The 106,944-nt window shown below is 41.7% G+C and carries 93 protein-coding genes, 25 pseudogenes and 1 other annotated feature (1 of these 119 only partly in view); of the genes and pseudogenes, 50 read left to right on the top strand and 68 right to left on the bottom strand.

From position 1 onward, the window contains the following. Positions 1-270: 270 nt before the first annotated feature. A pseudogene (locus PYW33_RS16425) lies at positions 271-480 on the bottom strand (recombinase family protein); the annotation flags it as partial. A gap of 51 nt (positions 481-531) precedes the next feature. Next, the gene (locus PYW33_RS16420; RefSeq protein ID WP_001067784.1) at positions 532-1,236 is read right to left on the bottom strand and encodes an IS6-like element IS1006 family transposase; all 705 of its coding nucleotides are present in this window, start codon (positions 1,234-1,236) and stop codon (positions 532-534) included. An 18-nt stretch (positions 1,237-1,254) separates the two neighbouring features. Here PYW33_RS16420 and PYW33_RS16415 point away from each other — a divergent pair. Beyond that, a pseudogene (locus tag PYW33_RS16415) lies at positions 1,255-1,443 on the top strand (IS5/IS1182 family transposase); the annotation flags it as partial. Between the two features lie 197 nt (positions 1,444-1,640). Here the strand turns inward: PYW33_RS16415 and PYW33_RS16410 are convergent. From PYW33_RS16410 to PYW33_RS16390, 5 genes and pseudogenes are all read right to left on the bottom strand, one after another. Next, positions 1,641-1,820 (bottom strand): annotated as a pseudogene (locus tag PYW33_RS16410) (hypothetical protein); the annotation flags it as partial. 203 nt (positions 1,821-2,023) lie between these two features. Then, a complete protein-coding gene (locus tag PYW33_RS16405; protein ID WP_130908664.1) occupies positions 2,024-2,923 on the bottom strand; it encodes a cation diffusion facilitator family transporter in 900 nt (299 codons plus the stop codon). Positions 2,924-3,009: 86 nt separating this feature from the next. Beyond that, on the bottom strand, positions 3,010-6,168 hold the full coding sequence (locus tag PYW33_RS16400; protein WP_004733184.1) for an efflux RND transporter permease subunit: 3,159 nt from the start codon (positions 6,166-6,168) through the stop codon (positions 3,010-3,012). Further along, positions 6,158-7,408, bottom strand: coding sequence for an efflux RND transporter periplasmic adaptor subunit (locus PYW33_RS16395; RefSeq protein ID WP_130908663.1), 1,251 nt, complete (start codon positions 7,406-7,408; stop codon positions 6,158-6,160). The genes PYW33_RS16400 and PYW33_RS16395 overlap by 11 nt, the downstream gene beginning before the upstream one ends. A 1-nt stretch (position 7,409) precedes the next feature. Further along, positions 7,410-7,952 (bottom strand): annotated as a pseudogene (locus PYW33_RS16390) (TolC family protein); the annotation flags it as partial. A 97-nt stretch (positions 7,953-8,049) separates the two neighbouring features. On the opposite strand from PYW33_RS16390, the gene PYW33_RS16385 reads away from it, so the two are divergent. After that, on the top strand, positions 8,050-9,201 hold the full coding sequence (locus PYW33_RS16385; protein ID WP_004645517.1) for an IS4-like element ISAbe18 family transposase: 1,152 nt from the start codon (positions 8,050-8,052) through the stop codon (positions 9,199-9,201). A 9-nt stretch (positions 9,202-9,210) separates the two neighbouring features. Here PYW33_RS16385 and PYW33_RS16380 read toward each other — a convergent pair. The 3 genes and pseudogenes from PYW33_RS16380 to cadR (PYW33_RS16370) form a co-directional block, all read right to left on the bottom strand. After that, a pseudogene (locus PYW33_RS16380) lies at positions 9,211-10,056 on the bottom strand (TolC family protein); the annotation flags it as partial. 48 nt (positions 10,057-10,104) lie between these two features. Further along, on the bottom strand, positions 10,105-10,515 hold the full coding sequence (locus PYW33_RS16375) for a hypothetical protein (RefSeq protein ID WP_025465702.1): 411 nt from the start codon (positions 10,513-10,515) through the stop codon (positions 10,105-10,107). Positions 10,516-10,657: 142 nt separating this feature from the next. Then, positions 10,658-11,050: a Cd(II)/Pb(II)-responsive transcriptional regulator gene (cadR, locus tag PYW33_RS16370; RefSeq protein WP_004281856.1), complete on the bottom strand. Its 393-nt coding sequence runs from the start codon at positions 11,048-11,050 to the stop codon at positions 10,658-10,660. A gap of 90 nt (positions 11,051-11,140) precedes the next feature. Here cadR (PYW33_RS16370) and PYW33_RS16365 point away from each other — a divergent pair, with 90 nt between their 5' ends. Genes PYW33_RS16365 through feoB form a run of 3 tightly spaced genes read left to right on the top strand, consistent with a single transcriptional unit; the run spans position 11,141 to position 14,512 of the window. Further along, positions 11,141-12,421, top strand: a complete 1,281-nt coding sequence (locus tag PYW33_RS16365) for a cation efflux transmembrane domain-containing protein (RefSeq protein ID WP_005407391.1) — start codon at positions 11,141-11,143, stop codon at positions 12,419-12,421. Between the two features lie 11 nt (positions 12,422-12,432). Next, positions 12,433-12,693 (top strand): FeoA family protein, encoded by a 261-nt coding sequence (locus PYW33_RS16360; protein ID WP_004665962.1) that lies wholly within the window; start codon positions 12,433-12,435, stop codon positions 12,691-12,693. After that, positions 12,683-14,512: a ferrous iron transporter B gene (feoB, locus tag PYW33_RS16355; RefSeq protein ID WP_130908662.1), complete on the top strand. Its 1,830-nt coding sequence runs from the start codon at positions 12,683-12,685 to the stop codon at positions 14,510-14,512. The genes PYW33_RS16360 and feoB overlap by 11 nt, the downstream gene beginning before the upstream one ends. A gap of 88 nt (positions 14,513-14,600) precedes the next feature. Here the strand turns inward: feoB and PYW33_RS16350 are convergent, their stop codons facing one another. Together PYW33_RS16350 and PYW33_RS16345 are read right to left on the bottom strand one after the other, a co-directional pair. Then, a complete protein-coding gene (locus PYW33_RS16350; protein ID WP_130908661.1) occupies positions 14,601-15,590 on the bottom strand; it encodes an arsenic resistance protein in 990 nt (329 codons plus the stop codon). 10 nt (positions 15,591-15,600) lie between these two features. After that, positions 15,601-16,050 (bottom strand): recombinase family protein, encoded by a 450-nt coding sequence (locus PYW33_RS16345; protein ID WP_082190876.1) that lies wholly within the window; start codon positions 16,048-16,050, stop codon positions 15,601-15,603. A gap of 37 nt (positions 16,051-16,087) precedes the next feature. Here PYW33_RS16345 and PYW33_RS16340 point away from each other — a divergent pair. Next, a pseudogene (locus PYW33_RS16340) lies at positions 16,088-16,249 on the top strand (IS6 family transposase); the annotation flags it as partial. Between the two features lie 41 nt (positions 16,250-16,290). Here the strand turns inward: PYW33_RS16340 and PYW33_RS16335 are convergent. Further along, on the bottom strand, positions 16,291-16,593 hold the full coding sequence (locus PYW33_RS16335) for a helix-turn-helix domain-containing protein (RefSeq protein ID WP_001140620.1): 303 nt from the start codon (positions 16,591-16,593) through the stop codon (positions 16,291-16,293). Continuing rightward, complete coding sequence (locus PYW33_RS16330; RefSeq protein WP_000269911.1) at positions 16,586-16,942, bottom strand: type II toxin-antitoxin system RelE/ParE family toxin; 357 nt, start codon at positions 16,940-16,942, stop codon at positions 16,586-16,588. The genes PYW33_RS16335 and PYW33_RS16330 overlap by 8 nt, the downstream gene beginning before the upstream one ends. A 778-nt stretch (positions 16,943-17,720) precedes the next feature. Here PYW33_RS16330 and PYW33_RS16325 point away from each other — a divergent pair. Next, entirely contained in the window at positions 17,721-18,050 is a 330-nt protein-coding gene (locus PYW33_RS16325) for a four-helix bundle copper-binding protein (RefSeq protein ID WP_004733205.1), read from the top strand. A gap of 129 nt (positions 18,051-18,179) precedes the next feature. Here PYW33_RS16325 and PYW33_RS16320 read toward each other — a convergent pair whose 3' ends face one another. From PYW33_RS16320 to PYW33_RS16300, 5 genes are all read right to left on the bottom strand, one after another. After that, a complete protein-coding gene (locus PYW33_RS16320; RefSeq protein ID WP_000221358.1) occupies positions 18,180-18,473 on the bottom strand; it encodes a type II toxin-antitoxin system RelE family toxin in 294 nt (97 codons plus the stop codon). Next, positions 18,463-18,708 (bottom strand): type II toxin-antitoxin system RelB/DinJ family antitoxin, encoded by a 246-nt coding sequence (locus PYW33_RS16315; protein ID WP_000246755.1) that lies wholly within the window; start codon positions 18,706-18,708, stop codon positions 18,463-18,465. Before PYW33_RS16315 ends, PYW33_RS16320 begins: the two co-directional genes overlap by 11 nt. Positions 18,709-18,887: 179 nt before the next feature. Then, positions 18,888-19,832 (bottom strand): copper resistance protein B, encoded by a 945-nt coding sequence (locus tag PYW33_RS16310; RefSeq protein WP_004668309.1) that lies wholly within the window; start codon positions 19,830-19,832, stop codon positions 18,888-18,890. Continuing rightward, positions 19,819-20,157 carry a hypothetical protein gene (locus PYW33_RS16305; protein ID WP_004897649.1) on the bottom strand — a complete coding sequence of 113 codons (339 nt, stop codon included), beginning with the start codon at positions 20,155-20,157 and terminating at the stop codon, positions 19,819-19,821. The genes PYW33_RS16310 and PYW33_RS16305 overlap by 14 nt, the downstream gene beginning before the upstream one ends. Then, positions 20,144-21,955 (bottom strand): copper resistance system multicopper oxidase, encoded by a 1,812-nt coding sequence (locus PYW33_RS16300; protein ID WP_004733211.1) that lies wholly within the window; start codon positions 21,953-21,955, stop codon positions 20,144-20,146. The genes PYW33_RS16305 and PYW33_RS16300 overlap by 14 nt, the downstream gene beginning before the upstream one ends. Positions 21,956-22,556: 601 nt before the next feature. On the opposite strand from PYW33_RS16300, the gene PYW33_RS16295 reads away from it, so the two are divergent. Continuing rightward, a complete protein-coding gene (locus PYW33_RS16295; RefSeq protein WP_023278713.1) occupies positions 22,557-23,261 on the top strand; it encodes an IS6-like element IS1008 family transposase in 705 nt (234 codons plus the stop codon). A 53-nt stretch (positions 23,262-23,314) separates the two neighbouring features. Here PYW33_RS16295 and PYW33_RS16290 read toward each other — a convergent pair. From PYW33_RS16290 to PYW33_RS16270, 5 genes and pseudogenes are all read right to left on the bottom strand, one after another. Beyond that, positions 23,315-23,512: pseudogene (locus PYW33_RS16290) on the bottom strand (hypothetical protein); the annotation flags it as partial. A gap of 112 nt (positions 23,513-23,624) precedes the next feature. Beyond that, complete coding sequence (locus tag PYW33_RS16285) at positions 23,625-24,545, bottom strand: copper resistance protein B (RefSeq protein WP_004733213.1); 921 nt, start codon at positions 24,543-24,545, stop codon at positions 23,625-23,627. Beyond that, complete coding sequence (locus PYW33_RS16280) at positions 24,532-26,202, bottom strand: multicopper oxidase domain-containing protein (RefSeq protein WP_228198469.1); 1,671 nt, start codon at positions 26,200-26,202, stop codon at positions 24,532-24,534. The genes PYW33_RS16285 and PYW33_RS16280 overlap by 14 nt, the downstream gene beginning before the upstream one ends. Before the next feature lie 62 nt (positions 26,203-26,264). After that, complete coding sequence (locus tag PYW33_RS16275) at positions 26,265-27,197, bottom strand: IS5-like element IS17 family transposase (RefSeq protein ID WP_000743272.1); 933 nt, start codon at positions 27,195-27,197, stop codon at positions 26,265-26,267. 167 nt (positions 27,198-27,364) lie between these two features. Next, positions 27,365-27,661 (bottom strand): hypothetical protein, encoded by a 297-nt coding sequence (locus tag PYW33_RS16270; protein ID WP_004281865.1) that lies wholly within the window; start codon positions 27,659-27,661, stop codon positions 27,365-27,367. A 148-nt stretch (positions 27,662-27,809) separates the two neighbouring features. On the opposite strand from PYW33_RS16270, the gene PYW33_RS16265 reads away from it, so the two are divergent. After that, a complete protein-coding gene (locus PYW33_RS16265) occupies positions 27,810-28,490 on the top strand; it encodes a heavy metal response regulator transcription factor (protein WP_004679347.1) in 681 nt (226 codons plus the stop codon). Continuing rightward, positions 28,483-29,883, top strand: a complete 1,401-nt coding sequence (locus tag PYW33_RS16260; protein ID WP_005105857.1) for a heavy metal sensor histidine kinase — start codon at positions 28,483-28,485, stop codon at positions 29,881-29,883. Before PYW33_RS16265 ends, PYW33_RS16260 begins: the two co-directional genes overlap by 8 nt. Before the next feature lie 38 nt (positions 29,884-29,921). Here PYW33_RS16260 and PYW33_RS16255 read toward each other — a convergent pair whose 3' ends face one another. The 6 genes from PYW33_RS16255 to PYW33_RS16230 form a co-directional block, all read right to left on the bottom strand. Further along, positions 29,922-31,205, bottom strand: a complete 1,284-nt coding sequence (locus PYW33_RS16255) for an MgtC/SapB family protein (protein WP_004663995.1) — start codon at positions 31,203-31,205, stop codon at positions 29,922-29,924. Beyond that, positions 31,202-33,577, bottom strand: coding sequence for a heavy metal translocating P-type ATPase (locus PYW33_RS16250; protein ID WP_023278710.1), 2,376 nt, complete (start codon positions 33,575-33,577; stop codon positions 31,202-31,204). The genes PYW33_RS16255 and PYW33_RS16250 overlap by 4 nt, the downstream gene beginning before the upstream one ends. 11 nt (positions 33,578-33,588) lie before the next feature. Next, positions 33,589-34,239, bottom strand: coding sequence for a methyltransferase family protein (locus PYW33_RS16245; RefSeq protein WP_004681447.1), 651 nt, complete (start codon positions 34,237-34,239; stop codon positions 33,589-33,591). Further along, positions 34,236-34,508 carry a DUF2933 domain-containing protein gene (locus tag PYW33_RS16240; RefSeq protein ID WP_004755892.1) on the bottom strand — a complete coding sequence of 91 codons (273 nt, stop codon included), beginning with the start codon at positions 34,506-34,508 and terminating at the stop codon, positions 34,236-34,238. Before PYW33_RS16240 ends, PYW33_RS16245 begins: the two co-directional genes overlap by 4 nt. Positions 34,509-34,536: 28 nt before the next feature. Then, the gene (locus PYW33_RS16235) at positions 34,537-34,968 is read right to left on the bottom strand and encodes a hypothetical protein (RefSeq protein WP_004681444.1); all 432 of its coding nucleotides are present in this window, start codon (positions 34,966-34,968) and stop codon (positions 34,537-34,539) included. A 604-nt stretch (positions 34,969-35,572) separates the two neighbouring features. Next, positions 35,573-35,815, bottom strand: coding sequence for a DUF2789 family protein (locus PYW33_RS16230; RefSeq protein ID WP_004281876.1), 243 nt, complete (start codon positions 35,813-35,815; stop codon positions 35,573-35,575). Positions 35,816-36,166: 351 nt separating this feature from the next. On the opposite strand from PYW33_RS16230, the gene PYW33_RS16225 reads away from it, so the two are divergent. From PYW33_RS16225 to PYW33_RS16205, 5 genes are all read left to right on the top strand, one after another. Then, the gene (locus PYW33_RS16225) at positions 36,167-36,547 is read left to right on the top strand and encodes a copper resistance CopC family protein (protein ID WP_004681441.1); all 381 of its coding nucleotides are present in this window, start codon (positions 36,167-36,169) and stop codon (positions 36,545-36,547) included. 64 nt (positions 36,548-36,611) lie between these two features. Continuing rightward, positions 36,612-37,493 carry a copper resistance D family protein gene (locus PYW33_RS16220; RefSeq protein WP_023278709.1) on the top strand — a complete coding sequence of 294 codons (882 nt, stop codon included), beginning with the start codon at positions 36,612-36,614 and terminating at the stop codon, positions 37,491-37,493. Between the two features lie 469 nt (positions 37,494-37,962). Further along, complete coding sequence (locus PYW33_RS16215) at positions 37,963-38,157, top strand: heavy-metal-associated domain-containing protein (RefSeq protein WP_004281879.1); 195 nt, start codon at positions 37,963-37,965, stop codon at positions 38,155-38,157. Between the two features lie 178 nt (positions 38,158-38,335). Continuing rightward, complete coding sequence (locus tag PYW33_RS16210) at positions 38,336-40,813, top strand: heavy metal translocating P-type ATPase (RefSeq protein WP_005093343.1); 2,478 nt, start codon at positions 38,336-38,338, stop codon at positions 40,811-40,813. A 124-nt stretch (positions 40,814-40,937) separates the two neighbouring features. Next, positions 40,938-41,063, top strand: coding sequence for a YHYH domain-containing protein (locus PYW33_RS16205; protein WP_094148905.1), 126 nt, complete (start codon positions 40,938-40,940; stop codon positions 41,061-41,063). 45 nt (positions 41,064-41,108) lie between these two features. On the opposite strand, the gene PYW33_RS16200 is transcribed toward PYW33_RS16205, so the two are convergent. Next, complete coding sequence (locus PYW33_RS16200; RefSeq protein ID WP_005248679.1) at positions 41,109-41,375, bottom strand: metal/formaldehyde-sensitive transcriptional repressor; 267 nt, start codon at positions 41,373-41,375, stop codon at positions 41,109-41,111. An 80-nt stretch (positions 41,376-41,455) separates the two neighbouring features. Here PYW33_RS16200 and dmeF point away from each other — a divergent pair. Together dmeF and PYW33_RS16980 are read left to right on the top strand one after the other, a co-directional pair. After that, positions 41,456-42,355 (top strand): annotated as a pseudogene (dmeF, locus tag PYW33_RS16195) (CDF family Co(II)/Ni(II) efflux transporter DmeF); the annotation flags it as partial. 128 nt (positions 42,356-42,483) lie between these two features. Next, positions 42,484-42,585, top strand: a pseudogene (locus PYW33_RS16980) (TetR family transcriptional regulator); the annotation flags it as partial. Positions 42,586-42,661: 76 nt separating this feature from the next. Here PYW33_RS16980 and PYW33_RS16190 read toward each other — a convergent pair. From PYW33_RS16190 to PYW33_RS16185, 3 genes and pseudogenes are all read right to left on the bottom strand, one after another. Then, positions 42,662-43,276 carry a thiol:disulfide interchange protein DsbA/DsbL gene (locus PYW33_RS16190; protein ID WP_004281236.1) on the bottom strand — a complete coding sequence of 205 codons (615 nt, stop codon included), beginning with the start codon at positions 43,274-43,276 and terminating at the stop codon, positions 42,662-42,664. A 177-nt stretch (positions 43,277-43,453) separates the two neighbouring features. Then, positions 43,454-43,575, bottom strand: a pseudogene (locus PYW33_RS16975) (cation diffusion facilitator family transporter); the annotation flags it as partial. 556 nt (positions 43,576-44,131) lie between these two features. After that, positions 44,132-44,698: a recombinase family protein gene (locus PYW33_RS16185; protein WP_004812033.1), complete on the bottom strand. Its 567-nt coding sequence runs from the start codon at positions 44,696-44,698 to the stop codon at positions 44,132-44,134. Between the two features lie 257 nt (positions 44,699-44,955). Here PYW33_RS16185 and PYW33_RS16180 point away from each other — a divergent pair. Next, positions 44,956-45,103: pseudogene (locus tag PYW33_RS16180) on the top strand (IS5/IS1182 family transposase); the annotation flags it as partial. 135 nt (positions 45,104-45,238) lie between these two features. Here PYW33_RS16180 and PYW33_RS16175 read toward each other — a convergent pair. The 4 genes from PYW33_RS16175 to PYW33_RS16160 form a co-directional block, all read right to left on the bottom strand. After that, positions 45,239-46,669 carry a vWA domain-containing protein gene (locus PYW33_RS16175; RefSeq protein WP_023278708.1) on the bottom strand — a complete coding sequence of 477 codons (1,431 nt, stop codon included), beginning with the start codon at positions 46,667-46,669 and terminating at the stop codon, positions 45,239-45,241. Between the two features lie 70 nt (positions 46,670-46,739). Further along, entirely contained in the window at positions 46,740-48,029 is a 1,290-nt protein-coding gene (locus PYW33_RS16170) for an ISL3-like element ISPpu12 family transposase (RefSeq protein ID WP_000137810.1), read from the bottom strand. Positions 48,030-48,050: 21 nt separating this feature from the next. Next, positions 48,051-48,506 carry a signal peptidase II gene (lspA, locus tag PYW33_RS16165; RefSeq protein ID WP_228130100.1) on the bottom strand — a complete coding sequence of 152 codons (456 nt, stop codon included), beginning with the start codon at positions 48,504-48,506 and terminating at the stop codon, positions 48,051-48,053. Positions 48,507-48,566: 60 nt separating this feature from the next. Further along, positions 48,567-49,463 (bottom strand): cation efflux transmembrane domain-containing protein, encoded by an 897-nt coding sequence (locus PYW33_RS16160; RefSeq protein ID WP_016807180.1) that lies wholly within the window; start codon positions 49,461-49,463, stop codon positions 48,567-48,569. 95 nt (positions 49,464-49,558) lie between these two features. Between PYW33_RS16160 and cadR (PYW33_RS16155) the strand changes: the two genes are divergently transcribed. Further along, entirely contained in the window at positions 49,559-49,966 is a 408-nt protein-coding gene (gene cadR, locus PYW33_RS16155; RefSeq protein WP_004364961.1) for a Cd(II)/Pb(II)-responsive transcriptional regulator, read from the top strand. Positions 49,967-50,047: 81 nt separating this feature from the next. On the opposite strand, the gene PYW33_RS16150 is transcribed toward cadR (PYW33_RS16155), so the two are convergent. Together PYW33_RS16150 and PYW33_RS16145 are read right to left on the bottom strand one after the other, a co-directional pair. Continuing rightward, positions 50,048-50,218: a hypothetical protein gene (locus tag PYW33_RS16150; RefSeq protein WP_023278706.1), complete on the bottom strand. Its 171-nt coding sequence runs from the start codon at positions 50,216-50,218 to the stop codon at positions 50,048-50,050. A gap of 130 nt (positions 50,219-50,348) precedes the next feature. Further along, positions 50,349-50,672 (bottom strand): annotated as a pseudogene (locus PYW33_RS16145) (integrase core domain-containing protein); the annotation flags it as partial. A 185-nt stretch (positions 50,673-50,857) separates the two neighbouring features. On the opposite strand from PYW33_RS16145, the pseudogene PYW33_RS16970 reads away from it, so the two are divergent. The 6 genes and pseudogenes from PYW33_RS16970 to PYW33_RS16115 form a co-directional block, all read left to right on the top strand. Then, a pseudogene (locus tag PYW33_RS16970) lies at positions 50,858-50,968 on the top strand (type I restriction enzyme endonuclease domain-containing protein); the annotation flags it as partial. Between the two features lie 855 nt (positions 50,969-51,823). Further along, the gene (locus PYW33_RS16135; protein WP_004642064.1) at positions 51,824-52,621 is read left to right on the top strand and encodes an HdeD family acid-resistance protein; all 798 of its coding nucleotides are present in this window, start codon (positions 51,824-51,826) and stop codon (positions 52,619-52,621) included. Then, a complete protein-coding gene (locus PYW33_RS16130; protein ID WP_004733146.1) occupies positions 52,618-53,529 on the top strand; it encodes a mechanosensitive ion channel family protein in 912 nt (303 codons plus the stop codon). The genes PYW33_RS16135 and PYW33_RS16130 overlap by 4 nt, the downstream gene beginning before the upstream one ends. A gap of 180 nt (positions 53,530-53,709) precedes the next feature. Next, complete coding sequence (locus PYW33_RS16125) at positions 53,710-54,414, top strand: hypothetical protein (protein ID WP_004637112.1); 705 nt, start codon at positions 53,710-53,712, stop codon at positions 54,412-54,414. After that, positions 54,398-54,974: pseudogene (locus PYW33_RS16120) on the top strand (NADH dehydrogenase ubiquinone Fe-S protein 4). The gene PYW33_RS16125 and the pseudogene PYW33_RS16120 overlap by 17 nt, the downstream one beginning before the upstream one ends. Positions 54,975-54,979: 5 nt before the next feature. After that, the gene (locus PYW33_RS16115; RefSeq protein ID WP_004637114.1) at positions 54,980-55,291 is read left to right on the top strand and encodes a cation:proton antiporter domain-containing protein; all 312 of its coding nucleotides are present in this window, start codon (positions 54,980-54,982) and stop codon (positions 55,289-55,291) included. 322 nt (positions 55,292-55,613) lie between these two features. Here the strand turns inward: PYW33_RS16115 and PYW33_RS16110 are convergent, their stop codons facing one another. The 8 genes and pseudogenes from PYW33_RS16110 to PYW33_RS16070 all read right to left on the bottom strand — a co-directional run bounded on the left by PYW33_RS16110 (position 55,614) and on the right by PYW33_RS16070 (position 64,527). Continuing rightward, the gene (locus tag PYW33_RS16110) at positions 55,614-56,765 is read right to left on the bottom strand and encodes a S1C family serine protease (protein WP_004637115.1); all 1,152 of its coding nucleotides are present in this window, start codon (positions 56,763-56,765) and stop codon (positions 55,614-55,616) included. A 19-nt stretch (positions 56,766-56,784) separates the two neighbouring features. Beyond that, positions 56,785-57,411 (bottom strand): annotated as a pseudogene (locus PYW33_RS16105) (M48 family metalloprotease); the annotation flags it as partial. Between the two features lie 12 nt (positions 57,412-57,423). Continuing rightward, a complete protein-coding gene (locus PYW33_RS16095) occupies positions 57,424-58,569 on the bottom strand; it encodes a hypothetical protein (protein ID WP_004637117.1) in 1,146 nt (381 codons plus the stop codon). 85 nt (positions 58,570-58,654) lie between these two features. After that, positions 58,655-59,266 carry a heat resistance membrane protein HdeD-GI gene (gene hdeD-GI, locus PYW33_RS16090; protein ID WP_004637118.1) on the bottom strand — a complete coding sequence of 204 codons (612 nt, stop codon included), beginning with the start codon at positions 59,264-59,266 and terminating at the stop codon, positions 58,655-58,657. Positions 59,267-59,362: 96 nt separating this feature from the next. Beyond that, positions 59,363-60,250: a heat resistance protein YfdX2 gene (yfdX2, locus tag PYW33_RS16085; protein ID WP_004637119.1), complete on the bottom strand. Its 888-nt coding sequence runs from the start codon at positions 60,248-60,250 to the stop codon at positions 59,363-59,365. 209 nt (positions 60,251-60,459) lie between these two features. Further along, the gene (gene clpK / locus PYW33_RS16080; RefSeq protein WP_004733155.1) at positions 60,460-63,309 is read right to left on the bottom strand and encodes a heat shock survival AAA family ATPase ClpK; all 2,850 of its coding nucleotides are present in this window, start codon (positions 63,307-63,309) and stop codon (positions 60,460-60,462) included. 306 nt (positions 63,310-63,615) lie between these two features. After that, positions 63,616-63,768, bottom strand: a pseudogene (locus PYW33_RS16075) (IS5/IS1182 family transposase); the annotation flags it as partial. A gap of 54 nt (positions 63,769-63,822) precedes the next feature. Beyond that, positions 63,823-64,527, bottom strand: a complete 705-nt coding sequence (locus tag PYW33_RS16070) for an IS6-like element IS1008 family transposase (RefSeq protein WP_023278702.1) — start codon at positions 64,525-64,527, stop codon at positions 63,823-63,825. Positions 64,528-64,591: 64 nt separating this feature from the next. Between PYW33_RS16070 and PYW33_RS16065 the strand changes: the two are divergent. Continuing rightward, positions 64,592-64,798, top strand: a pseudogene (locus PYW33_RS16065) (type II toxin-antitoxin system RelE/ParE family toxin); the annotation flags it as partial. Beyond that, positions 64,799-65,080, top strand: coding sequence for an addiction module antidote protein (locus tag PYW33_RS16060; protein ID WP_000985610.1), 282 nt, complete (start codon positions 64,799-64,801; stop codon positions 65,078-65,080). A gap of 86 nt (positions 65,081-65,166) precedes the next feature. Here the strand turns inward: PYW33_RS16060 and PYW33_RS16055 are convergent, their stop codons facing one another. After that, positions 65,167-65,709, bottom strand: a complete 543-nt coding sequence (locus PYW33_RS16055; RefSeq protein WP_016807230.1) for a cysteine hydrolase family protein — start codon at positions 65,707-65,709, stop codon at positions 65,167-65,169. A gap of 83 nt (positions 65,710-65,792) precedes the next feature. Next, positions 65,793-66,677 (bottom strand): MBL fold metallo-hydrolase, encoded by an 885-nt coding sequence (locus PYW33_RS16050; protein WP_023278701.1) that lies wholly within the window; start codon positions 66,675-66,677, stop codon positions 65,793-65,795. A 132-nt stretch (positions 66,678-66,809) separates the two neighbouring features. Here PYW33_RS16050 and PYW33_RS16045 point away from each other — a divergent pair, with 132 nt between their 5' ends. The 3 genes from PYW33_RS16045 (at position 66,810) to PYW33_RS16035 (ending at position 68,468) form a co-directional block, all read left to right on the top strand. Then, complete coding sequence (locus tag PYW33_RS16045; RefSeq protein WP_016807245.1) at positions 66,810-67,787, top strand: GlxA family transcriptional regulator; 978 nt, start codon at positions 66,810-66,812, stop codon at positions 67,785-67,787. Between the two features lie 92 nt (positions 67,788-67,879). After that, positions 67,880-68,176 (top strand): type II toxin-antitoxin system RelE/ParE family toxin, encoded by a 297-nt coding sequence (locus PYW33_RS16040; RefSeq protein WP_004647749.1) that lies wholly within the window; start codon positions 67,880-67,882, stop codon positions 68,174-68,176. Between the two features lies 1 nt (position 68,177). After that, positions 68,178-68,468, top strand: coding sequence for an addiction module antidote protein (locus tag PYW33_RS16035; protein ID WP_004647750.1), 291 nt, complete (start codon positions 68,178-68,180; stop codon positions 68,466-68,468). Positions 68,469-68,578: 110 nt separating this feature from the next. Here the strand turns inward: PYW33_RS16035 and PYW33_RS16030 are convergent, their stop codons facing one another. Next, entirely contained in the window at positions 68,579-68,893 is a 315-nt protein-coding gene (locus PYW33_RS16030) for a putative quinol monooxygenase (protein WP_004647751.1), read from the bottom strand. A 9-nt stretch (positions 68,894-68,902) separates the two neighbouring features. Then, positions 68,903-69,496, bottom strand: coding sequence for an NAD(P)H-dependent oxidoreductase (locus PYW33_RS16025; protein WP_004647752.1), 594 nt, complete (start codon positions 69,494-69,496; stop codon positions 68,903-68,905). Between the two features lie 149 nt (positions 69,497-69,645). Between PYW33_RS16025 and PYW33_RS16020 the strand changes: the two genes are divergently transcribed. From PYW33_RS16020 to PYW33_RS16000, 5 genes are all read left to right on the top strand, one after another. Next, complete coding sequence (locus tag PYW33_RS16020; protein ID WP_035334907.1) at positions 69,646-70,536, top strand: LysR family transcriptional regulator; 891 nt, start codon at positions 69,646-69,648, stop codon at positions 70,534-70,536. Between the two features lie 141 nt (positions 70,537-70,677). After that, positions 70,678-70,923 carry a type II toxin-antitoxin system RelB/DinJ family antitoxin gene (locus tag PYW33_RS16015; RefSeq protein WP_000246755.1) on the top strand — a complete coding sequence of 82 codons (246 nt, stop codon included), beginning with the start codon at positions 70,678-70,680 and terminating at the stop codon, positions 70,921-70,923. Beyond that, a complete protein-coding gene (locus tag PYW33_RS16010) occupies positions 70,913-71,206 on the top strand; it encodes a type II toxin-antitoxin system RelE family toxin (protein WP_004647759.1) in 294 nt (97 codons plus the stop codon). Before PYW33_RS16015 ends, PYW33_RS16010 begins: the two co-directional genes overlap by 11 nt. Before the next feature lie 157 nt (positions 71,207-71,363). After that, positions 71,364-71,819, top strand: a complete 456-nt coding sequence (locus tag PYW33_RS16005) for a helix-turn-helix domain-containing protein (protein WP_004647755.1) — start codon at positions 71,364-71,366, stop codon at positions 71,817-71,819. Further along, positions 71,809-72,375 (top strand): IS630 family transposase, encoded by a 567-nt coding sequence (locus PYW33_RS16000; RefSeq protein ID WP_115736965.1) that lies wholly within the window; start codon positions 71,809-71,811, stop codon positions 72,373-72,375. Before PYW33_RS16005 ends, PYW33_RS16000 begins: the two co-directional genes overlap by 11 nt. Before the next feature lie 112 nt (positions 72,376-72,487). On the opposite strand, the gene PYW33_RS15995 is transcribed toward PYW33_RS16000, so the two are convergent. Further along, a complete protein-coding gene (locus PYW33_RS15995) occupies positions 72,488-73,105 on the bottom strand; it encodes a hypothetical protein (protein WP_004647761.1) in 618 nt (205 codons plus the stop codon). 121 nt (positions 73,106-73,226) lie between these two features. Beyond that, positions 73,227-73,559: an SMI1/KNR4 family protein gene (locus PYW33_RS15990; protein ID WP_265588134.1), complete on the bottom strand. Its 333-nt coding sequence runs from the start codon at positions 73,557-73,559 to the stop codon at positions 73,227-73,229. Positions 73,560-73,650: 91 nt separating this feature from the next. On the opposite strand from PYW33_RS15990, the gene PYW33_RS15985 reads away from it, so the two are divergent. Together PYW33_RS15985 and PYW33_RS15980 are read left to right on the top strand one after the other, a co-directional pair. Next, complete coding sequence (locus tag PYW33_RS15985; RefSeq protein WP_000743272.1) at positions 73,651-74,583, top strand: IS5-like element IS17 family transposase; 933 nt, start codon at positions 73,651-73,653, stop codon at positions 74,581-74,583. A 274-nt stretch (positions 74,584-74,857) separates the two neighbouring features. Continuing rightward, a complete protein-coding gene (locus PYW33_RS15980; RefSeq protein WP_004647763.1) occupies positions 74,858-75,391 on the top strand; it encodes an SMI1/KNR4 family protein in 534 nt (177 codons plus the stop codon). A gap of 1,034 nt (positions 75,392-76,425) precedes the next feature. Here PYW33_RS15980 and PYW33_RS15970 read toward each other — a convergent pair. From PYW33_RS15970 to PYW33_RS16920, 6 genes and pseudogenes are all read right to left on the bottom strand, one after another. Then, positions 76,426-81,471 (bottom strand): tyrosine-type recombinase/integrase, encoded by a 5,046-nt coding sequence (locus PYW33_RS15970; RefSeq protein ID WP_004647764.1) that lies wholly within the window; start codon positions 81,469-81,471, stop codon positions 76,426-76,428. Beyond that, positions 81,468-82,139 carry a hypothetical protein gene (locus tag PYW33_RS15965; RefSeq protein ID WP_005105953.1) on the bottom strand — a complete coding sequence of 224 codons (672 nt, stop codon included), beginning with the start codon at positions 82,137-82,139 and terminating at the stop codon, positions 81,468-81,470. The genes PYW33_RS15970 and PYW33_RS15965 overlap by 4 nt, the downstream gene beginning before the upstream one ends. A 146-nt stretch (positions 82,140-82,285) precedes the next feature. After that, a pseudogene (locus PYW33_RS15960) lies at positions 82,286-82,597 on the bottom strand (IS66 family transposase); the annotation flags it as partial. A 74-nt stretch (positions 82,598-82,671) separates the two neighbouring features. Then, positions 82,672-82,860: an IS66 family insertion sequence element accessory protein TnpB gene (tnpB, locus tag PYW33_RS15955; RefSeq protein WP_004647767.1), complete on the bottom strand. Its 189-nt coding sequence runs from the start codon at positions 82,858-82,860 to the stop codon at positions 82,672-82,674. Continuing rightward, complete coding sequence (locus PYW33_RS15950; protein ID WP_004647769.1) at positions 82,857-83,009, bottom strand: IS66 family insertion sequence element accessory protein TnpB; 153 nt, start codon at positions 83,007-83,009, stop codon at positions 82,857-82,859. Before PYW33_RS15950 ends, tnpB begins: the two co-directional genes overlap by 4 nt. Then, positions 83,006-83,366, bottom strand: a pseudogene (locus PYW33_RS16920) (transposase). The gene PYW33_RS15950 and the pseudogene PYW33_RS16920 overlap by 4 nt, the downstream one beginning before the upstream one ends. A gap of 87 nt (positions 83,367-83,453) precedes the next feature. Between PYW33_RS16920 and PYW33_RS15940 the strand changes: the two are divergent. Next, positions 83,454-84,219, top strand: a pseudogene (locus tag PYW33_RS15940) (IS5-like element ISAba31 family transposase). A 303-nt stretch (positions 84,220-84,522) separates the two neighbouring features. On the opposite strand, the gene PYW33_RS15935 reads toward PYW33_RS15940, so the two are convergent. Continuing rightward, a complete protein-coding gene (locus PYW33_RS15935; RefSeq protein WP_004647771.1) occupies positions 84,523-85,695 on the bottom strand; it encodes a replication initiation protein in 1,173 nt (390 codons plus the stop codon). Positions 85,696-86,530: 835 nt separating this feature from the next. On the opposite strand from PYW33_RS15935, the gene PYW33_RS15930 reads away from it, so the two are divergent. Next, on the top strand, positions 86,531-87,304 hold the full coding sequence (locus tag PYW33_RS15930; protein ID WP_004647772.1) for a ParA family protein: 774 nt from the start codon (positions 86,531-86,533) through the stop codon (positions 87,302-87,304). Positions 87,305-87,317: 13 nt separating this feature from the next. Next, positions 87,318-88,229: a ParB/RepB/Spo0J family partition protein gene (locus PYW33_RS15925; RefSeq protein WP_004647773.1), complete on the top strand. Its 912-nt coding sequence runs from the start codon at positions 87,318-87,320 to the stop codon at positions 88,227-88,229. Positions 88,230-88,279: 50 nt separating this feature from the next. Here PYW33_RS15925 and PYW33_RS15920 read toward each other — a convergent pair. Then, positions 88,280-88,994, bottom strand: a pseudogene (locus PYW33_RS15920) (IS5 family transposase). Positions 88,995-89,883: 889 nt separating this feature from the next. Here PYW33_RS15920 and PYW33_RS15915 point away from each other — a divergent pair. Together PYW33_RS15915 and PYW33_RS16915 are read left to right on the top strand one after the other, a co-directional pair. Further along, positions 89,884-90,573, top strand: a complete 690-nt coding sequence (locus PYW33_RS15915; RefSeq protein ID WP_004647775.1) for a GntR family transcriptional regulator — start codon at positions 89,884-89,886, stop codon at positions 90,571-90,573. 316 nt (positions 90,574-90,889) lie between these two features. Further along, a pseudogene (locus PYW33_RS16915) lies at positions 90,890-91,387 on the top strand (IS4 family transposase); the annotation flags it as partial. A 19-nt stretch (positions 91,388-91,406) separates the two neighbouring features. On the opposite strand, the gene PYW33_RS15905 reads toward PYW33_RS16915, so the two are convergent. Further along, entirely contained in the window at positions 91,407-91,580 is a 174-nt protein-coding gene (locus PYW33_RS15905) for a hypothetical protein (protein WP_004281965.1), read from the bottom strand. A 374-nt stretch (positions 91,581-91,954) separates the two neighbouring features. Between PYW33_RS15905 and PYW33_RS15900 the strand changes: the two are divergent. From PYW33_RS15900 to PYW33_RS15890, 3 genes and pseudogenes are all read left to right on the top strand, one after another. Further along, a pseudogene (locus PYW33_RS15900) lies at positions 91,955-92,697 on the top strand (IS3 family transposase); the annotation flags it as partial. Then, positions 92,230-92,346 (top strand) — a sequence feature (AL1L pseudoknot). (Overlaps the previous pseudogene by 117 nt.) Before the next feature lie 504 nt (positions 92,698-93,201). Then, positions 93,202-94,443, top strand: a complete 1,242-nt coding sequence (ltrA, locus tag PYW33_RS15895; protein ID WP_004644827.1) for a group II intron reverse transcriptase/maturase — start codon at positions 93,202-93,204, stop codon at positions 94,441-94,443. Between the two features lie 79 nt (positions 94,444-94,522). Beyond that, positions 94,523-95,008: pseudogene (locus PYW33_RS15890) on the top strand (IS3 family transposase); the annotation flags it as partial. 768 nt (positions 95,009-95,776) lie between these two features. Here PYW33_RS15890 and PYW33_RS15885 read toward each other — a convergent pair. After that, a pseudogene (locus PYW33_RS15885) lies at positions 95,777-96,777 on the bottom strand (IS30 family transposase). Positions 96,778-97,114: 337 nt separating this feature from the next. Here PYW33_RS15885 and PYW33_RS15880 point away from each other — a divergent pair. From PYW33_RS15880 to pnuC, 4 genes are all read left to right on the top strand, one after another. Further along, on the top strand, positions 97,115-97,246 hold the full coding sequence (locus PYW33_RS15880; RefSeq protein WP_005100775.1) for a hypothetical protein: 132 nt from the start codon (positions 97,115-97,117) through the stop codon (positions 97,244-97,246). Positions 97,247-97,545: 299 nt separating this feature from the next. Next, positions 97,546-98,751: a phosphotransferase enzyme family protein gene (locus PYW33_RS15875; protein WP_004647788.1), complete on the top strand. Its 1,206-nt coding sequence runs from the start codon at positions 97,546-97,548 to the stop codon at positions 98,749-98,751. Between the two features lie 40 nt (positions 98,752-98,791). Further along, positions 98,792-100,975: a TonB-dependent siderophore receptor gene (locus PYW33_RS15870; RefSeq protein ID WP_004647789.1), complete on the top strand. Its 2,184-nt coding sequence runs from the start codon at positions 98,792-98,794 to the stop codon at positions 100,973-100,975. A 28-nt stretch (positions 100,976-101,003) separates the two neighbouring features. Continuing rightward, on the top strand, positions 101,004-101,573 hold the full coding sequence (pnuC, locus tag PYW33_RS15865) for a nicotinamide riboside transporter PnuC (protein WP_004647790.1): 570 nt from the start codon (positions 101,004-101,006) through the stop codon (positions 101,571-101,573). 177 nt (positions 101,574-101,750) lie between these two features. Here pnuC and exaC read toward each other — a convergent pair whose 3' ends face one another. Then, complete coding sequence (exaC, locus tag PYW33_RS15860; protein ID WP_004647791.1) at positions 101,751-103,262, bottom strand: acetaldehyde dehydrogenase ExaC; 1,512 nt, start codon at positions 103,260-103,262, stop codon at positions 101,751-101,753. Between the two features lie 201 nt (positions 103,263-103,463). Here exaC and PYW33_RS15855 point away from each other — a divergent pair, with 201 nt between their 5' ends. Beyond that, positions 103,464-104,645: a helix-turn-helix domain-containing protein gene (locus PYW33_RS15855; protein ID WP_004647792.1), complete on the top strand. Its 1,182-nt coding sequence runs from the start codon at positions 103,464-103,466 to the stop codon at positions 104,643-104,645. A 514-nt stretch (positions 104,646-105,159) separates the two neighbouring features. Here PYW33_RS15855 and mdh read toward each other — a convergent pair. The 3 genes from mdh to PYW33_RS15840 all read right to left on the bottom strand — a co-directional run. Further along, positions 105,160-106,332 carry an iron-dependent methanol dehydrogenase gene (mdh, locus tag PYW33_RS15850; protein WP_004647793.1) on the bottom strand — a complete coding sequence of 391 codons (1,173 nt, stop codon included), beginning with the start codon at positions 106,330-106,332 and terminating at the stop codon, positions 105,160-105,162. A 255-nt stretch (positions 106,333-106,587) separates the two neighbouring features. After that, positions 106,588-106,860: a hypothetical protein gene (locus PYW33_RS15845; RefSeq protein ID WP_004647794.1), complete on the bottom strand. Its 273-nt coding sequence runs from the start codon at positions 106,858-106,860 to the stop codon at positions 106,588-106,590. Further along, on the bottom strand, positions 106,857-106,944 hold the 3' portion of the coding sequence (locus tag PYW33_RS15840; RefSeq protein WP_004647795.1) for a PepSY-associated TM helix domain-containing protein. Its footprint extends 1,472 nt past the window's final position; the window shows 88 of its 1,560 coding nt (coding positions 1,473-1,560); the start codon falls outside the window, past its right edge; it ends in the stop codon at positions 106,857-106,859. The genes PYW33_RS15845 and PYW33_RS15840 overlap by 4 nt, the downstream gene beginning before the upstream one ends.

Below are 106,944 nucleotides of genomic sequence, written 5' to 3'. Positions count from 1 at the left end.
AAATTACAATCCTTTAAATAATTAATAGCTACCAATAAAACAGTGGCTGTTAATTATTCTGATTATAAGTTTTCCTAAAATTAACATAATACACCTTATACGAAATACTTGATATTTATCATTAAATTTCAGTATATTAGATCAAGCCGTTGTGGGGCATAGGGTACCAGAGCGGCTTTTTATTGATTATTTATGTTCCACGCTTAAAATTCGAACAATGTTTCATGATTTTTATAAGTTAAACTAAATTTAGTTGCCAATCCCAATAAGCTATTCACTAACTTGTAAATATCGGTATACCGCCTGACGACTAATCCCAAAAGCTTTTCCTAATGCCATTTTTGATGGATACTTCCCTTCCCTCCATGCTTGTCGTAAAGCTTCAGCTTGGTCAGGCTTTAGTTTATGCACCCGACCTTTGTACTTCCCCTGAGCAGAGGCGAGTTTTATTCCTTCCTTTTGCCGCTCTAAAATGATCTGGCACTGTTGCAAATAGAGATTTGAGTCGATGATGTTCCCTTTAAAAAGTACTTAGAGACCGAAAACCCTGTTGATTAGACACACTTCACCCTGAGGCTGACCATAATAAAATGACGATGCTTGTCCTTTACGTAGTGCACGCATGACTTCAATACCTTTAATTGTGGCATAAGCCGTCTTCATAGATTTGAATCCTAATGTGGCCCTGATGATCCGCTTTAGCTTGCCATGATCACATTCAATCACGTTATTTTTATACTTAATCTGCCTGTGCTCAAGGTCTGGTGGACATTTACCTTCCCGTTTTAACCGTGATAAAGCACGTCCATATGTGGGTGCTTTATCCGTGTTGATCACTTGTGGAATTTGCCACTTCTTCACATTATTTAAAATTTTTCCAAGAAAACAATATGCTGATTTGGTATTACGTCTAGAAGAAAGATAAAAATCAATGGTATCGCCACGTTGATCGACTGCACGATACAGATAAGACCATCGTCCATTCACTTTTACATAGGTTTCATCAATATGCCACGAGCTCAGATCTGTAGGATTACGCCAATACCAGCGTAAACGTTTTTCTATTTCAGGAGCATAACGTTGAACCCAACGGTAAATAGTCGTGTGATCAACATTCACACCCCGTTCGGCCAGCATTTCCTGCAGTTCACGATAGCTAATGCCATATTTACAATACCAGCGCACAGCCCAAAGAATGATTTCGCCCTGAAAATGCCGACCATGGAAAGGATTCATATGCTGCACCTTTAGCTAAAACAGTCTTCAGCTTACCATTCGTGGTTATTTGCAACAGTGCCAACCAAGATGCATTGCATCAAATTATTAGGAGATAAGCTGACGGCAAGACATTTTCAAAGTCAGGTCAATGAAGTTCATGCGCGTGTGGCAGTTCTGAATAGATTTACGGAATTAGGTAGACCTCACACCCAAGTTGTCACTTAAATTTGAATGGATTGGGGAAAACTCAGCTTTTGAATGTTTATGCAACAAAGCCGGTTTTAGTTATAAACTTATTCATTCAGGAATTATATTGCTGAATGAATAAGTCTAATTGATTTATTTATGCAACCCAACTATTCATTTGATTCATTTGATTCATTTGATTCATTTGATTCATTTGATTCATTTGATTCATTTGATTCATTTGATTCATTTGATTCATTATTTTTAACTTGTTTTTGTTTAGAATTTTCAACTTTAGAAGCTTTTAAATTCTTTTCAAGAAATAACAAGCCGCCATCTGCATAACTAAAACTTGCGATACTAAAGAATGCACTAATTAACAGTAATTTAGTACAAAATTTATTTTTGAATAGCATGTTTATTTACTCTCATTTAATACTTGTTAGATATTCTAACTTTAAAGAATTAACACCCAGAGGACTCATAAATTACATTCTTGTAATTTTAAAATGTCTCAGGATGGTGTTTAAAGTGCGTGTGATAAATAGAAGTGTAATACAGGAAAATGGTAAGGTTTATCAGCCTAGTCATCTGTCCATTATGTAGAAAGAGCAGCACTTTAATGTTTATGCTGTTCCAATGTATTACATTCCTTACTTTCTATTTGTAACGTAATTTCAGTAATATTATGATTATGTTTTAGAACTTCTAAGGCCTTTTGATAGAGTTGATCTGTATCGCTATTAGGAGCAACCAAATGAGCAGTTAAATGAATATTTTTTGAGGATATAGCCCAGACTTTCAACTGATGAATCCCTTCAACGCCCTCTAGCTTCAATAAATCATTTCTTAACGACTCAATATCAATCTCATCAGGAACTCCTTCAAGCAGAATATTAATACTTTGTTTTAATAAAATCCAAGTTCGAGGTAAGACCCAGAAGCCAATTAACACAGCGATTACGGTATCAACCCACATCCACTGGGTAAAATAAATAACTATTCCTCCGATAATCACGCCTATCGATCCTAGAGCATCACTAAGAACTTCTAAATATGCACCTTTTATATTTAGACTTCCTTCAGCACTAGCAGAAAGGATTTTCATTGAAATCAAATTTACGACCAAACCAATGACCGCGACAATCATCATTTCAACACTTTGAATTTCAGCAGGGTTCGTAAAACGTTGATAAGCTTCATATACAATATATATTGCTACCACAAAAAGCATCACCGCATTAAACAGAGCCGCTAAAATTTCAAATCGCTGATAGCCAAAAGTTCTTTTATCATCTGCGGCTTTTTTACCAATTTTGATAGCGGCAAGAGCAATAGCTAAAGCGGCTACATCAGTAAACATATGAGCTGCATCAGATAACAAAGCCAAACTTTGGGTAATAAAAGCAGCGACAACTTCTACTATTAAAAAAGTAGTCGTTAAACCCAAAGCAAACATTAACTTCTTACTATTTTCTTCAGTAACAACCGCATGGCTATGATCATGATGTTCTGACATAAAATATTTTCCTTATTCTATTTATGATGAGCAGAGATATTGGATAACAGCCAATATCTCTGCTGTAAATCGACTAATCTATTGGATTAAGAAACTTTCTTTTCATTCATCCAGCGGTACAGTACGGGCAATAAAACCAATGTAAGCAGGGTAGAGGAGATAATTCCTCCAATAACCACTGTTGCTAAAGGTCTCTGTACTTCTGCCCCAGTTCCGGTTGCCAAAGCCATCGGGACAAACCCAAGGGACGCCACACAAGCGGTCATCAGCACAGGTCTAAGACGCAAAATTGCACCCTGCCACGTTGCATAATAAAGGTCATATTGTTGTCGCAACTCTTTGATAAAGGTGAGCATGACTAAGCCATTCAGTACAGCCACCCCCGATAGTGCAATGAAGCCAACCCCTGCTGACATGGATAATGGAATGTCACGCAACCACAACGCGATTAAGCCTCCACATAAGGCAAACGGTACACCACTAAAGACCAGTAAGCTTTCTTTGATATTATGGAATACAGCCATCAATAAAATAAAGATCGTCAACAATGCGAGCGGAACCACCAATTGCATACGCGCTTTTGCAGACATCAGATTTTGAAATTGACCGCCATAATCTATCCAATAACCGCTTGGTAATTCCTGTTTGGATAACGTGCTCTGAAGCTCTGTTACGAATGAGCCTAAATCACGTCCTTCTACATTTGCAGTAATAACCACTCGACGTTTACCATTTTCACGGCTGACCTGATTAATACCCAGGATATTTTCAACGCGTGCCACATCTTGCAGTTGGACTAAACCACCATTCGGCAATTGAATAGGAAGTACCGCTAACTGTTCAGGACTACGCTGGGATTCATCTAGACGGATGACAAAATCAAAACGCTTGTCTCCCTGTAAAATTGTTCCAACATTCTGGCCACCGACACTTGTAGCTACCAGATCCTGAATTGCTCTTACCGACAAGCCATATTGTGCAGCTCTGGACTTATCCACCTCTACATTCAACAAGGGTAAGCCACTGGTCTGTTCTACATTAACGGCTGTCGCGCCTGAAATTGAGTTAATTTTTTGAGAAATTTTATTCGCTTCGCGATTTAGAATCTCCATGTCATCACCAAATAATTTGACACCCACATCACTTCGCACCCCTGAAATTAACTCGTTAAAGCGCAGTTCAATGGGTTGCGAGAACTCACTGTTATTTCCCGGCAATGTCGCTAAGAAAGTAATCATTCTTTGGCGAAGCTCATCAATCGTTTGTTTTGGATCAGGCCATTCATCATGAGGTTTTAACAGTACCACGCCATCTGAAATGTTGGGTGGCATAACATCTGTGGCCACTTCTGCTGTACCGGTACGGGCAAAGATCGCTTTAATTTCAGGAAATTCTTTCAACAGTAACTTTTCAGTATTTTCCTGCATTCTCAGTGACTGTTCTAACCCTGTACTTGGGGAACGCATTTGCTGAACAGCAAAATCACCTTCACCCAGTTGAGGTGCAAACTCGCTACCTGTTTGAGTGGCTAGCACGCCCGTAAGCACTAAAATACAGGCAGCCACAATAGTCACAAATAAACGAAGCTCATAGGCTTTATCTAAAAGCAGTTCATATTTGGTTTTAAGCCAATGCATCCAGCGACTTTCGGTTTCCTTGACTTCTCCAGTGACAAATAGGGCAACTGCGGCTGGCACAAAAGTGACAGATAAAATCATGGCCCCAATTAAAGCCAGTACAACAGTCATTGCCATAGGATGGAAAAGTTTGGCTTCTACACCCGTCAGGGTAAAGATAGGTAGATAAACCACCAAAATAATTAACTGTCCAAAAATCAGAGGACGACGCGCCTGTTTTGCAGCCAAGAAGACTTCTTTAAATCTTTCAGAACGGCTAAGTAAACCACCTTTCAGCTTCTGAGCTTCTGCTAGCCGACGGATACAGTTTTCTACAATAACCACTGCACCATCAATAATAATACCGAAGTCCAGTGCCCCTAAACTCATCAGATTTGCACTAATCTTCTGCTCTGCCATTCCCGTCAAGGTAAACAGCATTGACAGTGGAATAACGCAAGCCGTGATCAGCGCAGCACGGAAATTACCTAGAAAGAGAAATAAAATAACAATGACGAGGATTGCACCCTCAATCAAATTTTTCTGAACGGTTTTGATCGCCCGATCAACCAAATGCGTACGGTCATACACAGTCTCAATCACCACACCTTTAGGTAGCGATTGCTGGATCGATTGCACCTTTTCATCAATGGCTTGAGCAACGGTACGGCTATTTTCTCCCATCATCATCATGGCAATACCCAATACAGTTTCTTCACCATTATAGGTTGCAGCCCCTGTTCTTAAGTCATGACCAATTGAGACATTGGCGACATCTGCCACCCGAATCGGATAGCCGTTTTTATTGGCAATACTGATGTTCTGGATATCTTCAATCGTGTTTAAAGTGCCGGGAACACGAACCGTTAGCTGTTGTCCATTTTTCTCAATATAGCCAGCACCACGGTTTTCATTATTTTCTGTTAAGGCAGTTTGTAAATCAGACAAAGGAATTTGCAATTGTTGCAATCGGTTCAGATCAGGGGCAACCACATAGGTTTTATTAAAGCCACCGATACTGTTGATCTCAGCAACGCCTTTTACGCGCTGTAATTGCGGTCTTACAATCCAATCCTGAATTTCACGTAAATCCATCGCCGAATAAGGGGTTCCATCCGGCTTTTTAGCATTTGGTTCGGCTTTAATCACCCATTGATAGATTTCACCTAAACCTGTCGAAATAGGCGACATGTTAGGTTGCACATCTTCAGGCATTTCTCCCATTGCTTCTTGCAAGCGCTGGTTGATAAGCTGTCTGGCCCAGTAAATATCCGTGCCATCTTCAAAAATGATGGTCACTTGCGATAAGCCGTAGCGTGAAATCGAACGGGTTTGTTCCATTTTCGGCATGCCTGACATGGCATTCTCGATTGGATATGTAATCCGCTGTTCCATTTCTAAAGCCGTAAAACCATTGGCTGAAGTGTTAATCTGCACCTGAGTATTGGTAATATCTGGTACAGCATCAATCGGTAACTTTTGATAACTATAAATACCAATAGCAATCCAAGCCGCAATAAACAGCATGACCCAGATTGCGTTATGGATAGAAAACTGGATCAGTCGATCAAACAGTCCTTCAGGTTTTACCGATTCGTGGTCTGGAATTTGAGGAGTTTCAGTGCTCATGTGAAGCCTCTCCTTTTTCCAGCTCGGATTTCAGTAAAAAACTGCCTTGAGCGGCATATTTTTGTCCCTGACTAAGCCCACTCACCACTTCAATCCACTGGCTATCCCCAGACGATTGACCTAATTTCACAGGTTGCGGACTGAATTCAACTTTTTGTCCATGCTGAGTGGCGACAAAAACCACATCTTTTCCATCGACATTCTGAACTGCGGACTTAAGTACCCGTAATGCGGTACTTTCACTCCGTTGTTGCAACTGTACGTTCACCATCAAGTTTGGACGTAATTCGGTTGCATTCGATTCAACTTTTGCTCGCACCTGAAGACGACCTGTTTGAATATCCGCTTCAGTATTTAAAGTCTGAATAACAGCTTGATAAACCTTTTCTGTTTGCAAGGATTTAAATTCGATCTTTTGATTCGGGGCTAAGCCCATAATTTCAGAATTTGGAACAATAAATTCAAGCCAGAGTTGATCTAACCGGTCTATCGTAAAGAGTTGATCGGCTAACTGAACATTTTCCCCGAGAACCAAATCCTTTTTACTGATCACGCCAGAAATTGGGGCTTTTAAAATATAGCGCCCGTTACTGGCATTCACTGCACCAAATGCGCTTAAACGTGATTGGGCCGCTTGAACCTGAATTTGTGCCCGTTTATAACTGTTATAAGCCCGTTGATAGTCCTGTTTTGCTGAGATACCCTGTGACCACAATTGACGCTCACGCTCAAAGTCTTGTTTCGCCAGTTCCAGATTGGTTTGTTCAATTTTAAGATTGGCCTGCTGATCAACTAGATCAGGAACAAGCAATGTAGCCAAAGGCTGCCCTTTCTGAACTTTTTGGCCGAGTTCTACATAAACATTTTCTACATGACCGCTAAAACTCGGTGAGACATGCGCTTGCTGATCCGTATTCACATTGAGTTTGGCAGGATAAGAACTTAATTTAACCACCGGACCTTGATCGACCGCTGATAACTGTATGCCCTGTTCCACCAGTTGCTTGGCCGTCAGGCTCACGCCTTCTGCATGCTCTTCGGTTTCACCGCCATGTTCTTCACTTCCATGTTCCTCTGCGCCTTCTTCCTCTGCATGTTCATCTGATGTTTCAGATTTATTCTTACCCGACAAGATCAAGAAAATACTGAGGAGTACGGTTGCGCCGATGACCAAACCAATCAGTAGAGGTTGAGAGATTTTTCCGCTCTGTTTTTTTAAGCTGTTTTTAAGATCGAACATGTTAATTTCCCCCACCAATGACAGGCATGGCCTGTATGTCTTGCCATAAGTTTTGATTGATTTGTGCAATAGCATCTTTCGACATGACTTCACTTGGGCTAATGCCTAAGCTCAAACTTTCTGCTTCAATGGCCTTTTGCCAGCCATCCCGTAACAACTGGACTTTACGCAGACGGATGTCTTGTAATTGAAGCGTGGCTTGCTGAACATCGGTTAAAGCAAACTTGCCTGCCAAGAAACCTTGTAGCGTCTTACTTTGAACTTGAGTCGCCAAAGGAATTTGAGTCTCGTCAACGACTTTGAATTGCAGCTCTAAACCCTGCAACTCGGTTAAAATTGTGCCTATTTGCAGCGCATTTTGCTTTAGATAAAATTCTTTCTGACGCTCTAATAAGTTCATTTTTTCTTGCGCGATTTTTATGCCATTTTGCTGACGATCGAAAATATTAAGCGGTACACTAACTCCGACTACTAATTGATTTTGTGTGGAGTTTTCCAAGGATTGGGTGCGGTTGACACCTAGGTTTAAAGTGGGGTTAGGACGCACTGCTGTCCCATAGTTTGCTTTAAATAAAAAAACCTGAGTCCTAACAGTTAAAATATGAGTGCAAACAAACACTTTAACGACCAGGATTCAGGTTTTGTCACATCAGAATACCGTATTTCATGAGCTAATTAAACCTGTTGTGCGACAGGATTTTGAACAACTTGCTAAAGTACACCATGTTGGACAGAAATTTAGAGCGGCTTCCCGGTGGGATCAGTTTATTGCCATATTGATGTCTCAATTCTCTTGTAGACAAAGTCTGAGAGATATTCAATCCAATTTGGAGTGCCAACAGGAAAAGCTAAGTCATCTCGGAGCAAAGTCTATTCCCCGAAGCACGCTGGCACGAATCAATGAGCAGCAGCCTGCTGCCTTGTATCAACAGCTATTTCACAAGTTGCTTAAATACTATGAACACTCAAAAGTAGCTCATAAATTTCGCTTTAAGAATCCCTTGTATTCCTTGGATGCCAGTCATATTGACCTGTCGCTTTCCTTATGTGAATGGGCCAAAGTTCACGACTCAAAAGCCAGCATGAAACTCAGCATAGGATTGAATCACAGCAATGATATTCCTGAGTTTGTTGCAGTTGAAAATGGCAAAGAAAATGACATGGTACAAGGCCGCAAATTCCAGTTTCCTGCTGGCAGCATTGTAGTTTTTGATAAAGGCTATGTCGATTACCAATGGTATGCAAATCTGACTGCTCAAAACATTGGATTTGTCACACGTTTTAGGCCTAAATCTGTGTATCAGGTGATCCAGCAACATCCAGTGCTTGAATCCAAAGGTATTCTAAAAGATGAAACCATTCAGCTGAATAGCGCACATGCCCTAAAAAGAAAAGCCCCAGTGTTAAGAAGAATTGAATATAGAGATCAGCAAAGTGGCAAGCACTTTAGCTTTCTCAGCAATAACTTTCATTTAGCCGCCTCCACCATTGCGGCGATTTATAAAGATCGTTGGAAAGTTGAGCTGTTCTTTAAGGCGATTAAGCAGAATCTCAAATTAAAAGCGTTTCTAGGCCGCAGCAGGAACGCAATTCAGACACAAATCTGGATTGCGATGATCGCCTATTTATTGGTGAGTTTCGCTCAACATTTAGGGAAAACAGGTTGGACAGTTCAACGTTTACTCAGAATAATTCAAGTGAATTTGTTTGAAAGAAGAACTTTAAAAGCTTTATTTTCACCCGATAAAATACCCATAAAACAAGAGGAAGCTCAAATGAGCTTCCTCTTGTGAAAAATTGTGGGACAGCAATGGGTTAGGACGTGCCTTTGCTCTTAGTTGATCAACCGTTGCTTGAGACTCTAATACCAGTAAAGCTCGATATTTCTCAACGTAGTTTTCCGCTAAATATTCTTGAACCTGTCCATGAGTCGATTTTGGCCAGAGCTTTTGTGAAGAGAGGTTTACCTGCAATGACTTATCAGACGTACCCCATAAATTTGATAATTGTTGGGTGGCCACTTGTACCTGTAAGTCTGCCTGTCTAAAAAGGCGGATATTTTCAGCATGGCTTAAACGTGCGCGATTTACATCTACTTGGGCAATACTGCCTGCATTAAAGCGCTTTTCGATTGCTTGAAGGTTTTCTTGGCTCACCCGAAGTTGTTCATTGACAATGTTTTTTTCAAGTTCAGCAATGGCCAGTTGTGACCATACATATTTCACTGCAAGCTCAATTTGTGCTTGATAAATCTTCTGTTTCAGCGCTGTTTTATCTGTAGAGAGACTGGCTAATTTTTGGTTTGCTCTTCGCTCACCAAAAATATCCAAGGGTTGTGATATGCCAATGGTAAGCTCTTTTTCATTATTTGAACCAAATCCCGTTTGTTCAACTGACAGTTCAGGATTTTTAAACAGCTTACTTTGCTGAAGATTCGTGGCATTAATGCTGTTTTGCGTTTCCCAGAAATTTTGGGACGCTTGATACTGGTTGACCTGATCAATGGCTTGTCGCAGCGTTAAATCTTGAGGACTGGCGACTACAGAAGTACTCAAGCTGATCATTGCGGATAGCAAGACACCTGTACGGAATGCTGACCAGGATAAATTCAGGATAGAAGTATCCTGATATAATTTGTTTTTTGACATGAAATGCCCCACACATAATAAGATTAGGAGTGGTGGGCTTTTATAAGACTACCCCACCAATAGTAGGGGCAAATCAGGAGGGGGTGTTAATTGATTCAGATAAGGGGATTTATAAAAAGTTCTTCCCAAATAAGATGGTGTAAGGACTGTCTCAAAATGAGTTTTAAGCTTCAAATCATCGGGTGGGTCAATCTGAATCACGATTGTATTTGAGAAATGACTGCACTTTTCGTTAAAACAAACCTTCTGACAATAGTCATAAATTTCTTTATAGTTTTCTAAGGAATAAAGTGCTTGACTAGGACTATCACTCTTTTCGTCTAAATCGATTGGATTAGAGAGTATTGAATTGGGTATGTTTGGCATTTCATGCAGACACGCAGCCTCTGCCACACTCCAAATATTCTGGAATGTGAATAAGAGTACCAATATCTGGATTAGAAATGTTTTTCTCTTCATACACAAATCTGTATTTAAAACACCAATAAGAAGCTGTCCAGATCTATCAAAGATCTGATCACAGAATTTGAGTAACCTTAAACTTTTTGCAGCCTTAAGTAAAGATATACAGAATTTTTGAAAAAAGCATAGGTCTAGATAATCAAGCTAGATTTTTTAGAACTCCACATTGGTCAATTGTACATAAGCCATCACAAGTACCTCTTAAATCAGATAATTGTTCAATAAGCTTTTGTTGCTTGATTATATTTTCTCTGATAGCACTGACATGTAAGTCAATTAATTCATTCACATCTGAACAATTTTTCTTGGGATTATCTTTATAGGTGAGTAATTGACGAATTTCATTCAAACTCATATTTAAAGTTCGGCAATTCAAAATAAACTTAATTCGCTCAACATAGCCTATATCGTAAAGGCGGTAATTTCCTTCCGTTCTTTCGGGTTCCGGAATTAAACCTTCCTTTTCATAAAACCTAATTGTTAATACTGAACATGAGGTTTTTTTAGAGAGTTCACCAATTTTTAAATGCATTGAGTTGGTATTTCCAAAAAATCTTGACTCTATAGTAACTATAGGGATTCTAATATTCAAAGTTTATAAATTTTTTTAATGGGTATAACTATGAGTGGCTGTGGATGTAGTAAAGAAACACCATGCGAAGATAAGAAATCTCAACAAGAAAATCATCCATCAATTGCAGAAGCAAGCAATTCAAAGAATTGTGATAATACGCCTAGCTGTTGTGGTGAAGAGGAAGAAGAAAAATCTTCATCTCCTTGCTGTAACACTTCAAACAGTTGTGAAGATACCGCTCAATCCTGTTGTGGTTCTGATCCCAAAGAAAATTTAAGCACTGAAAACGTTTTAAAAGATTCGCACTACATGAGTGAATACTTAGTTCCCAAAATGGATTGTTCTGCGGAAGAACAGATGGTTCGTATGGCGCTATCTTCAATTGATGGTGTTCAAAAACTCATCTTTGATTTACCTAACCGTTCTTTAAAGGTTCTACATAATCAAAAAGATGAAAATATAACCACCAAACTTGAAGCTTTGGGTTTTGGTGCAAAGCTTGTGAAGACTGAAACTTATATAAGCAATCAACAGGCTAAGCAAACAAGTACCTACACCATTCCTAAAATGGATTGCTCTGCTGAAGAGCAAATGGTCCGTATGGCTCTTGCAGATATTGAAGCAGTTAAAGGTCTTACTTTTGATCTTCCCAATCGAAAACTGAAAGTCTTCCATAATGAAGGGATTCAGCAAATTACGGCTAAACTCGAAGGACTGGGTTTTGGGGCGAAACTTGATGAAACACAGCTTTCTACAGGCGATATACCTAATGAACCTGATCCTGTGAGACAAGCTAAAGTACTTAAACTGTTATTAGGCATTAATGCTCTACTGTTCTTTATAGAATTCATCAGCGGAATTATTGCTGCGTCTACAGGATTGATTGCTGATTCTCTAGATATGTTTGCCGATGCAGCCGTTTATGGTATTGCGCTATATGCCGTCGGAAAAGCTGCGAAATATCAAGTGAAAGCAGCCCATTTCGCAGGTTGGATTCAGTTATTACTTGCTGTCATCGTGATTATTGATGTCATTAGACGATTCATGTTTGGAAGCGAGCCAGAATCAACGCTCATGATTGTTATTGGCCTGCTCGCACTTATAGCTAACGTGACATGCTTATATCTTATTTCTGGTCATCGAGAAGATGGCGCACATATGAAAGCCAGTTGGATTTTCTCGGCGAATGACGTTGTCGTAAATATGGGCGTTATATTTGCCGGTGTACTCGTGGCGTGGACGGGATCAGCTTATCCAGACTTAATCATTGGCATCCTGGTTTCTTTATTCGTGCTTAATGGTGCTCGAAAGATTTTGGCTTTGAAGTAAGAGTATCGAAAATGAATCTATTTCAAGTTAAACAAAATCAGATCGTCAAAATTAGAGATCTCAAAAAAGGTAATCAATACAGTCATACCACTGATCCCGTATTGGAACGGCTCCAACTATTAGGTTTTAGAGAGGGTGAAACTCTACAAGTACTCGCTAAAGGTGTTTTTGGCGGAGATCCTGTTTTAGTTCAGATTGAAACTTCAAGATTCGCATTAAGAAAGAATGAAGCTGAAAGAATTTTTGTAGAGTTAGTATCCAATGAAGATTAAGAATATTGCATTAGTCGGTAATCCAAATTGCGGAAAAACCTCTTTATTTAATACACTTACTGGTACGCGACAAAAAGTTGCCAACTATGCTGGGGTTACCGTAGAAAGAAAAGAAGGTTCTTTTAACTTACCTTCTGGTGATGCAATACGAGTATTGGACTTACCCGGAACTTACAGTTTAAAACCTAGTAGTTTAGATGAAGAAGTCACCAGGGCAGTTTGTTTGGGCGAGCTAAAAGGTGAAATTCTACCCGACATTTTTATATGCGTCGTAGATGCCACAAATTTAAGCTTACATTTGAGCTTGGTTCTCGAAGTTCGTGCTTTAAATCGCCCTATGATTCTTGTATTAAATATGATGGATGAGGTCAAAAAGCGTGGTATTTCCATTGATAAGGATAAACTGTCTCAACTGTTAGGTATCCCTGTAGTTGAAGCTGTCGCAGTTAAAACAAAAGGAATTCAAGATTTAATTAATCAATTAGATCAAAAAAATCTTTTTATTACTCCTTATCATTCTGAATTAAGTCATTTTGAACAGGTCAAACAAATCACCAAACAAGTTATTTTAAATAATGACAATGGTGATAAAAGAACCGCATTTCTAGATAAAATTTTTCTACATCCTGTATTGGGTTTAGTAATCTTAACTTTAACCATGTTTGTGATGTTCCAGGCGGTATTTATATGGGCAACACCTTTTATAGAATTCATTGAAAATTTTATCGTATGGCTCAGTGATTTTATTGGACCACTAATCCAACATCCTCTATTAAAAAGCTTGGTAGTCGATGGGGTAATTGCTGGCACAGGTAGCGTGCTTGCATATATGCCTCAGATTTTGATTTTATTCTTCTTCATTTTAATGCTTGAAGAGTCAGGCTATTTACCCCGGGCAGCATTTCTTTTAGATAAATTAATGTCTAAAGCCGGGCTTAGCGGCCGTTCATTTATTCCTCTGCTATCCAGTTTTGCTTGTGCGATTCCCGGAATTATGGCAACCAGAAGTATCAGCTCTGAACGGGACCGATTAGCAACAATTATGATTGCACCCTTGATGACCTGTTCAGCAAGATTGCCCGTATATGCTTTATTGATCGCGGCATTTATTCCGAACCAATTAATCTACGGCTGGTTAAGTCTGCAAGGATTAGTCCTTTTTGGTCTTTATATGTCGGGAATAGTCTCAGCGTTATTAGTTTCACTCTTTCTGAAGTTGGTTCGAAAAGATAAAACTGAAAGTATTTTTATTTTTGAGCTTCCCACATACCGAATTCCAGATATTAGAAATATTGCATTAGGCTTATATGATAGGGCAACTATTTTCTTAAAACGAGTTGGTGGCATTATCGTTGCACTGTCTATCTTGTTATGGGTGCTAGTCACGTTCCCTCAAGCACCAGATAATGCAACCATGCCAGCCATTAACTATAGTTTAGCTGGTCAGTTAGGACATTTAATTCACCCTATATTTGCGCCTATTGGTTTTACATGGGAAATATGTATTGCACTCATTCCTGCTATGGCAGCAAGGGAAGTTGTAATTGCAGCTCTTGGGGTGATTTATGCGATGTCAGGTGATGAAGATACTGTAACTCAAAGTCTGTTAAGTCAAATTTCAGGCCCGGATGGATGGGGGTTAGCCACAGGTTTATCATTATTGGTATGGTTTATTTTTGCTCCCCATTGTCTTGCTACGTTAGCAACAATTAGACGAGAAACTGGCAGCTGGAAACAGCCCATCATTATGGCAACTTATTTGTTTGCATTAGCCTACATCTTTTCATTCATCACATATCAAGTTGCGAGTAAGTTTTAATTAGCAAATGAATAAAAGAGGGGGGGAGCTAGCTCCCCCCCCTTTATTAAATTACTCGATGTAAGCGTGGGCTTCTGAATACTTTTATCTAACTATAACAACTACTTAAATGTTTAAATCTCCAGGTTTTGAATAGTCGAGGTATCAGACGAATATAGATTGGTAAAAAGCATAGTTCAACGATAGTCTGAGTCAAGATTACAGCAGGAATTATGGGCATACTTCCCGGAATTGCAAAAGCTAATGGAAGAATAACAAATGAATTTCTATATGATGCTGAAAAGGACACAGCACTAGCAGAGCCAGATTCTAATCGAAAAATACGAGCAATTATCCAACCCACGAATGGAGCAATAATGGCAAAAGAAATATAAATTGGTAAAGCTTGAAGAGCTGCACTTTTTGCAAGCCCAATTTGAGGCATAACTGATGCTAGGACGATAAACAAAACTAGGGCTGTGGCAGGTACAGGAAATAAGTTTAGGCTTTCAGCCACTTTTTCTGCTTGTTCATTTCTATTCCCAATGAACTGAACTATAGCTGCCATTGCTAAGGGTGCAACAATGAACCATACAAACGCATGGACAAAAGGACCAATTTCAACAAGCTGAGCTACCTCTTCTCCGAGGAGTACACCAAGATAAATTGGTAATAAGATCATTTGGATAAGCAATAATACAGGTGTCATCGCAAGTAATAATCTTGCATTACCTTTCCCAACATGGGTGAAAGTAATCACATAATCAATACACGGTGCTAGTAGAACAAAAAGTACAGCTAAACGAATAAGTGGGTTTTCAGGTAAAAATTGTATTAGACCTGCCGTAATTAAAGGTAAGGCAATAAAGTTAGTAATAAGTAATGCAGAAATAAAACGTAAATTTTTTAATGCCTTGCCAATTTCTGCAATAGGTACTTGTAAAAAAGTAGCAAATAACATTAATGCCAGTGCAGGGTTAATCAAACTTTCTAAAATCGTCGCTCCACTGATGGTTAATCCAAAAATAACTCCGATAAAGATGGTACAGAAGTAGATTTTGACTTGATTATCTTCAAGAAAATTTCGAATATTTTCCATTTTAATTGAGTTACTCACTTGCTTTTAAATAGCGGTATACCGCCTGGCGACTAATTCCAAATGCCTGGCCTAATGCCATTTTTGAAGGGTACTTTCCTTCCTTCCATTCTTGTCTTAAAGCTTCAGCCTGTTCAGGTTTCAATTTATGTACACGCCCTTTGTACTTTCCTTGAGCAGAGGCCAGTTTTATTCCTTCTTTTTGACGCTCTAAAATGATCTCACGTTCGAACTGTGCAAAAGCGCCCATCAATTGCAGCATCAAATTATCCATCGGGGTAGATTGAGCAGTGAAAGTAATATTTTCTTTTACGAACTGGATGGCAATTCCTCGTTTGACCAGTTTATCTACTTCAGTGACTAAATCTTTTAAGCTTCGAGCAAAACGATCCATGGAATGTACAATCACCCTGTCCCCTTCCCGGACATAGTTCAACAGGCACTGTTGCAAATAACCACGAATGGTAAGCTGAAGACTGTTTTAGCTAAAGGTGCAGCATATGAATCCTTTCCATGGTCGGCATTTTCAGGGCGAAATCATTCTTTGGGCTGTGCGCTGGTATTGTAAATATGGCATTAGCTATCGTGAACTGCAGGAAATGCTGGCCGAACGGGGTGTGAATGTTGATCACACGACTATTTACCGTCGGGTTCAACGTTATACGAATCTAAAAATGGGAGCCTATAGCTCCCATTTTTATTGTTAAACGTTGAATCCTATATGTTTTCCTGTTGGAAGCTCTACATCAATACGGAGCTTCCCACCCATTGCCTCAACATACTTTTTCATGGTTGAAATCTTAAGATCATTGCCACGATTTTCTATTGCTGAAAGCGATGGCTGTTTTATTCCCAAAGTTTCAGCAAGCTCTTTTTGAGAAATTTCGAGTTCTTCACGAATAAGATGAAGCTGATTTTCTAGCAGTAATTCATCAGCCATTTTTTGAATACGGGCTTGGCTCTCTGGAGAGCGGCTAGCTAACAATTCTTGCAGAGTCTTAGCCATTAGATTTATCTCCTAGGGTAGTGAGATGAAGTTGGTATTGTTCATCTGCAATATCCAGCATGTCTTTATAAAAACGCTTTTTACCGCCTTTATCAGCAATACATAGAACAATAGCCTGTCGTAAGGGATCAAATGCGAAGAAAGCTCTTAAGGGTCTACCGCGATGTTGAACGCGCAGTTCTTTCATATTGGTAAATTTAGACTCATACACAGTATCTACTAAAGGGCGGCCTAAACTCGGCCCCTGCTGCTGTAGAACAACCAGGGCAGCTAGGACCTTCTCTTGAGTAGATTCATCTTGCTGTTCAAGCCACTGATTAAATAGATCTGTCGTAATGACTGTCCACATACCACAACCAAAATATAGATTATAGTCTATATTTTAGAGGCATTATGCTTGTTTTGCAAATGAGAAATGATAGGTAATAAAAAACCCCGGCATCCTGCCGGGGTTTTTCATGTTTTCTCATGTGCTTTCAATATCCTCGGATCCCTATCGAATAACTTATAATTATTGTTTTATGTTATGAAACTTCCTGTTCCCGATGAGTTCATCATAGGAAAATTCCAGTATCGCGGATAGCCGCAAAGGGCCGAGTTTCATGTGCGCCAGAGCGTACAAAATAGCCTAAATTTTATCCACAGCAATTGGGGATATTTTTGGAACCTGGATCCGCATGAAATGGGCACTGATTGCCGAATTGATCATTTATTGATCAAATTTCTTGGCAAAATGTTACAGATTCGCTTAAAAACTCACCAACTTATTACAAAAGCCATTTTTTGTGCATTTTGTGATCATGGTGAAATTTTTAAGTTGTTGATATTTATATTAATATACAAGTGTACTCCGTATAACCACCATTATGTTAAATAGAGGGAAAATCTATTTTTAAAGTGATAAAATTATTGTAGTTATTTTAAGAATAGCTGCTTTTGATACTTGATCATCTATCCTAATTAAAAACTGTTTTTTAATAATTTGGAATATAAATAAGATTTAGTTAAAATTAACATTATTCATATAAATTAACATTATGTATTACATTTACTAATAATTTAAAATAATTAGTAGAAAAAAATTATGTTTTAATTATTTCTTTGATTATATAAATTGAGAGTAAAAAATGATTAATACGAAATTTTCAGAGTGTATTTCTGCATGTACAAACTGTTCACTTATTTGTACTGAATGTGCAACTTCTTGTTTAAAAGAAAAAGATTTAGAGATGATGCGTGAATGTATTCAACGTTGTCTAGAATGTGCAGATATTTGTCAGTTATGTGTGCGTATGCAACAACATAACTCACCTTTCCTCAAAGAGATTTGTGAGCTTTGTGCTAAGATCTGTGAATATTGTGCGGAAGAGTGTGAAAAACATTCACATGATCATTGTAAAAAATGTGCTGAGGCTTGCCGTCAGTGTGCAGAAGAATGTCGAAAAATTGCCATGTAAAATACTTCAATAATGTTAATTATATGGCTCTAGACTAACATAATCATTCTGCTAGTCTTAGAGCCTTTCCTAAAATTAACATAATACACCTTATACGAAGCCAAAAATGGGAGCTTTAAGCTCCCATTTTTAGTCTTTAATTCGCTTTTTCGCTTCGTCATAAACTATGCTATCAGCTCGTTTTCCGACGGTAATGAGCAGGATAACTACCTGATCATCTTTAACTTGATAGACAAGTCGGACACCAGCTTTTAATAATTTGATTTTATAGCAACCTGCAAGATCGCCTCTAAGCATATTCTTTGGAATATGTGGCTGCTCTATGACTTTGGCTAGTTTCTTTTTAAATTGATCTCGTATAGCAACAGGGAGTTTTTCCCATTCTGCTGTAAAGTCCTTGTGACGTAAAAGCTTATAAGTCATCTAATGTGACTTCCTCAAACATCTCTTTAGGATCATTAATGCGCTTACGAACAAGAGCTAATAATTCTTCATCTTCTTCTGAAAGCAAAGCTTTTTTGACAGGCAGTTTCCCAGTCGTAGCAACATACTCAAGAATACTAGTGAAGAAATCCGTAGGTGCAATACCTTGCTCTTTAAGGATTGAATAAGATTTTTCTTTAAGGGCTTCATCGATCCTGAAGTTAACAGTAGCCATCATATTTCCCAAGTATTTAATGTACTAGGAATATTGTAATGCAAATTGCATTACAAGTCGACTTCGCATAACAGCCATTATGTTAAATGGAAGGAAGCAAAATAAGTTAACATTTTGCTTCCGGCCACATTAAGCTAGAGTTTTATTTAAATAAAGCTATTTAGTAATCATTAAATTAATTAAAATCTAAATCTAACACCAGCTCCATATAACCAACCTTTCTCAGAGTTTGATTCTATTTGCCACGACGTTTCATCATTACCTTTTGAATACTCATAGGCAATGTCGATATACGGCATGATCTTTTTACTGATTTCATAGCGAGTTTCAAACCCTGCGGTTGCACTGCTTAAACCAGTTTTTTTCGCATATTTAGAGTCATCACTAAAGATAGCATCCAACTCTAAATAAGGTTGAATAATCAACTTTTGCGTAATCAGAAAATCACGTTCCGTTTCTAGGCTAAAGCCCGCATAATTGTCTTCTCCCGCATAGAGATAAGCATCAGTTTCAAAGAAATATGGCGCCATACCATGTAAGCCAATCACCGCATCAACATTTTCTTCGGTGTCTTTGCGATGATCATTGAGTTCAACTTTTTCACTACGATAACGTGCACCAATCTGTGCATCCCAAAAGTCTGAAATCATACGGCTATATAAAAGTTTGGCATCATAATGTGCATCATGCGATTCTTCTTTATCGGCATGAATTTTAATAAAAACCTTATTTTCATCTGTGCCAATACGGGTTTCAAACTCTGACTTTAAATCACCTGTGCCATCTTCATTGACAAGCCACTTATTGTCCACTGTCGTAATCGCATAAATTTGCGCACCGTGTTCTGAGCGATGATCATAATGCGAACTCTGCTGAGCATTCGCATCTGGTACATGATGTAAATGATTAACCGTAGATGTTGCCTGATGTTGTGCCTGATTCATTTGGCTATGGTTCATTTGAGAGCGATCCATTTGCATCGGCTGATTTTGACTAGAAGATGTAGCAACTGTCATTTTTTCAGGCGCACTATGATCTTCACCATTATGTGCCAAACTCACTGCACTGACCATCAACAAAGAGCTTGCTAAAACAGTTTTAGAAAAAAGATTAATGGTGCGCATGTTGATCTCCTTTCTGTACTTTTTGATCTTGCTGTTTCTCTGTTGATTTGTGATGCATTGGCTGATGACCTGCATGTTGATGGTTCATCGGTGCTGAATGTGCAGCATGATTCATTTTCCCCATCATCTGCATGTGTTGTGCATGCTCTTGTGGAGAATGCTGTGAATGATCCATCTCAGACATCGCTTGATGATTCATTGATGGTACATTTTTTCCATCAGTCTGAGCAGTTGAATGATGCCCTTCGTGCGCCAAACTTAAGCTTGTTAAACTCAATACCGCAACAGAAAAAAACGCTTTAAATACAAAATTAGTGATGTGCATGTCCAGCTCCTTTTTGCTCAGTTACTTGGTGAGTTTGAGTCGAATTTGTACCTTGAATTGGCGTTGTAGACACTTGTTCATCGCTAACATTTGCCACGATCAACTTGTTCATCATTCCTGCACTCATGTGATACAACAAATGACAATGGATTGCCCATTCGCCCAACTCATCCGCAGTTAATAAAGCAGTCACTGTTTTACCCGGTGGTACAATCAATGTGTGTTTATTCGGCATATCTACCGACTCTTGACCATTCTCCAACTGCATAAACATGCCATGTAAATGCATGGGGTGCGCCATCATACTGTCATTAATAAATTTGATACGGATACGCTCGCCATACTTCACTTTTAATGGCTCAGCATCGCTGAATTTTTTACCGTTAATCGTCCAAATATAACGCTCCATAGTACCGCCCAAACGCACTACTAATTCACTGCTAGCTTCACGAGTATCTTTTTGCGGTTCTAAAGATTTTAAATCACTATATTGCAAGGCTTTATTGCCCGCAGGTGTAGATGCATTTGCCCAACCATAAACCACTTGATCATTTTCTTGTGGTTTTGCTGTGCCATGCTGTGAATGATCCATTTTCGAGTGATCCATGCCTTGCATATCGCCATGGTTCATTTTTGAATGATCCATTTTCGAGTGATCCATGCCTTGCATATTGCCGTGGTTCATTTTCGAATGATCCATTCCTGCATGATCACCGTCACCATGTCCCATATCTTCCATGGTCAAAAGTGAGCGTGGACGTGGTGCAGGCATATGAATGCCATGTGTCATAGGATTTAGTTCATTGTGCAGTGTACCAATCGCATAACCTGAACGGTCAATTGACTCAGCTTCAATTTGATAATGTCCACCTTTTGGCTCCACAATCACATCATAAGTTTCAGCTGTGCCAATACGAAACTCATCCACAGCAACAGGTTTTACAGGCTGACCATCAGCACTGACCACAGTCATTTTCAAGTTAGGAATACGGACATCGTAGAAAGACATCGCAGATGCATTCACAAAACGTAGGCGAATTTTTTCATTCGGTTTAAACATTCCTGTCCAATTTTGTTCAGGTGTTTTGCCATTAATGAGGAAGGTATAACCTGTAACATCCGACATGTCGGTTTTTAGCATACGCATCTGATTCCACATTTTGCGGTCAGACCATGTCGCTTTTATGCCATCACGTTTAACCTGCTTCCAAACATCACCCAAGGTTTCACGCTGATCTTGATAATATTCAGCTGAAATTTTAAGATCTTTCTGAATTTGATCACTGGTTTTTTCATGAAAATCTGACAACATCACCACATAGTCACGTTCAGCTTTTTCATGTGCTGCCAATGGTGTTTTACCTTTTGGATAAATCACAAAAGAACCATATAAGCCGTCCTGTTCCTGTCCTTTAGAATGAGCGTGATACCAATAAGTCCCGCTTTGGCGAATCTTGAATTTATAAACATACTCGCTTTGAGGCTTAATACCGTTAAAACCATTAAATCCCGGTACACCATCCATAATGCCCGGCAACAACAGTCCGTGCCAATGAATAGAAGAATCTTGGTTTTTTAAATTATTTTTCACGCGAATGATGGCTTCATCACCCTCTTCAAACTCAAGCAAAGGCGCAGGAAATTGACCATTTACGGTAATGCGCTTTACAGGCTTTCCAGTTGGGCTGACCACTGCTTCATCAATAACAAGCTGATATTCACGCACTTCGGCAAAAACCAAAGGCGACGATGCAAAACAAATACCTGCTAATAGGTACGAACTAATTTTATGAGACATAACTTAACCTTAATTTTTGAAAAATAAATAAATTTTAAAAAAATTGGTTAAGTTTTAGGAGGACGTGAAATTTCTTGCCAATACCCATTTAGATATTGGTTGGGATAATAAAAATTAGGCTGATCTATAGAATAGAAGGTATCTAGGGGATCTAGCGAGCTTTGCAAAGAATGAAGACATGAGATCTGTGTCTGGCAGGATAAGCTAGAACATTCCTGACACTTTTTGTGATCTATATTCTGATTAAGAGCTAAATGATTATGGCAATCGGTATTCGTCTGTACTTCGTGATTAATACCATGTTGAGTGACTTGCTGTGCTTGATCTAAACAATGATCTTGGCTCATTTCAGTTTGCATATTGATATGCATTATCTTTACTGATGCAACAGACACACTACTCCATCCTATGGCAAAAACCATAAGAAAACAAAACCAAAGTTTTTTGGAGAGATGAGTCAACACGAATGCTATCTAGGAATAGAATTTAATCCAAAATATCTTAACGGAATTTCAAATATTTACAACTCAATATAATTGGCACTGTTGCAAATAGGCTGACATGATAAGCTAAATATCTTATTTATTTCGAGATACAGCAGATGAATCCCTTCCACGGTCGGCACTTTCAAGGTGAAATCATTCTTTGGGCTGTTCGTTGGTATTGTAAATATGGCATCAGCTATCGTGAACTTCAAGAAATGCTCGCTGAACGAGGCATAAATGTGGATCACAGTACAATTTATCGTTGGGTTCAGCGTTATGCTCCAGAAATGGAAAAACGGTTACGCTGGTATTGGCGTAATCCTACAGATTTACATTCATGGCATATGGATGAGACTTATATCAAAGTGAAGGGGCGATGGACTTACCTGTATCGTGCAGTTGATCAACGGGGTCATACGATTGACTTTTACCTTTCCGCTAGACGGAACAGTAAATCAGCCTATAGTTTTCTAGGAAAGATCTTCAATACGGTGAAAAAATGGCAAATTCCACGGGTCATCAATACAGATGAAGCAGCGACCTATGGCCATGCTTTATCACGGTTAAAGCGAGAAGGAAAATGTCCAGTAGATATTGAGCACAGGCAGATTAAGTATAAAAATAATGTCATTGAATGTGATCATGGTAAGTTAAAGCGGATCATCAGGGCCACATTAGGATTCAAATCTATGAAGACGGCTTATGCCACAATTAAAGGTATTGAAGTCATGCGTGCACTACGTAAAGGACAAGCATCGTCATTTTATTATGGTCAGCCTCAAGGTGAAGTGTGTCTAATCAACAGGGTTTTCGGTCTCTAAGCACTTTTAAAAAGGAACTTCATCGACTCAAATCTCTATTTGCAACAGTGCCTTTTTTTGACCTTTGCTTCAACTTTCATACAGTCGGTATGCATCATATCCTGGTTTTGAGATGCTTCCATTTGCATGGATTTCATCTGTTCAGATGGCATTAAACACCGCTTATGTACAGACGAAGCAGCAGCAGCCGATCCTACTAAAAGGATAGCAAACGATAAAAACAGCGATAGGCATGTTTTTAACCACTGCATAGAGATAAGACCAAAATTTAAGCTTTTTTAGTTTTACAGATTCGAAAGGAAATGACAACAATTTCATGAATAGTAGCCGAAGCTACCATTCATGATTCCAAGTCATATTATTTTAAAAAACTAATTCGATACCTGCACCATATTTCCATCCCTTTTCAGACTCTGTTGCCTCTTGCATAGAAGTGGCTTTCTGTCCTTTTTCATATTGGTAAGCAACATCAATGAAAGGTTTAATTCGCTTAGTAATCTCATATCGGGTTTTGATACCAGTTTTAAGTTCTGATAAACCTGATTTTGCAGCATAGTTAGAATCATCGCTAAATATTACATCTGCTTCGATATAAGGTTGAGTAATAAGTTTCTGAGTTAAAAGCAAATCACGTTCTAATTCAAAACTTGCTCCCCAAAAATTATTCTCACCGCCATAAAGATATGCTTGTGTTTCAAAGAAATAAGGAGCTAATCCTAATACACCAATAACACCATCAACTCGATCACTGTTGCTGCTATTTTTATCTTCGCTATATCTTACACCAGCTTGTATATCCCAAAATGGGGCTACGTTACGGCTATAAAGTGCTGATACAGCATATTTTGGATCATTACTTTCTGACTTTTCCGAATTGGCTTCAATAAATAGACGATTTTCATCTGTTCCAATCAAAGTTTCAAGCTTTGTTCCTAGGTTGCCCTTACCGTCTTCATCAACCATCCATGCATTTTCAAGTCTTGTTACTTGATAAATTTGTCCGCCATGTTCTTTAAGATGATCATCGTGAGATCCGTCTGATGTCTTTCTTGCAGTCAAAATAATATTATCTCCCCCATTTGCATTTTCCATTGAATAATATTCTGGATACAATTCTTGGGGGCTATATCTTAAGCCGCCAGACTCCTGTAATAAGACTCTCATACCATTTGTAATATTACTTTCTTGTTCCGAAGTGCTGCTATTAGCAAAAGTTAAGTTTGATATACTTATTAATGCAATTGATAAGACTGTTTTTGAGAAGAAATTCTTAGTGATTTGCATGTGGATTTACTCCCTTCTCATTTACTTGGGACTGAGGAACAGTCTTTGTAGAATTACCATCTTCCACTTGAGCTACAATGAGTTTATTCATCATTCCTGCACTCATATGGTAAAGCAGGTGACAATGAATAGCCCACTCACCTAACTCATCAGCTGTGAGTAGAGTGGTTATCGTTTTCCCAGGTGGAACAATTACCGTATGTTTGTTTGGCATATTGCTTGGATCCTGACCATTCTCAAGCTGCATAAACATGCCATGTAAGTGCATTGGGTGAGCCATCATACTGTCATTGACAAATTTTAAGCGAATACGTTCACCATACTTCACCACTAGTGGGTCGGCTTCATTAAATTTTTTACCATTTATTGTCCAAATATAACGCTCCATGTTTCCACCAAGACGGATCTCTATTTCACGTTCAGCTGCACGAGTGTCTTTTTGAGGATCTAACGATTGCAAATCACTATATTGCAATGCTTTATTACCTTCAGGTGTTGAAGCATTTGCCCATCCAAATACGGTATTATCATTCTTGTCTGAAGCCGCCTTAACAGTAGCGCTATTCATCGGCATATCATGATCCATACCTTTCATAGAAGACATATCATGATCCATACCTTTCATAGAAGACATATCGTGATTCATGCCTTTCATAGAAGACATATCGTGATTCATGCCTTTCATAGAAGACATATCATGATTCATATCTTTCATAGAAGACATATCATGATCCATACCTTTCATAGAAGACATATCGTGATTCATGCCTTTCATAGAAGACATATCATGATCCATACCTTTCATAGAAGACATATCGTGATCCATATCTTTCATAGATGACATATCATGATTCATTCCCATATCTTCCATAGTCAATAAAGAACGAGGACGAGGCTTAGGCATCTCAATTTGTTTGACTGCTGGGCTGCTTTCTTCATGTAATGTTCCCACTGAAAAACCGGTACGATCAATAGATTCAGCTTCAATTTGGTAATGTGCTTGTTTTGGTTCCACAATGACATCATAGGTTTCAGCAGTACCAATACGGAACTCATCTACAGGAACCGGCTTTACAGGTTGACCATCAGCACTGACTACAGTCATTTTTAGGTTTGGAATGCGTACATCAAAGAATGACATAGCGGAAGCATTAATAAAACGAAGGCGAACTTTTTCACCAGCTTTGAAGTTACCGGTCCAGTTTTGCTGAGGTGTTTTGCCATTCATTAAAAATGTATAACCAGTCACATCGGACATATCTGTTTTCAGCATTCGCATCTGATTCCACATAGAACGGTCTTGCCAAGTCGCTTTTAGCCCATCACGTTTAACTTGTTTTAATACATCGAATACTGTTTCGCGGCGGTTCTGATAGTAATCTGCTTCTTTTTTAATATTTTTCATAATTTGATCACTTGTCGAATTATGAAAATCAGAAAGCAAAACAACGTAATCTTTATCGGTTTTTTCAGCAGCTGTTAGTGGAGTTTTATCTTTAGGATAAATAACAAAAGCACCATATAAACCGTCTTGTTCTTGTCCTTTACTATGTGAATGATACCAATAAGTACCATTTTGGCGGACTTTAAACTTATATTCATAAGTTTTATTAGGGGCAATGCCATTAAATTTGTTAAATCCAGGTACACCATCCATAATTCCAGGTGGCTTTGTTGCACAAAGATTTGAAATGCAAAGCGCCCCTAATTGAGCCAAATTTAAGGCGTAACTTGGGTAAGTGGTCGACCTAATTCCGTAAATCTGTTGAGGACTGCTACACGTGCATGAATTTCATTCACCTGACTAGGAAAGCTTCTTGCCATTAATTTATCGCCTAATAATTTGATGCAATGCATCTTGGTTTCCACCAAACTGCGCCGATGATAGCCTGACCATTTTTTCCATAATGTCCTGCCTAAACGTTTAACTGTTCGAAGTAATTCATTTCGCTCTAGCGAGCTACTCTTTGTATCTTTCCATGGTTTCGCATTTTTTCTAGGTGGAATCACCGCATGTGCTTGCCGATCTGCAATGACCTGACGGCATTGCTTGGTGTCATAAGCTCCATCGGTATAAACAGAGTCAATCTGCTCATCTTGTGGAATCTGATTAAGTAAATCACCAAGCACCTGTGAATCACTGACATTATTGGTTGTGAGCTGAATAGCGCGTATTTGTAGGGTTTTGGCATCTATACCAATATGTAGTTTACGCCATTGGCGACGATATTCAGCTCCATGTTTCTTGCGTTTCCATTCGCCCTCACCTAGAAACTTCATGCCTGTAGAGTCTACGAGTAGATGCAGCCCATCGCTACTTTTTTGGTAGCTGATTGCAATATCAATATGCTTTTGTCTTCTACAAAGCGTACTGTAATCTGGTGCGGTCCAATTTAATCCGCAAAGTTTAATCAGACTTTGCACAAAGCCAGTGACCATACGTAAAGATAGACGGAATAAGGATTTAATCATTAAGCAGCATTGGATAGCTGCGTCGGAGTAGGTTTGATTTCGCCCTTGTTTGCCTTTTGATGGAGCATACCATTGCGTAGCAGGATCAAACCAAATGGCAATATTTCCGCGACTCATGAGTGCTCGGTTATATGCGGGCCAATTGGTTGTGCGGTAGATTTTGTGTGTAGGCTTCTTCATTTGAAAATTATATCGCTGAAAAAGCCTTTACAGATAGGTTTGTGCAACAAAGCCTCTCACCTTTAGATTTTTTGACATTCTATCTCACCTTTAGAAAGGTCAAGGTTGAAGTAATAAAGCAAATATTTAGTATAAACTTTAATACTTCTTTCTCGCTATTTATAAAATTATTTATTGCTACTAGGCATATTCATCTTTGAATGATCCATTTTAGAATGGTCCATATTCATCATAGAATGATCCATTTTTGACATGTCAGATGAGTTAGGAGACTGATGTTGACTATGATCTTGCTGAGTCTTGTCATCTTTTTCCATTTTACAAGGTTTTGTACAAGGTTCCTGTGCTTTTACCGTTTTAGTGGCACTTGAGGTTGATACATCTTTTGCCCAAGATTGAGTACCAGCAATTAAAGTTCCAGCACACATTAAAATTGTTAGACTACGACGCACTACAGTTTTCATAAGTTTCTCTAAAAGTTAATTTCTTGCTACTACACTAAAGTGAAGCACTGAACATCTAAGTGACTTGAAAATGACATTTTTGTAATCTATCTCGATCAGATGTTTTATAACGTTATTATAGTTTTAATGAATAACTTAGGATTCTGAGATGAGAATACTATTAGTTGAAGATGAACAAAAAACTGGTGATTATCTCAAGCAAGGTTTATCCGAAGCTGGCTATATTACGGACTGGGTTACAGATGGGTTAACGGGTAAACATCAAGCTCTTTCTGAAGAGTATGACTTAATTATTTTAGACGTGATGTTACCTGGACTAAATGGTTGGAATATTATCAATGATATTCGTAGCAGCGGTAAAACAATGCCCATTCTTTTTCTTACCGCCCGAGATCAAATCGAAGATCGAGTAAAAGGATTAGAGCTAGGCGCTGATGATTATTTAGTTAAGCCTTTTGCTTTTGCAGAGCTTCTAGCTCGAATAAAAACGCTCCTTAGACGAGGGCAACAAAGAGAAGATAATAATATTATTAAGATTGCTGATTTAGAACTTGATTTGAGAAAACGTCGGGTAACACGAGCAGGTCAACGCATTGATCTGACGGCTAAAGAATTTGCGCTTATGGAGCTTTTTATGCGTAGAAGAGGTGAAATTCTACCAAGAGCACTTATTGCATCTCAAATTTGGGATATGAACTTTGATAGTGATACAAATGTAGTTGAAGTCGCTATTAAACGATTAAGAAATAAAGTAGATAGTAATTTTACCCCTAAGTTAATTCAGAATATTCGAGGAATGGGGTATGTATTAGAGGTAGAAGATGAATAATAAATTATTCAAATCTATCAGTTTTCGTATTGGTATTATTTTCTCATTATCGACTATATGCATTCTCATTATGATGGGGTTTTTCATCCATAAATTAGTGATGCATCATTTTGAAACGCAAGATCGTACCCAATTAGAAGGTAAAATCCAGCTTATTCAGAATCTTCTCCAACAGCATCCTAAAAATTCTCCAGAACTTGATCTATATTTGAAAGATGCTTTAGTTGGACACCATGATCTTATGGTCCAAATAGAACGACCGGCAGGTCAGATTTTATTTAGTTCAGCATCTTCAATCATTAATACTCAACAGTTAATCAAGTCAGCAAATAACCCTTGGATTAAATGGAAAATTAAGAATAAGACCTATCGTGGCATGATCTACAACACGGATATAAACAAAAATACTGAAATACAATCTGTACGCATTATTGTGGGGATAGATACATCTGAACATCTACATTTTTTAAATGATTTTAAGCGTCAACTTTTTTACATTGGTTTAGCCGGTACGATTTGTTTAATGTTTTTAGGTTGGTTTGCAACCTGGAGAGGTTTAAGACCCGTGCAAAAAATGGCTAAGGTCGCAGAAGGCATTTCTGCCCAACATCTTTCAGAACGTTTAGAAGTTGAGCACACACCAACAGAACTAAAATCATTAGCAATTGCCTTCAATGATATGCTCGACAGACTAGAATCAGCTTTAGAAAGGCTTTCCGATTTTTCATCTGATTTAGCGCATGAAATTAGAACACCGATTAATAACTTAATGACTCAAACTCAAGTATGTCTTGCCCGTAAACGAGATACCAGTACCTATCAAGAAGTACTATTTTCTAATTTAGAAGAATTAGAACGTTTGGCTCGAATGGTATCCGATATGCTTTTCTTGGCAAAAGCAGAACATGGCCTAAAATTACAGAACTTACAGAATATTGACCTGGTTAAAGAAGTTACAGCCTTATTTGATTTCTATGATGCGCTAGCTGCCGAAAAAAATATGACGCTTCAACAAACAGGATCTGGAAATGTCAAAGGTGATCCTGCTATGTTACGTCGAGCACTCAGCAATCTATTATCTAATGCAGTTAAATATGGAAATAAGAATTCTACAATACGCATAAAACTTCAACAGAATTTAGATAACACAATATTTTCAATTGAAAATGAAGGCCCTGAAATCTCTCCTGAACAACTATCCAGGTTATTTGATCGATTTTATCGAACAGATGCATCTAGACAAAGAACAGAAGAAGGAACCGGCTTAGGGCTCGCGATAACAAAATCTATTCTTGATATGCTTGGGGCGACCATCCAGGCTGAATCCCTCAATGGTCGAATCATTTTTACCATTGTTTTTCAAAGTGAATCCATGCAAGGGGAATCATTTTAACTCATTTTTTGAACATCTTCCATTTACCCGAGTTGACCTTACATAAAGCTCAAACTGAGAGCCAGAGCTACGCCAGCACCTATCATGGCAATTGTGTAGCCAAATATGATAGCTCGGCCAAACTGTGCCCCCCCTGTCATCCATGCAATTGTCGCTTTGCTTAACATGTTGCTCAGTGTGGCCAGCCCTAGCGCGACAGCAGCCACATTTGTTGTTAAGCCTTCAGTACTATGCAGGCGGGCAAGTGAGACTAAAATAGCATCTACGTCTGCTAGCCCAGAAATAGTCGATAATACGAAGATGCCGCTGGTGCCCAACCATTGTTTTGCTGCCGGGACCAAGACTGCCATGACAGCCAGGAAAGCAGCGAAGCTGAATGCTGTCCCAAGATCAAAAGGAGCCATTGCTTCTATTGTTCGATCGTTGTTTTCAGCGCTGGTAATTTGGCGTTGTCTCCACAATGCCATACCCAGCAGAAGGATTCCCGCAATCATCATTGCACCACCAAAAGTGCTTAGCAATGCTGGCTCAATGACGCCTATCAGCACAACCATACGAAAAAACATGATGCCACAGGCAGCCAATGTTCCAGAAATAGCAGCACTGACCATGACGGGGTGCTGGCGTGTATAGCGTGCCAGTGCGACAGTTGCAGCTGTAGAAGATGCCAAACCACCCAATAGACCTGTCCAGAATATGCCTCTTTCTGAACCGGTAAGCCGCATGGCAAAATGACCTGCCAGAGAGAGTCCGGCAATCAGGATCACTGCCCACCATAACTGGTAAGGATTTAATGCAGCAAAAGGTCCCAGACCCGTATTGGGTAAGTAGGGTAATATAACGACAGAAAGTACCAGCAACTGCAGGGATGCGGTTAATTCACGATGTTCGATCAAGCGTAGCCAACCGTGTAAGGTTGGCTTGAGATCCAAAAATACAGCGACGATTACAGCCGCGGTTAATGCTAAAGTAACATTACCATGGGATGCATATGCACCTAAAACTAATGTCAACAGCATCGCGATCGTCGTGGTAGCGCTTAGATTACCGGAAAGTTTTGCGGTACGCGCGTAGGACACTGTTAATAATAAGGAAAGCCCTAATACGGCCGCGACCAGCGGCCAAGGCCCGAAGTTTGGTTGTAAATGACCGAGCACTCCTCCGAGCAATCCTGTCAATGTGAAGGTACGTAGGCCTGCTACTCGGCTGCCCTCGGGCAATTCACGATCGTGCCATCCTCGTTCTAAACCAATGAGCAGGCCGATGGCAAGTGCTGCAATAAGACCTGGTACATCTGGTGGAAGAAAAGAACTCTCTATCATAACTTTTTATTTCGCAGGCGAAGGGCATTCGTGATGACTGAAGCTGAACTAAAACTCATCGCCAAGGCCGCAATCATGGGTGACAATAACCAACCGGTAAATGGATAGAGTACGCCAGCTGCGATTGGGATACCCAAGGCATTGTAAAGGAAAGCAAACATGAGGTTCTGTTTCATGTTGCCAACAGTAGCTTCCGAAAGGGAACGGGCAACCGCGATACCGCGTAAATCCCCCTTGACCAGCGTAACTTGAGCACTATTCATTGCGACATCAGTTCCGGTCCCCATAGCGATACCGACATCAGCCTTGGCTAGTGCTGGTGCATCATTGATTCCATCGCCGGCCATTGCCACGATGCGACCTTCCTTCTGCAATTTGCTGACCAGTTCTAGTTTATCTGCGGGTTTAACTTCACCATGTACCTCATCAATACCCAGACGTGCTGCGACTGAACGGGCAGTGGTGAGACCATCTCCTGTTGCCATCACGATACGTAGTCCAGCTTCCTTCAGGGTGGCAAGTGCTTCAGGGGTACTTTTTTTGATGGGATCGGATACTGCAAGCAGGCCGGCCAATTCACCATTGATGGCTAGATGCATCACACTTGCACCTTCTGAACGCAGCTCTTCGGCTTGCGGAATCAGAGATTGTACCGAGATACCTAATTGCTCCATCAGTGCTGTGTTGCCCAAAGCTAACTGACGATCGCCCACTTGACCTCGAACACCAATCCCTGAGCCTGATTCAAAATTATCTGGTGTTTCAAGAGACAGGCCACGTTCGTGTGCTGCATTTACAATCGCTTCGGCTAGCGGGTGTTCACTGCCTTGATCAAGACTGGCGGCTAAACGTAATACTTCAGATTCATCGAAACCTGATGCGGCAACCACACGATCGAATACAGGGCGTCCTTCGGTCAACGTACCTGTTTTATCGATGATTAGTGTGTCAATCTTGCGCAGATTCTCAATGGCTGCTGCATCGCGGAACAACACACCATGAGTAGCACCTTGACCCGTTGCAACCATGATAGACATTGGAGTTGCCAAGCCTAGTGCACAAGGACAGGCAATAATGAGTACTGCCACAGCATTGATTAATGCATAAACCCAGCTCGACTCTTCTGGGCCGAACAATCCCCATCCAAAGAAGGTAAGCAAGGCAATGGTCACTACAGCCATGACGAACCAACCTGCTACCTGATCAGCCATACGTTGCATTGGTGCTCTCGAGCGTTGAGCTTGTGCCACCATCTGTACGATCTGGGACAACATGGTACTTGAACCAATTTTCTCTGAACGCATGATCAATGAACCATTGGTATTCAGGGTAGCGCCAATGACTTTATCGCCGACACGTTTAGTGATTGGTAAAGGTTCGCCTGTCAGCATTGATTCATCTACTGAACTACTTCCTTCAGTGACTACACCATCCACAGGAACTTTTTCACCTGGGCGGATGCGGAGTAAATCTCCTACATGGACATGAGTCAGAGGAACATCTTCCTCAGTTCCATCGGGCAGGATTCGGCGAGCTGTTTTAGGAGCAAGTCCGAGGAGTGACTTAATTGCAGCAGAAGTTTGCGAACGTGCTTTTAATTCCAGTATTTGCCCCAGTAGGGTCAAAGAAATGATGACCGCTGAAGCTTCAAAGTAAACAGCGACACGACCCATGGAGATAAATGAGTCTGGAAAGATTTGTGGTGCAATGGTCGCAACCACACTGTAAATAAAAGCAGCCCCTGTACCTAGACCGATCAGGGTCCACATGTTTGGGCTGCGATTCACAACCGATTGCCAACCACGGGAAAAAAATGGCCAACCTGCCCACAGTACAATCGGGAGTGACAACACTAATTCAATCCAGCTCTGAACTGCCATGTCGAACAGGTTCAGTTGATGGCCAAACATTGCCAAAAAAGTCACGACTATGGTGAGTGGCAGTGTCCACCAGAAGCGTCGACGGAAATCACGTAACTCAGGATTCTCATCTTCCTCTAACTCGGGAATGAGTGGTTCCAGTGTCATTCCGCATTTAGGACAGTTTCCAGGATGATCCTGTCTAATTTCTGGATGCATTGGGCACGTATAGATGGTCGTGCCTGTTGTGCTTGCATCATTAACGGATTGAGTAGTCTGATGATGCTGTGTATGTGCATCGGCAGTCGTCGTTGCGGGTTTAGCGATATATTGCACCGGGCTGCTATGAAACTTTGATTGACATTTATCACTGCAAAAAAAGTAAGTTTTCCCCTTAAATTCCTCATGGTATTTCGATTCTTCAGTGACGGTCATACCACAGACTGGGTCTTTCAGTACGTCTGTTGTAGCCTGTGCCATATGGTCCTGGTTATGATTTTTTTGATCTGACATAAATAATTCTCTTATGGAAAAGTGGTTTTATGGCCGAATTTTGGAATAAATCTCGGAGTCTGTTGAGCATAGCTGTCATAGACAGCGCCAAACTGTTTACTCATTTCAGCCTCTTCCTTAATTGCCAAGCGGCTGTACATTAAGAGTAAGATTGGAAACATAATCAGTGTCAGTAAAGTTGGCCATTGCAATAAAAACCCCAGCAAGATCAAGATAAAAGCCACGTATTGGGGGTGACGTATGCGCGCATAGGGTCCGGTTACTGCCAATTGGTGATGACGTTGTGCGTGGTACAACACGTTCCATGCTGATGACAGTAAATAGAAACCATAGCCCAAAAAAATATAACTCGCGATGTGCAGAATGCCAAAATGTGGATCACCCTTTTCACCCAGTAGCGTTGACCATAAGTGACCTGAGTTATGCGACAGCAAATCAAGTTCAGGAAAGCGAGTTTGTAGCCAGCCTGACAACAGGTAAATGGTTAAAGGGAAACCATACATCTCGACAAACAATGCAATGATGAAAGCAGAGAAAGCGCTAAAAGTACGCCAGTCTCGTGCTGTGGCGGGTTTAAAAAAACTGAAGGCAAACATAATGAAAATTGCCGAATTTATGATGACGAGCCACCACAGACCATAGGCCGATTCCGCATGATTCATGAGGGGTCTCCTGGTTCGCGTGATTTTTTATTATCTGATGTGTCTGGATTTTTCTGTTGATGATGGTGATGTCCATGACCACCATGCATAAAAATATGCATGAGTGGGCATGCTAAAAGGAGTAAAAAGGGTAAAACACCAACGACATGGGCCAAATGCTCGGTTAAGAGAAAATAGGCTGCCACACCACCAATCACGAATAGGCCGATGGCATAACGTGTAGACCAAAAGTTAGGTACTGAATTATGTTCTTGAGGTTGATGGTTCATGGTGCTTCCCTCTCTAATTCATGGGTAATTATTTAGTTGTGGAGGGAGGCATACAGTCCATCATCATCTGCATCATGGATTGCATCATGTCCATACGTTTTTCCATCATTTGCTGACGGTCAGCCATATTTGCATTCATGCTTTGGCCGCTCATCTGTTTCATCATGCTCATACCTCCTTGCATGAGTTTCATGTGCTCAGCCATAAGTTTTTGACGTTCTTGAGGGTTTTTTGCAGCCATCATCTTTGCATGCATGGCTTGCATTGCTTTCATGTGCTGGTCCATTGCAGCCATTTTATCTGTAGCAGTGGTGCTGGTAACTGTTTGCTTAATTGTTACTGCAGATGGTGCTGTTTTTTCAGGATGGTGATCTTTGTGTTCATCGGATTGCTGTGCAAATGTATTCAATGACGCGGCTGCGATACATAAGCCCAAAAAAATGTTTTTGAATTTCATCATAATTTTTTCCTTTAAATAATTTGGAAGTAAAAGCTATGTTTTAGTACTGAACAGAGTCTAGGAATTTGACTACTAAACTGATGAAATTTTTGGTTATTCTCTGTCTCTCTTAAAAATTTTAGCACTATTAATTAATTATTTTTAAAAATGACAAAAATGTAATTTTGAGATCTTCTCGAAATATATAGTCTATGCTGAGATGACAAAAATTTTATTTAATATTAATCTTTTAAAACTATTAAAGTTGTTATGATTTTATGTGCTTAAAAAAAATAAAAATGAAATGATTAGATGACTCCAAGGCTAGTTAGAGACACATTCTTAATGTAATTTACACTGTTATTCCTTTAAAGAAAAAATACAGTTGATCAAAATAGTTTTTTATAGAAAAAAGGGTGGATAATTTAATTATTAAACTTATTGGTATATTTATTAGATAGAAGGTAAAGAAGATTATTTTTAATATTAGGGTTTATAATCCAAATTTCAGAGTAAGGAATCTACTACTTATATAATAGAGATTCCATCTCCAAAACAGTACTACTGTATGAATGAGTTGTATTCAATGCAGGGAAGAATGTAGATCCTTAATACTAACGGAAAATTATTTTACTGAATTTTCATGTAAAGACTCATTTAATTGATCAATCACTGTCGTCCATTCACCATCAGAGTGTAGTTTTTCTTCTAAAAAATGACGTTGAGCATCAGTCCAAAAAATTGCTTGTGTTAAAAAAACATCTCCAGCTAGCTGATGGCTCTCTATGAATTTTGCAATTGCTTCTTCAGTAGAAGCTAAACCAAGCTGTTCAAATAATTTGGTCATTCTTGGACGTGTTTGAGTCATGTGCTTAGCCCACAAATTTATATTAGATCAAATTAAACATAACATGTTTATATTTAAACTAAAATATAAAAAATTAAATAGCTACTATTTTCTTAGACAAAATGATTACTACATTTCATAAATCAACCACCTACATAATTTGTTTGTTAAATGATCATTATTTTTCAATAAGATTATTTTAATAGTTAAAGATTTTAAATTTTAAAAATGACAAAAATGTAATTTTGAAGTCATCGCTATGTTTCTGTCTCTCACTAATAATTGAAATATAAGAGGAGATGATGTGGTCTCATTAAATATAGATTTTATAAAGTCATCTCTAATGAACTAACGAATCAAGAGGAAACGTAAATGAAATTATTTCAAAATAAAATGACTGCTCTACGTAATGTTGTAGTAGCTGCAACGATGATTGTGGCTACTACAACTACGTTCGCTCATGTGAGTTTAGTGAGTGCGATTCCTGCGGAAAATGCATCTATCCTTAGTCAACCAAAGAACTTGACCCTTAACTTTGGTGCAGAGGTTATGTTGATGAATATTAAGTTACTGGATGCTCAGCGAAGAGATGTTCCTTTAAAATATAAAGTTACTCATGACTTAAAGAAATCCTTTGATGTCGCTCTTCCGAAACTGAAAAAAGGTAAATATACCGTTGTCTGGACAACAATGGGGAAAGATGGTCACAACATGAATGGTGAATATAGTTTCACTATCAAATCAACTAAATAAGAATTGATTACCTTTCAACATGTCAGTGAGGTGCTGGCATGTTGTTCTAGAATGGACAAAAATAATGATTTCTGAATATTGGATGTGGGCCACTTGGTTAACTAAGGTTATTTTATATTTAAGTGTAGCTTTTGTCGTTGGTGGAGCCTTTTGCTATTTTTTACTTAGACAATATCTTGAACTAAAAGAATCGATTCTTAAATATATTACAATTGGCGCTGGATTAGGCCTAATTTCCAGTACCTTGGGATTTTTTATTCTGATTGGTAGTTTTGCCAATACTGGTATTACAGGGATGGTGGACCCCACGTATATTAATATATTGGTTAATACTCCGACGGGGTATATATACGTTCTTCGTTCTATTAGTTTTGCTCTTTTACTTCTTCTCATGGTGGTTAAACTTAACAGGAACAAAGGTCATTTTTCTATAATTGAAAGTTCAATATTTTGTATTTTACTTATCCCGATTATTTTTAGTTTTTCCCAGCTCGGACATGTCGCTAATTTAACCTTACTTGCTCAAATTTTATTATCAATCCATATTCTAGTTATGTCGTTATGGATGGGGTCTTTATATCCGTTATGGAAAACCAGCCGGGAAATAAGTGGTTTACCTTTAAAAGATCGCATGCATGTATTTGGACGTATTGCTGCTTTCATTGTTGGGATATTAATCGCCTGTGGCGCTAGTGTAGCTCTTCTTTTAATTAAAGATTTTAATACCTTAATCAATACTGCATATGGCTATGGTTTCATGGTTAAAATGTTTTTTGTTATAGGTATTCTACTTTTAGCTGCCTTCAACAAATGGTATTTCACCCCGCGTCTTCAACATCCTAAATTCGCTAAACACCTTAGTCATGCCATTTTATTTGAGATGTTATTAGGTCTATCAATTCTATTAACAACAGGCTATATAACCACTGTCGTGGGTATTGAATAAGAGAATTTCAAAATAAGGGAATTGAGGAAATTTAACATTACTGCATTTATCTTTTGTAGCTGAGCAATAAAGTTTCTACTGGACTGTCAACTTACGACAATCAGAACAGTAAAATCGCATCATGAGGCATTATACATAAAGGTAGTCACCGGTTTTTAGCTTATCTTCAACCCATAACGGTCTCATCTATTCAGTTCACTACCATTGATTGAAATAACTAATCTTATAAATTTCAGAGTGATCGTAGATGACAAAAATGTCATTTTAAAGTCACATTAATGTTGGTTAAGTACTTTTACTGTAGTCATTAGAACACTCTTCTTTGGAATACTCTGAAGAAAACTGTAAGGTTGTAAACAGACCAAGTTACAGCGAGTAGCTGATTCAGAAAAAGGCTGGTTGTATGGTGAAAGTTTAGAGTTACTGTTCTAATGTTTTAAACAAATGTTTTGTTAAAAAGGAGCAACATATGAAATTTCACATCGCTAATATGACTTGTGGTGGTTGTGCACGCGGCATTACTACCGCAATTAAAGAGCTCGACTCGAATGCCTCACTCGATATTGATTTACAAAACCGTATTGTTGAAATCAACACAACGGTGAGTCAGGATCAAGTCATTGCCACTCTCAGTGAGCGTGGATTTACAGCTGATCCTGCTTAATCTCTGTTAGAGTAACAGTGGGAATTCCTTACCACTTTTACTCTCTCTTATTTTCCTCATCGTACAGATAAAACCTGTACTTGCTTGAAATAAAAGTAATCCCTGAATTCCCCCTAATCTTGGTTCGAGCTGATCTTCGCATATAGAACTCAGCATATCTAAATGATAGAGATCGTATATGAGTACCGAAATGACTGATACGCCACACTACAGTGAAACATTAGAGATTGAGGGGATGACATGTGCTTCTTGTGTAGGCCGTGTGGAAAAAGCTTTAAAATCTGTTGAGGGTGTTGAATCGGCTCATGTAAATCTGGCTACCGAAAAAGCAGTCATTTATGCGCATCAACCACTTGATCGCGCTACTTTAATTAAAGCCGTAGAAAAAGCAGGCTACGAAGTGGAAGCGCTGCAACCAATAGAGCTTACGATTGAGGGTATGTCATGTGCTTCTTGTGTAGGTCGAGTAGAAAAGGCCTTAAAATCTGTTGAGGGTGTGGAATCAGCTCATGTAAATCTGGCTACTGAAAAAGCGACTATTCAGGCAAGCTCATCTGTCACTCGTGACTCGTTAATTCAGGCTGTCACCAAAGCAGGGTTTGAAGCAAAGTCAGTTCATCAAACTACGGAAAGCTTTCAAGATAAAAAGAATATTGAATTAGAAAAACTTAAAAAAGATTTAATTTTGTCAGTCTTATTGACTCTACCCGTTTTTATTTTAGAAATGGGATCACACCTGATTCCCGCCTTTCATACGTTTATGATGGATAACATTGGCCAACAAAATAGCTGGTTAATGCAATTTTTCTTGACCACAGTAGCATTAATTTTTCCAGGCCGACGCTTCTTCAAAAAGGGCATCCCAAGTTTATTCCGCTTAGCACCAGACATGAATTCCTTGGTGGCTGTAGGAACATTGGCTGCTTATCTTTATTCAGTGGTTGCTACTTTCTTTCCAAGTGTCCTGCCACAAGGCACGGTCAATGTTTATTATGAAGCTGCAGCGGTTATTATCACTTTAATTCTATTAGGTAGATTTTTTGAAGCCAAGGCAAAAGGCCGAACGTCTTTAGCAATTCAACATCTAGTTGGAATGCAGCCTAAAGTTGCCAGAATACAGCTCAATAATCAGGTGATAGAAGTTCCGATTGCCGAAGTTCAAACAGGAACGATTGTAGAGATTAGACCAGGTGAGCGTATCCCTGTCGATGGTGAAGTTATTCACGGCCAAAGTTTTATTGATGAATCCATGATTACTGGCGAGCCTATGCCCGTTGAAAAAACGATAGGCTCTACTGTGGTAGGAGGAACAATTAACCAAAGTGGCAGCTTAAATATCAAAGCCACCTCTGTTGGTAGTTCATCAGTGCTTTCTCAAATCATCCGAATGGTTGAACAGGCACAGGGTTCCAAGCTGCCTATTCAGGCATTGGTTGATAAAATTACCATGTGGTTTGTACCTGTAGTAATGGGTCTCTCTCTTTTAACTTTTCTTACGTGGTTTATCTTCGGCCCTGAACCAGCCCTAACTTTTAGTTTAGTGAACGCGGTTGCTGTACTCATTATTGCATGTCCTTGTGCGATGGGACTTGCAACGCCTACATCAATCATGGTGGGAACTGGGCGTGGTGCTGAAATGGGGGTTTTATTTCGTAAAGGTGAAGCTTTACAGCTGCTCAAAGAAACTAAAGTGGTTGCAGTTGATAAAACAGGGACTCTGACTGAAGGGAAACCAGTTTTAACCGATCTGCATGTCTTAGAAGGTTTTGAATACAATGCCGTACTTTCACTGATGGCAGCCGTTGAATCAAAGTCTGAGCACCCTATTGCTCGAGCAATTGTACAAGCAGCTATAGATAAGGAATTAATCCTGTCTCCTATTGCTGATTTTAAATCAGTGACTGGCTACGGAATAGAAGCGAAGGTTTCTGAGCATTTGGTTCATATTGGTGCAGATCGATATATGGAAAAACTAAGTTTGAATCCTAATGTTTTTTCTCAATTTTCGGATCGTTTGGGAGAAGAAGGAAAAACCCCTCTCTATGTTGCGATTGACCAGAAACTTGCTGCCATTATTGCTGTAGCAGATCCAATTAAAGAATCAACATTTGCTGCAATTGAAGCGTTACATCAGTTAGGTTTAAAGGTTGCCATGATTACAGGTGATAACCGTCATACAGCTCAAGCGATTGCAAAAAAACTAGGTATTGATGAGGTTATTGCAGAAGTCTTACCTGAAGGTAAAATAGAGGCCGTTAAAAAATTAAAAAATCAATATGGTAAACTCGCATATGTTGGAGATGGCATTAATGATGCCCCTGCACTTGCAGAAGCAGATATTGGTTTAGCGATAGGTACAGGTACAGACGTAGCTATTGAAGCTGCTGATGTGGTTTTGATGTCTGGCAACCTGAAAGGAGTGCCGAATGCTATCGCTTTAAGCAAAGCGACTATAACCAATATTCGTGAAAATTTATTTTGGGCATTTGTTTACAATGCAGCTCTGATTCCTATTGCAGCAGGTGTACTTTATCCGCAATTTGGACTGCTACTTTCTCCTGTATTTGCTGCTGGTGCAATGGCTCTCTCGTCAATATTTGTACTAGGAAATGCTTTACGATTAAAACGTTTTAAAGCCCCCCTTGCAATTATTTAACCATTTTTTATATACATTTAAAGTTTTGTTGGCTTTACTTTATATATTTGGAAATAGTCTAAGCCATGTTGGCTTTTATTAAATATCATACAGTTGATATTCTAATTATTTGAGAGGGATTAAGATGAAAAGAATTTTATTAATATGCTTTATAGGCATGTCATTTACCTATGCGAATGCTCATTCTGGGGGAACGAACTCACAGGGTTGTCATACCAACAGTAAAACTGGTGATTACCACTGTCATTAATAGGTGCGCACACAGTTTTTTTATTTAAAAGACTGTGCTTTAAAGTTATAAGTAGCGTTTAACTAAAGCTAAAAATTCATTCAGTTCTTTTTCCTTTATTTCCTCAGTATCACCGAGTACATGTTCTCTAAGATGAAGTTCTATTAACTCATTCATTAAGCCATTTATCGCACCTTTAATTGCTGCAACTTGCTGTAATACCTCAATACAAGAATTTTCAGAATTTAAAATATTCTGTTCAAGGGCATTAGTTTGACCTTGAATTCGTCTAATCCGATTTAAAATTTTTTTGTTCTGATTTAAGTGAGACATACTATTCAACCTCAAGAACATATACTATGGGGGAGTATTAATTGTGGTGCAATAAAATGTAATATCTAAATAATGTTAAAAGTGACCATTCGCATCAATTTGACGAAGGAAATCCTTTAGCACAAAAGAAAATTTTAATCGCAACCATCCTCACTGGTGTAATGATGGTGTTTGAAATTTTTGGAGGATGGTTCTTTAATTCCATGGCTTTATTGGCTGATGGATGGCATATGAGTTCTCATATGTTGGCATTGGGCTTAGCTTATTTTGCCTATAAAATGGCTCGAAAATATGCTCGTGATCAGAGATTCTGTTTCGGTACATGGAAGATAGAAATCTTAGCTGGATATTCGAGTGCCATTTTATTGATGGTTGTTGCTGTATTCATGGGTGTTCAATCGATAGAACGTTTATTCAATCCTGTGAATATTCACTACAACGAGGCAATTTCAATTGCGATTGTTGGCTTGATCGTTAATTTTATTTGTGCCTGGTTACTACGTGAAAATGGTCACCACCACCATCATCACTCTCATGATGACCATGACTTAAACCAGAAAGCCGCTTTTCTTCATGTAGTAGCAGATGCAGTAACTTCTGTATTAGCGATTATTGCACTTTTCGCAGGGAAGTATTTTGGATGGGATTTTTTAGATGCAATTCTAGGGATCGTAGGTGCAGTGCTTGTAGCACAATGGTCTTGGGGATTGATTAGAGAAACAGGTAAAACATTGCTTGATGCAGAGATGGAACATCCTGTAGTAAAGGAGATTCAGGAAGTTGTAGAGGAATTAGATAACCAAATTACGATTACTGATCTGCATGTCTGGAAAGTAGGTAGAAGTAAATTTTCATGTATTTTATCCCTAAATACAGTTAATGACTCCTTAACAGCAGAGGTAGTTCGTAAAGCTTTGTCAATTCATGAAGAGATTGTTCATATTTCTGTTGAAATTAACAAGAATTTCCATGTTGTTTAAATTAATATTTATTCCTTTTAAACTTTATCAGTCTATTTATGTAAATCTTAGATTAGAATTTGTTTGTTGTAGAGCGTCGGGGCGCCTCGGCAATTCTGCGTGTTGAAATAGAAAGGAAAATTCATTACTTTAAAGCGCAAAGCGTGTTGCAGATGCAGCTCTTATTCCGAGGAATTTTACACTGGTATCGCCCGCCGATAGAAACACCAGATCCGGCAGTCAGGACGTAAATAACCATTCCTCCAGTTTAAATAAAAAAACCTGCAGATTCGATGCAGGTTTTTTTTAGAGATAATCAATCGCGTCTTATTTGGCTTTACGCTCTTTCTCGATCAGGTAATTCACCACCTGAATGACTTTGGCATCATTACCCTGCACAATATATTTACCATTCACGGTCACTGCCGGAACACCACTTAACTGATACTGAGCAGCCAGATTTTTGGCTTGGGCAATTTTCGAAGTGATCGGGAAAGATTTATAAGTGCTGTTAAATTTCGCTTCAGGAATACCATAGCGGGTATAGAACTTGGCCAATTGCGCCTGTTCTAAAATTGGACGTTGCTTATCATGAATATCATGGAATAATTGTAAATGTGCTTTTTGACGCACACCCAATGCTTCAGACACATAATAAGCACGCGCTGCCTGCTCCCAGAGTGGATTCATTGCAGCCGGCGTACGTACAAAACGTACATCTTTTGGTAATTTTTTCAACCAGCCCTGCATATGTGGTTCAAGCGCGAAACAGTGACCACAGCCGTACCAGAAGAATTCACGTACCTCAATTCTGCCCGGTTTTTCGACTTTGACTGGTTTTGCAACCACCTGATAGTCCTGACCTGCCACAAAATTGGCCATAGCATTGCCTGAAAAGGCCAAAACAGATGCGGCAACAGCTCCTAAAAGGAATTTTTTCATTGGGATTATCGTCCTCTAAATCATTATGCTTAGTGTATGGGTTCACTATAAATCAATTATGCCGGTTCCGTTTTCATGCTGCGAACTTTTGTGCTATCAGAACCGCTACATTAAAGTATGCGACTGATTTTAAGTCAGTTAATATGGCCATTCGACCGCTATGTGTTTTTAGATAATCACAAAAGTTAAACTTTGAGTAATAAAAACGGTTATAATTTCTACGATTAAAACGTAGTGGTCAAACCTACAGTAAATATTAGCTTCTTACTATTCTCTTCAGTAACAGCCGCGTGGCTATGATAATTGCTGGAATTTACAACATAGAACTGAGCAAAAAATGATTTATGAAAGGTTTATTAAATTAAATAAATTATTTATATAGTTAAAATTCACCTGATAAATCACTTTTTAATTTAAATTACTATGTTAATTATTTGTTAATTATTTCTAAATTTTTCTCTAAGAAACGGAGTCCCCCATCAGCAAAACTACTGGTTGAAAAAACTATAGTAAAAATAACTAAAATAATCTTCATGTACATATTATTGAATCTGATCATATCTTGGACCAAAAAAATCTTTACTTATAATAATGAGTAAATATATACATCCGAATGACGACAAAATTACAAACTTGTAATTTTGTTAAGGTTTGTTCTCAAAAAATAAATTAATACTATTTTAAAAAAGATAAATCGTTGCTGAAAAAGCTAGATTGCAATCGAGTTAATTAATTATAAATCAAAAACTTATATTGTATAAAATTAGTAACTCTTTGCTTTCTGCACTTATTATTTAATCAACGTTTCACGATTTTCATAAGCTAAACTAAATATAGTCGCCAATTTCAATTGAGTTATTTCCCGGCTTTTAAATACCGATATACCGCTTGGCGACTAATTCCAAATGCCTGGCCTAATGCCATTTTTGAAGGGTACTTCCCTTCCTTCCAGTCTTGTCGCAAAGCTTCAGCCTGATCAGGTTTCAATTTATGTACCCGGCCTTTGTACTTCCCTTGAGAAGAGGCAAGTTTAATTCCTTCCTTTTGCCGCTCTAAAATGATCTCACGTTCAAACTGTGCAAAAGCACCCATCAGTTGCAGCATCAAATTATCCATCGGGGTGGATTGGGCCGTAAAAGTAATATTTTCTTTTACAAACTGGATGGCAATCCCTCGTTTGACCAGTTTATCCACTTCAGTCACCAAATCTTTTAAGCTTCGCGCAAAACGATCCATGGAATGTACTATCACCCGGTCTCCTTCCCGGACATAATTCAACATTTCCTGAAATTTCGGTCGGTCGGTATTTTTACCTGAAGCACGGTCAACAAAAATCCGGTCGACTTCAATTCCCTCAAGTTGACGTCCCGTATTTTGCTCGACCGAACTCACTCGCACATAGCCTACTTTTTGGCCTTTCACTTTTTACGCCCCAATTGGATAAAAATGAACAATTTCGTAAATTATAAATCTTTAATACCAAAGTTACATGTTACTTATGATTAAAAAACATTTAAATGGTACATGTTTTTAAGAACTTTTAAAATGTAATTTTAGGGTATACTCTAAGTATACAATATATATATGTGCAATTTTAATTTGTTCGTCATGAAATACATAAAATGGGCTTTGTTGCACAAACCTATCTGTAAAGGGTTTTTCAGCGATATAATTTTCAAATGAAGAAGCCTACACAAAATCTACCGCACAACCAATTGGCCCGCATATAACCGAGCACTCATGAGTCGCGGAAATATTGCCATTTGGTTTGATCCTGCTACGCAATGGTATGCGCCATCAAAAGGCAAACAAGAGGGTTGGCAGACAAACGTGAAAAATCCGCCAAAATTGGCGTAACTGCATGAATAACAAGGGAAATATAAAGATGCTGCCTGAGGTATTGAGGGTGAAAGACCTGCCGACCAATTGATGCTGGTCGGCAGGTTCATTGCGGGTAAGGCTTTATTTTCCCTTGGAATGCGGAACGAGAACTTCGGCAGAACCGAAGCCAGCATTACCGTTTGCATCCGTTGCGCGATAAGTGATCGTGTAAACCCGACCTTCTCCGTTGCCACTTCGTTCTGCGCGCAGGTAAATGGTGCCGTCTTCCTCTACCAGGATATCCTCCTCGGTATTGCCGTCACCTTGTCCGTTAGCCGGTTCACTGGATGTTATGCTTTCTAACGCTATTAGTGGACTAGGATCTTTGTCGTCGACTGCGGAGACAGAGACCCCGATAGGCACCATTCTATGGTTAACCGGCCAAAGCTCATTAGGAGTCACTGTGACCGTTACTTCGGGTGGCTCACTGTCCCCACCTGATAGCGCAGAATCAAACATGTCTTCAAGCACTTGAGCGTATTCCTCTGCTGTGCCGCCAGGCGCATACACATACTCACCATCGGTTTCTTCAGCAATCCGAGAAAAAACCTCCCGTGCAGAGAGTGTTGCTAATGGAGATATGGTTGTGGTTGTAGTTGCGGTGCGTGAGCTACTGGTGCTTGCGGCCGCAACACAGTCCCCTGTCAACAGCACATTTATCCGGATTCCTTCGGCCTGGGCCCGAGCGATTAGTCCGCTGATATCGCCATTATGGGGGGATGCATCCGTTGCGAGGACAATGCTGCCTTCGTAATTCTCATCTCCCTCAAGGCGGTTCAGGGCAAGGCCAAGACCTCCAAGCGCGTCCTCAGGACAGTCTCCGCCGCCAGAAGCAGACAATGAGCCAACCGCATTGATTGCAGCCGCGGTGTCTTCGGTGTTCGCCAGGCGAAGACGGGGGCTGTCTTTGAAGCTGATAAGCTCGTAGGAAACCCCTCGTTGTGGCTGGGTTGGATCGGAATTTCGGGAGTTAATAAAGCTGGTCAGCGCTGATTTTAACCCTCCAATTTCATCCCCCATTGAGCCGGTGTCATCCATGACAATATCAATCCGTAGTGGCGGCCATGTGGCCACCTGCTGACGAACGAATAGCTCATCGCCACAAAACCCATTATGAGTCGTTTCCATCGTTGTACGATTTTGGGGATTCTTCGCCCCTCCTGGAATTCGAATGATACTGAAATTGACGTCTGAAGCCGAAGTGAGGAAATTGTCTTGGGTGATGAAGCCATCACGGATACCAGCAACCGGATCGCGAGCGACGGTTGATGCCATGAAGCCTGATACAAAAGCCTCTTGCCCACCAAATGGACAGCTAATTACAGTCCTTCCAAGACCATGGATCATTGAGGAATCAGCAGCGATTGTCGCTGTCGCAGATGCTAATCCATCAAAGATTGCTGGCGTTACTTGTGCGGTTTGAGGCTGGTTGGATTCTGGGTTGGTTCTTTCTTGTGATGCATCATTAGAGTAGTCGTCTATACGCACTTCGCCAGTTGTCTGATCTAACACGTAGACTTTAGTGGGTATACGGATTTAATGGTTGATGGGGCACCTTCACCCCATCAATCTGATACCACCCTCAGATGGTTGATAGATCGACTCCGTAGTTGAGTTCCTCTGCGAAGTCCGGCAGTCCGTAACCGATGGTTTTCTTGTAGAAAGGAGAGACCTTCGCAGTCGGTGCCTTCTTCTTGTGCTTCGTGGTGTAGAGCATTCGTGCCCGCATCACCTCGAAGGAGTAACCGCGCCCTTCACGGTTCTTGTCCTTGGCCAGTCGGTTGATGGACTCCGTGTAAGCGTTGGTGACGGGCATGTCCGTCTCGAAGTAGGTCATGGTCTCTTCGCGCCAGTTTCCCACTGCCCTGACCAGATCGCTCCAGACTTCCTTTTGGCCCTTCGGGATGGTGGCTATCCACTCGTCCAGGGCGGCTTCTGCCTGGAGCCGTGTGGTGGCGTCCCAGATGCCGTAGAAGCGCTCCTTGTGCTCGTAGGCGGCCAGCAGTTGCGGGAACGCGCCTGTCCAGGTCTCCATGATGAGGCGCTCCCGGTCTGAGACTTCGTGAGCGCGTTTCAGCAGGATTTTCCGGTCTCCCTTGAGAGTCCGGCTCTGGGACGGTTTCAGCTCCTTTCTGAGGTCCTTGCGCACTCTCTCTAGGGCATCGTTGGCCATGCGCACCACATGGAACTTATCGACCACGATACGGGCCTGGGGCAGCACAGCCTTGACCGCTGCCCGGTAGGGGTTCCACATGTCCATGCTGACGATCTCGACCTTCTGCCGGTCTTTCAGCTTCATCAGGTAGTTGGTCACCACGTCCTGGCGGCGGGTGGCCAGCAGGTCGAGCAGGGTTCGCTCCTCAATGTTGGTCAGAATGCAGCGGTAGCGCTTGTTCAGGTATAGCTCGTCAATGCCCAGGATGCGGGGCGTCTCGAAGCGGTGCCAGCGCCCCAGCAACTCGGCGCGGGCGTTGAAGATGTCGCGCACCGTCTTCTCGTCCAGGCCGGTCTGTGCCGCCACAAAGGTGTAGGGGTGGTTGAAGGATTCCTTCTCCACGTACTCATGCAGCCGCAGTGTCATACGGAATCCGTCCACCATCTCCGGTAGCTGGGGCCTGAATGTTGTCTTGCAGGCCCGGCAGGTGTATCGGCGGCGGACCACCCAGAGAGTGACCCGCTTGCCGTGGATGGGCAGATCACGATAGGGAACGTCACGCTTGCCGAACCGTACGAACTCACCCTGCACGCCGCATTCCTCGCAGGCGATGGGATCGGGCACGTCCACCTGGAAGTGCATTTCGTCGTCGGTTGATTTGCAGCCCAGTACTTGGTATTGCGGCAGGTGAAGGATGTTGTCGGGAAGTTCGGTCATGGTGTTGTATAGGCGTAGGTGTCAGTCAGATCCATCCGACTCGGCATTGGTGTTTGCTTTTTTACCCAACAAGCTGCTGGAAACTAAAAGTAAGGCACCGAGGACAATTGCAATATCAGCCAGGTTGAAGGCCGGCCAATGCCAGTCTCGCCAATAGAAATCAAAGGAATCCACAACATAGCCGCGAAAGACCCGGTCAATCAGGTTGCCCATGGCGCCACCGAGGATAAGACTGTAAGCGATGGCTTCTCCTTTATGACGATTTTCAAGGATCAGCTTGATCAGAAAAATCGAGACCACTACCGCGATTCCGATAAAAAAGTAGCGCTGCCAGCCTCCACCATTCGCAAAAAGACTGAATGCGGCACCGGTATTCCATACGTGTACCCAGTTAAAGTATGAGGTCACTGAAATAGACTCGCCATATGCCATTGATTGTTGCACCAGCCATTTTACGGCCTGATCAGACGCTGCCAGCAGGCCCGATATGGACAACAGAGCGTACGGTGACAGATGTTTGCCAAAAATGGACATTGCTTAATCCTTGAGCGCCAGAATGCGTCTAGCACCGTTAAGTACAATTACCCCCGCGATGGTGCCGATAATCAGATCCGGATAATTGGACCCGGTCCACGCGACCAGAGCGCCGGCGGTGATGACCCCCAGGTTGATCACCACGTCGTTGGCCGAGAATATCCAGCTTGCCTTCATGTGCGCCCCGCCCTCCCGATGTTTGGATATGAGCAGCAGACAACTGGTATTGGCAATCAATGCGACGAATGCGATAGCCATCATCACCAGCGATTCAGGCTCACTACCGAATACAAAGCGTCTCACCACCTCTATGAGTACGCCCACAGCCAAGATCAGTTGCAGTACACCAGCAAGATGCGCGGCACGTACCTGCATTTTCACGCTATGTCCAACCGCATAAAGGGCAAGCCCGTACACCGCCGCATCGGCAAAATTGTCCAGGGATTCTCCAATCAGGCCGGTGGACTGGGCGATCAGACCGGCAGTCATTTCCACCACGAACAGAAGTGCATTGATGCCGAGCAACCAGCGCAGGGTCCCGGATTCTTGCTTAGCAGAAGCTGCCGAAAACTCGGCGGCCTTGATGGTCTCCGGATTTGCAGCGACGGTTTCCTGAAGCGAGGCGCCTAGCCCCAAGGTCTTCAGTTTCGAGGTGACGGGCTCGACCTCGCCGTCATGCACGACCTTCAGCCGGCGGTTCGACAAGTCGAAGGACAGCGCCCGAATCTCCTCAAAGCCGTTCAGGGCTAGGCGAATCATTCGTTCTTCTGATGGACAGTCCATCTTCGGCACGGCATAAACACTGACCCATCTCCCTGGCGCCTCGGAGGAGGCCTGTATATCGGTATCCGCTGCGGACGTTGCATCACCGCCACAGGCGCCACCACAGGATTTGCTCATGATACGACTCCACTTGAACAATGTTGTGGTACCATTTAAAACTATAAAGCTACTATAAGGTCAATAGAGTAAAGAATCCGTTGGGGAGGAGGCTGATGCGCATTGGTCAGTTGGCGCAGTTGGTAGGGGTCGAAACACAGACGATCCGCTTCTATGAACAGCAGGGCTTGTTGCCGCCGCCTGATCGGCAGGACAACGGTTACCGTGTCTATACCGAGAAGCATGGTGAGGGGCTGGCCTTCATCCGTCGCTGCAGAATCCTGGGCCTGTCACTGGCTGAGATTCACGAACTACAGAGCTATCAGGACGACCCTCATCAGCCTTGTACCGCCGTCAACGCCTTGCTCGATGATCACATCTCTCATGTGCGGTCGCAGATAACCGCTCTGCAAGCGCTTGAGAAACAACTCGTTTCACTGAGAGCGAGTTGCAACGATGACCGGGAAGTTGAGGCGTGTGGGGTTCTTGCTGGAATTAGCGAAGGAAACATGCACCAGCAGTAGGTGAAGCATCAACCAGATAATCCGATGAGATGCCGGTCTGTCTCACTCTCATGCAAAGGTAAGATCAACCATTTAATCCGCTTACCCCACATAACTCGGTAGTTCCCTGCCCTGCTCAGCCAAATGGGCAGCGAGCGCCGGGTAATACTCGTCGACGATCTGATAGAGCAGGGTTTGCTCGGGCCGGTGACGCTGGTAACGACCAGCATCCCGCTCCCGGCTGGCCATCCTGGCCGCCGCCGCGTGGGGCATGATCCGCGTCCTTGCGATATTGTGTTTTTCTATACAGTTTATCGCCTGGTTGCACGATTCTGAAGCACTCAGTCGCTGCTGCCGACCCGTAGCAGTCTTTGTCCGCCTCTGCACTCGATTGAAAACAACCTGCTTCCGCCGGCGGGATATACCCGATGGGCTCCAACAGTCGATGGTGGTTGAACCAGTGTACCCAGTGCAGCGTGGCCAGTTCGACGGATTCCCGGGTTTTCCAGGGGCCGCGTCGATGAATCAGCTCCGCTTTGTACAGCCCGTTGATAGTCTCGGCCAGGGCGTTGTCGTAGCTGTCGCCACGGCTTCCAACCGACGGTTCGATGCCCATCTCAGCCAGGCGCTCCGTGTAGCGGATGGACACATACTGCGAGCCTCGGTCGGAGTGGTGGACCAGTGCATCGGAGTCCACGGGCTGACGGGCATAGAGCGCTTGCTCCAGGGGCAAATATCTTGCGAGTGCTGGTATGGGTCTATCGTTTCGTTATGCACAATGGCTCACGGGCGAGCTCAGCGCCGGGTTCCCGTTGAAAACGGTCACGCCGGACCAGGACGACTATCAGCTCAATTTTCGCGTCACCTTGTACTGGGCGTTATGATCAGGCGCCTGTGAGCACGTGGTGTAATCTCGCCCATGAGCGGGTCGAGCGCGTGAAGGCCAATGTCAGCATCGACTGGCAGGTGCGCGAGAGCGCGCGGGCACGCATCCGCGTGCTGGTCAAGCGCCCACTGCGTCAATCGATCCCATCTGTCGTTTCGTGCGGACGGTGTATCGCCAGAACCAATATCCTGCGCAAACGGATGATTGCAGAGCGTCACGTCGCCGGAATGCGGTCACGCGCCGAGCCGAACGCGGGGCCAGCCAATCGCTGCGGCGCCGCAAGACCAGGGGCAGACCGGTATAGCGCTGACTTACGCGTCGTCATCTTCGCGAACGCGGGGATCCAGTGTGTTTTGCTGACAGCGGTACAGGGAGGAGGGCTCGCAATGAACCCACCCGTATTCGTCGTCGATACGAATGTCGTGGTCGCCGGTCTGATGCGGATTCCGGCGACAGTCCGGTAGCGTCGGTCCTGGATGCGATGTTGTCGAGGGCATTGCTTTACCTGCTGTCGCCAGCGCTTCTGGGCGAGTACCGCTCTGTACTCATGAGGCCAAAGCTCGTTAAACTCCATGGTTTGGCAGAAGCCGAAGTCGATCCGTAGCTCGTCGAGCTGACGGTGAATGCCATCCGGCGTGAACCAAATTCCGCTTCTCCTGCCCCCGATCGCGGTGATGTCTCCCAAGACATGGGGTGACAGTTTCCTGGAGAGCGACAACTCAGTTGGATGATTCCCTTGAGGCACCATCGAGTGATACGTGGAACCCCCAGCATGCCTATTTCGAAAGATAAAGCATCGGCCAAGAAGCCACGGCGCGTCTCCCGCAGCCATGCGCCTGGGGACAAATCGAATCTTTTTGGCACCGTCAAATTGGCCGGAGGGAGTGTTTGCCATTTTGGCATGGAAACTTGGTCCGAAAAACGGGTGATTCTGCTCCCTCATACTCCTAACCTGAATTATTCACCACACAAAGGATGAGAAGGCCTATTGTGTGCTAAAATGTTGTTGCAAAACAAACAGTTGTACATCAAACAGGTCTTCTCATGAGCTACCATATCACAACGCAGAGTGTGGTTTTCCAAGACTTGTTTCCCAAGCCGACTGGAAGGCTTTCCTGTGGCGCGGCATCGTTGCCGTCATTCTTGCCGCCCTGGCATGGCTGATGCCCGCTGAAGCGGTCCTAACACTGACCATTGTGTTTGGTGCCTACTCCTTTGCGGATGGCGTACTGGGGCTTTGGTCGGGCTATAAAAACATGCGTCAGGGTGAAAGCTGGGGCTGGTTGATCTTCAGCGGCCTCCTTGGCATCGCAACCGGGCTTATCGTCCTGGTCAGCCCGTTCGTCGCGACACTCGTGTTAACCGTGTTTCTCTGGACGATGGTTGCATTCTGGTCGATCACATCCGGCGTGATGGAGATCGTCGCGGCCTTTCGGCTCCGTAAGGAAATCGAGGGGGAATGGTTGCTCGTCCTCAGCGGTGTCATTTCCATCTTGCTTGGCGCTGCCGTCACATGGGTCTTGTTCACGACACCCGCAGGCAGTATTATGGCCCTCGGTTGGTTGTTGGGCGTCTATGCCGCAATCTTCGGTGTAACCATGATCCTGTTGGCATTGAAGCTTCGGAAAGTCAGCGCTTCGGACGACACGCTGGGGCCGAAACTACAGCCACTTAAAACGCGAGAACGGCGGCCAGGCACGTCACAGGACCTGGCTGCCTTTAAAAAAAGAGAAGCAGCGCTGCGCCAGCCGACCTTTCGTTGCAGAATAATAGGGAGTGCATATAAATGAATTTTTTGAATTTGCAGGTCACACAGGCAGAGCTCCTATCCGGCCTTATTTCCGTTTCCCAAACAGTTGCACAGATTGTGCTCGTCATGACCGTGGCGTGGCTCGTGTCCGCAGTGCTTTCGCGGGCCATCACACGCATCAGCAAAAGAACCCGCACTTCCAAGAGATCTGCAGATGAGGTCAAACGCATTGAAACATCTTTTCGTCTGATCCGTTTCGTCAGTCGGCTGGTCGTGTGGGCCTTGGCCGTGACCATTTCCCTCTCAATCCTTGGCATTTCTGTGGCACCGATCCTGACGACTGCGGGGGTAAGCGGCATCGCAGTGGGGTTTGCTGCGCAGAGCCTGATAAAAGACTATTTTTCGGGTTTGGTCTTGTTGCTGGAAGGGCAACTCCGCATCGGGGATATCGTGGATATTGGCGGTGTGGCAGGCCAAGTCGAAGAGATGACGTTGCGCTATGTGCGCCTGCGTCAACTCAATGGTGACGTGGTCTATGTGCCCAACGGAGCCATCACCAATCTGACAAATAAGACAACGGACTATTCGATGGCCGTAATCGATGTCGGTGTCGCCTATCGCGAAAACCTTCAGGAGGCATTGAACGTTATGGAGAGTGTCGCCCGTGAGCTAGCTTCGGAAACAACCTGGTCAACGAGAATATTAGCCGAGCCAGAGGTCTTTGGGGTCGAAACGTTGGGTGACTCTTCGGTTATCCTGCGTCTTCGCCTCAAGGTCTTGCCAGGTGAGCAATGGTCAATCCGGCGCGAATATCTGCACAGGATAAAACAGCGCTTCGACGAACTTGGCATCGAAATCCCTTATCCGCATCTGACGCTTTATGCCGGCCAGGACAAGGATGGAAAAGCCCCTGCCTTTCGGATCGAAGCTCCGGCTGGTGCCCAATGACACGGCCAAAATATACATATGAAGTGGAAAGAGATTTCTCGAACTGGGATGAAACGATTTTCGAGCGCTGTCTGCGGGATGGGTTCAATGTATTTGGCTCTGGACCAACCCCTATTCTCTTGCGGCCCGAAAAGGAGACCGAACCTGCCCCTGACACCCGTTCGCTAGGCAACGACAGCCATGATTAAGAAAGGCCAACCCATGAAGCCACCGGTAAAGACGAGCTTTCGCGGCAGGGACGTCGCCTACCTGGTAATTTCCATTGTTTTAGTGGGCGTAGGTTACGCAGCCTACCGCGGCTTATACTTTGTTGGTGAAAACGTTCCTTTTGCCCAAGAGATGATCCTAGTGTTCCTGGGTGCAGCTGCCACTATCTATCTGACAGCTGTGCTCCTCAATCGCCAGACTGAGCTTGAGTTAAGAAAAGAAGGGCAAGTTCTTCTTTTTCAACAAAAGCATGACACATATATGCGCGTCATCGAAAAGGTTGCTGAAATCGTGGAGCGTGAACGTCATGATTTTGCGCTCATTGATGAACTCAGGGTCATCAGCCACAAGCTTGCCGTTGTCGGCAGCGCGCCAGTTGTCGAAGCGTTCCGACGCGTTCTTGATCTGCTTGTTGATGGACTTGAGGATGGCCAGTTGAACGGCAATGACGCAGAACAGGTGATGCATGCCGTAGCTGAAGTCACGATTGCGATGCGTTCGGACATCAGCAGCGACAACGACCCTGAAGCGCTTCGGTCGGCTGTAGAAACGATCATGGCGAACTCACGCAAGATCGAGCGGCTGGACGACATCGAGCACTCAAAGTCCAAGCCAGACGCAAATGCAGCCAACAATAAACAGAAGAAAGGAGATTCGAAAGATGATGCAAGGACATAACCGCCCGCCATTCGCACCAACAATTCCCGGAACCAACCTTCGTTCTCATGATGTGCCAACCGCCATCATTTACCGACCCGCGCGCGGCCGCCACGTCCGCGCCACGATCCCGACACTGGGTTCTGGAGTTCGAACCGTCACGCCCGCAGAACCTTGAGCCCTTGATGGGATGGACGACGTCTCAGGATCCTTACCGGCCTATCAGGATGACATTTCCAGATCGCGACAGCGCTGTCGACTATGCCCTCAAGAACGATTGGCGCTATATCGTGCGTGAAGATCGTCCGCGGCGCATCGGACCAAACCCTTGGGCGGGCACAAGCAGTCATCAGCTTTATCGCGGGGTCGATACTTCCAAGGAAGGGTGGGTTCAGATGGGGCAACCGACGATGTCGGAGCATCACCTCCCAAAAGGATACGGCGCATCCGAAAACACGGGAACGCCGCAGAAATCGGAGGCTGAGTTTCTCGATCCAGTTCTGGAGGCTGCCATCGAGTCCTTTCCAGCCTCTGATCCGCCGGCGTGGATTGGAACGACAGTATCCGGGCGAAGGGGCTGAAGTCGATGCATGGAACCGCCGAATTCCTGATTGCGGGTGCGACCCTGATTTCGGGCGCATTCATTGCCGTTGCCATATGCTCCCGTTTAGGTGTTCCTTCGATCGTTGGGTTTTTGCTTGCAGGCATGGCTTTGGGCCCGCACGGTCTCGAGCTTATTGATGGTGAAGCAACCCTTGGCGCTATCGGTGAATTGGGCGTGATCTTGTTGCTGTTCATGCTGGGGCTGGAATTCTCGCTTGGCAAGCTGATGGAGCTGCGGCGGCTGATCTTCGGTGTCGGTCTTTTGCAGGTCGCCACAACATCCGGTCGAGTATAGGAAGAATAAACACCTATATGAGAGTAATAAAGTTTCATCCTTTGTTGTGCATAAGTATTTGTTTTTATTGGTTCCAAAATTATATTGTATTTATTAAAGTATCATACTATAGGCAGGGCTAGTCTAAATTTAATTCTATCAAAATAAAAAAAGTTTCATACCAAAATTACAAAATACTGAAAATAATGAATATATTTTCTTTATTTTGAAAATTCGTATGAAACTTTATTACTAAGTATGATTATTTATTACCTAGTATTTAACTTTATTACTCAAAAACAGCTTGACTGCTTCGCTGTGCAGATCCATGACCCACTTTCCATCAAACTCCCGGTTGTAGTTCCACAAGCATCTCGCGAGTCTTGCCGGCCCGCTCCACTAACAAGACCACAACATCTCCAACGTTCTTGTCGTCTAGCCGGGCCTGTAATGTGGTGACGTCGTCGACGGCGATACCGTCGATGCTGATAACGCGATCGCCGGGCACGATGCCGCCTGCGGTGACCTTGATGCCGACGAGCCCGGCCCTGTGCGCCACCGAGCCCGGCGTCACGCGCAATACGAATACGCCCTTACTACCGGTCAGCGCCTGCAGACGCGCGTTGAGCTGCTCATCCACCTCGATGCCCAGCGCCGGACGGATGTACTTGCCGGTCTTTATGAGTTGCGGCACCACGCGCATGACGGTATCCACCGGCACAGCGAAACCGATGCCAGCGGACGCGCCCGAAGGGCTATAGATGGCGGTGTTGATGCCGATCAGCCGCCCGGCCGAATCGAGCAGCGGGCCGCCGGAGTTGCCGGGGTTGATAGCGGCGTCGGTCTGGATCAGGTGATCGATGGCAGGCCCGCCCCCTTCGCCGTCGAGGGTGCGGTCGAGCGCCGAGACGATGCCGGTGGTGAGCGTCCAGTCCAATCCGAAGGGATTGCCGATAGCGAACACTTTCTGCCCGACCTTGAGGTCGGCACTGGTGCCCACCGGCACAGCGGGCGGGCGCTTGAAGCCGACGCCGATCTTGAGCACGGCGATGTCGTGCTCGGGGCTGGCGCCCACCAGCGCAGCCTGATAATCGCGACCGTCGGCCAGTTTGACCGTGGCAGACGATGCCCCCTGGATGACGTGGAAGTTGGTCACCACGTGGCCGGCATCGTCCCAGATGAAGCCGGAGCCGGTGCCGCGCGGCACGGAAAAGACATTGCGCGACCAGACGTCACGCACCAGTTGCGCCGTGGTGATGTAAACCACCGACCCGCGCGATTTCTCGAACAGTTGGATGGTGGTCTGCTCGTCTGCCGCCAGATCACCACGCGGTGTCACCGTGCGCTCGGCCGCTTCGCGCGGACTGAACCAGGCTTCGATGGCAGGCAAGAACTGCCACAGCAGCATGAGTGCGGCGATGCAGCCAGTGATGACGAGCCAGCGCCGGATGAATCGGTCCGGCGCCGGGCGGCTGTTGAGGTCGGGGTAGGTCATGCCATTCTCCTTGTTGAAATCAGCACCAGACACCGCTGGCGCGCCAACGCGGTGGGCGTGGCGCCAAGGGGATGTCCGGCAGAAATGGGCTGGAATGAAGCGGTTGCGGTGCCATCGAATCAGCCAATTCCCGCAAGCGTTGGATGCGCTCTGTCGTCGCCGGATGCGTGCGCAACCAGGAGGGTTCCGGGTTGCCCCATCCGGGCAGCAGCCAGGCGCGACTCTCCCGCTCGATCTTGGCGAGCGCCAAAGCCAATCCCTGTGGGTCGCCGGTCAATTCGGCGGTGAGCCGGTCGGCGTCGAATTCGTGCACCCGCGACAAACCCAGCAGCGCGAGCTGCGGCGAAACGGCCAGCAACAGCAGCGCCGGCCACTGGATAGCGACTGTGCCCCACAGCAAGGCCAGCAGGCTGAAGAGGAGCATGATTTGCCCCAACAAGGCCAGAAGATGGGTGAGCCGGCTGATGGAATCGGCCAGGCCCATGACACGCAAATCCTCGTTCGCAATATGCGCGATTTCGTGGCCGAGCACGCCGGTCAACTCGCGGGGCTCGCCCGTGAACAAGGGCTGCTGGCAGCGGCCACAGTTGGGATGTTCCGATAGCTTCGCAGTCGGTACGCGGTTGATGGACTGGCATGCGGGCAGACGAGGTGAAGATCATTCTTCATGGTTCGCCTCCTTGGACCACAGTGAGGCTGCCGCGCTTCGGGTCACAGACAATGCCGACCAATCAACGCCTTGGAGCCAATCGTTCCCGTCTTTGCTTACTCCGGCCTCTTCCAAATGAGCAGCGATGAACGCTTCGGCCTGCATGAGCCACCTTTGGACAGTATCTTCCTTACTAGGAATCAGCAGGATCTCAGAGACGCTGCTGGCATCCAGCCCGTCCACACGGATAAGCAGAAAAATGCGCCGCCACAAACGCGGCATGTCCTTCAGCAGGTCGAATGCGAAAGCGAACTCGCTCGACCGATCAACTAGCTCCTCCTGTTCCGCGATCGTTGCGGCATCGGGATGCTGACTGTCAGCGATGATATCGGCAAGCCTGAGTGTGTCATCGGGCTGATAAAATTCGAAGACTTCCTCTTCCACCATGGCCTCGGCGACGTCCTGGGCATCCGGTTCGACCGGCGCGTCCAGAGAAACGAATTCGCCAAATTGCCGGCTGTTTGCCACTTCGTGATCCAGGACGGCGAACAGATGTTTCAGAAGACCGAAGTAAGCCGCTTTTTCTTCCGGCACGGATTGCCATTCCACCTCAGCTTGGACAATCGCTTCATCCACCACGTCGCGCAGCGTCGGATAATCGCGCGGTAAATCGCCGACGGCCCGCAGATAAGCCAGCTCACGCCTTGCGACAGCCTCAAGTTTCGACAGTAGAGGCATTCGGGTCACGTTGGCCTCATGGGCGGCTGACGCGGGTTTTGCGGCAATTCGCACCTTGAGCTCGCGCAAGCGCTTGCGTCGTGCTTTGCGCTTGATTTGGTCCTGAGCATGCAGCCGGTCAAAATGCTTCTTGGCCTGACGGAACAACGACTGTGCGAGCATCTGCGCGAGGGGCGTCAGCTCGTCATGTGATGCAGTAACGCTGACAATCTTTCTGCCGGGCAGGTGCATATAGCCACTGGCCAGAAATTGCCGCTTGGTCTTGTCGCGATCAAGGACGATTCGAAGTCGCACTGAATCTTTAGTGTGTTTGTCGAGCAATGGCTTGAGGTCGCGCTCGACCGCATTTCCCAAAGCTCTCTGCCATGGTTCATGAAACTCTTTGTCGACAGCTCGATAGCTATATTGCATCTGCATGTATGACTCCTTTGATGTCATTTCTATGGAGGTATGAATCGAGGATGCTCATATCCATAGATATAGATTTTGGTTTGGCACGCTCTTACCCCAGGCGCGTTTTGCGAAGACTCCAACTAAAGAACAAAAGCGTGACGCCATAGACTGCCGCATGGAAACCCAACAGCCAGCCTGCGGCCACGAATGACTCGACCGGACGGGTAAAAAATATCCACAAGACGATAGCGCCAAGTATAATCGAGAGCAGTCCACTGAGGGCAAGCCAGATTTCACCCTTGATTTCCCGACGCAGCCGAACGGCGGCGGATATCTCCAGCACACCGGTGAAAATCGCCCAGAAGCCCACGCTAGCCCATAAAAAAGAAGCCAAGACTATCGTGGCGACCCAAGGAGCAACCAGGACGACGACGCCCGTAAGTATGCCGACAATGCCGCTGAACAGCAGCCAGCCCCAGCGCTCTTTTTTCTGGATATGGCGCACCGCTGCAAACAAGTTGAACGCGCCATTGACCAAGGAAAATGCGCCGAACATGATGGTCATGGCCAACAGAGCCGATTGTGGTATCCAGAACGCGAGGGCTGCAAAAATCAATGCCAAGACGCCGCGCAACGCAAAAATCCACCAATTTTCGGTCAATGAACACAGTGTTTTGGTGGGCTCATCCGCACTGGAATCGGTGATAGTGTCTATATTCATGCTATATCTCCCAAAGATCTAATGGGGTGAAAAAGCAAACATTCCTGAGCCAAGAGAGGGGCGCGACGCGCCCCTCTTACGCCCTATCCAGCGGTTTCAGAACAACTTGGACAGCTTTGCCTTGATTTCATCGAGCCAGCCTTTTCCGCCGCCTCCCCCAGCCGTCTTTTGCTTGACTTTCTTGAGTTCAGCATACAGGGGCTCAAAGTCCTTCTTCTTTCCATAGCCCAGCAGTTCTGCCATTTCCAACTGCTGCCGGGCTTCGTTCAATAATGTCTCCAGGCGCTCATTGGACGCTTCGCTGCGCTGACCATCTTCTACCAAGGTCTCGGCGCGCTGCAGGAGCAGCTTCGCACGCAGGACGGGCAGCGGAAGCACGCTGCGCTCCTCGACCAGCGTGCTGAGCGCTGCCTGCAGCGCGGCTTTGGCTTCTTCAATCTTGCCCTGATCGATCAGCGGCACGACTGACTTCACGACTGCGGGATAGGACGCCAGAGGGATGTTGGTGACCGTGATCACGATTTCACTGGCCAGCAAAGCCAGCACGTGACGTGCCTGTTGCACCTCGCCATGTTTGAGGGCATCCAGCGCCTCGTCGGTCATCGCCTCAATGATTTCCGTGTTGGCGAACAAGTCGTGCACGATGGTGCGCACATCAACGGGGGCCAGGGCAAGCGTGGGTTCGCGCGCAACGATCAGCTCCAGCTTTCCCGTCACTTCGGCCAGCGATGCTAATGCGCGTGCAGTGTCCTTGCCGTCAAGTGCGGCCAGCGCTGATTTGGTCAGCGACAAGGCCGAGACGGCCTCATCGAGGACTTGTTTACGTTTGTCTGCCGCCTGCGAGTCCGTTTCCTTCTGAACCTCAGGCTGTACCTCCGTGACGACTTCAGGCTTGGCCTCTGGACTGACAGGAAGGCTGCTTACCGCAGCCTGTTCGTTTATTCCTTCGTTCGTCGCATTGGGATTCGGTGTTTGCTCATTCATGGTGATATACCTCGTATGTGATAGTGAAAATAGGCGAATCTATTGGGGCTGAATGCGAACATCGCGAGACTGACCGACAGAGCAGTCAGCCCCTTCATCACCTCAAAGAAGATGACCGCGTGCCCCGCTGTGGGGATAGTGACCGCCAGCGGCACGAGGGTGGCTGCCCATGTCAGCCCGTTGGGGTCGGACACGACAGCCCCCATCGCTCAAGATTCGCCGCCCGCTGACTTCTTCTTGCGCGCAGGCTTGCTCGCGTCGCTCGGCGGCGCCTCAGCCACGTTCGCGGCATCGGGCTTCTCAGGCTCGGCCGGCTTCGCGGGTGGCTCCTGGCGCTCGAAGACCACCCGTTCGGCCTTGTCATCCCAGCGGGCGCTGGCGTGATCGCCCTTGCCGATACCGCCACCCAGCATCTCGCGCGCCAGTGCCGTCTCCAGCTCGCTGCGGATCAGCCGCTTGAGCTCACGCGCGCCGAACTCGGGCTTGTAGCCTTCCTCCGCGAAGTGATCGATCAAGGTCTGATCGAAGGTCAGCGTCACGCCCTGGCTGGCGGCGTTGCGGGCCACACGATCGAGCTGCAGGCCGACGATATGGCGGATCTCCTCCTTGCCCAGCGCATGGAAGACGATGATCTCGTCGATGCGGTTGATGAACTCGGGGCGGAAGTGTCCGCGCAGCACGTCCATCACCTCGGACTTGGTCTTCTCATACTCCTCGCCGGCGGCGCTACGGGCCTTCAGCCGACGCTGGATGATGTCCGAGCCCAAGTTCGAGGTGGCGATGATGATGGTATTGGTGAAATCCACCACCCGGCCTTTGCCGTCGGTGAGGCGCCCGTCGTCGAACACCTGCAGCAGGATGTTGTAGACGTCGGGGTGCGCCTTCTCGATCTCGTCCAGCAGCAACACGCTGTAAGGCTTGCGACGCACCTTCTCGGTGAGCTGGCCACCCTCGTCATAGCCCACATAACCCGGAGGCGCGCCCACCAGGCGTGCCACGGTATGGCGTTCCCCGTACTCGGACATGTCGATGCGCAGCAGCGCACCTTCATCGCCATAGATGGACTCGGCCAGCGCCTTGGCGAGCTCGGTCTTGCCCACGCCGGTCGGCCCGAGGAACAGGAACGTCGCCACCGGCTTGCTGCCCTCGCGCAGGCCCGCCCGCGACAGCCGCACGGCATCGGCCACCGCGCGCACTGCTTCATCCTGACCCACCAGGCGCTCGTGCAGCCGCTGCTCCAGATGCAGCAGCTTCTCGCGTTCTTCCACCGTCAGCTCGTTGACCGGAATGCCGGTCAGGCGCGAGACGATCTGTGCGACATGCTCGGCCTTGACTTCGGCGCTGCCCGAGGCGCGCTCGCGTTCCCATTCCTCGACGAGCTTCTTGAGTTCAGTCTCCTTGGCCTCGATGCGCTTGCCCAGCTCGGAGGCCTTGTCGTACTGCTTGCGCGAGGCCATATAGTCCTGCTCACGCCGCAGCTGGTGCAGTTCGGACTCCAGCTCTTGCACCGCCACCGGGCGGGCCGTGGCTGACAGCTTCACGCGTGCGGCCGCCTGGTCAAGCAGGTCGATGGCCTTGTCAGGCAAAAAGCGCGCGGTGATGTAGCGGTCCGACAACTCGGCGGCGGCGATGATCGCATCCTCGGTGATGCTGACCTTGTGGTGCGCCTCGAAGGTGTCGCGCAGGCCGCGCAGGATCATCATGGTCTGCGCTACCGTCGGCTCGGGCACCATCACCGGCTGGAAGCGACGCTCCAGCGCGGCATCCTTCTCGATGTACTTCTGATACTCGTTGAGCGTGGTGGCGCCGATCAGGTTCAGTTCGCCGCGCGCCATCATCGGCTTGAACACGTTGGCCACGTCCAGCCCGCCTTCGCCGCCACCCTGGCCGGCACCGACGATGGTGTGCACCTCGTCGATGAAGAGAATCATCTCGCCCTGGTGCTCGGTCACTTCCTTGAGCACCTTCTGCACGCGCTCCTCGAACTCGCCGCGGTACTTGGCGCCTGCCACCATGGCGTTGATGTTGAGTTCGACCAGGCGCTTGTCGCGCAGCGTCTCGGGCACTTCGCCGGCGACCATGCGCTGCGCCAGCCCTTCGACAATGGCGGTCTTGCCGACGCCAGGCTCACCGATCAACACCGGGTTGTTTTTCTTGCGCCGGGCCAGCACCTCGATGGTGGTCTCGATCTCCTGCGCACGGCCGATGACTGGATCGAGTTTGCCCTCGCGCGCCATCTTGGTGAGGTCGCGCGAGTATTTATCCAGCTCGGGCGTGTTGGTCGGCGTCTCGGCGCGGCCATCCTCGGCCCCTTTGCCGACCACCTTGCTTACCTGCTGGCGCAGCGCTTGCGGCGTGAGACCGTAACGGCGTAGCAGGTTGGCCGCCAAACCTTCGCCTTCCTCGGCGAGCCCGATCAGGAAATGCTCCGGCCCGACATAAGAGTGGCCGAGTTCATTGGAGGCCACGAAAGCACGGCTGAGCGCGTCCTTGACCCGGGGCGACACGCCGATCTCGCCCTCGAACGGCTTCTCGCCGCGCTTGGCTTCGGATTCGATCTGTTGCTTGAGGTCATCGACCTTGATCTTGAACTGCCCCAGGATGGTCTTCACCACATCGCTGTCGGATAGCGCCAGCAGCAGGTGTTCGGTATCCACCTCGGCGCGGCCAAATTCGGCAGCGTGTCGGGCGGCCTCCTGCAATAGGGCCTCGGACTGTTCGCTGATACGGCTGGCGAGCCCACTGCCGCGACGGCGCGGCGCACCCGAACCTGCGGCGGCGGGCTCGCCGAACGAGGCATCGACCACGTCATCGGTATCGGCGGCCATCGGCGTCGCGTCGTCGCCGATGCGGAAGAAGTCACTGCCGAGGAAGTCCTCGAACAGGCCGCTGCGCGAGCCGAACAAGGCTTCCAGCGGCGAGACGGTGCGCTTTTGCTGGCGCACCAGTTGACGGTAATGGTCGTCACACAACAGCATGGTGCTGTGACGACCGTTGAGATTGGCTTCCACCCGCACGGTGGCGGGTTGGCTGCAGACCTGGCATTGTTTTCTGTCCATGATGATGCTCCTGTAAAGATTGATCTGACGAGGCACCGACGATCACGGTGCCTCATCTCTTTTTGTTTTTTGAGAAAAACGCGCTGCCCCGCGTCAGCCGTTGATCGGGATCGAGCGTGAAAATCACCTGTAGGTGCGCTTTCATTTCGCCCTCTCCAATCGCGTCGCTTTGCGGTTCCGGCCAAGGAAATCCTTGCAAGACTTTGTAAGACTTTGCGCTTACCAGGAAAAAATATCAAGAGTCAATGTACAGCGGCTTTGTTACACAAAGATTTGAAATGCAAAGCGCCCCTAATTGAGCCAAATTTAAGGCGTAACTTGGGTAAGTGGTCGACCTAATTCCGTAAATCTGTTGAGGACTGCTACACGTGCATGAATTTCATTCACCTGACTAGGAAAGCTTCTTGCCATTAATTTATCGCCTAATAATTTGATGCAATGCATCTTGGTTTCCACCAAACGGCACTGTTGCAAATAGAGATTTGAGTCGATGAAGTTCCTTTTTAAAAGTGCTTAGAGACCGAAAACCCTGTTGATTAGACACACTTCACCTTGAGGCTGACCATAATAAAATGACGATGCTTGTCCTTTACGTAGTGCACGCATGACTTCAATACCTTTAATTGTGGCATAAGCCGTCTTCATAGATTTGAATCCTAATGTGGCCCTGATGATCCGCTTTAACTTACCATGATCACATTCAATGACATTATTTTTATACTTAATCTGCCTGTGCTCAATATCTACTGGACATTTTCCTTCTCGCTTTAACCGTGATAAAGCATGGCCATAGGTCGCTGCTTTATCTGTATTGATGACCCGTGGAATTTGCCATTTTTTCACCGTATTGAAGATCTTTCCTAAAAAACAATAGGCTGATTTACTGTTCCGTCTAGCGGAAAGGTAAAAGTCAATCGTATGACCACGTTGATCAACTGCACGATACAGGTAAGTCCATCGCCCCTTCACTTTGATATAAGTCTCATCCATATGCCATGAATGTAAATCTGTAGGATTACACCAATACCAGCGTAAGTGTTTTTCCATTTCTGGAGCATAACGCTGAACCCAACGATAAATTGTGGTGTGGTCAACATTCACACCTCGTTCAGCGAGCATTTCTTGAAGTTCACGATAGCTGATGCCATATTTACAATACCAACGAACAGCCCAAAGAATGATTTCACCTTGAAAGTGCCGACCATGGAAGGGATTCATCTGCTGTATCTCGAAATAAATAAGATATTTAGCTTATCATGTCAGCCTATTTGCAACAGTGCCGGTTGAAGATGGAAACTTTGGAGATACTGAACCAGTCGGTGAAGGTGTCTCTGAATTACGTTTCTTCTTTGGACCTGGCTACAGGATCTATTACTGTAAGCAAGGGCAAAGGGTCGTTATTCTTTTAGCAGGCGGAGACAAGTCTACGCAAAGTAAAGATATAAAACTTGCCCTACAACTAGCACAAGATTTAGAGGAGGAGCTGTAAATGGCTATCAAACTTCGTAAATGGGACAGTGCTGAACATCTTAAAACAGAAGAAGATATGCAAGCTTACCTACAAGCCTGTATAGATGAATCTAATGGTGATGCGGCATTCATTGCAAAAGCTTTAGGGAATATTGCTAAAGCTAAAGGAATGGCTCAATTATCAAGAGACACAGGTTTAGGCCGAGAAAGTCTTTATAAAGCACTTTCTGGCGATGTAAATCCAAGCTTTGATACTGTTATTAAAGTGGTAAAAGCGCTGAATTTACGCTTAGCAATTTAAAAAAAACTAGTAAAAAAGGGAGCTTAAAGCTCCCTTTTTTAACTTCATATAACGTGTATTATGTTAATTTTAGGAAATCTTAGTCTTTAGCTAACATAATCTTCAGTTGATATTACTTGAGCATATGCAAATTCAAAAGCGGCCATTAATGTTGCATGGACATGACCAGCAGGTACTTTAACGCCATTAAATTCCAAGTCTAGTGTTGCACAAGCATCATGTATCACTTTTACCTTATAACCAAAATCAGAAGCAGCACGAACAGCAGCATCAACACACATATGCGTCATAGCACCAATCACGACTAACTCAGTCACTTGATTGCTATCTAAAATTTCTTTGAGATTCGTATTTAAGAACGCATTGATGTGATTTTTAATGATTACAGCTTCATCTTCTTGCGGCTTAACTGTGTCCTGAAATTCAATACTATTTGAGCTAGGTTCAAATATAGGAGATTCAGCATCAGCAATATGTTGCACATGAATCACTTGAGTACCGTCTTGACGTGCTTTCGTAATTACTTTCACTGCATTAGCAGCAGCTTGTTCAATATTTACCAATGGTAATTTACCTGTAGGTAGATATTCATTTTGTAAGTCGATAACTAATAAAGCTGATTTTGACATACCTATTCCTTTACTTAACTAATATTTGTTTTGTTCTACTTATGTTTTAAAGAAGTGGAATGCTTCCACTTCTTTAAGTCACTTTAGAAAGAAAGCGTTTCACCATCGATAGGAATTAAAACCTTATCTTGGATTCCTTTGTCCTTTACGTAATCTGCAAGCTCAGCACGTGTTACCGACATGTGGTTAATTGCATCCATGTGAACAGCAACCACTTTAGCATTTGGTGCTTTCTGAGTTGCATGATAAGTATCTTCTTTGCCCATAATAATGGATTCTTTAGAGCCATCAACCAAGGCGTTACCTGTATTCAAGACAATCACATCAGGTTTAAATGTTTGAATCGCTTGATCAACTTCAGAACGCCAGATGGTATCTCCTGCCACATAAACAGTTTCATGGCCAGCAGCTTCAAATACCACACCCATTGCTTCACCTAATCCAGCTTTAAGCTTAGGAATACGGTACATGGCATCAGTACCGTGTTGACCACCAGTTTTAGTGAGCTTAATCCCTTCAAAGGTCGCTTGAGTTAATACACGAACATCTTTGAAGCCTTGTGACTGAATGATTTTCTGGTCTTCTTTATTCTGTACAAACAACGGCATGTTTTTCGGAATAGTCGCTTGTGCTGCATCATCCCAATGATCTAGATGGGTATGGGTCACGATTACCGCATCTACACCTTCTAAAATCGTTTCGGGCTTGATAGGCAAATCGACTAATGGGTTCCGTAAATAGCTACGATGAGTATCAGGAAAACCTTCATAGAATCCTTTTTTAGCAAACATTGGGTCAATTAAAAAAGTCGTATCAGCATAGGTTACTTTAATCGTTGCATTGCGAATTTCTTGTATATGCGTAACTTTAGAAGTATCTCGCTGAACCACCTTATCATTCGCATATAAATGGACTGAAACCATTGCCAGAGAGAGTGCGATAACAGAGCTACTTAAAATTTTATTCATGTTCCAGATCCAATCATTTAGTCATACTCGAATCATGATAGGAAAAATTAAGCAATAAAATTGTCCTTAAGGACAATCATCGAAACTATTGGGACAACATGCTATATTTATTATTTTAGAGAGGTAGATTGAATGGCTATACCAGTGATTGGATTGTTCGTATATCCCAATATAAATCCATTTCACTTCTCTATCCCCCATATCATTTTCAATATCAAGATTGAAGATAAACGCTTATTTGATCTGAGAATTTTTTCTATAGATGGCCAACCCGTAAAAACAGAACAGTCTATGATGATTATCCCTGATGGGGGGATCGAACTTATTAAACAATTGGATCTTATTATTATTCCTGGATGGGATGATTTTAATTACAAACCTGAAAAAGTACTTATCGATGCCCTAAATTGTGCATATCAAGCTGGAATTAGAATTGTAGGGTTATGCTACGGAACTTATGCATTGGCATATGCAGGGCTGCTTGACCATAAAAAAGCAGCTACGCACTGGATGGCTGAACAGGATTTTAGTGAACGATTTCCACAGGTTCAACTTGATAATGACGCCCTGTATGTAGAAGACCAAAGGATCGTAACCTCTGCTGGAACAGGCGCAGCGTTAGACTGCTGCTTGTACTTGGTACGTGAAATCTATAATGCACGAATTGCGAATAAAGTTGCTAGAGTAATGGTGATCCCGCCTCACCGTGAAGGTGGGCAAACTCAGTTTATTGAACAGCCAGTCGCAGAATCGAGCCAAGATGCACAAATTAACCTATTACTTGATTTTTTAAGAAAGAATTTAGCCTTACAACATAATATTGAAAGCCTCGCTGAACGGACACATATGACACGCAGGACGTTCACACGGCACTTTAAGAAAGCGACAGGTATGACCTTAGTCGATTGGCTGAATACTGAAAGAATCAGATTAAGTTGTGAACTTTTAGAAGCGACAAACTTGTCTATCGAAAAGATAACCGAGCTTTCAGGTTTTAATAATACTGTGTCATTTAGAAAGAATTTCCGTGAAAAATATGGCACCAGCCCTCAGGCATGGAGAAAAGCTTTTGGGATCATTAATGAGAATAATCCGCCCCATTTAACATAATGGCTGTTATACGAAATTAATGGATGTTCATATAGATTACTTGCATATTGTATTCGATCGAATACAATATAGTGAGAAGAGAAGGAATCCTCATGATTGAAATTAAACGTCTGCCAGAATTTGATGAATGGTTGGATGGCATTAAAGACAATATGACCCGTATCCGCCTGAATCGTCGATTAGATAAGGTTCAACGTGGAAACTGGGGAGACATTAAACCTCTCCAAGATGGCGTTTGGGAAATGAGAGAATTCTTCGGTTCTGGATGGAGGATGTATTACATCCAACATGGTGACGTTGTGATTGTAATGCTTGGTGGTGGAGATAAATCAACTCAACAACAAGACATCGATCGTGCAGTCAAACTATCGAAAACGTTGGAGGATTAAAATGGTTAAAGTAGCTGATTTACCAAGTTTTGATATGGCTGAGTCACTCAAAACTGAAGAAGACATTGTGATTTATCTCAATATGGTTCTTGAAGAGAATGATCCAGCTGAATTAGCTCATGCACTTGGTGTTATTGCTAAAGCTCGTGGCATGACTCAAATCGCTAAAGAAGCAGGGATTGGGCGTGAGGCACTCTACAAAGCCCTACGTCATGATTCAGCACCACGTTTTGATACAATTAATCGTGTAGTAAATGCTTTAGGCTTAAAACTCACAGTACAACACGCCTAAAGCTTTAAAAAATATAGTAAAAATGGGAGCCAAAGGCTCCCATTTTTAGATTCCTATAACGTGTATTATGTTAATTTTAGAGAAACTCATAAATGAATATAATAATTTGATTAAAATCCATTCTCTAAAATTCGGATATCAACACCAAGCACATCATCTTTTATCTTAAAGTGATGTTCTTGCATATGTACGGTTGCAAGGTGGGCATCTAAATGTTTGATACTTTTCCATTTTTCCAACATAACGACTGTATTTTTCAATGGCGCCTGATAAGACGCATGACTCTCATGATTAATAAGTAATTCGTAGCCAAAACAACCATCTTCTTCAAGCACTGTTGGTGTGATCTCCTTGAATGAATTGATTACATGTTGCAGATGCTTTGAACCGGGTTTTACTTTAATTTCAGCAATAATTGTTAACATCATTTACCTCTATATCACTGATGCAGAAAAATTACGGATCAAATGTTGGCGATAGTCATCTTTTATTTGTGGTAAGTTTGGTGCTTTGATGACGTCATGAGCAATAAATGTTGACATGCTTTGCATACCAAGAAACTCATTGGCTTTTCGAAAAGGCAAATAAACCCCATCTACACCTCTCCCCTCAAAAAATTGTTTTGGATCAGTAAATGCTTCAGCAGGTGCATTCCAAGTTAATGACAGCATAAATTTTTTGCCATGCATTAAGCCTCCCGAACCATATTTTTTAGAAGTATCCGAACGTGAACGACCATCATTAGCGTATATATGACCATGACCTTCAGTAAATACATCATCAATATATTTTTTTACTGTCCATGGTGCACCCATCCACCAGCCTGGCATTTGATAAATAATAGCATCAGCCCAAAGATATTTTTTTACCTCCTCTTTTGGATCAAAAGCACTATCAGCACGCGTAACTTTAACTTTATGACCTAATTTGGTTAACACTTCTTCTGCTAAAATTGTCAAGGTATCATTCAATTCACCATTAGAATGAGCAAAAGTTTTAGCACCATTGATAATTAAAATATTATTCATCTTCATCCCAAATTGAATAGAGAAGTACAATATAAATTTAAGATCCATCAACATAAATGCAATTATTAACAAAACATTATTGATTAATTGTTAATAATTAAAATTAATATATAATTAAAAATGATTTTTTATTAATGATTTACTTAGATATGAAATCTACATTTGATGAACTTTTAGTATTTGTTACGATCGCTGATTGTGGCTCTATAGTGAAAACAGCAGAACAATTAAATCAAACAACATCTGCTATCAGTCGCACATTACAACGCCTCGAAAAAAAATTAAATGTTAAATTAATCGAACGTACAACCCGTAGCCTTAATCTTACCTATGATGGAAAAATTTTTTTAGAAAGAGCAAGAAAATTACTTTCTGATTTGAATGAAGCTGAAGAGTTGTTAATTAATCCAGGTACTGAACCTACAGGCTTAATTAAAATAGATTCAGCAACACCGTTTGTATTGCATGTAATTATTCCATTAATACCAGAGTTTATAGAACGATATCCAAAAATCAGTATTGAACTAACTAGTCATGATCATGTAATTGATTTATTAGAGCATAAAATAGATGTTGCTATACGATTTGGTGATCTAGAAGATTCAAGTCTCTATGCAAAATTATTATATAAAAGTCGTTTGTATATCGTTGCTAGCGCTGAATATCTCAAAAAAAATAACTTACCAAAATCTATTATTGAGTTAAATCAACATAGATTATTAGGATTTAGCCATCCTTTGCATTTAAATAATTGGCCAATTTATATAAATGATCAACTATATAAAACTTCACCATCTATTACAGCTTCTAATGGCGAAAGTGTTCGTCAACTTGCTTTACAAGGCGTAGGAATCGCTTGTCTCTCTGAATTTTTAATTTTAAAGGATATAAAAGAAGGTAAATTAATTGCTTTATTTGAAGATGAAATAAAGATTCATGAGCAAAAAATCCATGCTGTCTATTACAAAAAAAATTATATACCTAAGAGAGTTAGATTATTTATTGATTATTTATATGAAAAATTACAACAGCTTAATTAATTTTAAATGGATTTTTCAAACCAGAGTCTGAAAAATCCACCAAATCACTACCCATTTAACATAATGGAGGTTATGCGAAGTCGACTTGTAATGCAATTTGCATTACACTGTTCCTAGTACATTAAATACTTGGGAAATATGATGGCTACTGTTAACTTCAGGATCGATGAAGCCCTTAAAGAAAAATCTTATTCAATCCTTAAAGAGCAAGGTATTGCACCTACGGATTTCTTCACTAGTATTCTTGAGTATGTTGCTACGACTGGGAAACTGCCTGTCAAAAAAGCTTTGCTTTCGGAAGAAGATGAAGAATTATTAGCTCTTGTCCGTAAGCGCATTAATGATCCTAAAGAGATGTTTGAGGAAGTCACATTAGATGACTTATAAGCTTTTACGTCACAAGGACTTTACAGCAGAATGGGAAAAACTCCCTGTTGCTATACGAGATCAATTTAAAAAGAAACTAGCCAAAGCCATAGAGCAGCCACATATTCCAAAGAATATGCTTAGAGGCGATCTTGCAGGTTGCTATAAAATCAAATTATTAAAAGCTGGTGTCCGACTTGTCTATCAAGTTAAAGATGATCAGGTAGTTATCCTGCTCATTACCGTCGGAAAACGAGCTGATAGCATAGTTTATGACGAAGCGAAAAAGCGAATTAAAGACTAAAAATGGGAGCTTATAGCTCCCATTTTTGGCTTCGTATAAGAGATTTTATGTTAAATATAGTCTCAGGCTAATAATTTAAACTATCTGCATGTTCTTGTAAGTTGACAAAAATAACTAATGATGCGAAAAGGTTTTTTTAGTTAACAGATGTTCACACATGCCTAGAATTGTTTCTGTACCACTTAGTTTAGAACAGCGAGAACGACTCATTTTTCTGGTCAAGCATGCAAAACATTGGCGTGAAAGGCAACGTGCCCAAACTATTCTCTGGCTTTCCGAAGGTAAAAGTGTTGCGGAAGTTGCCACTCTACAAGAACGTATCCCAGAAACCATAAGGCTACAACGCCGACGTTGGGAATTGTATGAGTTTGAATCGATTAAAGAAGGTCATCGCTCAGGTCGACCCAATACATTGATCTCAGACTATCAGGCGAAAATCCTAGATTGGGTCAATACAAGTCCACTCAATGCAGAACAAATCCGAGTCAAACTACATGAAGAATACGAAGTGTCCGTGTCTGTTGAAACCATTCGTAAGTTTTTACGTGATTCAGGTATGGTCTTCAAGCGTACCCGTCATAGCTTGAAAAAAAAGAGATCCGATTGCATTTGAACAAGCAACACAGCAGATTGAAGAATTACGAGAGCAAGCGGCACGTGGTGAAATTATATTAGGTTATGTTGATGAAACAGGATTTTCATCTACACCTGATAACCGCTATGCGTGGACAAAGATAGGTGATGTTCATGCGGTTGATGCAATAAGATTAAAACGAGTTAATGTCATGGGGTGTTTGCTTTCAACGGGGAAACTGGTGACAAGCTGTTTACAAGAGTCAGTGAAAAGCACTTGGTTTTATGCCTATTTAACTGGAATAGCTCAACAAGTAAAACAGATGTATAACCTTCCATTGGTTCTTATTGCTGATAATGCCTCGATTCATAGAAGTAAAAAGATGGCTGATTACAGAGAGCTACTTAAAACTAACTTTTCGACGAATCTGTATTTTATTCCAGCTTATAGCCCTGAGTTAAATCGAATCGAGATGGTATGGAAGCAGATGAAATATTATTGGCGAGATTTTCAAGTCATGACAGCTGACAAAATAGAGCAATGGGTGGAGAAAGTATCAAACCAATTCGGAAAAGAATACATGTTTACTTTTTAATGACAACTTATAAATCTACCATCTATTCTCGTTAGTACTATACAAGTCATTACTATTCCAAGTAGGCCACTAAAATTATCTTTGATAAAGTGCTATTAAAAAAATTATAAAATTAATATTTTCCTATTTTTCTCAGTTCTTCCATACGTTCTTGTACTTTTTTAGGTACAAGATGCTTTTTATAATAATCTGTTTCCCAGAATTCCTCGTGGGATAACCCACCTCTCATTAATTCACTTAATTTGCTCAATGGCTTATCAATTTCAGGATAATCAACTTCACTCCAATAAAAACCCGTAAAAAAAGAATGAATATAACCAGATAAATCAAATGGTTGATCGATTTTTTTCTGAATTGCGACATCATAAACAGGTTGATATACTTTTATTATTGGATTAATAAGACTTTCACTCCGTTCAATACAGTTCAGAATTTCTTGCTCACCCCATTCAGGTCTATAGGGTGCTATAGTTTCCCTAATGGTTCTCTCAGATTTCCAATCTAATAATGCCTGCATAAATTCTTCGGCTGCTATTTTAATCGCAACCTGATTCAATACAATCAGCTTGTTTTTTAAGATTTCTCGTATTTCAACTCTACGTTGTTCTTCCTGTTCAGCCATTTTACGCATTCTCTTTCTTGCGAAATACACTACTAAAATTCTGTATAATCCATATAAAACTATCCATAAAATCGTAATGATAATAATATTAACAACCCAACTATTCATATTAGTTCACCTTAATCTGTATGCCTGTTAGGAATTGTGAGTTATAAGTGGCCTACTTGGATAGAATAACTGGTAGACCACGAACAGGAATGGGTGGCCGACTTATTCAGTAATATGCAAACTATCTTAGTAAACTCAAAAAATTATCAAAACTATCAGATACTTCTACTAATTTTAATTTGGGTTGTCCATGTTGATCTTTAATATACTGATCATGGTACATAAGAACTACTTTCGGATTATTAACGTCAGATCTGTAGTCAAATCCGATATAGTCACCACAACCATTTAGTCCAAAAATGACTATCCTATCCTGGCCATATATATCCTGATCTTGACAGTTTTCAATATGATCACCGCCTAGCTCTTTTCCAAAGCAACAAAATCCTATGCTAGATTCTCCAATCTCATTATTAGAATCAGAATATTCAAAACTATTCTCAATAAATTGCACCCCATTGTGACAAGTCATCAGATTTTTATAACTCAGAGGCTTTGTTGCACAAACCTATCTGTAAAGGCTTTTTCAGCGATATAATTTTCAAATGAAGAAGCCTACACACAAAATCTACCGCACAACCAATTGGCCCGCATATAACCGAGCACTCATGAGTCGCGGAAATATTGCCATTTGGTTTGATCCTGCTACGCAATGGTATGCTCCATCAAAAGGCAAACAAGGGCGAAATCAAACCTACTCCGACGCAGCTATCCAATGCTGCTTAATGATTAAATCCTTATTCCGTCTATCTTTACGTATGGTCACTGGCTTTGTGCAAAGTCTGATTAAACTTTGCGGATTAAATTGGACCGCACCAGATTACAGTACGCTTTGTAGAAGACAAAAGCATATTGATATTGCAATCAGCTACCAAAAAAGTAGCGATGGGCTGCATCTACTCGTAGACTCTACAGGCATGAAGTTTCTAGGTGAGGGCGAATGGAAACGCAAGAAACATGGAGCTGAATATCGTCGCCAATGGCGTAAACTACATATTGGTATAGATGCCAAAACCCTACAAATACGCGCTATTCAGCTCACAACCAATAATGTCAGTGATTCACAGGTGCTTGGTGATTTACTTAATCAGATTCCACAAGATGAGCAGATTGACTCTGTTTATACCGATGGAGCTTATGACACCAAGCAATGCCGTCAGGTCATTGCAGATCGGCAAGCACATGCGGTGATTCCACCTAGAAAAAATGCGAAACCATGGAAAGATACAAAGAGTAGCTCGCTAGAGCGAAATGAATTACTTCGAACAGTTAAACGTTTAGGCAGGACATTATGGAAAAAATGGTCAGGCTATCATCGGCGCAGTTTGGTGGAAACCAAGATGCATTGCATCAAATTATTAGGCGATAAATTAATGGCAAGAAGCTTTCCTAGTCAGGTGAATGAAATTCATGCACGTGTAGCAGTCCTCAACAGATTTACGGAATTAGGTCGACCACTTACCCAAGTTACGCCTTAAATTTGGCTCAATTAGGGGCGCTTTGCATTTCAAATCTTTGTGCAACAAAGCCTAACTCAGAGGGAAATTAATTTTCTTATCTTGCTCAAAATTTTCTATGACCTCTACATCGATTGGTCCGAAGTCATACATAATATTTAAATTTTGATAAGGCATTTTGGCTTTAACTTGTTAAGAGTAAGAGATGTTTGTTTGTTTCTAGTTCATATAACAGCCATTATGTTAAATGGAAATTCCTAATTTATACTATGAAAAAATTAATTGAGTAGATTAAATGAATATTGATGTAAGCAGAGATCATGGCCTAATTGATAGAAAAATTATTGAAAATTATGCTAAGTCTATTGGTTATAAATTTCCTAAGTCTTATGTTGAATTACTCAGTAAACACAATGGATTAACACCTCAAAAGAACTATTTTGAGTTTTTAGATCATAACAACGAGATCACAGATAGAGACGTATATTTTTATAGCTACGGATATGAAGAAATCGAAATTTGGGATGAAGAAGATCGTATAAAGTATGAGGATTCCATCAAAAAATATGAAGCAATTGAATTAAATCAGCCTGATGAAGACATGTATGAATTTATGGATAAACACATAGTGATTTTTGGAAAATGTGCAGGTGGTGACTTACTAGCTTTTGATTACAGAGACGAGCTTAATACTGATGAACCACCTATTACTCTGATTTATCATGATGACCTTATCGAAATATCACCAACTGAAAATAAGTTGAGAACTATAAAATTAGCAAATAACTTCACTTCTTTTATGGCGTTATTGAAAGAGGATAATTTTTAAATTTCCCTAAAATTAACATAATACACCTTATACGAAATGTATGATATTTCTTATTATATATCAGTATATTAAATTAAGCCGTTCTGGAGTATAGGGCACCAGAACGGCTTTTTATTGATTATTCATGTTCCACGCTTATTTACCAACCAATGTTCCACGGTTTTATGCAATCTAATTTAACCATAAAGTTTTAATTTTAGAAAATTAATATGAGACTTGATAAAAAAACCACCAATAATCGCGGTTTCTTTCAATGACAACTTATGTGTCGTTCAATGACATTTTATGCGTCGCAAATGACAACTTATGTGTCGCGTGACGTTATCCGCTTTAAATAAACATTTGATGATTGGATGTTTTTCAAAATCAGTTCGTGCTACTTCAAAATTGTCACGCTGCATTGAAGGTGACATTTCTTCTGCAACATGACTTTATGCTGAATAATATTTAATAATAGCAAACTAAGCATAATAGGCACAAAAAACTGTTAAAGCGGTTTTAATACTTCTGTAGTAATTTTCAGGTTTCCACGCCCGATTACAGATTTTGCTGTAACCTAATTATCAAATGGGTATCTTTTTCTTTGATCAAACCAAATTAGAATATTTTATTGATTTGTAAATGAAAAATATAAATAAATAAATAACGTATGGATCAAATTGAAAGCGAAGAAAAAAATCAAATTCGCGGATTTTCAGGCCTTTTAATCACTTATTAAGCTTAGGCTATTTCACCTAAGGAATCATGTTACATAGCTTCCAGCAGCAGACAAAACGCAATGGATAATGCGATGTTTTTCGGTTCTGTTGATCCATAAAAAATACTTAAGTCTCTATTATTAAGCTATAAATGAGCAGCAAGAATTTTTTCTAGTCAGGTAAATGATATTCATGCACACGTAGCTATCTCGAACAAATTCACAGAATTTGGCTGCACTTACATCCAAATTGTCATTTGAAATTAGCTCAATTAAGGTAGCGCTGTCTTTCAAACCTTTGTGTAACAAAGCGTGCATAAGTCATATATACTTAGATTCAGATATGATCTCCAATCGCTAAATATCGTACACTCAACCACGCAAGTACCCATCGCACGGCGCTTAATGACGCTTGTTGAGACATTATTCTAAAATAATCATATTTATTATGTTTCATCACTACCGGAAAAAACTGATGTTCTATAAGAAGTGAAAGCATAGGTTTATCTTCTGCCGTAAAATGCATCAATACTTTTGTTACATTACTCTCATACAACCATTTTTTTATTAACCAATTATAAGTGTCTGATTGGTTTCGTTCTAAATAATCAAATCGCTCTAAAATTTTTTGTGCGGAATTAAAATCTACAGCACTTAGTAATTCAGGCAAACGTGCTAACTTTCCTTGTGTCAATAATGGATGTCTTCCTATATTTGAACCACGTTTACCTGAAGGAATGTTTGACATCGTAATTAAAGCTCTCTTCCAGGACTCAATATCTAATTGTGGCTGCCCCTGCCCAGAAATAAGATACCGCTCAATATCTTCAATATTTTGAAATAGTTCGTGTTTAATTACTTTACCCGTCGAATTTCCTCTTTTTTGAGCATAGATTACCCACCTCTGAGTTTGTCTTTTTTTGAGTACATATTTTTCGATGGTATCTCTCAACTCATATTTTAGATTACTATTCTGTTGGTTAATCGCTTGGAAATGCCTGAATAAATTACTCCGACTCATGACTCGCTTAAAAAATGCAGTATGTAAATTGGGTTGCTGTTGTTGCATGCTATAGGCATAAGTAGCTAGAAATAAGATATGAATATAATGCTTTAATGTTGTCGATTCATGTAAATGTCCAAGTACTCGACCAATCGCCTTAATCCCTTGACCGACCTGTCCTTCATTGCCTACTAGCGTATTAAATTGTTCATTCGATGGCATCCAATTTTGTAGCCATGGCAGTTCTATCGTGAGCACTTTAAAATCCACCACTGTTTGCAAACACTTTAAAGTATATGCACTTGCAAACGTATGTCTTAAATGATGTAAGCTGAGATCAACATCTCCAGTGACTTTCTTTAATATTTGAGATATTTGATCAAAAAAAGGCTTATGTTCACTGTTCTCATCAGACATTAATATCGAATATTTTTTATTTTGATAAACATCATCTAATCCCTTTTTAATCGTCTGACTTAATAAATTCATCGGAACAACACGTTCTGATCCGAGTGTTTTTAGCTGATGCTCACCATAAGGACGAATTCTGAGCATATCCTCATCAATATCTAAGGGCCGTAAATGAAGTGTCTCTGAACGGCGTACACCCATCGCCGCAGATAAACGAAAATGACGCTGAATCTCTAGACGTAAAACAGTATCATTCACCCCAGATTCTACAGATTGTAATATTTGAACGATCTGCCGCACTTCATTTTTTGAAAAAACCTTAGCACTTGCTTGATGCGCAGTACGCTTGTGTAACTTTATACGATCATCATTTAATTGAATTAAAAATTCTCTAAAGCGATTCCACGCAGCGAGATGCTTGCGGTGTGGAAAATGCTCTTGCGTCAACTCCATCCATTTTTGAAATACATCTTCATCAATCTGGCTATCTTTTGTTAAATCTTCTGAAAACCCCAATATACCTGCACTGACGATGGCCAAATGTAGATGAATCATATTTCGATTCTGTAGACTTAACTCTTCTGCATCACAGCGTAAAATCAACCATTGCACAAAGCATGTTAATAAATTGACTGAGTAGTGATTCGTTTTATTACTAGCAAGCTGTTTAAGCCAAATGCTTGATCTAGACTCACCTTTTAGTTGCTGAATCATCGCTAAAATATCAGACAAATGTAGTTGCTCATCGCCTATTTCTATTTCACTTTCTGGCTCAGTGCTATCTAAACCTGTGGTTAATTTTTCATATTCGGATAATCGTAATAATTCATTTATTGAAAGATCTTCAGTCAGGACTTGGCCTGATATATAACCTGCAATCAACGGAGTGCTATTTAACATCACCTTTTGCTGTAAAGCTTTCAACCATTGAGCTAACGATAGAGTTGACTTAAGCCCTATTTGTTTTAAATATGTATTAAAACACTTTTGCCAAGCCGTTCTTTGTTGATTTCTTGACTGTGCTAAAATCTCTTTTAATCGGGGCTGTAGATACTGTCGGTCTACTAATATTAAAGTCGAGACATAAGGACTTAACAGTACTGTACGGCGTATCTTCGTCACAGATCTATCATTATTCACTGTTAGCTCAACGAGCCGACTATTCCCCATAGCGACTATATATTGATCAGAAGCAATAAACTCCAACATCGCTTGTAAATGGCTCACTCTGCACAGTTGTGAATACATGGAGAGTACAACCAGCAAACGTCCTATTTCAATATCACAATTTTGATGTTCAGGTAAATGTTCTAAATCCTTCTGAATAAGATCAAGTAAGTTTTGTTCAGTATAACTCCATGTACTAAAACTATTTTCAGATGTCAGCCACGTACGATTAGCTTTTTGAGGAAGTTGAACGAATAAAGGAATTTTAGTTTTATCGCGAATATAAGCACAATATGCCTTTATGGCTTCTGGCAAATCAATGTTTGTATTTTTAGCTAAATGGGAAGCTAATACATGTCCAAGCTCTAAAGCTACTTGTGGCTCAGGATTTTCCTCAAAAATCAACGGACAATAGGACTCATACTCTGAGTTTTTCAGCCATTCTTTTACATCATTCTCTGAATATTGTATTCTCAGCTTCGTCTCTACTTGAGCTGTTTTAGTCTCTTGGGTTAAAACAAATGTTGGAATATGCTTGATTTTAAAAAAATCAAAACCTTCAAGACATTCGAAACCTAATTGTTTTTGCAAGTTTTCTTGTACATCAAGCCACTGTTGTTGAAAAGCTGATACAGGAAATACAGATAACATATCCCATGGATGACGACCCCGTATCCAGTGCCCAAGTCCAGCGTCCTTGAACCGTCCAGGTAACTGATTATAATCAGAGCGAACCAACTTCCGTGCCCAATTTCTAACTAAACCTTCAATCTGATGAGGAGCACAAAGTTGCACAGCATAAGATGATAAATCAACACGTGGTTCAATTTGCTCCCCTAGCATTCCCATCAAACCACGTAAACCTTGAATCTGTTTGATCAACGCTTGCGTCAATGGCACATAACGATCGGTTGATTCATCTTGATGATGTTTATCTTGAATCAATGCCCAGCCTTGCTGACTGATCCACTTTGGAAAGGGCTGCTTAATTCCTCGTCCTGCAGTTGCAAGATTCATCCATAATGCTGTATACAACGTCAAGCTATCAAAGAGCACCTGCCAATTTTTATGTTCAGAAGCCTGATTTATTCTCTTTTTTATTCGTGTAATTTCATTTTGTATTTCAACAATCTTTATTCCAATTGGGCTACCCACACGCTTATTGGAAGAGTATATATATTCAGGAATATTAATTTTTATCGTTCTTAAACAAGCAGCCCAGAGTTGCTCAAGTTGCCTCTGTTCAAAAGAGGCATAATGAATCAAGTTATCATAATTTCGACCTGATGCATTAGTCACTGCTTTAACGACAGCTAAATCACCTTGGCTATGATCATATAACAACCGTGGAAGAATATCTCGAATGCTTTTGAGGCTGATTTCTAGCTCTTTAGGTACACGGTTAATCAGTTCACTCACGTCACGTTCAACTGCCATATGATGTCTTGTAATCCCAAGATTTTTGACTTGACTCACTAAATCATTGAGTTCAATCGGTAAAACCAAATGTAATTCATTGGTCCATGGCACATGAAATTTAGAATCTTCTGGTTTTTTTTTGAGTGTCGGTGTCCCTGCAAACACACTTAATACATACGCAGATAAAGTATGATCATACTGAATAGCAATATTATTCTGATCTGCATTTTGACTAAAACGAGGCGCTGTTAATTCACTCACCGAACGTCCTGTGAGTAAACTTAATATTAAAGCTAATTTTGCGCGTAAAATTAAGCTGGTATCAGTATGAGATGGTTGACAGAGCCTAAATATTTCTTGAATTGAAATTAAGGACAATCGCGATTTGGTCCAAACTAAACCAACATTTGCAGCTTCAATATGTTGAGAAGTAGATTTAGAGGCATAAAAACCTCGAATTAAATCGGATTGTTCTGCCAAAAAAAATGTAAACAATGGCTCCAATGGTGTTTCATCTTCTTCAATCTCATTATCCTCAAATACTTCAGATACTAGACCACGATGAATTTCATCTACATCCTCTAAAGGTTGAATAGCAATACTTAATGAGCCGTATCGTTGCAAGATCAGTTTTCTATGCTTTAACCCTATACGGTGTAAAAATTCTCGACGTTTCTTCTTATTTTTTAGTGGATCATTTTGCCAAATTTGGGATAAAAACAGCTTTAATGTATAAAAAACATCATTTAATCGTTTATCTTCAGAACCAGCAGACATCAAATGAATCAGTTGTTTCGGTGAATTTTGAATAAGTAACTCTTTGACTTGTTCTAAAATATACTCATTACCTTGATCACCCAACAGCCTGATTGCTAAAAAGGCGTTATACACACGAGATCCTTTTTGAGCTTTCAGCTTTATGCTTCCATCACCCTTTAAATAACTACTATAAAGCCCTAGGGTATGTACTTTTTTTTGAAAGTGAAATATTTGCTCTAAAAGCCAAATAATTACTGTATCAAAACTCTCATTATTTCGACTTCGTCCTGCTTGAATCAATAGCAAATCACAAATTCCACTGTCTCCAGTGTATGGACGTAATGGCGTGGGTGTATGTGTGTTTCTATCTATTGTTTCTGAGAAAAAATGTGCATATTCCTCAGAATCCTGCAATCTACTAATGATCTTTAACGTATTAAGCTCATCACGAAATTCTGGTAATTCATCATCCCCAATCAATGTGAAGATTCGCTGACAAATGACAACAATGCCAGCTAAGCTATAGTGTGCACGCAACAAAAATAATGCTTGGATCAGTTCTTTTTCTTCTATATTTTCATTCTGATTAATACATTCTAGGAGCTTCTTGAAATAACTTTTCATGAACTACTCCGAATACGATAGACTCTTGCCTTCTTCAAGTCTGTTAAAGCCAAAGCAACTTCTGCCATTGGTGCCACACGAACAATTTGCTGCTGATATTTTTGATAAAGTTCCTCCAGTCGAGGTAAAAATACAGAAAAGTTAGCTAAATGAAAATATGGTTGCACAGACTTACCCAGCTCTTTCACTTTAATTCTTTCTAATGGCAAAAGCTTCTGGGCGATATAACCAGCTAAAACATTTTCGATTAAAAAATTACCACTCACCACCGGTGATGCCCAATTAACCAATTCTTGAACAAAGGAAATCGGCAGCTTTTTCAAAAAATGCTGTGTATTTAAAAATAAAATCATTTCTTCTGGATCTAAACTCTTTAGTCGAAGTTGGCCTGCAACCACCATCTTGTCCTGTGCTTTATCCACTTTAGCCCAGTGTCTTCTTTTCACACTATCCTTTAGAGTTTTTACCTTACATAAGTCCCTATCGACAGCAAGCAGTAACTTACGATATATCGCGAGCAGTAGTAATGCTTGATTTTTAATTTTTTCTGAAAACTCCCGGCTCATTTCCTCATTGAGTAACATCATTTTCAAAACTAAAACTGGGCATGGTTTTTCAAACCTGCCTTCAGAAATTGTTAATGCATCAATGAGCAATGGTGTCATCATTTTTTTCTGCACAGGTAAGTTATTTTTAGCGTCACAATAGTAGAATAACACAGTCCCAAAATTAACAAAATTAAATCAAATAAATTTTATATTTAATAAAAAAGTATTTGATTTATATAATTTATTTACTAACTTTATTTTTATACTAATTCATCAGCTGCGATATCTTCTTCGACCGCTTCGTCCCAAAGATGGATTTGTTTGGCCGTTAAGTGTTCATTCTTCTGGGCGAACTTATGCCGTTTAAACTGCGCAAGTTCATGCTCGTATTTTTGATTGAGAATAGAGAGAGATTTAACTTTAGAATCTAATTGCTGATTGGTGACTTCAAGATGTTGAACTCTGGCATCTAATTGCTGATTTGATTATGCTAAAGACTGATGCTGCATCGCCAATTGCCGGGTAAATTCCAGCAGTTGTTCATGGGTCAGTTGGCTTAAATCAGGCAGCGTATTCATGGCCGCAGTATGCTTGAGGTCATGACGCAGAGGAAATAGAATGTTTGGAGAATAGCAGAATGGCCGAGCTTGGTTTAGAGCATTGTTACCACTTGCTGCAGACCGATTCTTTGCCAAGCTAAACCTTGGATCAGTGCTTGTAAGTGCTCCGGGCTGAGGGCCACGGTTTCACCCTGGTGAACTTTAGCGCAGTGGAATTTTCCCTGTTCCAGCCGCCGGGCACACAGCCAGATGCCCAGTCCATAATGCACCAGCACTTTCATGCGATGGTCACGTTTGTATTACAGAATAGGTAAGCACAATGCGGTTTGATATAGCCAAAGGCTCTCAGCACCTGAGCCATGACAGTATCCATACCTGCTCGCATATCCAGAGGTTGGGTAGACAGCCAGATTTCATCGATACGGATCATGTTGCAAGTGCCTTGAGTAATTCTCCTAAAGCAGATATTTCTGATACTTGCCATTTCAAGCCAATTTCTGATTTTGAGTGGGGTAAAGTAATTTGAACCGTTAACATGTCAGTAGGAGTAGGATCTAATGGTGCAGAGCAAGATAAAGCAATAAATGCAGGTTTATTCGGTAGTGGTGAGCGATCATTTCTCTAGCTTACCATCAATTAAGCGAATCCAGTTGGATAGGGGATTTGTATTCAATCCATGTTGCAAAGCGACTGAAGCAATTGAAACGTCCGGTGCTTTACAAGCCTGAACGATCTGCTGTTTAAATTCAGCACTGCATGTTCTTCGTTTTTTCTCAAGAGATGTGATGGATGTCTAGGGTGTGTTGACACTTTTAGTTTAAAAAAATAGCGAAGTAGTAAAATCAAATCGCCAAACCCAATTTTACTATTCGCTATGCCTCGTACCATGCTGACAGATCAACCCTGGCAAAAGTTGAAAGTTATTCTGCGTAATTTATCCATTCACCACAACTCAAATTTACGCAATTTTATTGAAGCTATTCTCTATAGAATTAGAACAGGCTGTCCGTGGCGAGATATTCCTTCTTGTTTTGGTCATTCAAACTCTATTTTCAAACGTTTTAATCGTTGGTCAAGCAGCGGTAAGTTACTTAGATTATTAAAATTACTAGCCTCATGCCCCGATATGGAGTGGATTTTTATTGATGGCTCTCATGTACGTGCTCATCAACATTCTGCCGGTATAGCGAATCAATCTATTTCTAAAAGTGTAGGAGGAAACTCCTCAAAAATACATTTGATTGTTGATGTACATGGCAATCCTATTGATTTCATGATTACCGATGGAACCACACATGATGTTAAAGTTGCACCTGATTTAATATCAACATTAGATTTAAAAGAGACAAAAGTGGTATGTGCAGATAAAGGCTATGATTCAGAACCACTGCGTGAACAGATCAGGAAAACAGGGACTAAAGCGAATATACCAAAGAAAACAAATAGCCAATCGAACAATGACCATATGGACTGGTGTTTATATAAAATCAGGCATTTAGTTGAAAATATGTTTTGTAGATTAAAGCAATTTAGAGGAATAGCTACTCGATATGACAAGCTCAAAAGAAATTATCAAAGTTCTGTTGCTTTAGCCTGTATATTTTTATGGCTACCTTTATAGGGTTAATTATGAACAGTAAATGTCAACAGACCCTAGTTATTTGTAGTCATAAATTTAGTCCCCACTTGTTTTTAAGTGGGGACTAAATTAAGGCTTATAGGATGAATTCATAAGGTGTGTTCAGCGAACACTTACGTTTTGAATAGATTTAAGGAATTAGGCAGACCTCATACCCAAGTTGTCACTTGAATTTGGATAACTTAGGGAAGATCTATCTCTAAAGCCTTTATCCAACAGAGTCGTTTTTATCCTAGGGTCCTTACCACTTGTATTCTTTACAAACATATATTTAAAAAAGTGTAGCAAGTTGCTACACTTTTCGCTAGATCAGCTCTTTACCAAAAATATCATTCAGTCTTTCACGAATACTTTGAACGAATTCTGGATTATTTTTAAGTTTATGCTTCATATTTCGTTTAAAGTCATTCAGCCCCATACCAATTTCAGCAAAATCCATTTGGAATAAAGTGTCATTAATGACAATATTTGCTTGAGAGTCAGTGAGGCATCCTACTTTTTTAAACCACTTCTTGAACTGCTGATAATTTTCATCATTATTAAAAATATACCAAGAACGTACATTCGTATCGAATTTAGCCCCTAATTCTTTTACGGATGCATTGTCTTCAAATGGAACATCAAGATAGATTTTTTCAATCACTGCAATTTCATCCAGTGCCTTATCAGCAATCCGATGATGCAGTTTAAAATTCACACCTACAATTGGACGGCCTTTCTTAACGGTTTCATACTCTAATTGTAGATCTGTATTTTCGTTAATTTCTGCCACTATTTTGTCTAATACATAGCGTCTAAAATCTACCCAGCGATCATATTTGGTTTCATTAATATCAATCAGTGCTTTCAAGTTTTCTAAAAGTAATGGCACTTCATAACTCTTTTGATTGGCGTACTTAAATTCGTTTTTAATGAAATAAGTATAAAGACTCATACTGGCAACAGAATCTAGGGCAAAAAGATGTTTTAGCTGATAGGTAGTAAAATTACCCCCAGCCAGTTGAGTGAAATACGGCAACACCTCACTAGTAAAACGAATCTGAATCGCATTTTTAGAGTCATCTTCCCATCTTAACTCACGGATAATGGGAACGACAGAATGTACTTTTTTAGTCTTTCTCTTACCATTATCAGCAGGCTCCTCAATAATAAAATGAGCTACCCGGGATGAAAGCTCTTTATAGATCCGATCTATTGCAACATTAATTGAGTTACGTTTATTTAATCCTAGTAAATCTGCCAAATCATCCTTATACAAATAAATATAAGTTTGTTCGGTAATTTCACCATCTACCCTATTTTTCTCACTATAATTCGCAACCGCCATTGCATATAGAAGTGCCTTATATTCATTGGATGACAACTCGATTGGGCGAATTAAGCGGTTACTGGTACTGACAACGCCATTATGGCGAATGTTGCCTATACAGTAGGGAATATAATTCGTTTCTTCTTGCAATGGTTCAGATTCTGTCATAACCGTGATATTTATAATTTGACTTAGTTTTTATATACAAAAGTGGAAAAACTTTCAAGACTTTCACCACAAGATTCTAAAAGTGGAAGGTCCGTCATCAAAAAAAAGCGTTATTATCCGATTTTTTGCCTTTAAAGTGGAATTAAATACAGTATTTCCACCCTACAGTGACAGACCTTCCACCTTTAGCCCCCGAAATTACAGTTTAGAATGACTATTTTTACTTTTTTCACCCACATTCAGATAGGTTAAGTTAAATAGAAACCCTGATGTGACAAGGCTTCCACCTTTCAGTTAGATTCGAAAGGTATAACTGCACATATAATCATCAGGAAATATCCAATAAAAACAGATTATCCACAGGTTAAGAACATACAGTGACAACCCTTCCACCTTTAAGGCTTAGTTACGAGACTTTATTAACATATTAAATAATTGTTTTTTAAATTATTTTTAAATAAAAATAGCGGTTTAAAAAATAGCAGTGACAAACCTTCCACCCTAGTGACAGACCTTCCACTTTAGAGTGACAAACCTTCCACTTTAGAGTGACAGACCTTCCACTTTAGAGTGACAGACCTTCCACTTTATGGTGACAAACCTTCCACTTTTAAAACTCTAAGCATCTGTTTTATATAATAAAAATGCACTCTTAATTATTAATTAGCTAAATAACTAATTATTCTAATTATTAATTAAGCTAGCTTAGTTAAAGATTTATTTTTAAGCTGTTTTACATCTGAACAAATAGGATTTATAAATTTTAAAACTATAGTAAGATGAGTGAAAGTTATTTATATTACTAAACATTCAAATACGGAAGCATCTGACACGCATGTCTGCAAAAATTATTACTGTTGCTAACCATAAAGGCGGATGTGGCAAAACAACGACTGTTGTGCACCTAGCCTCAGAACTTGCCAATCTGGGCAACAAGGTTTTAGTCATTGATTTAGATCCTCAAGCAAACGCAAGTTTACACATTGGGATCCAACATCCAAGCGAAATTGTTGTGACTACAGCAGAATTACTAGTGGGCGATATTTCGTTGTTGGCAGATGCATTACAAGAAGAAACGAACTTTGAAAAAGTATCATTAATTTATGGTTCCTTGAATTTAGGAAAAACTGAAGACCAACTAAAAGAAGAAGCTCCCCGTCCTTCTGAAGAGTTAAATATCAAGTTAGAACTGTTAAAAGATCTTTATGATTTTATATTGATCGACTGTCCACCTAGTCTTAAATTATTAACCAGCAATGCCCTGGCATCTTCAACACATGTCATTATCCCTATCGAATCCGGATCACAATATGGATTGTATGGGGTAACAGATCTTTTAAATCATCTTGAAAAGATCAAACGTATTAATCCAGATTTAGAGCTTTTAGGCGCTTTACTAATTAAGCATGATGAACGTCAGAATGTCTGTAAGCTGATTCGGAATGAAGCCTTGAAACAGGTAGGAAAACTTTTAGAGACTACCATTCCTCAAAGTACTAAAGTTAATCAAGCAGCGATTCTGCAACAATCACTTTTGAACGTAGAAAAAAATTCAAAAGTACGTAAGGCTTTTGAAAGCCTTGCCAATGAAATTGTAGCTAAAGTTTAAACCTGAGAGTATTATGGCAAGCACCAAAGAGCTTTTAGCTCAGAAACTGAAACAGAATACAGAAAAACATCAGCAAGCACAGAAAGACAATATTAGAGAGCTGAAAGAGTTTAGACGTAATGTTCCTATTGAGGATATCAGCCGTAGTCCAAACCAGCCGCGTAAATTATTTGAAGAGTCACAATTAAAAGAACTGGCGGATTCCATTGACGAAGTCGGTCTTTTGCAGCCCATTACAGTGCGTAAACTTGATAATCTGAAATATGAACTCATTGCAGGCGAGCGGCGCTTACGGGCGCACCATTTACTCGGCAAGTCTGTGATTGAAGCCATTATCATTGATGCGAATAATGTAGAAGCATCTTTGTTAACCTTAGCAGAGAATTTAAAGCGTCAGGACCTGACAGATTATGAAATTTTTATTGGCCTGAACTCACTTGATGAGAAGTTAAAGAAAAACAAGCAACGTTTAGCCAATTCACTGGGTTTAAATCGCGAAGATATGTACAAGTATTTAGCGTACGAAAAACTGCCTCAAGTAATTTTAAATGACCTTGATGTGGAACCAGGCCTACTAGGTCGTACTGCTGCAACTGCATTCAAAAAATTTCTGTCGGATCATATAGAGCAACTTTCTGAGGCCGAAAAGGCTTTGCTAGGGGCTTGGGAAAAAGTAAAAGACAAAAAACTAGAGCAAAGTAAAGTTACTGCCTATGCTGAAAAAATATTGAGTCAGGATCCAGGAAAACTGACCACAACATCTGTGGTTAGAAAAATTGAATATGCAGGTAAGATTGCGGGGAATATCAAACTAAATCAAAAACAGCTTAAGGTTTCTCTGAATATCTCGGAAATTGACGAAGCTAGTCTCTTACAACTAGAAGATTTTTTAAAACAGCTTATTCAGAAAAGTGAAAAAGTGTAGCAATTTGCTACACTTTTTTTTGACAATCTCAAACTAGGGCGTGTCATCAATTAAGCCAGATAGATCGCTGATAAGAAGTTTTGAGCCAATTTATCATAGCGTGTGGCAATAGCACGATATTGTTTGAGCTTGGCAAAAAATTTCTCGATCAGATGTCTTGCCTTGTAGATATGTCAATCATAATCACGCTGATCAATAGAATTACTTTTCGCTGGCATCACAACTTGACCCTTCGCCTCTAAAATTAGATCAATGACCCGATCCCTGGAGTTGTAGGCTTTATCCATAAGCCAGGTCTGGCTCAACGATAAGTCCAGCAACACATCTGAACCGTTTAAGTCATGAACCTGCCCATCCGTGAGATAAAATCCTGTCGGGTTGCCTAAAGCATCAGTACGGGCATGAATTTTGGTGCTTAAGCCCCCTTTACTGCGCCTATTCGCCTGATTTCCCCCCAGCGCTGTGTTGGTAAGCACGTACAATGGGGTGCAGTCTAACATCACATATTCATTGTCACGGTCATGTGACAGCACTTCAAAGACTCTCTGCCACACACCTGTTTTAGCCCAAAGACTAAAACGAGTATACACTACTCTAAAATCACCGAAGCGTTCGGGTAAGTCTCGCCACGGGATACCTGAACGATAGCGCTTCAACAAATAGTCGGTTATCTTTGGCCGTTACTCCAACAGTACCCATTCGTCCAGGTAACAGATCTTTAACCTGTTCCCACCAATCATCTATTAATGCATAGCGTTTATTCATGAAGAAATTATGAGGACCGGTAGGATTTTCTCAAGCTAATTGATGACACACTAATTCAAAATAAAAAAAGGTTTTTAAATATTATTTCTATAAGTCAATGTGACATTGACTTATACCAGGTTTTAATTGACTCAGCTTAGATAGTGTATGGGGGCCTAAAAAATTAATTAATTTATGTCTATAGAAAAAATAGAAATAAATGTTCATATATCAATGATATATGGTTGTTTTTTATAATAAATAGCCTAAGCAATTATTAGTAAATATATGTTTTTTGGATATGGTATAATTAGCTAAAAATCCAGACATCAGTGGTAAATTAAAATAAATCTTAAAATATGCCAGCCTTAAACCACAGCTTTAATTTTTGCCTACAGACAGCAGCCCAAGACGTTACCTAGTGTCACGTTACGGAACCACACTCAGTGAGCTTGCCGAATTCAACAGATCTAGAGATCTTAGTATATTGCCCTATAAATCCCATTTTCTTAAAGATTACCTTTAGATAGTCAAAGGCATTCAAGTGTACAGATAGGGACTGTGCCAGGAAACGTGCTAGTATGGAGGTGGGCAATAACTGCTTAGAATCAAGGTACGTGATTTTCTCAGTCGACTATTACGAATAGCCGCCATTTGGTAGATGCCTTTTAGTTAGATTGAACCGTCACCACTCTACTAGACAAATTTAGTCTATTCTTTTTGCATAAATGATAACATTATGAATGGACAACGATATTCTCTCAGAATCACGTATTAATCATGCTGCTAAACATTCTCATTAAAACAAGGGAATGCATCTTTTTACTGATCGTACCTTGTTTTTAATTTTCCTCTGTTCTTTAATTTAGTACTATCTTTATCATTTATGAGCACTCACTGGATTCACTGAATGAAGTATATGGAAATCAGAGATTTGATTGAGGCTGAATTGAAAAATTATAGTTCTAATCAAATGATTCCATCCGAACGGTACTTGGCATTAAAGTTTGACTGTTCAAGGGAAACAGTGCGTAAGGCCTATGAACAGCTTCGTGCCGAAGATAAAATTTTCAAACGGCAAAATCTCGGCTGGTTCGTGAGTAATAAAAAAATTCAATATTCTCCAAACTCAATTGAAAATTTTCGTTCTTATATGAAGGCACAGGGTTTTAATGTCAGAACTGAACTAATCTCGACCAGACAGTTGGAGCGATTGGATCACAGTAATCTTTTTAGTGAAGAAAATCGTAAATTGGGCTTTATTGAAATTATTCGTTTACGTTATGCTGATGATGTACCTGTACTTCTAGAATATAATTATTTACCTGTTGCGCTGTTTCCAAATGTGCTGAATTATGATGTGATTACTTCGGTACAAGATGTCATTAAAAATCACTTTCATTATAATTACACGAGTAGTCAGTTAAAAATTAAAAATACCGGTGTGTCTCATTTTGAGAGCCAGCACTTAGGTATTCCTTTAAGTCAAACCGCCACTTATATTGAACGTATTTCAAAATCAGATGATCTAGTGATTGAATATGACATCGAAATCTGGTCACAGGACAAAATTGAAATGACCTTAGATATTCAAGCATAAGCTTATATTTATATCCTGCCCATTCAAATCCTAAGAAGTTAAATGGTTTTAGGATTTTTTTTATTTTCTTAGATTAGCATTAGACCGCCTTCATAAATCATTCTTACTCAGTTGCAAATTATAAATTCCAGCAACTAGATTGAATCTCAAAAGGGGGGCTTTTAGCTCTATTGCGATAACGTTCTGAAAGCATTTTGAAAGTTTTTAGACTGCCAATCCATACTTAATTTCTATTCTTCTTTATTGATTTCCTGATTATAGATTTTTAGTTCAGGATCCAGTTTACAGCGGCTTTTGGCCTCTAATGGCAACAGGGTATTGGGAAGCGCGTTTGATTGAGGTTAAGCAGGCAGGGAAAATTAGACGTTATATCACTTTATTAATGGACCCAAAGACATATCCACTGATAGGCTTGGCGAAGCTTTATGCTCAGCGCTGGGAAATAAAAATGTGTTACCGAGAAATCAAAAGTGATTTACAGGAGGGCAAGCATTTGAGGAGCAAGCAACCTGATTTAGTTTATCAAGAATTATGGGGGGTATTGCCTATAATATTCTAAGAAGACAATGAAACATATGGCTCAACGTGCAAAAGTCAGTCCTTTGAGAACCAGCTTTCATATTGCATCTATTGGCATTCTGAATATATTAAGATTCGACTCTTTAGACTCCGCAGGTAATTTACCTAAACATTTAGAAAGTTTACTGGAAAAATCTAAGAGATATGTTTTGCCTGAGAGGGAGTGAGGAGTTGCCCACGAGTTATGAAAGGGACACCACAGAAATACCCAAGAAAATGCCAGTCAATTTCTTAACTGACCGGCATTCCTTTAATTAAGGGCTTTCAGATGATTCAGATTTTTTGTCTTTCTCATTTCCATAATCTAAAGCAACCTGTTGTGCTTCGGCGGCGGCAGTTGCTTCTATTGGAATGGATTCATCTGCAATAGCTACTGTTCCAGTAAATCCAAATAAGCTCAGGATTAGAATCTTTGAATACTTTTCCATCTGAATTTCCTCTATGTTTCTAAAACTTAATTTCAGTGTAGAGGCTAAGTTTAAATTCCGATGTATGAGCTATGTCTGCGTATGTAAGATATTCAGGATCCAAGTTATAGAACCTTGGGTTTAGGTAAGAATACTTATCGGATGAGTTTTTTTTGTAGCGTTAATTGGCCAAATACAGACCGATTTTCTTAAAAATCTTTTATAGCGAAGATAATTTAATGGCAAATTATAAAAAGAGCATAGCAAATGGTCAACTGCGGTAATCCCCCCTACAATAAAATCCAAGAAGAAATAAACAATATGGAACCAGGTACGATGAAATGGTGAACCGTACCGGGTTTGTCGGAGAGTCAATATTCTGAGAGACTATCCCGATGACAAAATTAAAATATACCCCTGAAATCAGAGAAAGAGCGGTTCAATTATTGATTGAATCTGAAAAAGATTATCCTTCTACTTGGGCTGCAATCACAGCAATTGCGCCTAAGATTGGTTGTACTCCTGAAACACTTCGTGCCTGGCATCAAAAGCATTTAGATCAGCAAAATCCTATTAAAGTACAACAGATATCTGATCAAGAAAAAATGAAGCAAATGGAACGTGAAATTAAAGAATTAAAGCGTGCCAATGAAATTCTACGTAAAGCAGCCGCTTTTTTCGCCCAGGCGGAGCTCGACCGCCCACACAAATAATGGTGGATTTCATCCATAACAATAAAGATCGATATGGTGTTGATGCGATTTGTAGGATTTTACCGATCGCAGCTTCAACCTATTACCGGACTCTAGATCTCTGCGAAAATCCAGAACATCGAGCAAAGCGAGATTTACATGACTTGCATCATGCTGAGGAGATTAAACGAATTTGGAAGGAAAGTTCAGGTCGATATGGTGTACGTAAAGTCTGGCAAAAACTGAAACGTGAAGGCTATATTATTGCACGCTGTACTGTTGCTCGATTAATGAAAAAGCTAGGTATACAAGGTGTTTGGCGAGGTAAGAACAAACAAACCACCCGTAGCCGAGATGACCAAAAACGAGCAGATGATTTAGTGAAACGGAATTTTAGAGCTGATCAGCCTAATCACTTGTGGGTTGCTGACTTTAGTGTGCCGCAGCAAGCGGCGTAAGAGATGAGGGTATGGCCCCTCGCTATCGGCTTGCAGGAGCAGGTAGCAAACCACCATAAGCGGCTTGGATCAAAAGTCCCGGTCGTGAGCGTTGTGGAAAAGGCGTTGTAAAGGCGTCAGGTAAGAATTAGGAAGGCGAACACCAGTGAACTGCCGTTCAAGTGTCGAAAGTACTCAAATGACATCAAAACCGGGGATGGATGTTGCCCCGCGATCAGTTTGGCCGTTACCTGCTTACGGGCCATTCGGTGTCCGGCGTAGAGGCAGCGCGATCCTAATTCAGGCTTTTACGTTGAACTGCGGGAACCTTCGGTGGCGATGTCAAGCGAAAGGTACAAGCTCAAAAGGCAAGGCCGATAATAGCAATGCGTCACCAAGGGGCGGAGCAGCTCGTAGTAGTGTTGAAGTTACTGTAATGGTAATGGAGCGAAGGGGCTGCATTATCCAGGTCTGCGGTCTTGTCAACTGCACAAGCAGGAGGAACAAGGCTTTATGACCAAACCATTTAACATTCCTAAAGCGTTAATTTGGGAGGCATTCAAGAAAGTCAAAGAGAATGGCGGTGCTGCAGGCATCGATCATGAATCTATTGAGCAATTCGAACACCACTTAAAAGGCAACCTGTATAAACTATGGAATCGACTTTGTTCAGGCAGTTATTTTCCACCGCCAGTCAAAGGCGTTCCGATTCCAAAGAAATCAGGTGGGGTACGTATGTTAGGCATTCCAACAGTAGCGGATCGAGTAGCACAAACAGCTGTCAAGCTTATATTGGAGCCACAGATTGATCCTCTATTTCATCCAAACTCTTATGGATATCGTCCAGGGCGTTCAGCCCATGATGCGATAGCTGTGGTGAGACGACGAAGTTGGGAGTATGACTGGGTTGTGGAATTTGATATCAAAGGTCTATTTGATAACATTGACCATAATCTACTCATGCGTGCACTTAAGAAACACTGCGAAATTCCATGGATTCTTCTCTATGTAGAACGCTGGTTAAAAGCACCTATGCAAAATGTAGATGGTCAAGTTTTAGAAAGGAATCACGGCACACCGCAAGGTGGAGTTATCAGTCCTCTATTGGCTAATTTATTTATGCATTATGCTTTTGACATGTGGATTACCAAGAATCTTGCGAGTGTAAGATTCTGCCGCTATGCGGATGATGGAGTAATTCATTGCCGAAGTTTATCTCAAGCCAAACTTGTTTTACAAAAGATTGGTGCACGATTTCGTGAATGTGGACTCGAATTGCATCCAGATAAGACAAAGATTGTTTATTGCCAAGATGTGAATCGTCGCCAAGCATATCCAGATGTTCAATTTACTTTTCTCGGGTACACGTTTAGGCCCCGTAAGGCTGTGGACAAGTATAAAAGAGTTTATGTAAATTTCTCTCCTGCAGTCAGTCGTGATGCACTTAAAACAATGCGACAGACTATTCGGAAATGGCATCTACATCTGATGTGTAATCGCGAATTAAGTGATTTATCTGCAATATTTAATCCAATTCTTCAAGGCTGGCAGCAATACTATGGTCGATTCCATGGTTCAGCAATGTCAACGATCTGGCAACACATGAATGCTTATCTTATACGCTGGATGAGGCGTAAGTATAAAAACTTGGCCCGTCATAAAAGACGGGCTAGATATGCCTTAGGGCGACTTGCGCGTGATTTTCCAAATGCCTTTGTGCACTGGAAAATGGGATGTTTACCATCGGTTGGATAATGGGAGCCGGATGAGCTGAGAGGTTCACGTCCGGTTCTGCGAGGGGCTAAGGGTGAGACTCCCTTGGTCTACTCACCCCTATATTCAAACTCATTCAGGCTGGGTCTATACCGCCTTTATTATTGATGTGTTCTCACGAGCAATTGTTGGATGGAAAGTATCTACACGGATGAATACAGATATGGTACTCGATGCACTTGAGCAAGCATTGCACGATCGAGGCATGCCAAAGAATGTGATTCATCATTCCGATAGAGGTGTTCAATATCTTTCTATTCGCTATACCAATCGTTTAGAAGCTGCAAATTTACGAGCATCAGTCGGTACAACTGGTGATTCATACGATAATGCTCTGGCTGAAACGGTGAATGGCTTATACAAAACAGAGGTGATTGAATATTTAAAAGCAGATTGGCAAGGTTTAGCAGATGTACAACTTGCGACACTAAACTGGGTAGATTGGTTCAATAAAAAGCGTGTACACAGTGCACTGGGTTATGTATCGCCTTTTGAGTTTGAAGCAATGTACTATGATAAGATTAACCCGTTAGGTCAGGTGGCCTAACTTAAATAAAAAAGTCTCCGACAAACCCGGTACGGTTCATGGATCAGCAATAATATTGAGTTAAATGACATGCAGGGTGTCCATACTTTCTTATTAAGTTTAGAAGAAGAAGGTGGTGTTGATATGATCGCAGTAGGTCATGAGTCTTATATAGGACATCGCCCAGTACATAAGGTTAAGTTTGAAAAGAATTAGCACCTCCTCTGAGAGATTTTTCTTTACCAGCCCTATTTTTGTAACATCCAGTAATTTTTTTGTAACCTTATTGTTATTTATTGTTCACTTTGTTTATTATATAAAAGATGAAAGGTGGAGAATTTAAGATGCTCACTAAGGTCGAAGCCATTGTGATTTCACTAATGGTAATTGCATTAATACTCATTATTTATGAAATGGGACAAGGACTTAATTGGACTTTATAAATGCTTTCTCAGCTTAAAAAAAGTTCTCAATTGATGGCATTAATTTATTTATCAGAAGTTTCAGAATTTTGATCTTATGCTTGGCTGACTAAAGATGAATAATATCTATATTGGTGATATTGTTTACCTAGTTTACGGTAGTCATCCAATGATGGTTGAAAAATTGCACGATAATTTAGCTACTTGTATATGGTTCAGTGATAAAAAACATTTTTTCCGTAAGAATTTTCCCTTAAATATCTTAATAAAAAAACGTAATTCAACAAAATATACCTGTATAGATTAAGCTTGAAAATTATCTTAAAGCTTCAATAGAACTGAATCAAAGCACCTTAGGCGGGCGAATTCAAACATGAGGTGCGATAGTTTCAAAAGCCTTATGATAATCAATAAGCTGAGAAAATTTCTCTAATAGTGTAAGCCAATCTAACGCTTTTCTAGGACGAGTATTCAGTGACATGGCAACTTGATTTAAATAATGCTGATCTGCCTGATTTAAATCAATCCCTTTAGGTAAATATTGCCTAATTAAACCATTCATATTTTCGCATGTGCCTTTTTGCCATGGTGAATGTGGGTCACAGAAATATACATCTATGCCTAAATTTTACCATCTCACGTCCACGGTCATAGGTCAACGTTTCACGCAGTTCTCAGGTAAATATTTCAGAGCTTTAGTTAAAGCCTTGCGCACTGATTCTGCCTTTGCATCAGATAATGTTGCCAAGATACAGAGCTGTGTATTTCGTTCAATAAGTGTTGCTATCGAACTTTTATTGTCTTTACCTTTAATTAAATCGGCTTCCCAATGACCCGGTATCTTTCTTGAACTTCGGCTGGGCGCTCATGAATAGTTTTAATATCCTGTAATATAGAATCTTTTTTAGGTTCACCGTTAGCTTTTCGCTTTTTATTTTCATGATGCAGACAGGATAATAAGTCTTTTTTCAACTCACCCTTTGGTAATGCTCGTATCGTTGAATAAATCGTTGTATGGCTTACATTCATTGTTTGATCCAAATCAGGAATTGTCTTTAAACGCTTCGATATTTGCTGAGGAGACCATAAACAACGGATCGCTTCAACAATAAATCTCCAGAGGATTGAATCGATTTTGAGCTTTCTGTGACTACGTCTACGTCTAGCGAAGGTGTTATCAGAAGCATATCGAGCTTGATAAACGTCATTGATACTATTTCTTTTAAGCTCACCATAGATCGTACTTGGATGTCTTTTAATGAGTTCGGCAAATTTTCTTGGTGAAAAGCCTTCTTTTCTTGACTCAAGCATTAATGCAGTACGATCTTCAAAGTTAAGATGATGGTATGACAATTTTATATACTCCATACCCTTTAAATTAATTAGGTGGTTTATGTCGCACTTCAAGTTTTACTCTGCCTTGCCTCTAATATTATTGAGAAACTGATTGATCAAAGTATTTCAAATTAAGAAATAAATAATTTTATATTTAGCTCTGATGGGATAACCATCAGGGTATTTTTTTGTCATTAAAATCTAATTTGAGACATCATTATGAATGATTTTTTTTAGAAACGAATCGAAGCATCAAAATCAATGACATTGAAGTTCGTCAGATACAGATGAAAGACTTCGATACCTGGGCAATCCATACTGAGCCGTTAAAGAACTTCATTAAAGACCAAAATCATTCAAGTGTACAACCATGGCATGTGTTACTGATCTGAACAATGAATCACTGGTAGAATTTGCTGCTGAGGAACATGGATTTAAAGAGCTACTTAGTGAAGTCATGAAAATGAATTACGGTGCATTTCAAAACTATGTTATCGCTTGAACTGAGGATCAGAAAGCTTGTTTGAATTGATGTATTTCATCCGCAGATTATGCGCGAATGCTAAGAAATCTGGAGTTCGAATATTAACCAAAAAGAAGATCATTTTTTGATTTATGCGAGAGATCTATTTTATTTTTATATTTATAAGGCTAAACTTTCCTCCAATTTAATACTGGTATGTACCACTTAATTTTAGGGCGTGTCTTCAATATTAAATGTATTTAAAAATACTGTTTGCATGTTCGCCTAAACAATGATTTTCCATTATTACATAATGATCTGGCTCAGGAATATTGATAATGACCACAATGACTGATGATTTAGGTCATGGTATGGGCAATGCCTGGGAACATAAAGACTGGGCACATATTTCTGATCCAGAATTACAAAGCCTGCAGCAGCATTATTCCTGTTTACAAGGTCATATTCAGATTTTGTGGTGTAGTCCCCGGCCATTTTCATCTGCGGCGCTGGTCAAGGTGGAGCAGGATTTTGTGATCAGGGATGAAGCAGTCGCGCATCAGTATTTGATTAAGCGCAGCCATTGTTCCTTTCGTCGTGCCCGCGATATTTTACAGGAGCATGCCGTTCTTCAGCATTTAGCTAGCAAAGAAATTCCTGTTGCAGCATTGATTAGCTCAAATCAAGGTCTGACCGCTTTAGAGCTAGGTGACTGGACCTATGAAGTCTATGCAAAAGCAGTCGGCTTAGATCTGTATGCAGATCAGCAATCCTGGAAACCTTTTTTCTATGCTGAACATGCTGCGAAAGCGGGGCAATTGCTGGCAAAGTTACATATGGCCATGCAGGATTTTCCTGAGCACCAAGGCCGATCAGCATCTTATTTATTGTCCAATCAGCAGCTTTTAGACAGTGAAAATATCGTTACAGCCATTCAACGGCGCATTGTAAACAGTCCAGAATTAAGCCGTTACTGTGCCGACAAAAATTTAGATCCTTACTTTTTAGATCAAATCTTACAGGTTCACCAGCGTATTCAGCCTGTATTGCAACAGGCAAGCAGAATTTGGACCCATAACGATTTACACGCTTCTAATCTATTCTGGTCAGCACCGGATGCCAAAGCGGAGATTACTGCCGTAATTGATTTTGGTTTATCTGACCGAAATTCGGCACTTTATGATCTGGCTGTGACGATTGAACGTAATTTCATTGATTGGTTGGAATTAAAGCAGAACCCACATATTCCGATTGATGAAGCCGGTTTAACCGCTTTTCTCCATGCTTATTTTTCCGAAATACATCCACAAGAAGATTTTAGTATTTTGCCAGAACTGCTGAAAATCGTGCATCTGGATTTCGCTTTTTCAGAGCTGGAGTATTTTGTGGGTATTACCCACAACCTCAACCATGCAGATGCGGCTTATTACGACTGGATTATCGGTCATGTGGACTGGTTCTTTGGCGAACAAGGCCAACAATTTACCCAGACTTTAACTCGGCTCATTCAACATGAATTGCAAGCTTCTCAATGCTCTCTCTAAACCCAGCATCATCACCCACTTCACATACATAAGGTTTCGTATGAACACTCGTCAATTCAAACAGAATGTATTAACCCGATCTTTAAAAATGATCATTCTGTCACCGCTGTGTTTAGCCCCGCTGACTTATGCTGAAGACGATGTGCAACAGCTTGACACGATTGTTATCACAGCCGATCAAAGTATCCCTTACACGAGTACCAAAGTGAATATTGAAGGTTTTGGTACGGAGAATTTGCAAAAAATACCTGCATCAGTTTCTATCTTGACTGCCGATCTCATCGCTGAACAACATGGCCGTGTGCTGAGCGATGTTGTAAAAAATGATGCAGCCATCGGTGATGGCTATGCTGCAATTGGCTATTATCCAAACTTTGTCTCGCGTGGCTTTGCACTTGATTTGGCATCAAGCTACCTGATTAATAGCAATGTGATTCGTGGTGAACAAAACGTTGCACTTGAAAACAAAGAACGTGTGGAAATTTTAAAAGGCATTTCCGCGATTCAAAGTGGGATGTCAACCCCGGGTGGGGTGGTTAATTATGTCACCAAGCGACCGAAAGATATTCAGGCACTGACATTCTCGGCTGATCAACACGGCCAGTTTTCAGTGGCAACTGATCTCGGTGGTTTTTGGGGTGATGAGCAACAATTCGGATATCGCATCAATCTGGTGAATGAACAGATGGATTCTTATGTCGATCATGTGGAGGGTGAACGCTATTTAGCGGCATTGGCATTGGATTGGAAGATGTCAGCGCAATCCAAAGTAGAACTTGATCTTGAAGCACAGCGTTCCGAACAAAAATCAGTGCCAGGTTATCAATTACTGGATGGCAAAGTCCCAGAAAATGTGAAATGGGAGCGTTTACTTGGTTATCAGACTTGGGGTAAACCGGTCACGATCGATAGTCTGAATAGCAGTTTAAAATATAGCTATGCTTTGAATAGTGACTGGAATCTGGGACTCGTTGCAGCATACAGTAAATCCAGAGTTGATGACTATTCAAGCTTTGCTTATGGTTATTATCGGGAAGGCTGTCTGGAAGAGTATTCCTGTAACACGTTTGGTAAAGCTGGCGAGTATGATATTTACGATTATCAGAATCCAGATGAAACCTTTAAAACCAACCAATTTAAAGTCAAACTAGATGGGGTGATTGATACCAATTGGGCGCAACATTATCTAAATTTTGATATTACACAAACCAATAAATCGCGAGATCGTTTTGCTGGTGTCAATGAATGGATTGGTGTAGGTAATATTTATACAGAAACCATAGATTTTTCCCCAGTAACAGCGAATGCTGGACCAAAATATCAAGCACTTAAAAGTAAACAAACTGCATTTACAGCATTAGACCGTATTGAATGGAATGAACATTGGACCACTTTAATTGGCGGAAAATGGATCGAGCTTGATGAGCAAGCACATGCTTATGATGCAGAGGGTAAGCAGGTAATAAAAGTCCGCGATACCGATTTAGCTAAATTTTTACCGCAATTCGCAATCAGCTATAGCCCCTTGGAATCGACTACCGTCTATGCCTCGTATGCCAAAGGCTTGTCAGATGGAAAATCAGCACCTTGGTTTGCAGAGAATGCTGCTGAAACCCTAGCACCGATCTACTCAGAGCAATATGAAGTTGGTTTCAAACAACAGATCAAGCAGTTCTTATTGATTGCCTCGCTATTTGATTTACGCCAAGACAACCAATATAGCAAGCCGATTTCAGGACTTCGCTATTTTGTTGCGGAAGGCGAACAACATAGTCAGGGTCTGGAGCTCGGACTGAATGGTGCATTAACCGATCATCTGGCCTTAACTTCATCTTTTGCCTTGACTAAAGCCCGTTTAGAAAATGTAGAAGCGGTTGAATATGGTAATCATCAGGCGCAAAACGTGCCAAAAGCTCGTTTCGCAACACATCTTCGCTATAACGTACCGAGCATTGCAGGTTTCACTGTTCTGGCAGGTGGTCAATACAGTTCCAGCAAATATGCCAACAAAGAGGGTGCTGCGAAAGTTGCAGGTTATAGTGTGGTTGATTTAGGCGCTGCTTATCAATTTAAACTAAATACGACCGATGCATTGCTACGCTTGAATATTAATAATCTGTTCAACAAGAAATACTGGCGTGATGCAGGTGAATTTTTGGGTGACGATTATTTATTCTTGGGTTCGCCGCGTACAGCAACCTTGTCATTCAATCTGAACTTCTAAATTGGCTGCTTAATCAGGTTATATTGCTATGGAAAATATAGAAATTGCAGCGTTTATTTTAAACGTTTTAGGTGTCTGGTTGACGTCTAAACAATATAAAGCCTGCTGGTTGGTGAATATTGTCGCTGTATTTCTGTATATCATTATTTTTTATCGTGTCAATTTATTTGCAGACGCAGCATTACAAGCTGTATTTATCTTGATGCAACTGTATGGATGGTATAGCTGGACGAAAAAAGATCAAGATCAGGATCTCAGCGTACAAGTTGGCTATTTGAATCAGAAAATCTGGGTATATAGCCTGATTGTGGGTATCGTCGCTGGTCTGGTGATTGGCGCTTTATTTGCTCATTTCACCACAGCATCACTCCCTTGGTTGGATTCCATGTTAGCCTCTTTTAGCTTGGTGGCAAGTTATTGGGCGGCAAAAAAATATATTGAAAGCTGGGGATTATGGTGTGTGTTAGATGTGATTTATGTCGGCATGTATAGCTATAAGTCATTGTATTTAACCGCCGTGCTTTATTTTATTTTTATTCTTCTGGCACTCAATGGCTGGAGAATGTGGCGAAATCTTTATAGAGTGAAATTATCTTGAAATGACACTATTGCAAATAGAAATTTGAGGTGATGCTCTTTCCTTTAAAAAAAGTGTTTATAGACTAAAAACTTTATTTGAATTGGCCGCAGCTTGAAGATGTTGCTGATATTTTGTGAAAGCTAGCTACCATACATTCAAAGCGAACCGAAGTTCGCTTTGAATGTATTTCACTTCTTAAAAGAACCCGGCTGGTTTGGTCGAATAGCTCACTAACAGATTTTTGGTTTGTTGATAATGATCCAGCATCATTCTGTGATTCTCACGACCAATGCCGGATTTTTTATAGCCACCGAAAGCCGCATGCGCAGGGTAGATGTGATAACAGTTAGTCCAGACCCGACCTGCCTGAATAGCACGGCCTGCACGGTAAGAGGTATGCGCTGAGCGTGACCAGACACCGGCACCGAGTCCATAAATCGTATCATTGGCGATCTTGATCGCATCATCAAAGTCTTTAAAGGTGGTCACAGCCAATACAGGCCCGAAGATTTCATCCTGGAAGGTCTTCATGTCATTGGTGCCTTTAAAGATAGTCGGCTCAATATAGAAACCTTGACCCACTTCCTGACGTGCTTCACCACCAGTCAGGATCTGTGCGCCTTCTTCACGACCAGTGGCAATACAGCCCAGAATCTTGTCCTGCTGTTCCTGTGAGGCTTGCGCGCCAATCATGGTGTCAGTATCCAGCGGATGCCCGGTTTTAATCCGTTTCACCCGTTCAACGGCACGCGCCAGAAATTCGTCAGCAATACTTTCCTGGATCAGCGCACGCGATGGACAGGTGCAGATTTCACCCTGGTTCAGGGCAAACATGGCAAAACCTTCCAGCGCTTTGTCCAGATAATCGTCTTCCTGATCCATAATGTCGGCAAAGAACAAGTTTGGTGATTTACCGCCAAGTTCCAGAGTCACCGGAATAATATTTTCAGTCGCATATTGCATGATCATCTGACCGACGGAGGTAGAACCGGTAAACGCAATCTTGGCAATGCGTGGGTTGGTGGCTAGCGGGCGACCGACTTCAACCCCATAACCATTGACGATATTCAGGACACCCGGTGGCAAAATATCCTGAATCAGTTCAGCCAGCACCAGAATGCTGACCGGAGTCTGTTCTGCAGGTTTCAACACAATGCAGTTGCCCGCAGCCAGGGCAGGTGCCAGTTTCCAGGCAGCCATCAGAATCGGAAAGTTCCACGGGATAATCTGACCCACGACGCCCAACGGCTCATGAAAATGATAAGCAATCGTATCTTCATCAATTTCGGAAATGCCGCCTTCCTGCGCACGAATACAGCCGGCAAAATAACGGAAATGGTCAATAGCCAGCGGAATATCGGCAGCCAGCGTTTCACGGATCGGTTTGCCGTTATCCCAGGTTTCTGCCACTGCCAGCAGTTCCAGATTTTGTTCCAGACGATCGGCAATTTTCAACAGAATATTGGAGCGGGTGGTCGGCGATGCTCTGTTCCATTGTTCTTTGGCTTTGTGCGCTGCATCCAGGGCCAATTCAATGTCTTCTACAGAAGAACGCGGAACCTTGGTAAAGACTTTGCCATCTACCGGAGAGATGTTGTCAAAGTATTCACCTTTGACCGGAGCGACCCATTCGCCGCCAATAAAATTCTCGTATTGTGCTTTAAAATGAACTTTTGAATCAGGTTGATTAGGATCGACGTAACGCATATTTATTTCCTTTGCTTATTTTCGTATGGCAAAACCGCTTCTACAGCTTTGGTATAAGGTACTTCTGCACCTTATTTGATTAATATAACTGGTATAAGGTTGGAAAAAGGTTGGGGCTAGCATGTTCACGATATTTTCATCCATTTTAAAAAAATAACGATTACAGCGGATGTAAATCATGAATTGTTGTGAGAATAAGGAATGATGACAAAACAAGATTTGATGGAAAAAAGGCACAATACTGATCAGCTTCGGCAAAACAGCAGTTTGTCTCCCTTACATGCAGAACAGCTGGGACAGAGTATTGCCAGCTCCTGGCAACGTTCATCCTCGGCTGAAATCCCGAAGAATCGTTTAGCAGCACCGCTGACGGATTTAAAAAAGACCACTTCTTCCTCAACTTTAGCCCAAGCCCTGCAACATTGTGCTCAGGATTTAAAACATATTGCCGAGCAATCTTCTATGGTGCTGGCGGTCGGAGATATCGGCAGCACCATCATTTGGGCAGCTTCTAGCCCACAAATGCAAAGTGCCGCAGAAAGTGTACATTTTATTGAAGGTGGGCAATGGCGCGAAGAGCTAGTCGGAACCAATGCATTGGCATTATCCTTAAAAACTCAACAATCCAGCTGTGTCTTTTCCAGTGAACATTACATGTCCTCCATTCATGATTGGGTTTGTTACGCTGCCCCGATTATTGATCCCTATTCAAAACAGGTCTTAGGTGTCATTGATCTGTCGACTACCTGGCCAAAGCATAACAGTTTAGCACTACTAGCTGCGGAGCGCTGTGCTACGATCATCCAGTCGGCTCTACTAGAATGCCAGAAGCAGCGCCTGTTTATTCGAGCTTTTTCAGTACCTCAAGTGCTGTTTAATGGCAAGATGTTGGTTCTGACTCCTCGACAGATTGAAATTCTGACCATTCTAGCCTTATGTCCGCAGGGTCTGAGTCTAGATACATTGCATCAAGCCTTATATGGCGAGCGCAAGGTCAGTATGGGTACTTTAAAAGCAGAAATGTCACAATTACGCGATTTATTAGGTGGTATGCTGGGTTCCAGACCCTATCGTTTATTGGCGCATGTAGAGGCTGATTTTTTAATGACAGAGCAATCTTTAGATGCTGGGTATATCGATTCAGCCTTGAAATTATGTACCGGCGTATTTCTGGCCAAAACAGAAAGTCCATTTCTATGCGCTTGGAGAGATTGTCTGGAATCACGCCTGAGCGATGCCATTTTCAAGGCTAATGAAACCGATGTCTTGCTGAAACATGTGGCACATTTTCCTGAAGCGATTGATGCTGTAGAACGCCTGATTGAACTGATGCCCAAAAACCATCCCGTTCATCAGACTCTGTTAAAATATAAAAATCTTTAAAGCTGATGTAACTGTCGGTACAAAGCTAAACAGTTAAAATAGGAATATTCTGGAATATTAAGTATTATCCTTGCTTACTGTGGGTTTGCTTATTAATTTAGACTGAACCTGATCCTAAAATTTTTATCAGTGGCTACCCAGTTTGACCAGCCGCTTGATGGGATGCTCTTCATCAAAATCAGCTACGCTCACCTTCATGTCATTTGAAGGACGCGCAGTTTATTCCTCAGAGATTAAATATGATATTAAGATCATACGACGGGAAATTTTTTCTGGCTGGGACGGGCTAAAAAAATCGTGGCATTTTTCTACCATGGGATTAATGTCGATATTCATAATGAAGGGGACTTCATAAAAAAGAAACACCCCCCGCTTTTATCCTCTTATGAAGGCAAAAGGATCAGCCAGGAACAGGAAAATGCATGTCTGCTCTTGGCACACTTCCTCAGGAAATGAAACAGGGGCTGTTAAAAATGTAAGTCAGATGCTTGGAGAGAAGACTTACATTGAGGCACTACATCGCCGCTTTAAAAATATCTACCACTTGGGCATGGCTGGCTTTACGTGGATTGGTCAGCATGCAGGCATCTTTTTGTGCATTTTCCGCCATGATGGCCAAGTCAGCTTCTTTTACATTCAATTCCGTCAGCCCAGATGGAATACCAATTGAAGCCGAAAGCTGACGAATGGCGCCAATCGCTTCATAAGCTGCTTCAGTTACGGTTAAGCCTTCTGTATTCACCCCCATCAATTGGGCAATTTTGGCATAACGTTCAGGACAAGCAATCAGGTTAAATTCACAAACATGGGGGAGCAGAATTGCATTACAAACACCATGCGGCAAGTTGTAGAAGCCTCCGAGCTGATGTGCCATCGCATGCACATATCCTAAAGAGGCGTTATTAAAGGCCATTCCGGCAAGATATTGAGCATAGCTCATGGCATCCCGTGCTTCTAGATTATCCCCATTCGCCACTGCGGGACTGAGCCATTCACTGATCATGGTGATCGCCTTTTCTGCACAGGCATCAGTGATGGGATTAGCAGCCGTAGATACATAGGCCTCAACCGCATGTGTCAGAGCATCCATCCCTGTTGCCGCAGTCAGGCCGGCAGGTTTGGCCAACATCAGTTTAGGGTCATCAATTGCAATGAGTGGTGTGCAACGCCAATCTACAATCGCCATTTTCACATGGGTATCGGTATTGGTAATGATACAGAAACGTGTCATCTCCGAAGCCGTCCCTGCCGTGGTATTGATTGCAATCAGTGGTGTCATCGGGACGGTACTTTTATCAATCCCTTCATAATCACGGATATGTCCGCCACCTGCAGTGACTAGACCAATGCCTTTGGCACAGTCATGTGAGGAACCCCCACCTAACGATACAATAAAATCACAGGCATTTTCATTATAAGCTGTAACTCCATGATGCACGTTAATATCAGTTGGATTGGGTTCCGCGCCTGGGAAAATATAACTGTCAACACCCGCCTCTTTCAAATAATTTGCAATATCATCTGCAACACCAAATTTAAACAGCCCCGCATCAGTTACAATCAGCGCTTTCTTGGCACCTAAATTTTGTGCTTTTATCCCGATTTCTTTAGCACAGCCCGGACCAAAAAGTGAAACACAGGGAATATAAAAACCGTTAGTTTGATCTGAAATATTTTTAAAAGCCATGGCGTGATTCCTTCTACCATTAATTGATTATTTTATCGGTGACCCTCACCGTAATATAAGTATTGGATGAAGTTAAAAAGAATCCTACCTACCAAATACCTACCAATTTAAATTTCTGATTCTAGCCAAAATAATGAATCTGAAATATTTAAAAGTAGGTTGGCAAGGTTTAGCAGATACTGAGTAGATTGGTTCAATAGAGGGCATGTAAGTAGCGCACTAGGCTGTTTACTACTTTCTGATTTTAAATAAATACTAAAATGCTTTATTCATTTTTAAGATAAAGATAAACAGTACAGGGCTTAGAAATACCCATAAAGCCACAAAGCTAATACTGGAGCTAAACTGGGTACGTAATAAAAACATCGCGACGAATAAGAAAATACCCGCAGTGAATTTAGTGTGCGTAGGAAAATTAGCTAAAAAAGCGTAACGAGATTTTCGGGTTTTTAGGATCTGCTTTGCACTTACCGCATAAAAACCAAAACAGCTCAGCCAAAGCAGACCGATCACTGCAATCCATATCATGTTGATGATTCCTGTTGCGTAACTTTTAGTTTGGCGTGAATTTTATTGACCGCCTTTTGCTGAATAGGGGTAATTTTCTGGTGT

This window comes from Acinetobacter lwoffii, from assembly GCF_029024105.1.
Lineage (GTDB): Bacteria > Pseudomonadota > Gammaproteobacteria > Pseudomonadales > Moraxellaceae > Acinetobacter > Acinetobacter lwoffii.
This window is presented reverse-complemented; position numbering and strand designations above follow the sequence as displayed.

Coding starts and splice junctions, on each gene's coding strand:
- PYW33_RS16420 (WP_001067784.1), bottom strand. CDS start 1,236: ATGAATCCTTTCCATGGTCGGCATTTTCAGGGCGAAATCATTCTTTGG.
- PYW33_RS16405 (WP_130908664.1), bottom strand. CDS start 2,923: ATGTCAGAACATCATGATCATAGCCATGCGGTTGTTACTGAAGAAAAT.
- PYW33_RS16400 (WP_004733184.1), bottom strand. CDS start 6,168: ATGAGCACTGAAACTCCTCAAATTCCAGACCACGAATCGGTAAAACCT.
- PYW33_RS16395 (WP_130908663.1), bottom strand. CDS start 7,408: ATGTTCGATCTTAAAAACAGCTTAAAAAAACAGAGCGGAAAAATCTCT.
- PYW33_RS16375 (WP_025465702.1), bottom strand. CDS start 10,515: ATGAAGAGAAAAACATTTCTAATCCAGATATTGGTACTCTTATTCACA.
- cadR (WP_004281856.1), bottom strand. CDS start 11,050: ATGCATTTAAAAATTGGTGAACTCTCTAAAAAAACCTCATGTTCAGTA.
- PYW33_RS16365 (WP_005407391.1), top strand. CDS start 11,141: ATGAGTGGCTGTGGATGTAGTAAAGAAACACCATGCGAAGATAAGAAA.
- PYW33_RS16360 (WP_004665962.1), top strand. CDS start 12,433: ATGAATCTATTTCAAGTTAAACAAAATCAGATCGTCAAAATTAGAGAT.
- feoB (WP_130908662.1), top strand. CDS start 12,683: ATGAAGATTAAGAATATTGCATTAGTCGGTAATCCAAATTGCGGAAAA.
- PYW33_RS16350 (WP_130908661.1), bottom strand. CDS start 15,590: ATGGAAAATATTCGAAATTTTCTTGAAGATAATCAAGTCAAAATCTAC.
- PYW33_RS16335 (WP_001140620.1), bottom strand. CDS start 16,593: ATGGCTAAGACTCTGCAAGAATTGTTAGCTAGCCGCTCTCCAGAGAGC.
- PYW33_RS16330 (WP_000269911.1), bottom strand. CDS start 16,942: ATGTGGACAGTCATTACGACAGATCTATTTAATCAGTGGCTTGAACAG.
- PYW33_RS16325 (WP_004733205.1), top strand. CDS start 17,721: ATGATTAATACGAAATTTTCAGAGTGTATTTCTGCATGTACAAACTGT.
- PYW33_RS16320 (WP_000221358.1), bottom strand. CDS start 18,473: ATGACTTATAAGCTTTTACGTCACAAGGACTTTACAGCAGAATGGGAA.
- PYW33_RS16315 (WP_000246755.1), bottom strand. CDS start 18,708: ATGGCTACTGTTAACTTCAGGATCGATGAAGCCCTTAAAGAAAAATCT.
- PYW33_RS16310 (WP_004668309.1), bottom strand. CDS start 19,832: ATGCGCACCATTAATCTTTTTTCTAAAACTGTTTTAGCAAGCTCTTTG.
- PYW33_RS16305 (WP_004897649.1), bottom strand. CDS start 20,157: ATGCACATCACTAATTTTGTATTTAAAGCGTTTTTTTCTGTTGCGGTA.
- PYW33_RS16300 (WP_004733211.1), bottom strand. CDS start 21,955: ATGTCTCATAAAATTAGTTCGTACCTATTAGCAGGTATTTGTTTTGCA.
- PYW33_RS16295 (WP_023278713.1), top strand. CDS start 22,557: ATGAATCCCTTCCACGGTCGGCACTTTCAAGGTGAAATCATTCTTTGG.
- PYW33_RS16285 (WP_004733213.1), bottom strand. CDS start 24,545: ATGCAAATCACTAAGAATTTCTTCTCAAAAACAGTCTTATCAATTGCA.
- PYW33_RS16280 (WP_228198469.1), bottom strand. CDS start 26,202: ATGGATGGTGTACCTGGATTTAACAAATTTAATGGCATTGCCCCTAAT.
- PYW33_RS16275 (WP_000743272.1), bottom strand. CDS start 27,197: ATGAAGAAGCCTACACACAAAATCTACCGCACAACCAATTGGCCCGCA.
- PYW33_RS16270 (WP_004281865.1), bottom strand. CDS start 27,661: ATGAAAACTGTAGTGCGTCGTAGTCTAACAATTTTAATGTGTGCTGGA.
- PYW33_RS16265 (WP_004679347.1), top strand. CDS start 27,810: ATGAGAATACTATTAGTTGAAGATGAACAAAAAACTGGTGATTATCTC.
- PYW33_RS16260 (WP_005105857.1), top strand. CDS start 28,483: ATGAATAATAAATTATTCAAATCTATCAGTTTTCGTATTGGTATTATT.
- PYW33_RS16255 (WP_004663995.1), bottom strand. CDS start 31,205: ATGATAGAGAGTTCTTTTCTTCCACCAGATGTACCAGGTCTTATTGCA.
- PYW33_RS16250 (WP_023278710.1), bottom strand. CDS start 33,577: ATGTCAGATCAAAAAAATCATAACCAGGACCATATGGCACAGGCTACA.
- PYW33_RS16245 (WP_004681447.1), bottom strand. CDS start 34,239: ATGAATCATGCGGAATCGGCCTATGGTCTGTGGTGGCTCGTCATCATA.
- PYW33_RS16240 (WP_004755892.1), bottom strand. CDS start 34,508: ATGAACCATCAACCTCAAGAACATAATTCAGTACCTAACTTTTGGTCT.
- PYW33_RS16235 (WP_004681444.1), bottom strand. CDS start 34,968: ATGATGAAATTCAAAAACATTTTTTTGGGCTTATGTATCGCAGCCGCG.
- PYW33_RS16230 (WP_004281876.1), bottom strand. CDS start 35,815: ATGACTCAAACACGTCCAAGAATGACCAAATTATTTGAACAGCTTGGT.
- PYW33_RS16225 (WP_004681441.1), top strand. CDS start 36,167: ATGAAATTATTTCAAAATAAAATGACTGCTCTACGTAATGTTGTAGTA.
- PYW33_RS16220 (WP_023278709.1), top strand. CDS start 36,612: ATGATTTCTGAATATTGGATGTGGGCCACTTGGTTAACTAAGGTTATT.
- PYW33_RS16215 (WP_004281879.1), top strand. CDS start 37,963: ATGAAATTTCACATCGCTAATATGACTTGTGGTGGTTGTGCACGCGGC.
- PYW33_RS16210 (WP_005093343.1), top strand. CDS start 38,336: ATGAGTACCGAAATGACTGATACGCCACACTACAGTGAAACATTAGAG.
- PYW33_RS16205 (WP_094148905.1), top strand. CDS start 40,938: ATGAAAAGAATTTTATTAATATGCTTTATAGGCATGTCATTTACCTAT.
- PYW33_RS16200 (WP_005248679.1), bottom strand. CDS start 41,375: ATGTCTCACTTAAATCAGAACAAAAAAATTTTAAATCGGATTAGACGA.
- PYW33_RS16190 (WP_004281236.1), bottom strand. CDS start 43,276: ATGAAAAAATTCCTTTTAGGAGCTGTTGCCGCATCTGTTTTGGCCTTT.
- PYW33_RS16170 (WP_000137810.1), bottom strand. CDS start 48,029: ATGACCGAACTTCCCGACAACATCCTTCACCTGCCGCAATACCAAGTA.
- PYW33_RS16160 (WP_016807180.1), bottom strand. CDS start 49,463: ATGAGCAAATCCTGTGGTGGCGCCTGTGGCGGTGATGCAACGTCCGCA.
- cadR (WP_004364961.1), top strand. CDS start 49,559: ATGCGCATTGGTCAGTTGGCGCAGTTGGTAGGGGTCGAAACACAGACG.
- PYW33_RS16150 (WP_023278706.1), bottom strand. CDS start 50,218: ATGCCCCACGCGGCGGCGGCCAGGATGGCCAGCCGGGAGCGGGATGCT.
- PYW33_RS16130 (WP_004733146.1), top strand. CDS start 52,618: ATGAATTTTTTGAATTTGCAGGTCACACAGGCAGAGCTCCTATCCGGC.
- PYW33_RS16125 (WP_004637112.1), top strand. CDS start 53,710: ATGATTAAGAAAGGCCAACCCATGAAGCCACCGGTAAAGACGAGCTTT.
- PYW33_RS16115 (WP_004637114.1), top strand. CDS start 54,980: ATGCATGGAACCGCCGAATTCCTGATTGCGGGTGCGACCCTGATTTCG.
- PYW33_RS16110 (WP_004637115.1), bottom strand. CDS start 56,765: ATGACCTACCCCGACCTCAACAGCCGCCCGGCGCCGGACCGATTCATC.
- PYW33_RS16095 (WP_004637117.1), bottom strand. CDS start 58,569: ATGCAGATGCAATATAGCTATCGAGCTGTCGACAAAGAGTTTCATGAA.
- hdeD-GI (WP_004637118.1), bottom strand. CDS start 59,266: ATGAATATAGACACTATCACCGATTCCAGTGCGGATGAGCCCACCAAA.
- yfdX2 (WP_004637119.1), bottom strand. CDS start 60,250: ATGAATGAGCAAACACCGAATCCCAATGCGACGAACGAAGGAATAAAC.
- clpK (WP_004733155.1), bottom strand. CDS start 63,309: ATGGACAGAAAACAATGCCAGGTCTGCAGCCAACCCGCCACCGTGCGG.
- PYW33_RS16070 (WP_023278702.1), bottom strand. CDS start 64,527: ATGAATCCCTTCCATGGTCGGCACTTTCAAGGTGAAATCATTCTTTGG.
- PYW33_RS16060 (WP_000985610.1), top strand. CDS start 64,799: ATGGCTATCAAACTTCGTAAATGGGACAGTGCTGAACATCTTAAAACA.
- PYW33_RS16055 (WP_016807230.1), bottom strand. CDS start 65,709: ATGTCAAAATCAGCTTTATTAGTTATCGACTTACAAAATGAATATCTA.
- PYW33_RS16050 (WP_023278701.1), bottom strand. CDS start 66,677: ATGAATAAAATTTTAAGTAGCTCTGTTATCGCACTCTCTCTGGCAATG.
- PYW33_RS16045 (WP_016807245.1), top strand. CDS start 66,810: ATGGCTATACCAGTGATTGGATTGTTCGTATATCCCAATATAAATCCA.
- PYW33_RS16040 (WP_004647749.1), top strand. CDS start 67,880: ATGATTGAAATTAAACGTCTGCCAGAATTTGATGAATGGTTGGATGGC.
- PYW33_RS16035 (WP_004647750.1), top strand. CDS start 68,178: ATGGTTAAAGTAGCTGATTTACCAAGTTTTGATATGGCTGAGTCACTC.
- PYW33_RS16030 (WP_004647751.1), bottom strand. CDS start 68,893: ATGTTAACAATTATTGCTGAAATTAAAGTAAAACCCGGTTCAAAGCAT.
- PYW33_RS16025 (WP_004647752.1), bottom strand. CDS start 69,496: ATGAATAATATTTTAATTATCAATGGTGCTAAAACTTTTGCTCATTCT.
- PYW33_RS16020 (WP_035334907.1), top strand. CDS start 69,646: ATGAAATCTACATTTGATGAACTTTTAGTATTTGTTACGATCGCTGAT.
- PYW33_RS16015 (WP_000246755.1), top strand. CDS start 70,678: ATGGCTACTGTTAACTTCAGGATCGATGAAGCCCTTAAAGAAAAATCT.
- PYW33_RS16010 (WP_004647759.1), top strand. CDS start 70,913: ATGACTTATAAGCTTTTACGTCACAAGGACTTTACAGCAGAATGGGAA.
- PYW33_RS16005 (WP_004647755.1), top strand. CDS start 71,364: ATGCCTAGAATTGTTTCTGTACCACTTAGTTTAGAACAGCGAGAACGA.
- PYW33_RS15995 (WP_004647761.1), bottom strand. CDS start 73,105: ATGAATAGTTGGGTTGTTAATATTATTATCATTACGATTTTATGGATA.
- PYW33_RS15985 (WP_000743272.1), top strand. CDS start 73,651: ATGAAGAAGCCTACACACAAAATCTACCGCACAACCAATTGGCCCGCA.
- PYW33_RS15980 (WP_004647763.1), top strand. CDS start 74,858: ATGAATATTGATGTAAGCAGAGATCATGGCCTAATTGATAGAAAAATT.
- PYW33_RS15970 (WP_004647764.1), bottom strand. CDS start 81,471: ATGAAAAGTTATTTCAAGAAGCTCCTAGAATGTATTAATCAGAATGAA.
- PYW33_RS15965 (WP_005105953.1), bottom strand. CDS start 82,139: ATGATGACACCATTGCTCATTGATGCATTAACAATTTCTGAAGGCAGG.
- tnpB (WP_004647767.1), bottom strand. CDS start 82,860: ATGAAAGTGCTGGTGCATTATGGACTGGGCATCTGGCTGTGTGCCCGG.
- PYW33_RS15950 (WP_004647769.1), bottom strand. CDS start 83,009: ATGATCCGTATCGATGAAATCTGGCTGTCTACCCAACCTCTGGATATG.
- PYW33_RS15935 (WP_004647771.1), bottom strand. CDS start 85,695: ATGACAGAATCTGAACCATTGCAAGAAGAAACGAATTATATTCCCTAC.
- PYW33_RS15930 (WP_004647772.1), top strand. CDS start 86,531: ATGTCTGCAAAAATTATTACTGTTGCTAACCATAAAGGCGGATGTGGC.
- PYW33_RS15925 (WP_004647773.1), top strand. CDS start 87,318: ATGGCAAGCACCAAAGAGCTTTTAGCTCAGAAACTGAAACAGAATACA.
- PYW33_RS15915 (WP_004647775.1), top strand. CDS start 89,884: ATGAAGTATATGGAAATCAGAGATTTGATTGAGGCTGAATTGAAAAAT.
- PYW33_RS15905 (WP_004281965.1), bottom strand. CDS start 91,580: ATGGAAAAGTATTCAAAGATTCTAATCCTGAGCTTATTTGGATTTACT.
- ltrA (WP_004644827.1), top strand. CDS start 93,202: ATGACCAAACCATTTAACATTCCTAAAGCGTTAATTTGGGAGGCATTC.
- PYW33_RS15880 (WP_005100775.1), top strand. CDS start 97,115: ATGGCATGTGTTACTGATCTGAACAATGAATCACTGGTAGAATTTGCT.
- PYW33_RS15875 (WP_004647788.1), top strand. CDS start 97,546: ATGACCACAATGACTGATGATTTAGGTCATGGTATGGGCAATGCCTGG.
- PYW33_RS15870 (WP_004647789.1), top strand. CDS start 98,792: ATGAACACTCGTCAATTCAAACAGAATGTATTAACCCGATCTTTAAAA.
- pnuC (WP_004647790.1), top strand. CDS start 101,004: ATGGAAAATATAGAAATTGCAGCGTTTATTTTAAACGTTTTAGGTGTC.
- exaC (WP_004647791.1), bottom strand. CDS start 103,262: ATGCGTTACGTCGATCCTAATCAACCTGATTCAAAAGTTCATTTTAAA.
- PYW33_RS15855 (WP_004647792.1), top strand. CDS start 103,464: ATGATGACAAAACAAGATTTGATGGAAAAAAGGCACAATACTGATCAG.
- mdh (WP_004647793.1), bottom strand. CDS start 106,332: ATGGCTTTTAAAAATATTTCAGATCAAACTAACGGTTTTTATATTCCC.
- PYW33_RS15845 (WP_004647794.1), bottom strand. CDS start 106,860: ATGATATGGATTGCAGTGATCGGTCTGCTTTGGCTGAGCTGTTTTGGT.